General features: G+C 45.9%; 95 protein-coding genes (2 of these 95 running past the window's edge). 68 read left to right on the top strand and 27 right to left on the bottom strand.

Features of this window, described 5'->3' with window-relative positions; all coding sequences use genetic code 11:
• Nucleotides 1–1,247, top strand: partial view of a glycerol kinase GlpK gene (gene glpK, locus HC752_RS05055; RefSeq protein WP_190334031.1) — the 3' portion only. It extends 244 nt beyond the left edge of the window; only the last 1,247 of its 1,491 coding nucleotides appear in the window; the start codon falls outside the window, past its left edge; the stop codon is at nt 1,245–1,247.
• Between the two features lie 97 nt (nt 1,248–1,344).
• Here the strand turns inward: glpK and HC752_RS05050 are convergent, their stop codons facing one another.
• Complete coding sequence (locus HC752_RS05050; RefSeq protein WP_190334030.1) at nt 1,345–2,559, bottom strand: retropepsin-like aspartic protease; 1,215 nt, start codon at nt 2,557–2,559, stop codon at nt 1,345–1,347.
• Between the two features lie 389 nt (nt 2,560–2,948).
• Here HC752_RS05050 and HC752_RS05045 point away from each other — a divergent pair, with 389 nt between their 5' ends.
• The 4 genes from HC752_RS05045 to kdgR all read left to right on the top strand — a co-directional run bounded on the left by HC752_RS05045 (nt 2,949) and on the right by kdgR (nt 8,253).
• Nucleotides 2,949–3,956, top strand: coding sequence for an ABC transporter permease (locus HC752_RS05045; RefSeq protein WP_190334029.1), 1,008 nt, complete (start codon nt 2,949–2,951; stop codon nt 3,954–3,956).
• A 2-nt stretch (nt 3,957–3,958) separates the two neighbouring features.
• On the top strand, nt 3,959–5,119 hold the full coding sequence (locus HC752_RS05040; protein WP_190334028.1) for an ABC transporter permease: 1,161 nt from the start codon (nt 3,959–3,961) through the stop codon (nt 5,117–5,119).
• Nucleotides 5,119–6,813 (top strand): dipeptide ABC transporter ATP-binding protein, encoded by a 1,695-nt coding sequence (locus HC752_RS05035; RefSeq protein WP_190334027.1) that lies wholly within the window; start codon nt 5,119–5,121, stop codon nt 6,811–6,813. Before HC752_RS05040 ends, HC752_RS05035 begins: the two co-directional genes overlap by 1 nt.
• 651 nt (nt 6,814–7,464) lie before the next feature.
• Entirely contained in the window at nt 7,465–8,253 is a 789-nt protein-coding gene (gene kdgR / locus HC752_RS05030; RefSeq protein WP_190334026.1) for a DNA-binding transcriptional regulator KdgR, read from the top strand.
• Nucleotides 8,254–8,285: 32 nt separating this feature from the next.
• Here the strand turns inward: kdgR and HC752_RS05025 are convergent, their stop codons facing one another.
• From HC752_RS05025 to HC752_RS05000, 7 genes are all read right to left on the bottom strand, one after another.
• The gene (locus HC752_RS05025; RefSeq protein WP_190334025.1) at nt 8,286–8,540 is read right to left on the bottom strand and encodes a hypothetical protein; all 255 of its coding nucleotides are present in this window, start codon (nt 8,538–8,540) and stop codon (nt 8,286–8,288) included.
• Between the two features lie 730 nt (nt 8,541–9,270).
• Entirely contained in the window at nt 9,271–10,167 is an 897-nt protein-coding gene (locus tag HC752_RS05020) for a LysR family transcriptional regulator (protein WP_190334024.1), read from the bottom strand.
• A gap of 577 nt (nt 10,168–10,744) precedes the next feature.
• The gene (locus tag HC752_RS05015) at nt 10,745–11,329 is read right to left on the bottom strand and encodes an NAD(P)H-dependent oxidoreductase (protein ID WP_190334023.1); all 585 of its coding nucleotides are present in this window, start codon (nt 11,327–11,329) and stop codon (nt 10,745–10,747) included.
• A gap of 13 nt (nt 11,330–11,342) precedes the next feature.
• Nucleotides 11,343–11,897, bottom strand: a complete 555-nt coding sequence (locus tag HC752_RS05010) for a cysteine hydrolase family protein (RefSeq protein ID WP_190334022.1) — start codon at nt 11,895–11,897, stop codon at nt 11,343–11,345.
• A 38-nt stretch (nt 11,898–11,935) separates the two neighbouring features.
• Nucleotides 11,936–12,538 (bottom strand): LysE/ArgO family amino acid transporter, encoded by a 603-nt coding sequence (locus HC752_RS05005; RefSeq protein ID WP_190334021.1) that lies wholly within the window; start codon nt 12,536–12,538, stop codon nt 11,936–11,938.
• Nucleotides 12,539–12,693: 155 nt separating this feature from the next.
• Complete coding sequence (locus tag HC752_RS24750; protein WP_238930416.1) at nt 12,694–12,834, bottom strand: hypothetical protein; 141 nt, start codon at nt 12,832–12,834, stop codon at nt 12,694–12,696.
• Nucleotides 12,809–13,168, bottom strand: a complete 360-nt coding sequence (locus tag HC752_RS05000) for a WYL domain-containing protein (RefSeq protein WP_238930415.1) — start codon at nt 13,166–13,168, stop codon at nt 12,809–12,811. Before HC752_RS05000 ends, HC752_RS24750 begins: the two co-directional genes overlap by 26 nt.
• 123 nt (nt 13,169–13,291) lie before the next feature.
• Between HC752_RS05000 and HC752_RS04995 the strand changes: the two genes are divergently transcribed.
• The 30 genes from HC752_RS04995 (at nt 13,292) to HC752_RS04850 (ending at nt 56,248) form a co-directional block, all read left to right on the top strand.
• Nucleotides 13,292–13,420: an entericidin EcnAB gene (locus tag HC752_RS04995; protein ID WP_238930414.1), complete on the top strand. Its 129-nt coding sequence runs from the start codon at nt 13,292–13,294 to the stop codon at nt 13,418–13,420.
• A gap of 198 nt (nt 13,421–13,618) precedes the next feature.
• Complete coding sequence (locus HC752_RS04990) at nt 13,619–14,641, top strand: Gfo/Idh/MocA family protein (RefSeq protein ID WP_190334019.1); 1,023 nt, start codon at nt 13,619–13,621, stop codon at nt 14,639–14,641.
• A 341-nt stretch (nt 14,642–14,982) separates the two neighbouring features.
• On the top strand, nt 14,983–15,996 hold the full coding sequence (locus HC752_RS04985) for an acyltransferase family protein (protein WP_190334018.1): 1,014 nt from the start codon (nt 14,983–14,985) through the stop codon (nt 15,994–15,996).
• Between the two features lie 144 nt (nt 15,997–16,140).
• Entirely contained in the window at nt 16,141–16,575 is a 435-nt protein-coding gene (locus HC752_RS04980) for a hypothetical protein (RefSeq protein WP_190334163.1), read from the top strand.
• A 75-nt stretch (nt 16,576–16,650) separates the two neighbouring features.
• Nucleotides 16,651–17,394 (top strand): sporulation protein, encoded by a 744-nt coding sequence (locus HC752_RS04975; protein ID WP_190334017.1) that lies wholly within the window; start codon nt 16,651–16,653, stop codon nt 17,392–17,394.
• Between the two features lie 701 nt (nt 17,395–18,095).
• The gene (locus HC752_RS04970; protein ID WP_190334016.1) at nt 18,096–19,220 is read left to right on the top strand and encodes a transporter substrate-binding protein; all 1,125 of its coding nucleotides are present in this window, start codon (nt 18,096–18,098) and stop codon (nt 19,218–19,220) included.
• On the top strand, nt 19,217–19,798 hold the full coding sequence (locus tag HC752_RS04965) for an ANTAR domain-containing response regulator (protein WP_190334015.1): 582 nt from the start codon (nt 19,217–19,219) through the stop codon (nt 19,796–19,798). Before HC752_RS04970 ends, HC752_RS04965 begins: the two co-directional genes overlap by 4 nt.
• Nucleotides 19,798–20,646: an ABC transporter permease gene (locus tag HC752_RS04960; RefSeq protein WP_190334014.1), complete on the top strand. Its 849-nt coding sequence runs from the start codon at nt 19,798–19,800 to the stop codon at nt 20,644–20,646. The genes HC752_RS04965 and HC752_RS04960 overlap by 1 nt, the downstream gene beginning before the upstream one ends.
• A complete protein-coding gene (locus HC752_RS04955) occupies nt 20,643–21,569 on the top strand; it encodes an ABC transporter permease (protein WP_190334013.1) in 927 nt (308 codons plus the stop codon). Before HC752_RS04960 ends, HC752_RS04955 begins: the two co-directional genes overlap by 4 nt.
• 14 nt (nt 21,570–21,583) lie before the next feature.
• Nucleotides 21,584–23,197: an ABC transporter substrate-binding protein gene (locus HC752_RS04950; RefSeq protein ID WP_190334012.1), complete on the top strand. Its 1,614-nt coding sequence runs from the start codon at nt 21,584–21,586 to the stop codon at nt 23,195–23,197.
• Nucleotides 23,184–24,134, top strand: a complete 951-nt coding sequence (locus HC752_RS04945) for an acetamidase/formamidase family protein (RefSeq protein WP_238930413.1) — start codon at nt 23,184–23,186, stop codon at nt 24,132–24,134. The genes HC752_RS04950 and HC752_RS04945 overlap by 14 nt, the downstream gene beginning before the upstream one ends.
• Nucleotides 24,135–24,144: 10 nt before the next feature.
• The gene (locus tag HC752_RS04940; RefSeq protein ID WP_190334011.1) at nt 24,145–25,884 is read left to right on the top strand and encodes an ABC transporter ATP-binding protein; all 1,740 of its coding nucleotides are present in this window, start codon (nt 24,145–24,147) and stop codon (nt 25,882–25,884) included.
• Between the two features lie 481 nt (nt 25,885–26,365).
• On the top strand, nt 26,366–38,467 hold the full coding sequence (locus HC752_RS04935) for a SpvB/TcaC N-terminal domain-containing protein (RefSeq protein WP_190334010.1): 12,102 nt from the start codon (nt 26,366–26,368) through the stop codon (nt 38,465–38,467).
• Nucleotides 38,468–38,471: 4 nt separating this feature from the next.
• On the top strand, nt 38,472–39,005 hold the full coding sequence (locus HC752_RS04930; RefSeq protein ID WP_190334009.1) for a hypothetical protein: 534 nt from the start codon (nt 38,472–38,474) through the stop codon (nt 39,003–39,005).
• A 413-nt stretch (nt 39,006–39,418) separates the two neighbouring features.
• Nucleotides 39,419–40,741 (top strand): RHS repeat-associated core domain-containing protein, encoded by a 1,323-nt coding sequence (locus tag HC752_RS04925; RefSeq protein ID WP_190334008.1) that lies wholly within the window; start codon nt 39,419–39,421, stop codon nt 40,739–40,741.
• Between the two features lie 12 nt (nt 40,742–40,753).
• Nucleotides 40,754–41,425: a hypothetical protein gene (locus HC752_RS04920; RefSeq protein WP_190334007.1), complete on the top strand. Its 672-nt coding sequence runs from the start codon at nt 40,754–40,756 to the stop codon at nt 41,423–41,425.
• Between the two features lie 97 nt (nt 41,426–41,522).
• On the top strand, nt 41,523–41,882 hold the full coding sequence (locus tag HC752_RS04915) for a hypothetical protein (RefSeq protein ID WP_190334006.1): 360 nt from the start codon (nt 41,523–41,525) through the stop codon (nt 41,880–41,882).
• 211 nt (nt 41,883–42,093) lie between these two features.
• Nucleotides 42,094–42,372, top strand: coding sequence for a hypothetical protein (locus HC752_RS04910; protein WP_190334005.1), 279 nt, complete (start codon nt 42,094–42,096; stop codon nt 42,370–42,372).
• A gap of 18 nt (nt 42,373–42,390) precedes the next feature.
• Nucleotides 42,391–43,059, top strand: coding sequence for a hypothetical protein (locus HC752_RS04905; RefSeq protein ID WP_190334004.1), 669 nt, complete (start codon nt 42,391–42,393; stop codon nt 43,057–43,059).
• Nucleotides 43,060–43,106: 47 nt separating this feature from the next.
• Complete coding sequence (locus HC752_RS04900) at nt 43,107–43,652, top strand: hypothetical protein (protein ID WP_190334003.1); 546 nt, start codon at nt 43,107–43,109, stop codon at nt 43,650–43,652.
• A gap of 471 nt (nt 43,653–44,123) precedes the next feature.
• Nucleotides 44,124–45,182, top strand: coding sequence for a mannonate dehydratase (locus tag HC752_RS04895; protein WP_190334002.1), 1,059 nt, complete (start codon nt 44,124–44,126; stop codon nt 45,180–45,182).
• 300 nt (nt 45,183–45,482) lie between these two features.
• A complete protein-coding gene (locus HC752_RS04890) occupies nt 45,483–45,803 on the top strand; it encodes a trypsin-like serine protease (protein ID WP_190334001.1) in 321 nt (106 codons plus the stop codon).
• Nucleotides 45,784–46,290, top strand: a complete 507-nt coding sequence (locus HC752_RS04885) for a trypsin-like serine protease (RefSeq protein ID WP_190334000.1) — start codon at nt 45,784–45,786, stop codon at nt 46,288–46,290. The genes HC752_RS04890 and HC752_RS04885 overlap by 20 nt, the downstream gene beginning before the upstream one ends.
• A 405-nt stretch (nt 46,291–46,695) precedes the next feature.
• On the top strand, nt 46,696–47,715 hold the full coding sequence (locus HC752_RS04880) for an amino acid ABC transporter substrate-binding protein (RefSeq protein WP_190333999.1): 1,020 nt from the start codon (nt 46,696–46,698) through the stop codon (nt 47,713–47,715).
• Nucleotides 47,716–47,778: 63 nt separating this feature from the next.
• Nucleotides 47,779–48,948 (top strand): ABC transporter permease subunit, encoded by a 1,170-nt coding sequence (locus tag HC752_RS04875; RefSeq protein ID WP_202987882.1) that lies wholly within the window; start codon nt 47,779–47,781, stop codon nt 48,946–48,948.
• Between the two features lie 11 nt (nt 48,949–48,959).
• On the top strand, nt 48,960–50,090 hold the full coding sequence (locus HC752_RS04870) for an amino acid ABC transporter permease (protein WP_190333998.1): 1,131 nt from the start codon (nt 48,960–48,962) through the stop codon (nt 50,088–50,090).
• 11 nt (nt 50,091–50,101) lie between these two features.
• On the top strand, nt 50,102–50,842 hold the full coding sequence (locus tag HC752_RS04865) for an amino acid ABC transporter ATP-binding protein (RefSeq protein ID WP_274602107.1): 741 nt from the start codon (nt 50,102–50,104) through the stop codon (nt 50,840–50,842).
• Between the two features lie 18 nt (nt 50,843–50,860).
• Entirely contained in the window at nt 50,861–52,495 is a 1,635-nt protein-coding gene (locus HC752_RS04860; protein WP_190333997.1) for a Na/Pi cotransporter family protein, read from the top strand.
• Between the two features lie 46 nt (nt 52,496–52,541).
• Entirely contained in the window at nt 52,542–53,576 is a 1,035-nt protein-coding gene (locus HC752_RS04855) for an amino acid ABC transporter substrate-binding protein (protein WP_190333996.1), read from the top strand.
• A gap of 5 nt (nt 53,577–53,581) precedes the next feature.
• Nucleotides 53,582–56,248 carry a hybrid sensor histidine kinase/response regulator gene (locus HC752_RS04850; protein WP_190333995.1) on the top strand — a complete coding sequence of 889 codons (2,667 nt, stop codon included), beginning with the start codon at nt 53,582–53,584 and terminating at the stop codon, nt 56,246–56,248.
• A gap of 131 nt (nt 56,249–56,379) precedes the next feature.
• On the opposite strand, the gene HC752_RS04845 is transcribed toward HC752_RS04850, so the two are convergent.
• Nucleotides 56,380–56,727, bottom strand: coding sequence for a hypothetical protein (locus tag HC752_RS04845; protein ID WP_190333994.1), 348 nt, complete (start codon nt 56,725–56,727; stop codon nt 56,380–56,382).
• Nucleotides 56,728–56,740: 13 nt separating this feature from the next.
• Nucleotides 56,741–59,023, bottom strand: a complete 2,283-nt coding sequence (locus HC752_RS04840; RefSeq protein ID WP_190333993.1) for a lipoxygenase family protein — start codon at nt 59,021–59,023, stop codon at nt 56,741–56,743.
• 604 nt (nt 59,024–59,627) lie between these two features.
• Between HC752_RS04840 and HC752_RS04835 the strand changes: the two genes are divergently transcribed.
• Nucleotides 59,628–60,701 carry an AraC family transcriptional regulator gene (locus tag HC752_RS04835; protein ID WP_190333992.1) on the top strand — a complete coding sequence of 358 codons (1,074 nt, stop codon included), beginning with the start codon at nt 59,628–59,630 and terminating at the stop codon, nt 60,699–60,701.
• Nucleotides 60,702–60,707: 6 nt separating this feature from the next.
• Nucleotides 60,708–60,890, top strand: coding sequence for a hypothetical protein (locus HC752_RS04830; protein ID WP_238930412.1), 183 nt, complete (start codon nt 60,708–60,710; stop codon nt 60,888–60,890).
• 17 nt (nt 60,891–60,907) lie between these two features.
• Here HC752_RS04830 and HC752_RS04825 read toward each other — a convergent pair whose 3' ends face one another.
• From HC752_RS04825 to HC752_RS04815, 3 genes are all read right to left on the bottom strand, one after another.
• Nucleotides 60,908–62,434: an AMP-binding protein gene (locus HC752_RS04825; RefSeq protein ID WP_190333990.1), complete on the bottom strand. Its 1,527-nt coding sequence runs from the start codon at nt 62,432–62,434 to the stop codon at nt 60,908–60,910.
• 23 nt (nt 62,435–62,457) lie between these two features.
• Nucleotides 62,458–63,876, bottom strand: a complete 1,419-nt coding sequence (locus HC752_RS04820; protein WP_190333989.1) for a coniferyl aldehyde dehydrogenase — start codon at nt 63,874–63,876, stop codon at nt 62,458–62,460.
• 474 nt (nt 63,877–64,350) lie between these two features.
• Nucleotides 64,351–64,992, bottom strand: a complete 642-nt coding sequence (locus HC752_RS04815; RefSeq protein ID WP_190333988.1) for a response regulator — start codon at nt 64,990–64,992, stop codon at nt 64,351–64,353.
• Nucleotides 64,993–65,353: 361 nt separating this feature from the next.
• Between HC752_RS04815 and serB the strand changes: the two genes are divergently transcribed.
• A complete protein-coding gene (gene serB / locus HC752_RS04810; protein WP_190333987.1) occupies nt 65,354–66,262 on the top strand; it encodes a phosphoserine phosphatase SerB in 909 nt (302 codons plus the stop codon).
• Nucleotides 66,263–66,266: 4 nt separating this feature from the next.
• On the opposite strand, the gene HC752_RS04805 is transcribed toward serB, so the two are convergent.
• Both HC752_RS04805 and HC752_RS04800 read right to left on the bottom strand, forming a co-directional pair.
• Complete coding sequence (locus HC752_RS04805) at nt 66,267–67,013, bottom strand: substrate-binding periplasmic protein (RefSeq protein ID WP_190333986.1); 747 nt, start codon at nt 67,011–67,013, stop codon at nt 66,267–66,269.
• Between the two features lie 202 nt (nt 67,014–67,215).
• Entirely contained in the window at nt 67,216–68,925 is a 1,710-nt protein-coding gene (locus HC752_RS04800; protein WP_190333985.1) for a phospho-sugar mutase, read from the bottom strand.
• A gap of 485 nt (nt 68,926–69,410) precedes the next feature.
• On the opposite strand from HC752_RS04800, the gene coxB reads away from it, so the two are divergent.
• From coxB to HC752_RS04780, 4 genes are read left to right on the top strand one after another with little or no spacing between them, the layout of a single operon-like run.
• A complete protein-coding gene (gene coxB / locus HC752_RS04795; protein ID WP_238930411.1) occupies nt 69,411–70,544 on the top strand; it encodes a cytochrome c oxidase subunit II in 1,134 nt (377 codons plus the stop codon).
• Nucleotides 70,541–72,136 carry a cytochrome c oxidase subunit I gene (gene ctaD, locus HC752_RS04790; RefSeq protein WP_190333984.1) on the top strand — a complete coding sequence of 532 codons (1,596 nt, stop codon included), beginning with the start codon at nt 70,541–70,543 and terminating at the stop codon, nt 72,134–72,136. Before coxB ends, ctaD begins: the two co-directional genes overlap by 4 nt.
• 14 nt (nt 72,137–72,150) lie before the next feature.
• A complete protein-coding gene (locus tag HC752_RS04785) occupies nt 72,151–72,744 on the top strand; it encodes a cytochrome c oxidase assembly protein (RefSeq protein WP_190333983.1) in 594 nt (197 codons plus the stop codon).
• Nucleotides 72,741–73,616, top strand: coding sequence for a cytochrome c oxidase subunit 3 (locus HC752_RS04780; protein WP_190333982.1), 876 nt, complete (start codon nt 72,741–72,743; stop codon nt 73,614–73,616). Before HC752_RS04785 ends, HC752_RS04780 begins: the two co-directional genes overlap by 4 nt.
• A gap of 67 nt (nt 73,617–73,683) precedes the next feature.
• On the opposite strand, the gene HC752_RS04775 is transcribed toward HC752_RS04780, so the two are convergent.
• Entirely contained in the window at nt 73,684–73,899 is a 216-nt protein-coding gene (locus tag HC752_RS04775) for a DUF2909 domain-containing protein (protein WP_101111517.1), read from the bottom strand.
• Here HC752_RS04775 and HC752_RS04770 point away from each other — a divergent pair.
• Genes HC752_RS04770 through cyoE form a run of 4 tightly spaced genes read left to right on the top strand, consistent with a single transcriptional unit; the run spans nt 73,898 to nt 77,285 of the window.
• The gene (locus HC752_RS04770; protein ID WP_190333981.1) at nt 73,898–74,719 is read left to right on the top strand and encodes an SURF1 family protein; all 822 of its coding nucleotides are present in this window, start codon (nt 73,898–73,900) and stop codon (nt 74,717–74,719) included. The two genes, HC752_RS04775 and HC752_RS04770, sit on opposite strands and share 2 nt — an antisense overlap.
• Nucleotides 74,697–75,287: a hypothetical protein gene (locus HC752_RS04765; RefSeq protein ID WP_190333980.1), complete on the top strand. Its 591-nt coding sequence runs from the start codon at nt 74,697–74,699 to the stop codon at nt 75,285–75,287. The genes HC752_RS04770 and HC752_RS04765 overlap by 23 nt, the downstream gene beginning before the upstream one ends.
• A 19-nt stretch (nt 75,288–75,306) precedes the next feature.
• Nucleotides 75,307–76,389 carry a COX15/CtaA family protein gene (locus HC752_RS04760; RefSeq protein WP_190333979.1) on the top strand — a complete coding sequence of 361 codons (1,083 nt, stop codon included), beginning with the start codon at nt 75,307–75,309 and terminating at the stop codon, nt 76,387–76,389.
• Nucleotides 76,390–76,391: 2 nt separating this feature from the next.
• Nucleotides 76,392–77,285 carry a heme o synthase gene (gene cyoE / locus HC752_RS04755; protein ID WP_190333978.1) on the top strand — a complete coding sequence of 298 codons (894 nt, stop codon included), beginning with the start codon at nt 76,392–76,394 and terminating at the stop codon, nt 77,283–77,285.
• Between the two features lie 77 nt (nt 77,286–77,362).
• On the opposite strand, the gene HC752_RS04750 is transcribed toward cyoE, so the two are convergent.
• Together HC752_RS04750 and HC752_RS04745 are read right to left on the bottom strand one after the other, a co-directional pair.
• Nucleotides 77,363–78,364, bottom strand: coding sequence for an adenosine deaminase (locus HC752_RS04750; protein ID WP_190333977.1), 1,002 nt, complete (start codon nt 78,362–78,364; stop codon nt 77,363–77,365).
• 309 nt (nt 78,365–78,673) lie between these two features.
• Nucleotides 78,674–80,194, bottom strand: a complete 1,521-nt coding sequence (locus HC752_RS04745; protein ID WP_238930410.1) for an HD domain-containing phosphohydrolase — start codon at nt 80,192–80,194, stop codon at nt 78,674–78,676.
• Between the two features lie 339 nt (nt 80,195–80,533).
• Between HC752_RS04745 and HC752_RS04740 the strand changes: the two genes are divergently transcribed.
• The 3 genes from HC752_RS04740 (at nt 80,534) to HC752_RS04730 (ending at nt 84,738) form a co-directional block, all read left to right on the top strand.
• On the top strand, nt 80,534–82,558 hold the full coding sequence (locus HC752_RS04740; protein ID WP_190333976.1) for a sensor histidine kinase: 2,025 nt from the start codon (nt 80,534–80,536) through the stop codon (nt 82,556–82,558).
• A gap of 252 nt (nt 82,559–82,810) precedes the next feature.
• Nucleotides 82,811–83,482 (top strand): response regulator transcription factor, encoded by a 672-nt coding sequence (locus tag HC752_RS04735; RefSeq protein ID WP_190333975.1) that lies wholly within the window; start codon nt 82,811–82,813, stop codon nt 83,480–83,482.
• 32 nt (nt 83,483–83,514) lie between these two features.
• Nucleotides 83,515–84,738 (top strand): sensor histidine kinase, encoded by a 1,224-nt coding sequence (locus HC752_RS04730; RefSeq protein ID WP_190333974.1) that lies wholly within the window; start codon nt 83,515–83,517, stop codon nt 84,736–84,738.
• A gap of 293 nt (nt 84,739–85,031) precedes the next feature.
• On the opposite strand, the gene HC752_RS04725 is transcribed toward HC752_RS04730, so the two are convergent.
• From HC752_RS04725 to HC752_RS04700, 6 genes are read right to left on the bottom strand one after another with little or no spacing between them, the layout of a single operon-like run.
• On the bottom strand, nt 85,032–86,657 hold the full coding sequence (locus HC752_RS04725) for a BatD family protein (protein WP_190333973.1): 1,626 nt from the start codon (nt 86,655–86,657) through the stop codon (nt 85,032–85,034).
• The gene (locus tag HC752_RS04720) at nt 86,651–88,558 is read right to left on the bottom strand and encodes a VWA domain-containing protein (protein WP_190333972.1); all 1,908 of its coding nucleotides are present in this window, start codon (nt 88,556–88,558) and stop codon (nt 86,651–86,653) included. The genes HC752_RS04725 and HC752_RS04720 overlap by 7 nt, the downstream gene beginning before the upstream one ends.
• On the bottom strand, nt 88,551–89,513 hold the full coding sequence (locus HC752_RS04715) for a vWA domain-containing protein (protein WP_190333971.1): 963 nt from the start codon (nt 89,511–89,513) through the stop codon (nt 88,551–88,553). Before HC752_RS04715 ends, HC752_RS04720 begins: the two co-directional genes overlap by 8 nt.
• On the bottom strand, nt 89,510–89,998 hold the full coding sequence (locus HC752_RS04710; protein ID WP_190333970.1) for a DUF4381 domain-containing protein: 489 nt from the start codon (nt 89,996–89,998) through the stop codon (nt 89,510–89,512). The genes HC752_RS04715 and HC752_RS04710 overlap by 4 nt, the downstream gene beginning before the upstream one ends.
• A gap of 1 nt (nt 89,999) precedes the next feature.
• Nucleotides 90,000–90,920, bottom strand: coding sequence for a DUF58 domain-containing protein (locus HC752_RS04705; RefSeq protein WP_190333969.1), 921 nt, complete (start codon nt 90,918–90,920; stop codon nt 90,000–90,002).
• A gap of 9 nt (nt 90,921–90,929) precedes the next feature.
• Entirely contained in the window at nt 90,930–91,886 is a 957-nt protein-coding gene (locus tag HC752_RS04700) for an AAA family ATPase (protein ID WP_190334157.1), read from the bottom strand.
• 336 nt (nt 91,887–92,222) lie between these two features.
• Here HC752_RS04700 and HC752_RS04695 point away from each other — a divergent pair, with 336 nt between their 5' ends.
• The 3 genes from HC752_RS04695 (at nt 92,223) to HC752_RS04685 (ending at nt 94,077) form a co-directional block, all read left to right on the top strand.
• Nucleotides 92,223–92,423 (top strand): restriction endonuclease subunit S, encoded by a 201-nt coding sequence (locus tag HC752_RS04695; protein ID WP_190333968.1) that lies wholly within the window; start codon nt 92,223–92,225, stop codon nt 92,421–92,423.
• A 669-nt stretch (nt 92,424–93,092) separates the two neighbouring features.
• Nucleotides 93,093–93,767, top strand: a complete 675-nt coding sequence (locus HC752_RS04690) for a LuxR C-terminal-related transcriptional regulator (RefSeq protein ID WP_446751422.1) — start codon at nt 93,093–93,095, stop codon at nt 93,765–93,767.
• Between the two features lie 139 nt (nt 93,768–93,906).
• Nucleotides 93,907–94,077 (top strand): hypothetical protein, encoded by a 171-nt coding sequence (locus tag HC752_RS04685; protein WP_190333967.1) that lies wholly within the window; start codon nt 93,907–93,909, stop codon nt 94,075–94,077.
• Nucleotides 94,078–94,203: 126 nt separating this feature from the next.
• Here HC752_RS04685 and malK read toward each other — a convergent pair whose 3' ends face one another.
• Nucleotides 94,204–95,313, bottom strand: coding sequence for a maltose/maltodextrin ABC transporter ATP-binding protein MalK (malK, locus tag HC752_RS04680; protein WP_190333966.1), 1,110 nt, complete (start codon nt 95,311–95,313; stop codon nt 94,204–94,206).
• A gap of 424 nt (nt 95,314–95,737) precedes the next feature.
• Here malK and malE point away from each other — a divergent pair, with 424 nt between their 5' ends.
• The 3 genes from malE (at nt 95,738) to malG (ending at nt 99,536) form a co-directional block, all read left to right on the top strand.
• Nucleotides 95,738–96,919, top strand: coding sequence for a maltose/maltodextrin ABC transporter substrate-binding protein MalE (malE, locus tag HC752_RS04675; protein WP_190333965.1), 1,182 nt, complete (start codon nt 95,738–95,740; stop codon nt 96,917–96,919).
• Between the two features lie 84 nt (nt 96,920–97,003).
• Nucleotides 97,004–98,635 carry a maltose ABC transporter permease MalF gene (gene malF / locus HC752_RS04670; protein WP_190334155.1) on the top strand — a complete coding sequence of 544 codons (1,632 nt, stop codon included), beginning with the start codon at nt 97,004–97,006 and terminating at the stop codon, nt 98,633–98,635.
• A gap of 10 nt (nt 98,636–98,645) precedes the next feature.
• A complete protein-coding gene (gene malG, locus HC752_RS04665; RefSeq protein WP_190334154.1) occupies nt 98,646–99,536 on the top strand; it encodes a maltose ABC transporter permease MalG in 891 nt (296 codons plus the stop codon).
• A 438-nt stretch (nt 99,537–99,974) separates the two neighbouring features.
• On the opposite strand, the gene HC752_RS04660 is transcribed toward malG, so the two are convergent.
• Complete coding sequence (locus HC752_RS04660; protein ID WP_190333964.1) at nt 99,975–100,226, bottom strand: hypothetical protein; 252 nt, start codon at nt 100,224–100,226, stop codon at nt 99,975–99,977.
• Between the two features lie 296 nt (nt 100,227–100,522).
• Nucleotides 100,523–101,005 (bottom strand): acyl-CoA thioesterase, encoded by a 483-nt coding sequence (locus HC752_RS04655; RefSeq protein WP_190333963.1) that lies wholly within the window; start codon nt 101,003–101,005, stop codon nt 100,523–100,525.
• Nucleotides 101,006–101,549: 544 nt separating this feature from the next.
• On the opposite strand from HC752_RS04655, the gene HC752_RS04650 reads away from it, so the two are divergent.
• The 13 genes from HC752_RS04650 to HC752_RS04590 all read left to right on the top strand — a co-directional run.
• Entirely contained in the window at nt 101,550–102,197 is a 648-nt protein-coding gene (locus HC752_RS04650; RefSeq protein WP_190333962.1) for a LuxR C-terminal-related transcriptional regulator, read from the top strand.
• 309 nt (nt 102,198–102,506) lie between these two features.
• On the top strand, nt 102,507–103,907 hold the full coding sequence (locus tag HC752_RS04645) for an undecaprenyl-phosphate glucose phosphotransferase (protein WP_190333961.1): 1,401 nt from the start codon (nt 102,507–102,509) through the stop codon (nt 103,905–103,907).
• 13 nt (nt 103,908–103,920) lie between these two features.
• Nucleotides 103,921–105,171, top strand: a complete 1,251-nt coding sequence (locus tag HC752_RS04640; RefSeq protein ID WP_190333960.1) for an outer membrane beta-barrel protein — start codon at nt 103,921–103,923, stop codon at nt 105,169–105,171.
• Nucleotides 105,172–105,179: 8 nt separating this feature from the next.
• Nucleotides 105,180–105,713, top strand: coding sequence for a polysaccharide biosynthesis/export family protein (locus HC752_RS04635; protein WP_190333959.1), 534 nt, complete (start codon nt 105,180–105,182; stop codon nt 105,711–105,713).
• 27 nt (nt 105,714–105,740) lie between these two features.
• The gene (locus HC752_RS04630) at nt 105,741–107,951 is read left to right on the top strand and encodes a GumC family protein (protein ID WP_190333958.1); all 2,211 of its coding nucleotides are present in this window, start codon (nt 105,741–105,743) and stop codon (nt 107,949–107,951) included.
• Nucleotides 107,952–107,960: 9 nt separating this feature from the next.
• Nucleotides 107,961–108,956 (top strand): glycosyltransferase family 2 protein, encoded by a 996-nt coding sequence (locus tag HC752_RS04625; RefSeq protein ID WP_190333957.1) that lies wholly within the window; start codon nt 107,961–107,963, stop codon nt 108,954–108,956.
• Between the two features lie 5 nt (nt 108,957–108,961).
• Complete coding sequence (locus HC752_RS04620; protein ID WP_190333956.1) at nt 108,962–109,942, top strand: polysaccharide pyruvyl transferase family protein; 981 nt, start codon at nt 108,962–108,964, stop codon at nt 109,940–109,942.
• A complete protein-coding gene (locus tag HC752_RS04615; RefSeq protein WP_190333955.1) occupies nt 109,935–111,347 on the top strand; it encodes an oligosaccharide flippase family protein in 1,413 nt (470 codons plus the stop codon). The genes HC752_RS04620 and HC752_RS04615 overlap by 8 nt, the downstream gene beginning before the upstream one ends.
• A gap of 13 nt (nt 111,348–111,360) precedes the next feature.
• Nucleotides 111,361–112,488: a glycosyltransferase gene (locus HC752_RS04610; RefSeq protein ID WP_190333954.1), complete on the top strand. Its 1,128-nt coding sequence runs from the start codon at nt 111,361–111,363 to the stop codon at nt 112,486–112,488.
• Nucleotides 112,489–112,511: 23 nt separating this feature from the next.
• Nucleotides 112,512–113,405 carry a glycosyltransferase gene (locus HC752_RS04605; protein WP_190333953.1) on the top strand — a complete coding sequence of 298 codons (894 nt, stop codon included), beginning with the start codon at nt 112,512–112,514 and terminating at the stop codon, nt 113,403–113,405.
• Between the two features lie 2 nt (nt 113,406–113,407).
• Nucleotides 113,408–114,523 carry a glycosyltransferase gene (locus HC752_RS04600; protein WP_190333952.1) on the top strand — a complete coding sequence of 372 codons (1,116 nt, stop codon included), beginning with the start codon at nt 113,408–113,410 and terminating at the stop codon, nt 114,521–114,523.
• Nucleotides 114,520–115,242, top strand: a complete 723-nt coding sequence (locus HC752_RS04595) for a WecB/TagA/CpsF family glycosyltransferase (RefSeq protein WP_190333951.1) — start codon at nt 114,520–114,522, stop codon at nt 115,240–115,242. The genes HC752_RS04600 and HC752_RS04595 overlap by 4 nt, the downstream gene beginning before the upstream one ends.
• A gap of 1 nt (nt 115,243) precedes the next feature.
• Nucleotides 115,244–115,343, top strand: the beginning of a protein-coding gene (locus HC752_RS04590) for a heparin lyase I family protein (RefSeq protein WP_190333950.1). The gene runs 659 nt beyond the window's last position; only the first 100 of its 759 coding nucleotides appear in the window; its start codon is at nt 115,244–115,246; its stop codon lies off the right edge, out of view.

Genomic DNA, 115,343 nt, shown 5'->3' with positions numbered 1-115,343 from the left:
CCAACCAACGTGAAACCACCATTGTGTGGGACAAAAACACGGGGCACCCTGTTTACAATGCGATCGTTTGGCAATGTCGCCGAACCGCTGAAACGTGTGATGCGCTTAAAGAACAAGGCTGGGGAGACTACATCCAACAAACCACGGGGTTAGTGGTGGATGCGTATTTCTCGGGGTCGAAAATTCAGTGGATTCTGGACAATGTTGAAGGGGCGCGCGACAAAGCGGAAAAAGGGGATCTGTTATTTGGAACGGTTGACACGTGGCTGATCTGGAAGCTGACCAATGGTCAATCTCATGTGACCGATGTTTCGAATGCTTCCCGTTCCATGCTCTTTAACATCCACACACTGGAATGGGACAGCAAGCTGCTGGCGTTGTTTAATATTCCGCGAAGCATGATGCCTGAAGTCAAATCGAGCAGTGAGATATACGGCTATGCGAACATCGGAGGCGGGACAGAAATCCCCATCTCGGGTATTGCGGGCGACCAGCAAGCAGCGATGATTGGTCAGCAATGCTTTACCAAGGGCATGGTGAAAAATACCTACGGAACGGGTTGTTTCTTGTTGATGAACACGGGCGATCAAGCCATTCAGTCCAAGCATGGGTTGCTCACGACCATTGCGTATAAAATTGGGGATGACATCGCGTATGCCCTAGAAGGCAGTGTGTTTATGGGGGGAGCGACGATCCAATGGTTACGTGATGAGCTGGGCTTGATTCGTGATGCGTCCGACACGCAATATTTTGCCGAGAAAGTCGAGGATTCGAATGGTGTGTATTTAGTGCCCGCGTTTGTTGGGCTTGGCGCACCGTATTGGGACCCCCATGCTCGGGGCACGCTGACTGGGATCACCCGAGGCACGAACCGAAACCACATTATACGAGCCGCGTTAGAGTCCATTGCTTATCAAAGCCGAGATGTGCTTGAAGCCATGGAAGAAGACGCTGGCATTAAACTGAGCCAAGTTCGCGTAGACGGTGGCGCCGTGGCGAATGACTTCCTCATGCAATTTCAATCCGACATTATGCATACGAAAGTCGTGCGCCCTGCAGTGACCGAATCGACGGCATTAGGTGCCGCGATCCTAGCCGGCCTCGCGGTAGGGTTCTGGAAAGACAAGAATGAGCTAGACGATAAGCGGAAAGTCGATCACGTGTTTTTACCGCAGATGGATAGAGAGACTCAATCTCGCCTCTACGACGGATGGAAGCAGGCGATACGTCAAACTCAAACAAAATAAACAAAAACAAAATAAACAAAGTGCGTACCACAGAGGCATCCGTTCTCTCTTTAGTGAAAACGGGTGTATCGTTAGTGAAAACGGATGCCTCGTTTGTTTATCGCGCCATCGTGACGGTCTTGTGATCGCCGCCGCGCAGTACTGTCAGCTCCAGTTCTTGACCATCCATGGCTCTGGGCAGCCAACGAAGTATTTCGCAGCGTTTTTCCGGAGCGATATAGGTGGTATCGCGATAACTCACTTTGAGAATTCGGTCACCCAGTTGAAGCCCTGCGTTTTCAGCAATAGAGGGAGATTCCAGAAAACTCACGTTAAGAGCGTTTAATTCGCTGATACTGGTTCGAAAACCCCAGTTTATGGGATCTTTGCTTCTTTCTTTGAATGGGTAGAAATAGGCCTTTCGATTTGGGTAATCCAGCGTGACGATATGGTTTTCTAGTAGCTTTGCACCAATCCGTGTTGGTGTGCTGGTACGTGTCCAAGAATGGACGTTATTCAGCTCTAATCCACCAACCCTCAACCTTTCAATCGCGGTTTGATAATACGCCGTGGGCTCAGCCTCTCCCCCTTCGGATTCACCAAATGAACCACGCCCCTCAACTTCAGGGTTGGGAACCACCTCGTCAGCGAGCATTTGTTGTAGTGCCGGTAGGTTGAGATTCAACAGCTCGGTATTGCCCGTATCAAACAGCGCATCATCCGTAAACTTTCCGTTTATCCGGTGCTTAAAAATGGGCGCGTGCGGGTAGCCGCCTTGTTTGAGTGACGTGCGGGACGCTTGGTTAATGTATTCCAGTTTTCGCTTATCGCTGGTTAGCACAATTTCACCATCGCGGAAATTGAGTTGCCATGTTGCCAGTGGAAGAATTTCAGAACCAATTACGCCCCCTTCGAGGTAGCATGATGCCTTAGGAAGGTGCGAAGGATCAAATATAAAGACAGGGACATTGCGGAAACGGACATCACCAATTTCAATCGAATCGGCGATAGACAAATCCATGGAAACGAGGTTTCCATTTGCATCTTTTTCTTTGTTCGTTCCCATGATCGTTAACCCGAGATCGGTAGCGACTTGTTTTGTCAGAATCGTGGGTGAACCCGTATCAAAGATAAAGCGATAACGCTTCCCATTAATGCTGGCATACAGATAAATTTTATTCTCGATCGTGAGCACGGGAACGACAGAGTGGAAACGGCGGGTTTCTGTGTATGGTTTCGTCAGTAAAACCTCATGCAAACTGTTTTGTGAAGTGTTGCTTGTACAGCCAAGCAAAAGTACGACATTGATAAATATTATTTTAGGTATTCTCATAGTAGCTCCTGATGATTCCGTATCGGAAGGTACGTAACTTGCCTTACAGCAATCGCACGTTTTACAGCAATCGCTCGGCATTTATTGTTCCAAAATTGATATTGCTAATTTAATTGACTTTCCTCTTACAGACCGTCACTTCTGCAAACCATAGTGGACACAAATATTTGGTGTTGATCACGCTTCGCAGCATTTCTGACGATAGGATGAGCTAAAATATGAAAAAGCGTTTCAAAAATATTAGTCAATGCGTTCTAATAAAAGCGCACCAAGGGGAAGGACGCTTTTCAATGTGTATTTAGAGTCATGTATCTCTTTGCTCAGGATTCCGATAATGAGCAATAGAATGATCAATAACCACAATGAGTTTCGAAGTTAAGGAACAAAGAATGAACAGTTTTTTTCTGTTTGCTGGTAAGCGGCTGGTGTCGATCCTCGTCACCCTCTTTGCTGTTTCCATTGTCGTGTTTGCGGTGATCGACTTACCGCCAGGTGATTTTGCCTCATCTAAAATTGCAGAACTTCAAGCGATGGGACAAACCGTCGATCCGCAGATGATTTACACACTCCGTGAGATGTATGGGCTGGATAAGCCATTATTAGAGCGATATGCCAACTGGATGATGGGGTTGATGACAGGGGATTTGGGGATCTCACTCACCAACAGCCAGCCCGTATGGGACACCATAGAACCGAGAGTTTGGCCAACGGTATGCCTGGCACTTGCCGTTTTCTTCTTTCAATTTTTAGTCGCGATCCCTATCGGGATGTATTCAGCGCTTCGTCAGTATTCTGTTGGGGATTACATTGCCACGATATTTGGCTTTATTGGTATGGCAACGCCAAACTTCGTGATCGCCATCGTGGCGCTACTGATTGGTTACTACAGTTTTGATACGGTGGTTTCTGGGCTGTATTCCGAAGCGTATCTCGACCAACCCATGTCATGGGAAAAGTTCATGGACGCGGTTTCACGCAGCTGGATTTACATATTGGTGGTCGGTACTGCCGGCCTTGCTGGGATCATCCGGATTATGCGGGCGAACCTTCTTGATGAGTTGAAAAAACCTTACGTGAAAACCGCGCGCGCCAAAGGGCAGTCCGAAGCGCGCCTTATTCTGAAATACCCTGTTCGAATCGCCATTTTGCCGATTGTGTCCACGATTGGTTGGATGCTGCCTGCATTGTTGGGGGCGGATATTATCGTCAGCCAAGTCATGAACATCCCTACCTTAGGGCCGTTAATGCTGTCGGCATTGCGTTCTCAGGATATGTACGTCGCTGGTGATGTGCTTCTTATTATGTCCATTCTTACCATTATCGGTACCCTGATTTCTGACCTGCTGCTGTACTGGGTAGATCCCCGTGTGCGTGTTGGCGTGTCTAAGGAGTTTTAATCATGACAACGTCTACAATGAACTGGTTTGGTCGCTTACTTAGACGACAAAAGAAGCCGCTTGACTTGAGCACCGCAACGCAGTGGCAGCTTATTGGCATTAAACTGCGTCAGCATAAATTGGCGTGGTACAGCATTTGGTTTTTGGCTCTGATTTATTTTGTGGCGATTTTCGCCGAGTTTTTTGCACCGTTTGATCCCAGTGATAACTGGCGTCGCTACACCTACGCGCCTCCTCAGTCGGTTAGCTTATTTGAAAGCACGGATGACGGTTGGCGCTGGGCACCCCACTTGGCCTTTTACAAGAGCAAAACGGATATTCGTACATTGAAGCGTCATTACACACTTGATGAAAGCAAGAAAGTGTACTTCGAATTTTTCGGTAAAACGGATCGCTACAAATTGATGGGATTCATCCCGATGAGTTACAAGTTCATCGTGCCGGAAAACCCACGTCAGCCATTCTTCATCTTTGGTTCAGATAGAATGGGGCGCGACATGCTTTCCCGCCTGATTTATGGCGCAAGAATCTCACTGTCTGTTGGCTTGATGGGGGTCTTCACCACTTTTGTTCTTGGGATTTTGATTGGCGGTATTTCTGGCTACTTCGGTGGCACCATAGACAATTTCATTCAACGAAGTATCGAATTCATGAAGTCGATACCGACTCTGCCGCTGTGGATGGCCTTGTCGGCGTCGCTGCCTTCAGAATGGAGTTCGCTTACCAAATACTTCTTGATCACCATTATTTTGGGGTTGGTTTCTTGGCCAGATATGGCACGGGTGGTGCGCAGCCGATTTATGTCGCTGCGAAGCGAAGAATATGTTGCCGCGGCTTGGCTAGATGGTAATAGCCCATTTGAAATCATTCGTCGATACATGGTGCCGAACTTCTTAAGCCACATTATCGCGGTGGTAACATTAGCGATTCCAGCCATGATTCTGGGTGAAACTGCGTTGAGTTTCCTTGGGTTGGGGTTACAAGCGCCCATGGTTAGCTGGGGTGTGTTATTACAAGAAGCTCAAAATATTCGAGCATTAGCCGAAGCATCTTGGTTGCTTATTCCGGCGGTGGCCGTTGTTCTTGTGATTTTGGCAATGAATTTCGTCGGTGATGGTCTGCGTGATGCATGCGATCCATACCATGATCAGGGAGCAAAATAATGGCTGAGAAAATTCTACAAGTTAAAGACTTAAACGTAAGTTTCCCGACCAGTACCGAGCATTTTCATGCGGTAAAAGGGGTGTCGTTCGACCTCTACAAAGGTGAGACACTGTCGGTTATCGGTGAGTCGGGGTCCGGTAAATCGGTGACATCGAGTGCCATCATGCAATTGCTGGATCGCCCCGGTCGGATTGATTCAGGTGAAATTTTACTCACCACGGATTCTGGGCAAATCATCGACATTACACAGATTGACCCAGGCAGCAAAGAAATGCGTGCTTTAAGGTGTTTTCACTTTTCTTTGGTATCACAGGAACCGATGGCTGCATTGAGCCCAGTGCATACGGTTGGCGACCAAATTAAAGAAGTGCTGTGTTTGGTTGACCCAAGCATTAGCAAGAAGTCCGCTCACCAAAAAACGGTTGAATTGCTGACTCAAGTACAAATGCCAGAGCCAGAAAGCCTCATCAACAAATACTCATTTGAATTGTCTGGTGGGCAACGTCAGCGCGTTGTGATTGCCATGGCCATTGCGAGCCGTCCCGACATATTGATTGCCGATGAGCCAACTACCGCACTGGATGTGACAACTCAAGCCGAAATTTTGGCGCTGTTCTCACAACTCCAAAAAGAGATCGGAATGGCGATATTGTTCATTACTCATGACTTGGGGGTTGTGGCTCAAATTTCTGATAGGGTGGCGGTCATGGAAAAGGGTGTCTTGGTGGAGTGTGGCAGTGTACGACAGATTTTTGAACAGCCAGAGCACCCGTATACCATTGAGTTGATGTGTGCGACTCGGGCACTAGAGAAGCCCTCGAAAGTGAAAAAGCCCTTTTCGTTGATTAAAGGGGAGAACGATCAGCCAATTTTGGACGTGATATCAGTCAGTAAGCAGTTTGAGAAACCGGCAAAACTGTTCCAGAAAAAGCAAATCATGACAGCGGTGGACGATGCAAATCTTGTGCTTCACCCTGGGGAGTCGTTGGGTATTGTCGGGGAGTCCGGATCAGGGAAAAGCACGCTCGGTCGGGCGATATTGGGAATGGCTCCTGCCACTTCCGGCTCTATCCAATATGTTGATAAACAAGGCGAAGTAGAGTTAGAACTGTCGAATTACAAACGAATGAGGCGTGACCCACTGTTTGCCGACTTGCGTCTGATTTTCCAAGATCCTTGGTCGTCACTCAACCCAAGAATGACGGTGTTCGATATTATCGAAGAGCCGCTAAAATTGCTTCGCACGGAAATGAGCGCCAAGCAGCGTGAAAAACGGGTAAGAAACATGATGAAGTGGGTTGGGTTACCCCCCGAATTTTCCAGCCGATTCCCACATGCTTTTTCGGGTGGTCAGCGGCAGAGAATTGTTATCGCACGTGCTTTGGTCACTTTGCCAAAAGTGGTGATTGCTGATGAAGCCACTGCCGCGCTCGACGTATCCTTACGCTCGCAGGTGTTGGATTTATTGATAGAGTTTCAAAATACCTATGGAACGGCATTCATTCTGATAACACACGATATTGCGACAGTGAAATATTTTTGTGACCGTGTCATTGTGCTTCAGCATGGCAAAATTGTGGAGCAAGGAAGCGTCAACGAGGTTATTTATGACCCACAGCAGCCCTATACTCGTGAATTAATCTCGGCGGTTCCGGTTGCCGAGTTGCCTCCTGAAACCCAAGTGACGGCATAGCCGATGTATAACCGTTTGGCGTATCAATGGAAAGTAACCTTGAATTCCGTTTGAGGTCGTTTGACCCGCGGTAATAAGTTGTAATAAATAGTGCCTCCTTTACTGGAGGCTTTTTATAGATATGAGACAGAGAGTTATAGCTGTGAGACAAAGACTTGAATTTATTTGGGGACGCGTATAAAAAGCACAGATTACAGGCGGCGCAATCGATTTTTTGGTTTAAAATCACTCAATTTTCAAACAGGTGTTTTGTTAATAAAGCGTAAATAGTTATTAGTTGATAAAACTAGTGCTATTTAGGTTTAAATATTTAATTAATTGAGCTGAATATGTAAATTTAATATTCGTTGCAGCGGTAAAATAAGACGACTAAAATTGAAAAGTGAAAGTAGCTAATTCCAGATAATTCATTTGTTTAAAGAAAAAGTGTGAACATCAACCTAGGTTGAGTTCAAAAAAAAAGTTTAACACTCTTTTTTTTTATAGAACATTATTTTAAATTGGTTGCATGATTTTGGGAATACAGAGGCAAATCTATCGTTTTGGTCTGTTTTGTTCCTATTAAAAGTAACGGATTGGCAATTTTGCCACTGGCTTTGGCAGGGGACGCTAGAGCTTTTTACCCATAACCAAGCTATTTGTGGAGTAATAATGACAACAACAAAGCAACCTGAATCCGTATCTTCGGTTTTGAAAACATTTGGTATCTTGCAAGCACTGAGTACACAAAAGGATATTGGTATCAGTGAATTAGCTCAGCGTCTTATGATGTCTAAGAGTACCGTCTATCGCTTTCTACAAACCATGAAAACATTGGGTTATGTCTCTCAGGAAGGCGAAAGTGAAAACTATTCACTCACGCTAAAGCTGTTTGAGCTTGGTGCAAGCGCGTTGGAGTATGTTGACTTGGTGGATCTTGCTGACATTGAAATGCGCCGAATTTCGGATCTGACTAACGAGGCTTTGCACTTAGGGGCGCTCGATGGTGATGGCATCATCTATATCCACAAGATTGACTCGAAATACAACTTGCGTATGCAATCGCGTATTGGGCGTCGTAATCCACTTCACACCACCGCTATTGGTAAAGTACTGTTGGCGGAGCGAGATGAAGAAGACATTCGTCATATCCTGTCGGTTGTGGAATTCACCAAATCGACCGAAAATACGCACGCGAATGTCGAGTCATTACTTGGTGAATTGCCGACAGTGAAAGAGCAAGGTTTTGGTGAAGATAACGAAGAGCAAGAAGTCGGGTTACGTTGCCTAGCCGTGCCCGTTTACGATCGCTTCAATCAAGTTGTTGCGGGCATGAGTGTGTCCTTACCAACGATTCGTTTCACCGAAGAGAAGAAAATGGCGTACATCGCTGAACTTCATGCCGCCGCTGAGCGCATCTCTCTAAAGCTTGGCTGCAAAGCGTATCCTCACGGGAAATAACGATTCTTCATAGACAGAAAATGAAAGGAAGGTTAGCGAGTCATAGACTTTAACCTTCCTTTATTACTTGCCATTGTTCTTCTTTTCTTCTTTTCTTCTTTTCTTCTTTTCTTATGAATCAGCGACTTTAGTGCGGTCTTTTCATTGTTGCCTGTTAGTGCGCTGCTGTTGGTTAGTACGATGCTGTTGGTTGGTACGCTGCTGTTGGTTAGTACGATGCTGTTGGTTGGTACGCTGCTGTTGGTTAGTACGATGTGTTCGTGCTGGTAAAGCTCTTCAGACTGCACGGCTAAACAAAAAATGGCATGTGTACAGCTTCTACTTAAGCCATTCGAATCAGAACGTATTCAAATGGTCGAAAAATAAATTTGCATTTATTCGGTTAATCGTTTTGGAGATGAATATAACGATAGTGGTAAAAGTTTGAATATTGAAAGCGCAAAATGAAACCGATTGAATAATTTATCGTATTTAAGACACCGAAAATCCTAATTTACATTTTTATGACGCAGGTATTACAAGTAATTTGAAAGTTTTTAAAGTGATTGATTGTTATTTTCTTTGATGAATTAAAAAATACTTTAGATAATAATCATATTACTTAAAACACATTTCAGTTTTTATCTATTATCTAGTGCCGCCTAATTCGATATTATTACTTTGCTAGGTCGATAGTGATTTATCTATTGATTGTGAATGAGTCCACAATGAAATGGGTATACGCTACTCATCCTTATAACTCAAAAGAAAACAATTCGTCAGGAGGTGCTTTATGGTATTTAAGGTGCTGCTTACATGCAGTACATAATGGCTAAACATAATAAGAAATACAATTACGTTATGCCGAAAAACCATTTATAGGTTTTGTTCGTAAAATAAGCAGTTATGCTTGTCCATATTCCGCCGTGACAGGAATAATGGATGTAAACTTTTAACTATCACGCTACTACTAAGTCAGGTTCCCGCAAAGGCTTTGCTCTTCGTTCAGGTCCTTGAATCATCAACCTTGCTGGTGATTTAATGCAAAGCCTTTGCTTTTTTTAGCTCTGGTTTAAAAAAGGTTTTTAACGCTTCAAGCATAACATCGACTTTCTTAGGGACTGTTCGGCAGATGGTTAGAGCTTGTACTTTAATATCAGACCATGCTATGTGATTTAAAACACAGGTGAGTTCCCCACGTCTCAAGTATTCTTCGGCAAGAGGCAGTGGTAATAGGACTAACCCTTGTCCAGACAGAGCAAATGAACGAGCCGTCATTTCATTATTAACTCTGCATCGAATCTTTAATCTGCGCTTTTCTTCAATTTCTGCGTTTCTACAGACGACCTCGATGGCATCGCTGTCTGAATTTACAACCCATTGGTGGTTGATGAGATCAGAAGCCACTTGTGGTATGCCAAAAGTAGAAAGGTACTGTTCAGAGGCACACAACACACGTGGGATGCTGCCTAACGGGCGATAGACTAAGTTGCAATCCTTAGTTTCACCAAGCGTAATAGCAATATCGATGTTTTCTTGAACGATGTCTCTCATTTTGTCATCCGCAATGAGGTTTAGCCGAATATCTGGGTAAGTAGACAGGCACGGGGCAAGAGCATGAGCAATGGCTGTCTGTGCTAAACCAGTGCAACACGTTATGCGTACATCGCCTTTTACACCCTCACGACAATCGGATAACTTTTGCTCTAAGCTTTCAAAGTGTGAACGCATTTGACTGTAGCCTTGCAATAATATTTGCCCGGCTTCACTGACGGATAAGCCACGAGTGGAACGGTGCAATAATGTCACCCCTAGAGCGCTCTCAAGCTGGGATATGTTTTGGCTGATTGCAGAGGGGGACATCCCCAATTTTTTGGACGCTGCTGTCATACTTCCTGCACTGGCAACAACAGAAAAAATACAGTACCGCTTCATATTTTCCAAAGTACTTCTCCAAATAGAAAAATTTATCAACAAATAATAAGAAATGTTTCTCGAGCACTTTCACTAATTTTTAAATCAAATCAATGGTTATGAAAACAGTTCATAAAGACAAATATGTGGGTAAAAAGGAAATGAGTATGGGAATTGTATGATCACCATGGTTAGCTTTTTCCTAGAAAAAAAATGTATGTCTTATTTTTAAGCTCATACATTTTATAAATCTTATTGAATGATTATCAAGTCAATTTTCTGAAAGCAGATTGTATTTCCCGATTGTTTTTTTGCAAAAAAAAAACAATCCGTTTCATTGCAGATTATATTTGGAATGGTTGTCACTCTATGTGTTGATTTTGTGTGTGATTCATTCAACTTTAGTGCTGAAATTGACGGTAATAATACAACCACAGTATGTAACAAAATATTTCAATATTGGGTGGTTTAAGAGATGAGGTTCGATATGTTTCGCCCTGAGGCGCTTATTTGTTCCTTGGTTCGCCTGTAAAAAACTACGGGTATATGCTTAACGCTTTCCCCAAACACTTCAAAGGACGCCCTATAACCTGATTTGCTACAAAATCTTACTTTTTATCTTGGCCACAAACCGCGCAACTTTATTGGGCTTGGCGACCTCACTTTGGTACAGAGAAAACATTTGGAAGGTGCAGTTCTTAGCGCACGCACCAAGTAACGCAAATTTCAATATTTTGTAGACTGGGCGACGCAATACAAAGCGATCAACCCACCATGGTGATCCCAGTGTAGTGATTGCGGTGACTTTCTTTAAGTTCCCCAAATTAGGGGTAATGGATTTCATATCTTCGGAGTGGTTGTACGCCCTTCCCGGTACCCAAACTCGGTCAAACCAACCTTTCAATATAGCCGGAAAGTTAAACCACCAAGTAGGAAAGACCAACACTATATGTTCTGCGGTCTCAAGCTGTTCAATATCGGATTGCACGTTGGTGGCATCGAACGGATCGGCGTAGTAGCTTTTGCGCTCACGTTCGCTTAATACAGGGTCGAATTGCTCTTCATACAAGTCTTTAACGGTAACCGAATGCCCTTTGGATTTAAGATGTTCAATGACTTCCTTTGCCAGATGTTGGCAAAGGCTGGATGGAATCGGGTGGGTTACAACGACCAATGTGTTCATGATACTTCCAGCGTCATGTGAGTGAGAGCGTATCTTGAGAAATGCACTCAGCCACAGTGATGGCGGCGAGCTTAACCCCAAAGCTTTGAATGGCAGGGAGTGTGCAATTGTGATGTTCACGAATGGCAGCGCCACTGGCATGAGGCTTATCATGCGTGGTGTGCGCATCTGAAATCAGTGTGACCGGATAGCCCAAACCTGCGGCGCGTCGAGTGGTTGTGTCTACGCAAAACTCTGTGGCGTAACCGCACACGTATAAGTGCTGGATACGGTGCTCGTCGAGTAGGGCCTGTAAATGGGTGTTATGGAATGCATCGGGTGTGGTTTTATTGATGTATGAATCAGACGTTACTTGTTCTAAATCTTGGTGTACTTGCCAGCCTTCACTGCCCATTTCAACGATGGAGTTGGGGGCTTCATGTCGCACAAAAATAACCGGAATGTTGTGTGATCTTGCCCAGTTTGTTGCCTGATTGATTCGGTTGATGACTTCTTTTGTTTGATATGGCTGAGGTTTAGGTTCCATTAAACCTTGTTGTACGTCGATAACAAGAAGTGCGGATTTCATTCTATGGTGTCCTTTTATTAACTTACGCTAAGGGGGGGTTATCCAAACAACAAACTCACCGCGATAAAGAGCATCATAACGCCGACGAGAAACTCTAGTATTTTCCATGAAGACGTTTTTTGAAACAAGGGCTTAAGTAATTGTGCGCCATACCCTAGACTAAAAAAGAACACAAACGATGCGCTGGCTGCCCCTAACCCAAAGTATAACTGGGTGGCTTCATACTGAGTGGATATAGACCCAAGCAGCACCACGGTATCCAAATAAACGTGTGGGTTGAGCCAGGTAAACGCAAGGCATATCAAAACCGTTTTCTTCCAAGACGTTTCGGGTTCACCAGAAAGGTTCATCGCATGAGACTCTTTTAATGCGGACTTAAAACTCAAGAAAGAATACACCAGCAGGAACGCCGCGCCACCCAAACGTGCGATTTGCTCAATAGCGGGAAATTCTTGAACCAATGCGCCAAAGCCGGATATCCCCATTGATATAAGAATGGCATCGGACGTGCCGCACACCAAACACACCAGAAAGACATGTTGCTTTTTTATCCCTTGCTTAATCACAAAGGCGTTTTGTGAACCAATGGCCAAAATGAGCGAAAGGCTAAGGCTAAAACCGGCTATGTATGTTGATAACATTCAAATCCCTTTTGTATTGCTATTGATAGAATTACCTTTGGAATAAGCATGCCTGAAAAGTGACTAATTACTCAAATCGTTATTCTGATGGCGTATTAGTCAAGCTAAAGAGTGGAAAAATAGACCCGAGAGAGGGCACAAATCAATGCTGGGTTCTATCGATTGTTAACCGTTTCAAAGTGCATTTCAGTGTTGTTCGCTTTTATTCGACCATTCATCCATTCATCCGACGTTGTTGTCACTGGGTGCTCATTGGGAAAGACCACTATGTCAGCCGATTCCTTCGCATTGGTCATATTGGGCTTTGTAAGCCGCAAGGTTTTTCTCCTCTTCCTCTTCAAAATACTCATCACTTAACACCATCGATTGAATGCGATCGAGGCGGAAATGGTGCAAGCTCTGCCTTGTTGCGCGTATGCATTCACGAAGGTCAGAGAAACTGATGCTCCACGGGAGAAGCGCATCACTTGGCATGGAGTAAGTGGTGATCTGTTGGAATTCGCCTTGAAGCTGAGCTGGCAGGATCGCCTGAATTTTTTCAAGAGCGCTCGTTGCTTTCAGTGAAAACGGATCATCTGTCCATTGGCGCACCATGCTGATACCAAGACAATCGGTGAATGAGCGCAACATTCTCATTGATAAGCAAATGCTGCTAAACCCCTTACATTCAGGTTGTTAAGTATAGGCATTGCTTTCCCTTCTTTGTTAGAATTTACGGCAAGATACTAACGAGTAAGGATTTACATGATGAGAATGTCGTTTTTAATTGTTGCCATGAGTTTTGTTCTTGGCGGTTGCGCCAAAACTTGGGAAGGCGTGAAAGACGATTCGTCTGAGATTTGGAAAGAGACAAAAGAAACGATCCACGACGCCACTGAGTAACACACTCACTTTCCATTGGATTGGTGGTTATGATTAACAAGAAAGCAGCGTATTGTCATAACAACGCTGCTTTTTTGTTTTATAGGGCGATAGGGTTTCAGAGGTGAAACGCTGAACAACTGAGCGGCTTTGCCCCATATTCAATTGCCTCATCTCTCGCTACACTGCTGCGCATTAAGTGAAAGGGTAGGATGAACAATGAACGCATCAAATAACAAGATAAAATGGGGCATTGCTGGGCTGGGAAACATCGCGAAGCGTTTCGCGACGGCCTTAACACAGCATAGTGATAACGCAGAGCTCTATGCGGTGGCTGCACGTGACTCACATCGAGCCCAAACATTTGGTGAAGAATATGGATGCCACACCGTTTATGGCAGCTACGAAGCGTTGGCAAAAGACCCCAACGTACAAGCCATCTATGTCGCGACAGTCCATCCCTATCATCAACCCTTAACGGAACTGTTTCTTTCACATAACAAACACGTCTTGGTGGAAAAGCCTGCGTTTACAAACGTGGCAGATTGGCTTGCCATGCGCGCCTTAGCCCAAAAGCAGGGTGTGTTGTTGTTAGAAGCGATGAAAACCGTGGCATTTCCTGCCTACCAAGCACTAAAGCACTACCTTGTTGAAAATAACATTCAGCTTACGTCGATCGAAGCTGGCTTTGGTAACGAGCACGATTTCGACCCAGACTTGTTCATTTTTAACCACGAGTTAGCAGGCGGAACCACACTGGATGTGGGCGTTTATGGCTTATGGTTGTACTGCGATTTGTGTGACACGCTCGGTGTTAAGGTTTCCTCTCCATTTGTTAAAATGTCGACTTCTTTTGAGCAATCCAAAGTAGACGAAGATGCCCTCTTCACATTTGATGGCACGATCAGTGGGGTGATTTCTGCGTCTATTGTCAAAAACCTGCCTCGTGCGGCAGTGTTAAAAGGCAGAAACGTGACCATTACCCTTCACGAGAAATGGTGGAATCCAAGCCATATTAGTATCGAAACTCAACATGATTGTTTTTCTATAGACCAGCCGATAAAAGGGAATGGGTTTGAATACGAGATAGAGCACTTTTCACAGCTCCTGCTGGATAAAAAGTGTGAATCTGCTGTTTTAAAACCCCACGTGACCGAGCAGGTATTGTCGATTATGGAGCAAAGTTTAGAGATAGCGGGCTACGAGCACCTAACGAAGAGGCAAGCCGTTTTAAGGGGATAGTGCGTGCTACTTCGCGGTGAATAAACTTAACTTAATGATATTCATGGACAGTACTGGATATCCCTTTTCTCATCCCTCTATGAATACCCGAGAATCATAAGCCTTTGAAAGGTACTGAAGACAAGCGCAGCAAATGGTTGGCTAGAATGACTAGGTGTATTTTGTTTGTGTGTGGGGGTGTACCTAGAGCACAGGAAAACTCAGTAAGCTAAAAGGAAAAGCACGAACAAAAAGGAAAAGAGCGAACAGCTTCAAATAAAAGCCCCATTAATTAGGCCACTATTTGAAATATAAGAATCGCTACGGCTATAAGCCAAATGGACAGCAAAATAGGACAGGATGTGAAAAATAGAACGGATTGGGTCGACTATGCCAAAGGAATTGGCATTCTTCTTGTGGTGTATGGTCATGTTGCGAGAGGCTTATTCAACGCCAAGATAGACATGCCAGCTGCATTGTACTTCAGAATAGACAGTGCGATTTACAGTTTTCATATGCCGCTGTTTTTCTTTTTATCGGGGCTGTTTTTTTACCATTCGTTTTCCAAACGAGGCACAAAGAAACTGATGTTCAGCAAGGTAGACACCATTTTCTACCCCTACGTTTTGTGGTCTTTATTGCAAGGCAGTATTGAAGCCGTTCTATCGACCTACACCAATGGAAATGTGTCTTTTAGCGACGTTTTAGCGCTGCTTTGGGCGCCAAGAGCGCAGTTTTGGTTCTTGTATGCGCTATTCTTTGCGTTTTTGGTCAGCTCTATTGTGTACACCACTGCCTCTAAGCCCTTGGGGGGAGGGTTCTTTGTTATTACCGTTTTACTGTATGTGTTTGCCTCATTTTTACCAGACTTTACTTTCATCAAATTGTTATCGAAAAACCTCGTCTTTTTCATTTTAGGCATCATCTTCACCCAATATAGATTGGAGCGCTTTCTTACCTCTGGCGCAGCATTGGGGGCGACGTTCGTTTTGTTTGTCTTCGTTCAATGGGGATATCACGACTTATTGGGTTTGGATTACCGCCAGAGAGGTGCAGAATCATTGATTGTCGCAATTTGCTCGATAGCCTTTGTAACCTCGCTGTCTATCACGATCTCAAAAGGGGCGTTTGGCTTTTTGAAAACGCTAGGAGCGGCGTCGATGGCGATTTATGTCATGCATGTATTGGCGGGCAGTGGTGTGAGAGTGGTGTTAACCAAAGGAATGGGCATTGAATCGGTGTCGATACATTTGGTACTGGGTATGGTTGTCGCGACATTAGCACCATTAGCCGCCTATCAAATTATTGAGAGGTTCCGTATCCCCTTTATTTTATCTGCGCCAATTTCACGTTGGTTCCAGCCCCGAAGTCAGTGAGCCAGGTCATAACGTACCCGATGACGTTGCGGTTGATGAGTGCTTTCTATTGAGAAGCGAATCGCAAGGTTAATATCGAACTGCCAAATTTATTTTTTAATTCCATATAATTCATTGAGTTATTGATTTTGGTTGTACTGGATGATGAAAAATATAGCGGCGTATACACTGACGTTTTCCTTTGTGGCTTTTCTATTGGTGGGGAGCAAGCTGGATTGGTTTGCATCAAGTAACCCAGATACTTTCCCTAAATTACCCGATGAACCTAATTTTAACGTGTCCAGTGAGTTTGACGGTGAATGGGTAGGGCGTCGGATTAATGAGTCAAACAGTAATTTATGTGAGCCAACGACCATTGAAGGCAAAGTGGTGGATGGTGAAGCCTATCTGGTGCTGACTTACAACGGGACGCCACTCAAAGGCTGGGTTTCAGAGCACAGTGACCTAACTTTGTATGCCAGCCACAGTCGATGGGATTACCGATTTTCAGGAACGGCCACGAATAACAAAATTCAGGGAAAGTGGAACCTGAATAACGGTCCTTGCCATGGGGACTGGTATGTGGAAAAAGTGGGTTGATTGATTATTGGATCTTGAATCTACGTGCTACAACCCACATTTCATCACAGTCTCAACAAATAATAAGGTAAATAGATGTTTGGAAAGCTAAAAGCGTCATTAGGTATTGGTGCTACGAAAGTGGACACTGTTTTGCACAATATGAGCCTTTTTCAAGGTGAAACGCTAAAAGGAACCGTTCATATTCAAGGCGGTGATGTTGAGCAACACATTGACGCGATAAAGCTGAAGCTTTGTACTCAAGTTAAAGTCGAATCAGACAGTGGCACCCGTTACCCTTCCTTTGTGTTGGGGCATCTTCAAGCGGTTGAACCTTTTGTTATTGGCCCTGGTGAAGAGAAACAAGTCAATTTTGAACTCAAACTCCACGATGAGACGCCAGTGACGGCGCTGAACGCACTGAATAACCTATGCCATGTTTGGGTTGAAACCACATTGGATATCGATTTTGCTATCGACCCTAAAGACAGGGACTTAGTTGAAGTGAAGCCTCTCCCTGTTGTTTCCAGCGTGATTTCTGCTATTGAATCGGCAGGGTTTACGATGGTGAAAGCCGATGTTGAAAAAGGTCATTTGCGTGCCAACACATTCCAGTCTCATTCCGGTTGCTATCAAGAAATTGAATTTCGTAATAATGGGTTTGTGACCAGCAAAGAGATCGAACTGTCATTTATTCTAGACGGTAACGTGGTTCATTGTTTAGCGGAAGTCGATCGTGCAATGAGCCTACGCGGGGATCAATACGTTTCCTTCACATTGAACCGCAATGCTTCCGCACAAGAGGTGCAAGCAGCGGTATCACGCGTACTTTCTGTTTAAAGTGGTGACCGCTCGATTATTCACGTGGTCACCGCACTATTATTCACGTGTTGACCACACTATTATTCACATGGTCACCACACTAACAGCAGCACGTTTGCATGCGCGTTAGGAAAAGCAAACATCATCCCGAGATTAGCCGAATGAAAAGTCTTGGGATGTTTGGAATCTCAAATGCGTTTTCCCTATATCTTCCCCTTGTCTTATCGTACGTCTATTCCGTTAGGGCGTCACCTTGCCTAAAGGGGATGAGATACTTGTCTTAAAGAAGAGAATGTTTTTTAACTATTAGAATATTGTAACATTTAACGGAATCTTGATATTAAGTTAACCTTTTGAAACATAATGAGTTAACTCTCTTTCTAATATGCTTTTTAATGAGTATATGATTCTGACGATTCTGTTTCACTCTTGAGATGGTACATTTTTAATAATTATTTAACATATTGACTGCCTTTAATGTGAGGTGTAAAACTAAATGGTATTCAGGCTTATTTAAGTACTGATGCTCTTTTTCTTGTCGAGCCAATTTCAAGAAAAAGGATGAGCACGAAGCATGCTTCGATTAAGACTCATAAAAATGCGTAGCAAGGTAACGAAGCCTAAATGAATTCGGTAATTCGAATTCATTTGGGCTTTTTTATTTGCAAAATTCAGCTGCTGGAAGCAGAGCTTAAAACATTGAGTTGTGGAAGTTGGTCATGGATACGTTTCACATAGGTTTACTTTATTCAACAGAGGGGACTTATCGAAAGATGGGTTACAACGCCTTACTTGGCGCTCGCTACGCGATTGAAAAAGTGAACGAGGACGATCGTTTTCAATTCCAGCTTGAAGGGCATCATGTCGATCCGAAAGGGAACATGGACGAATACATCAAAGGTGCTCAGTCTTTGTTGAAGCAAGGGATAAAGCACATTGTGGGCACGATAACATCAAGTGCACGTAAGGAAGTGATCCCAGATGTTCATGAGTATCAAGCATTGCTTTGGTATGGATCACCGTATGAAGGGTACGAATGTGACGAGCACGTGGTGTACCACGGGGCTTGCCCTAATCAAAACCTACTGCCAATGCTTCGATATGCGGTGCCGCGTTTTGGTAAGCGAGTGGCACTGCTCGGCTCCAATTATGTTTGGGGTTGGGAAAGTAACCGCATTGCCAGAGATGCCATAGTTCGAATAGGCGGAGAGATAGTCGAAGACAGCTATTATCGCTTCGATACCAAAGATTTCCGATTGTCGATAGACAACTTGAAATCCCATCAACCTGATTTTGTTATTAATAATTTAGTTGGGGAATCCAGTTACGCGTTTTTGCATCAACTTAATGGTGCATGGAGCGCCGACCCACTCCCAGTCTTGAGCTGCAACCTTAGTGAATGTGAACTGGCAAGCATTCGTGCTTTGCCAAATTTACGTTTGTTTACCGCGCTGACGTTTTTGCAATCGATAGACCCCAAATTTACCGATACCGCAAAAATGGCAATGTCAGGCAGTGAACCTGTCTCAAGTAACTTTGTCGGCGCTTACCTTTCTATTCTTAGCCTCGCCAATGCGATTTCATTAGCAGGCAGCGATGACATAACGTCTGTACGTTCAGTTCTACACCAAGTGAGAACGGACACGCCGATGGGCTTTACATTAACGATAGCCAATAACCAGCATGCGGCGTTGCCCTGCTTTATTGGAGAGCGTGATGGTGGAGATTTTCGCATGGTCAAAGCGTACGCACCGATAGATCCGAACCCTTATCTTATCGCACAAGGCTTCCTCTCAAACGCTGATGTGCTCGGCATGCCCGCTCGATTGAGGGTGATCAAATGAGCATATCAACGTTATCCATCAATAAGGTCTCGGTTATTTCAGTGGATGATCGAGCATGTCGGCAGATCCAAAAAACCACCGAGCGCATGGGGATCTGTTGCCATATTAGCGATCACATAGACAATACGCAGACTGACTTGCTATTGATTGATGTACAGCACTATTTCGCTGATATTGCGGTGCAAAAACTGATTAGGCGTTCCATGCCTATCGTTGGTTTACTGGCTCATGGCTCTCCCACGGAAATTGAGCGCGCCATTTCTATGGGGGCGCTTTCCGTTGTCGGGAAACCGATCCACCAAGTGAGTTTGTATTCTGCGTTTCACATGGCACTCAAACTTTCCCAACAAAATGTCACGCTGCACCAAGAATTGGAAACATTAAGAACACGGCATAAGTTGCGCCCTGTTGTGATAGAAGCGGTGATAAAGGTGATGGAAACACACAAACTCACCGAGCAAAAAGCCTACGAACTCTTACGGCAGTATTCGATGCACCGAAACCTTCCTATTGAGCAAATTTGTCTTGAATTAGCGCAGGGTAACATGAGCTATTCAGGGCTTAGGGGTGAAGGCTAATGTGGAAGCCGTTATTGTCGCGTCCCTCGGTCGTCGTCTCGCTGGTGGTCATATGCGCTATTGTCTGCCTTGCAATGGGTGCATCCTTTTTCGCACCTTATGATCCCACCGAGCAGTTCTTTGAAGGGTTGACGTTAGAAGGCGCACCTCTCCCTCCTAATGAAACCTTTTGGTTAGGAACCGATTTACTGGGACGCGACCTTTTATCGCGCATTATTTACGGCTCGCAAACGTCTTTGCTTATTGGGCTGGTTGCCAATGGCATTGCCATCATTATTGGGACGACAGTCGGTGTGACCGCGGCGTATTTCAAAGGCTGGGTGGGCACGGTGTTGATGCGGTTCACCGATCTTATGATGGCGTTTCCAGCGTTGCTTTTGGCCATCGCGCTCGCGGCCATTTTTACCCCCAGTTTGTGGATCGTTGCCATGGTCATCGCGATGGTTAACTGGGTACAAATCGCCAGAGTCGTCTATTCAGAAACCTTGGCGATCAGCGAAAAAGAGTTTATCGCGGCAGAAAAAGCAATCGGTGTTTCTGAAGGAAAAATTTTGATCGGTCATATTTTTCCACATTTAGTACCGACGATGTTGGTATGGGGGACGCTTGGTATTTCCACCACCGTATTGCTTGAAGCGACGCTCTCTTACTTGGGGATTGGGGTACAGCCTCCTATTCCGAGTTGGGGCAATATCATTTTCGAAAACCAAACCTATTTCAGTGTGGCGCCTTGGTTGGTGTTCATACCTGGCAGCGTCATCATTTTGCTTTCACTGTGCTTCAACATTTTGGGCGATGCATTGCGTGACGCGCTCGACCCAACTCTGAATGGGAGGCAAGCAGGATGAGCTATTACCTATTCAAGCGCTTATGGCATGCGGCATTCATTCTGTTGGGCGTGACTTTTATTACCTACTTACTGCTTTATATGTTGCCAGCGGATCCCGCAAGGCAAATAGCAGGGCGCAGCGCAACGACCGAAACGGTCGCCAATATCCGAGAGCAACTTGGGCTGAATTTGCCTTTTTATGAACAATATTGGCGTTACCTAACCAACTTGCTTCAAGGGGACATGGGGCGCTCATGGCTACAAAAAAAAGAAGTGTCTGAATTGATCGCAGCTCGGCTTCCTGCTTCTTTGCTGCTCATGGTGGCTGGGATAGGGGTGGAGTTGGTGATTGGGTTATCTCTAGGGGTTATTGCGGCACTGAAACGAAATAGCTTGGTGGATCGTGGGTTGATGATCTTTTCGTTTGTGGGGGTTTCCTCTCCGCATTTTGTGGCTGCAATGATGTTTTTATACGTATTCGCTGTGCAATGGTCTTGGTTCCCCATTGGAGGATACGGTGAATGGAAACACTTGGTGCTTCCTGCCATCACTCTAGGAATATTGGGCAGCGGTTGGTATGCGCGAATGATGCGTTCTTCGATGATCGAAGTGTTGCATCAAGACTACATACGAACGGCCAGAGCCAAAGGACTTAGCCACACAAGGGTGATATGCCGACACATGATCCCGAATGCGATATTGCCGATCATTTCCATGATCGCCATCGACATAGGGATTTTCATTGGTGGCATGGTGGTCGTGGAGTCGGTATTCGGTTGGCCGGGTATAGGACAGCTAGCATGGCAGGCTATTCAACGTGTCGATATTCCCATAATTGTGGGCGTCACCTTGGTCTCAGCAGTAGCGATTGTATTGGGGAATTTGCTGGCTGATCTGATCTCACCATTTGTCGATCCAAGGATTGACTTGAAAAAACTGTAACAAGGAAAAGTGTGATGAAAAAGTTAGCTATTACCGTGGCTTTATCGTTGATGGCGGTGTCTTTTTTGGCATCGGCAGAAATCAAGCAAGGCGGCTCTATCATTGTGACTTACAAGGATGATGTGTCAACGCTAGACCCTGCCATAGGATACGACTGGCAAAACTGGTCGATGATCAAAAGTCTATTTAATGGGTTAATGGATTACAAACCGGGCACTACCGAGCTGGAACCGGATCTTGCCGAACGTTACACCATCTCAGACGACGGCAAAACTTACACCTTCAAGCTCAAGCAAGGCATTCGCTTCCACAATGGTCGAGAAGTCAACGCCCGAGATGTGAAGTACTCCATTGAGCGCACGATAAACCCGACAACTCAAAGCCCTGGTGCTGGATTTTTCGGATCGTTAGAAGGGTTTGAAGCGTTTAATAGTGGTCAGTCTAAAGGGCTAGACAGCGTTAAAGTTGTCGACGATTACACGGTCAGTTTCCAACTGTCCCGCCCAGATGCCACTTTCCTCCACGTATTGGCGATTAACTTTGCCTTTGTTGTACCACAAGAGTCGGTAGAAAAATGGGGCGCCGATTTTGGTAAGCACCCCGTTGGAACAGGTGCATTTAAATTGGGTGAATGGAAATTGGGCCAATACCTGACCTTCGTTCGCAATGACGCTTACAACAAACCGGGGTTGCCGTATTTGGATGAGATCCGTTTTGAAGTTGGGCAAGAGCCCGTGGTCGCGCTGCTTCGTCTAGAAAAAGGAGAAGTGGATATTGCGGGTGATGGCATTCCGCCAGCGAAATTCCTTCAAATGAAAAACAGCCCGCAATATCAGCCACTGATCGTTGCAGGCGAACAATTGCACACTGGGTACATCACCCTGAATGTGAAGATGAAGCCATTCAACAACGTGAAGGTTCGCCAAGCGGTGAATATGGCCATCAATAAAGGTCGAATCGTACAGATCATTAATGGACGAGGCGTACCCGCGAATCAACCTTTACCCCCTGCTATGCCTGGGTATTCCAAGTCATACAAAGGCTACGTGTACGATCCCGAAATGGCGAAGAACATGTTGGTCGAGGCGGGCTTTAAAGACGGGTTCAGCACCGAGCTTTATGTGGCAAATACCGACCCACAACCCCGCATTGCACAAGCCATTCAACAAGATTTAGCGAAAATCGGTGTGAAAGCCGAAATCAAAGCCCTCGCGCAAGCCAACGTGATCGCGGCGGGAGGCGATGTCAACCAAGCCCCCATGATTTGGTCTGGCGGCATGGCTTGGATTGCGGATTTCCCAGATCCATCTAACTTCTATGGGCCAATACTTGGGTGTGGCGGTGCGGTGGACGGTGGCTGGAACTGGGCATGGTATTGCAACGAAGCCTTAGATGAGCGTGCGGCAAAAGCCGATGCCTTGGTGGCGGAGTCGCAGCAAGCGCAGCGCATGAAAGAGTGGGAAAGCATTTACGTCGATCTGATGGCGGATGCCCCTTGGGTGCCGGTATTGAACGAACGCCGTTTTACGATTCGTTCTGAACGTTTAGGCGGAGATAACAGCATTTTTGTCGATCCGGTACATATTCCTGTTAACTATGAAAATGTGTGGGTGAATGATGTGCAATAACGCATTGGTGAAAACCATCCATAGCATCCACCATCACTATGGTTGGAATAAGGCTATTCTCCCCGCGTACCATGTGGCGCGGGGCACCACGTTGGAATTTGAATGCTTAGACAGTTCGGGTGGACAACTCACCGCGGCGTCTAAGGTTGAAGATATCGCAGGGCTGGATTTTGGCAAAATAAACCCAGTAACAGGGCCCATATTTGTAGAAGGAGCGAAACCGGGGAATGTGTTGAAAGTGAGCATTCTCGAATTCAAACCCAGCGGGTTTGGTTGGACGGCCAATATTCCGGGGTTTGGGTTACTGGCTGATCAGTTTCAAGATCCGGCATTGAATCTTTGGTCTTATAACGCTCAGACTCTGGCTCCTTCCGCTTTCGGGCAATGTGCAAACGTGCCGCTCAAGCCTTTTGCTGGAACCATTGGCGTCGCACTGGCACAAAATGGGAATCACTCCGTTGTGCCACCGAGGCGAGTGGGGGGCAATATGGACATTCGTGATTTGTCGGCAGGCACCACCCTCTATTTGCCCGTGGAAGTGGAAGGGGCCTTGTTGTCTATTGGTGATACGCATGCGGCTCAAGGCGATGGGGAGGTGTGTGGAACCGCGATAGAAAGCCCCATGAATATTGTGGTTGAGCTGGATGTGGTGGAGAACCTCAAAATCGATACGCCTTATTTCACCACAACCGGTCCAGTCACCAACCACCTAGACAGCAAAGGGTATCAAGTTACGACAGGGGTTGAGCCAGACTTGATGGCAGGCGCTCGGAGCGCGGTAAGCCAAATGGTGGACTTGCTTTGTGCTCAGCATCATATGCCCCCAGAGCAAGCCTACATGTTGTGCTCTGTGTGTGGCGATTTAAGGATCAGTGAAATAGTGGATGCGCCAAACTGGCTCGTCACGTTCTATATGCCTAACGTAGTATTCGAGTAGGAGTCACCGAATGGAGAAGGCGATGTTGTCGGTGGAGCACCTTTCCATTGACATAGCGGCAGGGAAGCAATACCACAGGGTCGTTAACGATTTGTCGTTTACCCTGAATTCGGGTGAGACCGTTTGTATTGCTGGCGAATCTGGGAGCGGAAAGTCGCTCTCCAGCACCGCAATTATGGGGTTACTGCCGCCCGTTGCGAAAGTGGCAAGTGGTCATATTTGGTTTGGGGGGAAAGACCTATTGACGACACCTGAAAAAAGCATGCGTGCGATGCGTGGGGATGACATCGCCATGATTTTTCAGGAGCCGATGACATCGCTTAATCCTCTAATGACGGCAGGGCAGCAACTGTGTGAAGCCATTCAAGCGCACCGAAATGTTGACGATGCCAGTGCTAAACTGATGGCGATCGGCATGCTGGATGCCGTAAAAGTCCCTCAGGCTCAGAAGCGTTATAATCAATACCCTCATGAAATGTCTGGTGGTATGTTGCAGCGCATCATGATTGCCATGTCTTTGGTGTGTCGCCCTAAAATCTTAATTGCGGATGAGCCGACCACCGCTTTGGATGTGACGATTCAAGCACAGATCTTGTCCTTGCTGAATGAACTCAAAAGCGACTTTGATACTGGCGTATTGATGATCACGCACGATATGGGCGTGGTGGCGGAAATGGCGGACAAAGTGGTTGTGATGAACCAAGGGGTGGTGGAAGAGCAGTCCGATGTGCGCAGTTTGTTTTTGTCCCCGACGGCGGCGTACACCCAAAATTTGTTGGCTGCCGTACCGAAGTTGGGGCATGCCAAGGCAGTAGAAGAAGTCGCTCAAGGGCAGCCATTACTTACGGTCGGTAACCTTTGTGTTCGATTTCCCGTTCAACAAGCGTGGTGGAAAAAGGACAAATTGGAAGTCCGAGCCGTGGAAAATGTCTCCTTCGCCATAAAATCGGGCGAAACCTTAGGGCTAGTAGGGGAAAGTGGCTGTGGGAAATCCACCATTGGCAAAGCACTGATGAACATGTTGCCATTCTTTGGCAGCGCCAATCTTAACGGTGTTGAGCTCAATGGGCTTCGTGGTCAGGGGTTACGTGCCATTCGCAAAGACATTCAAATGGTGTTTCAAGATCCCTACAGTTCGTTAAACCCACGGAAAACCATATTTCAATTACTCAAAGAGCCGCTTTTGATTCACGGAATTTGCCCGCCTGCGGACGTTCGTGATCATGTCGAAGTTTTGCTTGAGCAGGTCGACATGTTGCCGAGTCACATGGATCGGTATCCTCATCAGTTTTCGGGTGGGCAGCGTCAGCGTATCAGCATAGCGCGGGCGATCGCGTCTCAGCCTAAACTGGTGATTGCCGATGAATCCGTGTCTGCACTGGATGTGTCTGTTCAAGCTCAGGTTCTGGAACTGTTGGAACGTTTACAGAAAAAGCTCGGCGTCAGCTATTTGTTCATTTCACACGACATGGCCGTCGTGGAGCAGGTATCGCACCGAGTCGCGGTGATGCATGGCGGGCGGATTGTTGAAATGGGGCCAAGGGATGAAGTGCTCAGTTCACCTCGTCACAGTTACACGCAGCGCTTAATGCAAGCCGTGCCGATTGCGGACGTGGATGTGAAGCGCGATCTCTCCATGGTCTTATCGGAGCACGAAATGCCCGATCCAATACGAAGTGTGTCTGTTATAGATGAAACACTTAAATACAGGGATGTTGGGCATGAACATATTGTCGCAGTGAATTACTGATTCTCTTCTTTCTCACTTCTTGCATACGATTAAATATATTTTATTTAATCCCGCCTCTCTTTGTTAATAATTATCACTACGTTTTATTTCTTATGAAATAGCTGGGTTTTATTATTGCTTAATTAGGTCAAAATTGTATTTTCAAACAATATAGAGCGGTTTGCTATTAATTTTTTATCATGGGGTATTTCTCATATTTAAGATTTTAATACGATATATGAGAGCTGTTTCAAATCTGATTCATATACATTCTAATTAATAAGAAAAAAGTGGAATATTTTTTAAATCACTTTATTAATGTGTCTATTTAATAATAGAGTTTTTACTGGTCATTTTATTATGCAGTGGGTAATGACCTCTAAGGTTATATTCATTACGTGGTAACTTTAGCTCTAATAATTAGGCTGTTTTAGTGCAAGGTAAGAGTGAGTATATATTCAATAAGTTAAAAATCGTTAAAAAACAAATAGAAGAGCTTATTATGAATGGTTTTTTCCCTCGTTTTTCGTCAGTGGTTAGCTATTTTGTTATCGCGTCTATGGTGTTCTCGAATAGCGCAATGGCAATACAAAATATTGCGTTTCTGTCCTTATCTGGTAACGAAAGTCGTATTTATGATAATCAAACCTCATCTTCTTTTCTAAAATATAAAAAAGAAGGTGAAATTAAAAATCATTCTTATCTTAAGCAGGAACGGTTATTTGATGGCGCACTAGACACAGGGTTTAACAGCCCATCAGCGTTGCTTGTTGAGCGAGTTTTTGAAGAGGAATCGCCTCTACATGCTGTGCAGATATATGGAAATGCAGATTATACACTTAGCATAGAGAGAAAAGTGAATAATCTCTGGACAGCCATTCCTATTTTGACGGGAATAAGTTTGCAACACCTCCCTGAAGGGCAATGGAATACATTACCCGTCAATATGGAAGTCCAAACATCGGCAGTCAGAATTCAATTCATTTCCCAAAATTCTCAACCCAAGCCACTCAATGAGCTTCGTTTTTTATCTGATCAAGCCTCTCCGCTTAAATCCCATTTGCTGACGCCTCCAGTGGAAGTGGCATTGACACAAAATAGCGTTATTTCAAGTCAACAAGCACGGCTTGGCGCCGCCCCCGGTAAATATCGTGATGTTAAAAGCGACAATCAATTTGCCGTTTATCTTCCCTACCATCCTGAACAAATCAAATCAGCAACGCTCAGTTACGATGTCAAAGGGCTATCGGGGAACGCCAGCACAATCAGAATGGTGAACGATGGTTTTTCACAAGGTGGCTTGATCTTACAAGCTAAGCCATCGGGCTCGGTGTCGGTGAGCGAAGCCGTGGATGTCGATTGGCTAAAAGCAGGGAAAAACCTGATTCGTTTTTCTCCCTTTGCGAGCTCCGATTCTCACCTAAAGTATCAAGTTGAAAACCTTCAGCTGTCGTATGAACTGCTGGAAAATCAGACGGTTCGACCCACATTGGTGGTCTTTGAGCCTCAGCCAGACATTCGATATCAGGGGCACGCTTACGTTAGGGGGTTTGTCCAAGGAGAGGGGAGCGAATCCGTTACGTTCACTATTGGCAATAAAGTGATCACCGCCGTGGATGGCAGCTTTGAAACTTTGGTTCCTGCCGACTCTGCTGCGGTTGAAGTTAAGGCTGAATTATCTGGCGGAGAAAGGCTAAATGAAACCTTGACCTTCGCGCCTTCAGCCAGTGTGAGCGATGAAGGGGTTCTTATCACCGCTGCCGGTGTTCAAGCATTGAAAGCAAGCGATACCCTTTCTGAACGTCAAGTCTCAAGAGAGGTGGCAACCTTACTGAGCGACACCGACATTACGCTAAAAGAGGCGACGTTAAACGTTCAGAAAACCTCGCTTTCAATGCCGCGGGATATTGAAATATTTACCATGAACGAGCGGGATGTTCCTGAGCTTGATCAAGGCATGGTGAATGTCACCAGTGGCGACGCATCGGCGTATCGTTTCTTACCTCATGGCATTAAGTTCAATCAGGAAAACGAACTGTCGCTCGGTTATGACCGGAGTAAGATCCCAGAAGGGTATTCTGAGAAAGACGTATACACCTATTTCTATGATGACGAAACCAATCGTTGGGTTCAATTGGCCCGAAATGAAGTCGCAACGAAAGACGGCGTTATCGTATCGAAAACCGATCACTTCACCGACATGATCAACGCGGTGATCCAAACACCCGATTCACCCGAAACCCAAGCGTTTGGCACCACTCAGCTGAAAGACATGAAAGCGGCGAATCCTGGGGCGTCGATCAACCTTATTCAAGCGCCCAAAGCGAATGCCATGGGGGACGCACGTACCAGCTACCCCATTGAACTGCCAGGTGGTCGTCAGGGCATGGCACCGCAACTGCAAGTGAGTTACAGCTCTGCCGCAGGCAATGGCTGGATGGGCATGGGGTGGAACCTTAGCGTGCCAACCGTTTCTCTCGATACTCGTTGGGGCGTGCCTCGTTACGACGGCGCGACGGAAACGGAAACTTATCTGTTTGCGGGTGAGCAACTGGCCCCTGTGGCACACCGAGCCACGCCGGTTTCCCGTACCAGCGAAAAGCGTTTCTATCCACGTGTAGAAGGCAGTTTTAACCGCATCATTCGCCATGGTTCTAACCCCACCAATTACTGGTGGGAAATCACCAACAAAAACGGTACCCAGCACTTCTTTGGAGGGGATGGAACCAACATGTTGCCTGCCGCAACCTTGGCTACTGCCGAAGGGAATATCTCAGATTGGGCGTTAGTCAAAACGGTGGATACCTATGGCAACACGGTCACCTACAATTACGAAAAAGTGTTCGATGCGGGTCTCGGCAACGGCACGGGCGGTGTTCAGGGTCAGCAGCTTTACGTTAAGTCGATTCACTACACTGGTTTTAATGGCACGCAAGGCGCGTACTCCGTCGAGTTTACTCGCGACCGCGATTTGGCAGAACCCCGCCGTCAGGACGTGATGATCGACGCCCGCACCGGTTTCAAGCGTGTCACGGCCGATCTGCTGCGCAAAGTGGACGTTCGCTTCCAAGGGCAATCGGTTCGTTCTTACGCGTTTAACTACACGGAAGGAGCCTTCCACAAAACCCTTTTGGCGTCCATTCAGCAATTTGATGCCGATGGGCAACTCTTTAATACGCACGCTCTGAGTTACTACGACGATGTGCGCAATGCCAATGGTGATTATCAGCCATTTGCCGCGGCTCAGGCATGGAGTATGGGCGATGCCTACAGCATGGCGGATAGCTCTCGCTCTGTTTCCGAACCAGCTGTGCCAGAACAGGAAGGCAATACCGAATTGGCGGCGGTGACGTCGTTACCCACCGATCTCAATCAAGAAGAAACCCAATCGTGTTACCCATCTACGGACCCAACGCTGTTAGCGCTCGCTGACATCAATGGTGATGGGCTGGCGGATAAACTGTTCGTGAGCTCTGCTGGCATCAGTTATCGCCCTGCCACCGTCTCTTCGGATGGCACAGTGAGCTACGGTACGCCTCAATTAATGGTGTCGGAACAGGACGCTTTTTATACCGAAAGTGGTCAGTGTAAAGCGTCGCCAGACATGATCGCAGGTCAACATGCGCGCCTTTCTGTCACGGATGTCAACGGCGACGGGCTTGCCGATCTGGTGTATCTCGATAAGATTTATGTTGGTTCTGGTGATGCGCAAAATGGCCTTACCTTTGCCGACAGCCAAGTCACTACCAACGCGTTTGCAAACCTCGATAGTGTGCGTGTTTGGAAAGCCCCCTATACCGGCACCGTCAGTGTTGATGCGCCTGTTTCATTGGTTGCTGGATCTCACTCGCCAGACAACGATGGTGTGTATGTCTCGATTCAACATCAAAACACCGAGCTTTGGGCGACACAGATTGCCGCCAATGACACTTCGCCTAAGCTGACCTCCGCACTCGATTCAATTCAGGTCAATCAGGGTGATCTCCTGTTGTTTCGTGTGAACTCGTTGCAGGATGGCGGTAACGATCACGTTTCGTGGGATCCCAACATCACTTATGTTGGTCAAGCATTGGATGAAGCCGATGCCAATGCATTACCGCTGTACGTTTACCAATCTTCTTCCGATTTTGTGTCTACAAGTCGTACCCAGTGGCTTGCACCGTTTAGTGGCACCGTTTTAGTGAGCGGCGCACTGACCAAACCAAGTACGTCAGATGACCTGACCGTGAGCGTGGTAAAAACAGCGATCAATGGCGACGAATCCGTGGTTTGGCAGCAAAGTTATGCCGCAGGTGAACACCTCACTGCAAGCGCCATTGCCGTTGGGAGTCTGGATGTTACCGCGAACGAAAAGCTGCGCATGGTGATCAGCAGTGACACCAATGTGGATTGGGTGGATCTGTCTGGTGAATTGAACGTTCATTACCTTTCGGCGAATGACAGCGATATTACCGCGGATTTGCTCTACCTCAGTGATGGCACACCACGTTTCCATTACACCCTAAATCCCAAAATGGCGCTTTATGGGTACGCCGTAGAGAACACGAGAGCCATAAGCGAAAGCGGTGCTATCACCCTTCAACCCAATTTACCGGCTAGCTTACCCACGTCCGGAACGGCAACGTTCACCGTGAAAGGCATCAACCAAACATTAGCAAAAGAAACGCTGGATCTTGCTTTGAGCCACACCTTTAACACGGTTGCTCTGGATGTTATGGATGGTGAGCCAACCTATTTCGAATTCCATCTACCACAGGATGTCGATGAAACGGTATTGAGTGCTTGGACACCCAGTGTCACCCTATTAGAGCAAGGGGTTGATCTTGAAGCTGGGCTGCATGTTCGTAGCGACGATGACAACAATCAGCTTTACCGTCAGTGGGGAACGTTTGTTTACGACAGCTCACAGTCCCAACTCGGTGATCCGGTGGAGCTCGCGGCACTGAAACCTCTGAATCGTTCGGCTCTTGTCAACGCTGGATTTACGCCAGTGGCAAATATTGATTCTTTCTTGCCGATGGTGTCTGCCAATGGGTCAACTCAAACCTCGATAGGGGATTTGGAAGCTCTGAATACTCAGCTGGCCAACGCTTCGATGTCGGCACCAAACAGTGATACTGACATTGTCAGTCAGGATCTGTCGCCGCAAGCGACGGTTGAACGTTTGGCCGCCACGGCGGCGGCGGATTCGTTTGCCGGAAATGGCGCCAGTTCGCTCAGCGGTACCGTGTCTGACGGGAGCGGTGCTCACTTTGGCATTAGCTTCGGTATTTTCGATGGCAATATGGCGTGTAAGTCGATGACGATTGGCTTCCAACGCGGCTTCAGTCGGTCAGAAAGTGACGGCATTCTGGCGATGTCAGACATTGATGGGGACGGTCTTGCCGATAAAGTACTTATCAGCGGTGGGGTGATTGGCTATCAGAAAAACCTATCTGGTCCGGATGAAGGGGAAAGTTTTGCCGCTTTCCAAGCATTTACAGGTTCAGCCGATGCCTTCTACCATGACAAAGGAAAGAATAAAAACTCTGGGTTCCAAGCGGTCATTGGCGCATGCAGTTTTAGCGGTGATTTGGGTATTACGAGTGGTGGAGGCACCACGGTTAACGATATCTACTTCAGTGATGTGAATGGTGATGGCTTAACCGATATCGTAGCGAATGGTCGTGTTCTCTATAACCAGCGCACCAATGCCACTGCACCGCACTTTGTCTTGTCGAGTGCGAACACGCCAAACCCTGTCAATGAATCGGGCTCGCTGGTAACGGATGGTTGGTTTGAAACCGACCCGAACGAGCTCGCCAACTTCATAGCAGAGAATCCACTGCACGATACGGTGCGAACTTGGAAAGCACCTTATGATGGCGTTATCAGCATCCATGCTCCCGTTAATTTGGTGGAAGACACCAGTGCAGACCGTCAGGCTTATACTCAAGCAGACGGCGTGCGTGTGGCGATTCAGCATGCCGCCTCTGAGTTATGGGCGACCACCATCGATGCCAATGACTATGGTGTAAAAACCCCAATAGGCGTGAACGCCGTGAATGTGAGTAAGGGGGATCGCCTCTACTTCCGAGTTCAGTCGATCTTCGATGGGAACTACGATGAGGTTGCATGGGCACCGGTTATTACCTACACCGACAAAGCCGCTGAAACCGACGCCAATGGGCTGCCTGTTTACAGCGCCTCAGCATCAGGTGACTACGTGCTCTCCGGTGGCGATCTGGGCATGCCGATTGATGGCACGGTGCAAATCAGTGGCACGCTGACGAAACCCGTTACCAGCGACAACGTGACGGCAAGAGTAGTGAAAATCACGTTTGATGGCACCAATACCAACACAACGACGGTATGGGAAACCCAATATGGACTGCCTGCGGCGCAGCAAAATGTTGAATTGACGTTGGATGTCAGTACTGGGGACACCTACCGCTTTGAGATTGATGCAGATACCAACGTGGATTGGGCAGGGTTTGATTGGGAGCCTGTGGTGACCTATATCGCCGCCGACGATCCAACAACCCATGACCAAATCCAGAATGGATCAGCCGTTCTCGCATTCAAAACCGTGGCGTCGCTCAATATCCACAATGAGGTCAGCCGTAACACCGAGCGCTGGATCGCGAACACCGATGGCACCGTCATCATTACGCCTGTGATGACCACCCCTCTGGGAACAGAATCGGGCATGGTCACCTTTACCGTGAAAAAAGAGAACGAACTGTTGGCGAAACAGACGTTTGAGGTAACGAACGGCAATTTGAATACGACGCCGACCGATATCTCACTTGATGTACTGGTGGGGGATGTCCTGTTTATTGAGTACCACACGGATACGCCAGCGATAGCCGATATGCTGGTGCTGGAATCGGGTGTGGAAATGGACAACCAAGGGGTTGTTTCTACATGGGATTCAGGGGTTTATACCTACTCTTACACCTTCATCTTTGGTCCGGAATACCGTGGCTGGGGGCAGTTTGTTTATAACGGTAATGGTGCAAGAGCGGAACAACCCATTATAGAGTCTGAATTGAAACTGGATGACGCGCTGACCGATGCGCTCAATTCGCCGCCAGACCTCACCAATATTGACCAGGCTAATCTAGCCGATAACGCGTACGATCCGACCAACAGTATTTTTGTCATGATGCTGCCCATCGCACAGATCGATGCATGGCGTGGTTATGATGAACATTCATTGCTGAATGCCTCTAATATGTCGAGCTCTCGTTTCGGAGAGGACGAATACGCCCCTTCAAGTGCGATTCCAACAGGCACGAGTGGTAGCCAAGCAATTCGTGCCATTAACAAGCTGACCGAAACTTCCTACAGCGGTTACTCCATTGGCGGGGGCATCCCGATTGGCGGTTTTGGTGCCAGCGGCAGCTACAGCGAAACGGATCAGGATATTCGTATTCTGACGGACTTCAGTGACATGAACGGCGACCGCTACCCAGACATCATTGGCCAGTCACAGGTGCAGTACACCGATATGCTGGGCGCGTTGGAGTCTGGTGCGAAAAACAATGATCTTGGGCACCCAAGCACATCCGAATCTGAAAACCAAGGTGTCACCCTTGGGGGGAACTTCAGTTTCGGTAGCAGTGGTGCCGCCAACAATCAGACCACCAAAACCTTCAAAGAAGCGTTTGTCGAAGCGAATACGTCCATGCCAGGAGCCGGCATTTCTGGCACCAGTGGTCGGTCGAAAGATCACGCCAATGTGAGCTGGCGGGATATTAATGCCGATGGGTTACCGGATCGTGTTTATGACAACGGCACGGCTCAGATCAACCTTGGTTACTCATTCGCAGCGCCTGAAACTTGGGGATTTGGACAAGTTAAAGAAGGCGAAAGTGAAGCGTCTGGTGGTGGTTTGGGTATTAACATTGGTGCCGCCAGTATCAAGGTAGGCATCAGTAAGAACGCCAATGAAACCCACCAACTCCACACACTGTATGATGTGAATGGCGACGGTTTACTGGACGAAGCGAAGTTCACAGGATCGGACATCCAAGTGCGCATCAACAAAGGGGGCAGTTTCGCTGGCTGGACAAGTTGGACTGGGGCGAATGAAATCCAAGTGAGCACCAGTGAATCGACGTCCATCAATGGTTCCTTCACGGTTTGTATTCCTTTGGTTCCCCCCGTCTTTGTCATGAAGATCTGCCTAAATGCGGGTGCGCATTCATCAGATAGTGAATCACAGGAAAACTACTCGCTCAGCGATGTCAACGGCGACGGCTACCCAGACGTGCTGCAATCCAACGCAGAAACCGATCTTCGCGTGAAGAAGAGCACCATTGGCCGCACCAACCTGCTGAAATCGGTTCAGCGCCCATTGGGGGCGAGCTTTACGGTTGATTATCACCGCGAAGGGAATACCTTCGATATGCCGCAAAACCGTTGGGTACTGAGCAATGTGGTCACTAACGACGGCTTCGCTGGCGACGGTGCCGACACCATGAAGCAGCGCTTTGTTTACTCGGATGGTTACCACGACCGCCGTGAGCGCGATTTTTATGGCTTTGCTCGTGTGACAACGCAGGATCTGGATACCGTTAACGGTGACGTGGTCTATCGTTCTGTATCGACGGATTACATCAACGACAACTATTACGAAAAAGGCCGAGCACGCAACAGCGTGATGAAAGATGGCAACGGTAACACCTATACCCAAACCGTAAACCGCTACCAGACAAAAGACGTGTTCACTGGTGCGATTCTGGATGCGCTGGGTAAAGAGAACGACTTTACCTCTGCCTTCCCGCAACTGGTGACCACCGAAACCTTCTTCTATGAAGGGACGGAGAACGCCGAGAAGCAAACCCGCATCGATTATCAATACGATGGCTACGGTAATGTGGTGGTGCAAACCGATCACGGTGATGTGGGTACGTCTGACGACTGGACAGCCACCGTGGTGTACCACGAGTTAGTGAGCGACTGGATTGTGTCGGCACCGAGATCCATAGTGCTGCGCGATGCGGCAGGCAATGTGCTTCGCCAACGTGAAGCGGATATCAATGTGCAAGGCAGTGTGGAGCAGGTGCGGGTTTACGCCGATGCGACCACCGCGCTGACGACCGATATCACTTATGACATCTATGGCAACCTCGCCACGGTGACGCGCCCTGAAAACCACAAAGGTGAGCGCTACGCCCTGACGTATGTGATGGACGATGCGGTGCAAACCTATGTGGCAAGTGTGACCGACAGCTTCGGTTATACCTCATCCAGTACCTATGACTATCGCTTTGGTGCCACGCTGAGCAACACCGACACGAACACGCAGCAAATCCACTTTACCCTTGATGCCAAAGGCCGTATCGAAACGGTTGCTGCACCGTATGAGATTGAAAACGGTGTGACAACCATCGACTTTGCCTACTTCCCAGATGCCGCAGTGCCGTATGCCACCACCGCACACTTCGATGAAGGCAAGTCTGACACCATTGATACGGTGACGTTCGTGGACGGTCTGATGCGCGTGATCCAGACCAAGAAAGACATGGCGATCGACAACGGTCAGACCGGGCAAGGCACAGCCATGATGGTGGCGTCGGGTCGTGTGCATTTCGATGCCTTTGGTCGCGATATTGCACAGTGGTATCCGGTTGAAGAAGCCACTGGCACACTGGGTAATTTCAACAGCCAATACGATACGGTTAACCCAACCCGTAAGTCTTACGACGTGTTGAACCGTGTGTTGGTGACCACGCTGCCAGATGGCAATGCTCTGACCAATACCTACGGCTTTGGCAGTGACCGCAACGACGCCACGCAGTTCGAGCACCAAAGCGTTGACGCCAACGGCAACGAGTCTGAAACCTACAAGGACGTTCGCGGTCGCATCACTACTGTAGCGCAGCACAACCCGATCGGCGATCACGCCAACATTCTCACCAGCTACCAATACAGTGCGGTGAATGAGTTGTTGAATGTGACGGACAACTTGAACAACGTCACCAGCGTGATCTACGACTTGGCAGGTCGCCGCACCCACATCGACAGCCCAGATATGGGTTTGACCGAAAGCGTGTACGACAACGCCAGTAATGTGGTGCAGAAGATCACGGCCAATCTGCGTGAGCAGGGGATGGCGATCAGTTACGATTACGACTACGAGCGTTTGTCTGGCATTACCTACCCCATCCATGCCGTAAACAATGTGAACTACTACTACGGTGAACCGGGGGCTGCGGATAACACGGCAGGCCGCCTATCACGGGTCAGTGATGCCTCGGGCACCGAGTACTACAAGTACGGCGCATTGGGTGAAATTATCCACACCAAGCGTACCGTCACCACGCTGACGGGCAGCGCGCCGAAGACGTACCAAACCCGCTACCGTTATGACAGCTGGAACCGTCTGCGCGAGCTGACCTATCCTGATGGTGAATTGCTGATTCACGATTACGACAGTGGCGGCAGCCTAAAAGCGATGAGCAGCACCAAAGGTGAATACACCTATACGCCGCTCAAAGCCCTAACGTACGACAAGTTTGGTCAACGTGTTTACATGCAGTTCGGCAATGACACCGTCATGACGTACAGCTATGAAGCGGAACGTCGTAGGCTGGACGCGCTGACCGCGACCAACAGCAACCGAACCTTCCAAGACAACAGTTACCAGTATGACGCCATGAGCAACATTTTGGGCGTCAGCAATGCAGCGAGTGTGCCGCTGGACAGCAACTTGTTTGGTGGGGAAACCAGTCAGAGCTTCGCTTACGACAACCTTCACCAGATGATCAGCGCCAGTGGCGACTGGACGTCTCGTCAGGGGCATCAGGAACGCTACAGCCTCTCGATGAGCTACGACAGCATCCACAACATCACAGCCAAGAATCAGCTGCATGAACGCTTGCCGCTGGATGGCTCAGGTTGGAATGACCAACAAGGCACCAGCTACAACTGGCAGTACGATTACTCTGGTTCTACCCAGCCGCACGCCGCCAGCAACATTGGCAACCGTACCTTCAGCTATGATGCGAACGGTAACCAAACGGGCTGGACGAATGATGACAACGGCACACGTCGCGACATCGCTTGGGATGAAGAAAACCGCATTCGCACGGTAACCGACAACGGCCACACCAGCACCTACATCTATGATGCGGGTGGCGAGCGGGTTATCAAATCGACCAGTCAAGGCGAAACCCGTTATATCAATGCGTATCTCGTCGTCCGAGCGGGCAAAGTGGCGACTAAGCACTACTATGCGGGCAGTCAGCGCATCCATACCCGTGTGATGGAAAACGAAAGCTCGACACTGATCACTGGCACAGACAGTACGGCGACCAGCACGACGGAGGCCGCTACAGAAACAACATCCGATGGCACCACAACCGACACCACATCGGAAGCACTGCCACAGGAAGTACTGGATGCACAAGCCGCAGTCGAAGCCGCACAAACGGCTTACGACCAATCATTAGAAGCATTCAAAGCCGCGAAAGGGAAGGACAAAAAAGCCGCCCATAACGCGCTGAAAGTGGCGCAGAGTAACCTCGAAGCAGCGGAAGCTGCGCTTTATCAAGCCATGGTCGATGCGGGTCTTGATCCGGGTGGTAACGGTAATGGTGGTGGTTCAGGTGGTGGCTCCGGCGGTGGTGGTAATGGTTCCATCAACTTTGAAGCCAAACAGTACTACTACCACGGCGATCATTTGGGCAGCTCCAGCTACATTACCGATATCGATGGTGAAGTGCATGAGCACCTTGAATATTTCCCATTCGGTGAAACTTGGGTTCACGAGAAGAGCAACACTCAGCTAACGCCTTACTACTTCACAGGTAAAGAGCTGGATGAAGCAACAGGGCTATACTACTTCGGTGCGCGTTACTATGACCCGCGGACGAGTGTGTGGCAGAGCCCTGATCCGATACTTGGGGAGTATTTGGGGGCTGACCCTAATGAACTTACTAATGATGGAGCATTTAATCCCGGTAATTTAAATTTTTACAGTTATACGTTGCATAATCCTCTGAAGTTTGTTGATCCAGATGGCAATGCAGCCCAAATATGCCTCATCCCTGCAGGTCCGATGCAGGCTTGTGCAGCAGCGGCAACAAAAGCAGCCGCATTCGTTGGGTCCGCCGCCGTTGCAGCTTTGGTTACGTTAGGGATTATGGATGCGACATCTCCGGAATCTTCAGACTTTGGAGAGTTTGTAAATGATACATCCGCTATGGCGGTTGCCAATAATCAGATTAGCGATGGAATTCAGAATCTAATTGATATAGCAAAGGCCTCCAAATCTGAGGAAGGGCAACCAGGCTCTGTCAGGGTTCAGTTGCAAACTGGAGGGAACAACATATCCAGTATTTCGCTCGTCTCACGAGGCGGGAATGGAGTTACGAAACTGCAGGCTACAGGAGGCTTGGCATATGTGTGGGCTGGCGGGATTGCAGAAGACAGTTCTCTTGCGTCAAATGCTAACTACAACGCGGCAGTTGTGAGATTGAGTAGCAAAATAAACTCGCTCACGGGAGGCGGGATCTCTAAGGGAGGTAATGCCTTGAGAGAAGAATTCGCTCACAATGGTAAGATTTATCGTATTGATGTTGAAATTAACAGAGGCACTCATTTGAGCGAGTAAGGTCATGAATAAGTATTTGCTTGAGCTACACAGAGCATGTTTTAGTGAAAACACTGATATTGCTGAAGAGGCGAGACTTCTATCAAGATACCTTATCGAGTATCACTTAGTTGATGGTAACGAAGAGTATAAAAAGGAAGTGTCTGGATATTTGATACCAAGTGAAAATCTCAGGGGGTTGATTGGACTTTCTAATCAAAGCCTACGTGACAGTGGGGTGGAGTTAAGCGAAATACATAGTTTTAGTTATTTGTTCGTAAATGATTTAACGATTAAAGAGCCTATAGATAGACGGTGGATTGCATCAGTTATAAAGCAAGCCGGGAATGTGGCTGGAATTAGTGAAAGCTTAGAAGCTTACCTATCAAACCATTGGAGAGATGATGAGATTACCTCAGGTCATATATTGGATGTAATTTGGGATGTTAGTATTTTGAAAAAGCTAATACCCACATTGGAATTAATGTCGTCTGATGCGGAAAGTGAAGAGTTGAGAGACTTCTGTAGAACGAGGGTATTGCTACTGAAATCTTTATAATTGTGAGGTTAAATAAAAAATAACAGGGGCATATATATGGCACCTCAGCATCATGGATGTAGGGAGCAGGCACTCTAAGAAGAAGGGTGTCTTCTCTGCTTTACTAAACGTCTAACCCAGAGGAAATATCGATCGTTCGGCGTCCAATCTTCGAATGCTCTATAGAAACCGAAGCGGTATTTGAGTTTCGAGCAACACAAATATCAGGTAATGACCTGATAACAAGAAAATATTGATAAATTAGCGGATTAGCTATCGGGTAAATGGACGCCTGATACTCTTCTACGCTTAAGAAAAGGCAAGGTTGCCTTAATCGAGGTTACAGTACCGACAACGTTACCGGCTTCGTTGTTCGATATGGTTTTCAACCAAAGGAGTGGTACACGTCAAGGCGTTCGAGCAATGGCGGTAGCGTGGGAGGATTCTGGCCTCGCTTTTCTTCACGAACAACAACCGATACGGCAACAGAAGCACTGCCACAGGAAGTGTTGGATGCACAAGCCGCAGTCGAAGCCGCACAAACGGCTTACGACCAATCATTAGAGGCATTCAAAGCGGCGAAAGGGAAGGACAAAAAAGCCGCCCATAACGCGCTGAAAGTGGCGCAGAGTAACCTCGAAGCGGCGGAAGCTGCGCTTTATCAAGCCATGGTCGATGCGGGCCTTGATCCGGGTGGTAACGGCGGTGGTTCAGGTGGCGGCTCCGGCGGTGGTGCTAATGGTTCCATCAACTTTGAAGCCAAGCAGTACTACTACCACGGCGATCATTTGGGTAGTTCCAGCTACATCACTGACATCGACGGTGAAGTGCATGAGCACCTCGAGTACTTCCCATTCGGTGAAACTTGGGTTCACGAGAAGAGCAACACTCAGCTAACGCCTTACTACTTCACGGGTAAAGAGCTGGATGAAGCAACAGGGCTTTACTACTTCGGTGCGCGTTACTACGACCCAAGGACGAGCGTGTGGCAGAGCCCGGATCCTGCTTTAGATCAGTATTTAGAGGGAAAAATAAATATAGGGGTATACAAAACGACAAATCTGTCTTTGTACTCATACTCTTATAATAATCCTGTGACGTACCACGATCCGGATGGAGAATTTGTAAACCTGATTGTTGGTGCTGCAACTAGCGTTGCCTTGGGATACGGAATATCTTTACTTACAGGGGACGACTATTCTCTTGCGGATGCAGGTAGAGATGCACTATTAGGTGCTGCTGGTGCTGGGGTTGTTAGTAAGGCTAGGCAGCTTTATCAGGCAAGGAATATTGCTGCTCCTCTCTCTACGAAACTTGCTGCGAAAAGTGGTAAAGCAGCACAAGCCGAAATTAACAGCGGCATTTACTATTTTGAAAAGGCAGGTGAAAAATATGTCGGACAAGGGAATATCCCTGCTCGTTTGAGTACACATGTTGCAAATCCATCCAAGCCAATCACTTCAGCAGATGATGCAGTTAGGGCATCAGTTAGAGGTGGTACAGCGAGCCGAGAGGTTGCGGAACAATTGACCTTGAACAACATGGGTGGTAAGGCTGGTCAAGGTGTTGTAAATGTTCGAAACCCTATTGGCCCGGCACGTCAGGGGTTGTTGCAACAACCAGGTTTGGGAGTGGTCGACAAAATAGCGACACCAGCTCAGTCTGTTCTGACTCCCATTCTATCTGGCACGGCTGCGGGAGCTGCTGCAAATGCCGACAGCTTTATTTCGTCAGATAATCAACCTCAACAAAACTAGTTTAGGAAAGTTATGAAAGAGAAACTCCAAGTACTAATTACTGAAGAAATGGATGATGTTGAGTATCGCTGGGGTAAGTGGGCTGATGAAGGTTTTGAATTCCCTCATATTGTTGAGAATTTTACAAGATCGTGGGGAGCTTCAGTAAATCATGGTGATAGTGTTACAGACAATGAGATTATCTCAGTTGGCTTAATCTGTATTGAGCGGAAGATTCCTATTCCGCTCAAACTAAAAAAGATTCTAGAGAAAGCCATAAGCCGAGAGCTTTTACCGGACAATCTATCAAGTTGGAAAAATAAAAGAGAGAGAGAGGAAGCTCTGAAGGCTCTTTTATTGGAGTTTGGAGGGATGATAAAGAAGAAAGGTCTCATTAGTTTCTTATTTGATAGCAAACTTGAATACTCAAACACTAAACAAGCTAGAGAAAAGCTCCTAAAAGCTGTTGAAAAAATGAATGAAAGTTCAGTTCCTATTAGTTATGAAAAAGCTGGCTTTCCTCCGATCGCATCTACGTTGGATCGTCTTTTGTCTTCTGGAATTAGTGAAGAAGATGCAAATCTATTTGTTGAATCACGAAAGCAAAGGCTGATGATCATATCAGCCTATCTTAGCTTAAATCTGAAATTGCCCTCTGAGGAGTTAAATGACTTGTTTGATGCGGTGGAGGATAGTTGGAAATAGGTGGTTCTATAATGTGGCTGTCCTTTTTATTTGATTGAATAAAGGAATGTCGAAGACAGGAACATCCATGCAAAAGCGCATTATACGGCGTTAAAAGATGAAGTTTCACACTAAGATTTTTGTTGATGCTAATACAGAGCTTGCTGATCTAATCACTCGCTTAAGCAAGCTCGTAGACGGTACTGTATCCATTGATACGGTATTGACGAATGCGCTAGAGCTGGATGTTAAACGCAACGACTTAGGTCCGTCTGCGAGTCACAACATTGATGACGGTTTTTTAGCTTATGGATTTACAGTGGAAATTGTAAATACTGTCGACATGCGTTTTGACCTATACCTTGAAGCAGTAGGTGACATCATGATGAATCTCAATGAAAGAGGGCACAGCGTTGTAGCATCGTGCGACTGGGAGGAAAAACTGCCAGGGTGCGGACGAATTATTGTCAGTAATTAAACCTTAAAACTGAGGGTGTTTCTCAAAAAACTCCCCTTGGTTTTGATGCCCTTGCAGCAAACATGCTTAGTTTGTAAGGGAAAGGTTTTCCTGTCAAAGGCGATAGTTCAAGGGAATGGTGAAAAAATCTTATATAGAAAAGAGCCTTCTATTTGGCGAAATCAGCAACTCTGAGTCAGTTGACTCGGTATACACAAGAGACCTTGTAGCTATGTTGAGTCAAGAAGGCAGTGAGCTCAGTAGCAGCGCCGTATTGCCAATAGGTAAGTTTGAATCTATCTATTCAAGTAGGTTGGATATTCAACGTCGCGTTTTGAAAAATGAAGATGAAGCGTACATGCATGCTTTTGAGGCATTGATGAACCAAGTGTCCGATGTCAGGCTTTCAGCTAAAGAAATAAGCATTGTGCAAGTTAAAGCTGAACATAGAGGTTATTTGATTTTCATCACTGACGCTCGTTCTGTGCTGGGCGCATTACCGATATTATAGAAAAGGAAGTGGCTCATTGTGTACAAAGAATCTGAGCTAGTCAGTCTGTACAAAGGTCTGGTCGTCCCCATTCTGGGGTGGCAGGTAATTGAGCTTGAAGGCACAGCGAAAGGCTCTTTGCAAAAAGCCTGGAGCTGTTGGTCTGCTGATTGGGTACCGTTTGCAATTGAGATAACTGGCGACGTTATTTTTCTCCATGACGATCATGTATACACCTTGGCTCACGGCTGTAGTGATACAGGGCCTGACTTGATCACAACTAATGATGCGGTATTCCAAGCATTTATCGCTGATTTATTTGCCTATCAAGAGAGCATAAACAGTGATGAAGTAGGCGAATTGGAAGCAAAGAAAGAACAGGTAATCGCTTTGAGAAAACGAGCACCTGACACAGTTAAAGTCTATTTCGATACTGAACTGGAAAATATTGAAGAACATATAAGCAACAAAACTTACGCAACTTCATCCGATGGTAAACACCGACAGCAAGGTTTGGTGTTTATGGATACGGCGTTTAATGAGTTGCAAAAATCTGGAGGGTATCAAGACGTCACCCTTGGAAGGAAAGACGGAAAATTTATCATTTTTTACTCTTTAGGTGTTGGTGAAAGCCTTATGCACATGCAGGAAGTCTTCGCGAAATATCCGGCTGACTGCGATATAGAGTATATAGAAATAGACGACTAATAAAATAACAGGGGCAGACACCTTTAGGATTTAATAGGAGCTGAACAGTGATCAAGCTTTCTGACAAGGCTCTCGTTCAAGTTCGAGATGAAATATTAAAGAGGGCGGGTCTTCCAGTCCTCGCTGGTGCTGGTTTTAGACTGTCTCCGTTTTCTCATGCTTGGAACGGAAGCGACAATATGGGGGGCTGTTCTTATGAGCTTTGTAGGGTTTCTGATGTTGGTTACTTAGAAATCATCAATATCTACATCGCCTCAGGAGATAAACGCATTCAGGTTCACTTGAATATTTTCAACCCTCAGCCCGCTATTGATGATGCTGGGCAACTCAATGGTTTGGATGGAATCGCCTATTTAGTTCAGCCAAATGTAAAAACGAGGTTGTGTATCTCAACAAACAATGAAGGCTTTTTTAAAGGTAGGCAAGTATTCCAGCTCAATACGGGTGGGCTTTTTAAGAGCTTAGAAAGTGAAAAGGAGAAACTTGCAGAAAGTCTTAAATCCGAGTTCTCCAGAATCAATAAATACATTGAGCGTTGGTTGTCTGTTAATGGAGAGCCAGCCTCCACGGATTGGAATGGAAACCAAATCTAAAAGGTATCCGCCCCATGATCCTGAAAAAAGGGACATAGTTGCTGTAAGTCTGATCAAAAGGAAGGATTAAACTGACAGGTTTCACTTCTAGATCTGAAATAAGGGGGGATAGGTGAAATAAAGGAGACAGGCACTTTTAGTAAGTCCTTATAGAAAGTCCTTGTGGTCAAAGTAGCAGCCACTATCTTACTCATAGGCTTATCCTTAAACGTCTTTGTCTATTGGTTGTATTGATTTTGAGTTGCAACAACTCATGGCGTAACGCGTTATGTCGTAAATATCCCCGTTTGTTGCGTCCCTGCTTGTGGCAAAAAATGGGATTAGCATGCTCACCGCCTCCACAAACTTGAAAAGTATTATTGACTCAATCAAGCCTAATGGGCTTACACTGCATGGTGCTGTGTGTTTTTTGAGCGTTTATCTGGTCAAGGCATAGCGAGATAGCAGGTCAATCAATGAAGGGAATAACGAATGAAGTTGGGATTGGGTTTATATCGGCACATGCTTGATGATGAACACTTAAAGTTTGCAAAGCAGCTTGGTGCCACTCACGTTATTGTTCATCTATGTGATTATTTTAATAAGCAGGACAAGTTTTCCAATAATGATCAGCCCATTGGTGATAAATATGGGTGGGGAATGGCGAAAGGTGAGATCTGGACGGTAGAAGAACTGCTCGCTATCAAGAAAAAAATTGAGTCTTATGGGCTCACTTGGTACGCCATTGAGAACTTTGATCCTAAGCATTGGAACCATGTCCTGTTTGGAGAAGAAGGTAAAGAATCGCAAATAGAAGACATTAAACAGATAATAAGGAATGTGGGTGAGGTTGGTATTCCAGTATTCGGATACAACTTTAGCCTCACTGGCGTAACAGGGCGTATTGTTACGAATGATGCCCGTGGACATGCGCAAACTGTTGGGATGGATGGTTCAAACGAGACACTCGAAGCCCCTTTACCAAGCTCTATGGCATGGAACATGACGGTCGATCCGGCGGCGAGAGGTCAGCGTCAAACCATGACCGAAGAGCAGCTCTGGGAAAATCTCGCTTATTTTTTAAATGAGATCATACCCGTTGCAGAGTCTGTGGGGGTCACCATGGCAGCACATCCGGATGATCCTCCGGTAGATATGGTCAGAGGGCTTCCAAAACTGGTGAATCAGCCAGAAAAATACCAGCGACTACTGGATCTGTACCCAAGTGCGGCAAATGCATTGGAATACTGCGTAGGTACGATTGCTGAAATGACCAACGGCAATGTGTATACGGCGACTGAACACTATGTTTCTCTAGGTAAAGTCCCTTATATCCACCTAAGAAATGTGTCGGGGAAGGTTCCATATTACAAGGAAACCTTTATCGATGAAGGGGATATAGACATCAAGCGTATTGTCCAGATCCTTAAAAAGCACCATTTCGACGGTGTCCTTATTCCAGATCATACGCCACAGGTATCGTGCCCCGCGCCTTGGCATGCAGGAATGGCTTATGCCATGGGGTATATCCAATCGTTAATAAAGGATTAGGGTCGGTTGACCTTTCGAGATAATGTTTGCAGCCGTTTGAGGGAGTTACACCGTCGGCGGTCCAACCTAAAACACAGTAGCCGTACGGTGTTGCGTCAAGATGAAATAATGGGGTCGTGTTTTATTTATATTATAGATTGTGCTTCCATCTGTATGTTTTCTGTTTGAATTAAGATCCTAATTTAAAATTTATTGGGATTAAAAATTACTTTTAATATTTAAATATCTAGGAGACGCAACATGATTGCGTCTCTTATTTTATTTAGTAATTTAACTCAATAGTATTTGGAGACATCAGATATGAAAAATCTTTTTTTAAAAACACTCGCGCTAAGCGTTAGTATTGCTAGTGTTACCTCGTATGCCTCACAACCCAATATTGTTAATAGTGATGTACATGAGTCTGTACCGTATATCGTGAGTTTAATTACAAATGTTCGTGGTGAGAATATGCGAACATGTGCCGGAACGTTGATTTCTAATGAGTGGGTCATTACGTCAGCGAGTTGTGTTCATGGATTTAACACTAAGAAATTCCTTAAAGTGAGCATTGGTGAGGGAGATATAAAACAGCCCAACCCCGATCAACTGCTCGACGTTAGTGAAATTGTTTTTTTTTAAAGATTACAACCCGTTTACCTTAATTCCAAATATTGCTTTGATAAAGCTGAAAACGAAAGCAGACGATAAGTACACCCCAGCCAAAATTCCAACACCGCAAGTGGAACGTGCCCTCGCTTCGGTGGGGGACACCCTACGTGTGTCTGGATGGGGTTCTTCTGAAACAGGAAGATTCTTGCCAACACTGAGATCAAGCACTGTTCCCGTTATTAGTCTTCAGGAATGCCATGAAAAATGGGTTAAGGAATTTAACATTGAGCATGAGTACGATAAAGCATACTACGAGAGGTTTATTTGTACTGATGAAAGTGCTTCATCTTCTTGTGTCAGTGACAGTGGTGGTCCGTTGATCGGCTCCATTGGAAATACAAACTTCCTGTTTGGTATTGGGGCTAAGACGTGCGATAGCGTGAGTCTGTATACCAAATATACTCGATACAATGCTTGGATCAGTCACGTCACTGGTTTGAAACCCACGGATCTTTAATTGTGTGCACCACTGTTGTGTATAGGAATTATGCATAATATTGGGTTCGCGAAAATGAATGGATAATGTTGCCTGCGTTTTTGCAATGGTTCAGCGGTATGGCGCTCGTCAGCCGCTGAACGCTCAATGTTGGCAACATTTCAATATCTTTTTGAACGAATGATTGTGAGTGTCTCTCAGTTGTTTTGAGGTTGGTTGCCACGTTATCGACACTCCGAAAAATACCCCGCTCCTGTTCTTGGCTTTATCGAAAGTCGTATTCCTTTTGTATAGAGAAGCAGAGCGTCTATAACCAATGCCTCTCTTCTTTTCTACCTCTGCCTAATATTTCTTCTTCATCAGACTCCATACACTGAGTGAACAGGGTCAGTCCCCTGTATGCCGTGAACACGAAATGGAGGATTTATGGTAACAAGGAAGGTATGGAGCGCATTCGCAACTTTAGCATTGTTCGGTTCGGGTTTTATTTACGCTGGAACCATAGACGATATTAAGAAGAAAGGGGAACTGACCTGCGGAGTCAGTGAAGGCACGCCTGGGTTTTCAAACCCCGATAGCAGCGGTCGATGGGTAGGGCTGGATGTGGATGTCTGCCGTGCCGTCGCCGCTGCGGTTCTTGGTGACGCAGAAAAAGTAAAGTTTGTTCCGCTGGCGTCAAAACAGAAAATTGTCGCACTGGCTTCTGGTCAGGTTGATATGACCTCAAGAACCACCACATGGACAATGAAACGCGACACCAAAGAGGGCGTCGATTTTACCAAAGTGGTTTACTACGATGGCCAAGGTTTTATGGTGAATAAGCAGCTTGGCATAAAGCACGCATTACAACTCAATGGAGCATCTGTGTGTGTCACGACGGGCACAACAACAGAACTTAACCTGACCGACTTTGCCCGAGCCAATGGCCTTAAGTTGGAAGCGGTTGTCTTTGAGGGTAAAAAAGAAGCCTTCAATGCGTACAAGTCTGGCCGGTGTGATGCCTTCACAACCGATGTAAGCCAGCTGGCGTCGTGGCGTTCAACGCTACCAGACTCTTCTAAACATATCATTCTGAACAACCTCATTTCCAAAGAGCCCCTTGCGCCTCTTGTCCGCCATGGTGATAACCAATGGAAAGACCTCGTCACGTGGGTCATCAATGGGTTAATGCAAGCGGAAGAAAAAGGCATTACCCAAAGTAACGTGAGTGAGCAGGCCAAAGTATCCAAGGATCCGAGTGTGCAAAGAATGTTAGGGGTATCTGGGGATATGGGCAAAGCGCTCAGTCTGGACCCAGAATGGCTGAAGCGATCGTTATTGGCGGTTGGAAACTACGAAGAAATCTTTGAACGCAACTTGGGGAAAAACACGCCGCTAGGGTTAGATCGAGGTATCAATTCCATGTGGATTAAGGGCGGTCTGATGTACGCGTACCCGATCCGTTAACACTGATATGGTTTGGTTGATGTTGATGTTAAACCAAGCCACTTACTTATTGAGGGAAAATGTGTGGCTATTTCAATAATAAGTCGGTTCAAAGCCAGTGAATCTCATTTTGTGAGGCTGAGTGTTCAGGTGTTGGTGCTCGGAACCCTTTTCTGGCTTGCCTTTTTAATTTTCCAAAATACTCAATCGAACCTCCAAGCAAGAGGCATTGAGTCAGGGTTTGAATTTTTGAACCAAGAAGCAGGGCTCCCAATTGGTGACTCGCTATTGGTTTACTTTCCAACGGACAGTTACGGATGGGCATTTATCAATGGTGTAGTGAATACGGTGTATGTGTCGTTCATTGCCATTGTGTTATCCACGGTATTGGGTGTCTTCGTTGGGGTGTGTAGGGTAAGCAAAAATTACATTGTCGAAAAGCTCGCGTCCATTTATGTCGAATCTCTGCGGAATGTGCCACTGCTTCTAATACTCATTTTTGTGTATACCGTAGTGTTGGCTAGCTTGCCACATGTGCGAGAAAGCATAGAAATTACAGAAAATATCCGTCTAAACGTGCGTGGGCTTTATCTCCCCAAACCGCTGGCGGGCGATGGCTTTTTAGTTCTGGTTTTCTCTTTCATTGTGTCCTTGGTGCTATTTGGGGTCTTGCTGAAATGGGGGCAAAACTACAGTGAAAGAACGGGGCATTCATTACCCACAGGCCGGCTGGCGTTAAGCATTGTGGTTATTTTGCCGACTTTAACGTATCTGATGTTGGGTCACCCTATTGCGTGGGATATTCCCGTTCAACAAGGCTTCAATTTCGCAGGTGGTATGTCTCTACGGCCTGAGTTTCTAGCACTGCTTATTGGGCTTGTACTGTACACCGCGGCTTTCATTGGAGAAAACGTGCGCAGTGGGTTGCAATCGGTTGACAAAGGTCAGATAGAAGCGGCTCAAGCGCTCGGGCTTAAGTCGTCTTACATCACCACTCGTATCCTTTTGCCTCAAGCGCTTAGGGTAACGATACCAGCAACAACGAACGACTACGCCAGTTTGGTGAAGAACAGTTCATTAGCCGTCGCCATTGGGTATCCTGACATGGTTTCCATCGGTGGAACCATCATTGGTCAAAACGGGCAAGCGATCGAGATCATTGCGATGTGGATGGCGGTTTATATGGCGATCAACCTAGTGATTTCTGGGCTGATGAATGTATTGAACGCGAAAGTTCAATTGGTAGAGCGCTAACGGAGTGTGCGATGACGACGGTGATAGAAAGAGCGAACTTGAACAGTGAACCAATTGAGTTTATCCCTCAGCCACCCATGACGCCTCCTATTCAAGTGACTGGTGTTGTGTATTGGATTCACAAAAACTTATTTGATGGGTGGTACAACAGCTTGTTGACCTTACTCTCCATCAGCTTCTTGATGTGGGTGCTTCCCCCCTTCATTAGCTGGGCGTTCATCGACAGCGTCTGGCAGGGCAGCGCGCAGGATTGCCGAGTGGAAGGCGCGGGAGCGTGTTGGGCCTTTGTTATGGCTAATTTTCGCATTTTAATGGTTGGGATTTACCCATCTGAAGAGGTGTGGAGACCCGCGCTGTCCCTGCTTTTATTGTTTGGAGTTATTGGGCTGACCATTACGCAAAAAGTGAAAGGGTTGCGCATGGTGTCGTTGTGGTTGGTTTTACCATTCGTTGCGTATTGGTTAATTGGCGGGGGATCGTTAGGGCTTCCAGAAGTAGACCAATCGCGTTGGGGGGGCTTAATGCTTAGCCTTCTGCTGGCATGCGTTGGCATTATCATCTCCGTGCCTTTGGGTATTTTGTTGGCGCTTGGTCGTTTCTCTCAAGTTCCCTTATTCAGAATTTGGTGCGTCACCTCGATAGAAACCATCCGAGGGGTGCCACTGATCACCATTCTGTTTATGGCGTCGGTTATGCTGCCTCTCTTTTTACCGGAAGGGTTGGACATCAATAACCTACTCAGAATTCAGGTGGGCATCATTCTGTTTTCATCCGCTTACATTGCCGAAGTCATTCGGGGTGGGCTCCAGGCGATACCTAATGGGCAATTTGACGCCGCCAAAGCACTCGGGCTGAACTATCGATGGACCATGTTTTACATCGTGGTTCCACAAGCATTGCGGCATGTTTTGCCCCCGCTCATTGGTCGCTGTATCGCGCTTTTTAAAGACACCTCTCTGGTGCTCATTGTTGGATTATTGGATCTGCTGGGCATGCTGAAGTCAACAACGCAGGATGCGGACTGGCTTGGTTTTGAAGCGGAGTCTTATGTCTTTGGTGCGTTTGTGTATTGGTTAATTTGCTATTCAATGAGTCGTTACGGCAAGCATTTAGAAGAACAGGGTGCCAAGTCTCATCATTAAAAGGAAAGAAAATGAGTGAAGTCATGATTGAAGTGAAAGGGTTAAATAAATGGTACGACCAATTTCACGTATTAAGAAACATCGATTTTGAAGTCCGAAAAGGGGAGAAGATTGTCCTATGCGGGCCATCTGGATCGGGAAAATCGACATTAATTCGTTGTTTAAACCGTTTGGAAGAGCACCAAGAAGGGGAAATACACGTTGAAGGTGTTGAGCTTAACCATTCACTAAAAAATATAGAGAACGTTCGCAGCGATGTTGGGATGGTTTTCCAGCATTTTAATTTGTTCCCTCATATGACTATTTTGGACAATCTGACGCTCGCGCCCATGCTTGTTCGCAGTATGCCAAAAGCGGAAGCGGAGGTGATGGCACTCAACTTTCTTAAGCGAGTCAATATTGCTGAACACAGCCACAAGTACCCCGGTCAGTTGTCGGGGGGGCAGCAACAGCGTGTTGCGATTGCGCGTTCTTTGTGCATGAACCCCAAAGTGATGTTGTTCGATGAGCCCACCTCTGCTCTGGATCCAGAGATGATCAAAGAGGTGCTAGACGTCATGGTTGAGTTGGCCGAGGAAGGCATGACGATGGTGTGCGTGACACACGAAATGGGATTTGCCAAAGAAGTGGCTGACCGAGTGATTTTTATGGATGGCGGGGAAATCGTTGAAGAGAACGACCCTGAGAATTTCTTTCATCATCCAAGAGTAGACAGAACACGATCGTTCCTTAGTCAAATACTCTCTCACTAATTCCGAGTAAAGGTCATTATGCAAACTTTATTATCTCTTTTCGGGGCGATAGTCCTGCTTTTGTGGGGGATGAATATGGTGCGAAAAGGCATCACTCAAGCGTTTGGTCACGATTTGAAAGTCGCCATAGGCATGAGTGTTGCGAATCGATTTTCCGCTTTGCTTGTAGGGGCAGGGGTCACCACGTTGTTGCAAAGCAGCACCGCAACAGGGCTCATGGTGGCCTCCTTTTCTGCTCGTGGGCTGATTAGCACCGCACCCGCATTAGCCGTCATGCTGGGGGCGGATGTGGGCACAACATTGGTGGCTCAAGTACTGACCTTCGATGCCAGCTGGATCTCCCCTTTTTTGATGATTGTGGGGCATTTACTTCGTAAGCATGGTAACGCGTTTGTGGTACAAAGTTCAGGCTATGCCCTGTTCGGCTTGGGGTTAATGCTGCTTTCACTGAAAATTCTTGTGGAGTTGTCAGCATTTTTAAATGAATCGTCTTTGCTTGTGCACCTCATTGAGGCATTTGAAAGTGAAGTGGGGCTGGGTATTCTGTTGGCGGCATTACTGACTTGGCTGCTCCATTCCAGTTTAGCGGTGGTGTTGCTCATTGTGTCAATGGTTTCCAATCAAGTGTTACCACTGGAGTTGGCGTTTGCCATGATTTTAGGGGCAAACCTTGGCAGTGCGTTGCCCCCCATTATGGCGACGCTCAATGACGCCCCTCTCGCTCGGCGTGTTCCTATTGGGAATGGGTTGTTTAAGCTTTCAGGCGTGTTAGCGGTGAGCCCGTTTGTGGCATATCTGCCCGAGTGGATGGCCTACATAGACAGCTCGGACTCGCGTCAGCTGGTCCATTTTCATTTGATATTCAATGTGGCTATTGCCTTATTCTTCATCGGCTTTATCCACCCCGTCGCCGATTTTATGTCAGCCATTTTAGTCTCTAAAACAAAGCAACCGGTTTCTGATGATACTTGGCATTTAGATTGTGATTATATTGGCGACCCCAAAACCGCCCTTGCGGCGGCATTAAGAGAAACCATGAGAATGGGCGATGTGGTCGACAAAATGTTGCTCCTCATTCGTGATGCGATCGTGAACAATGACTTGAAAACAGCGGAAAGAATCGGGGCGCTTGATAACAATATTGATGAACTGCATGAGAAAATTCGCCGTTTTTTATCGGCAGTAAGCCGGACAGAGTTAGACAAATTGGAAAGTAAACGCGTTACCGACATTCTCGTGTTCTCAACCAAATTGGAACACATCGGGGACCTGACGGAAAGTATGGCCACCATATTAGCGACAAAAGCGAATCAGAATAGGCGTTTCTCTTCAGGAGGAGAGCAGGAGTTATTATCCATACACAAACACGTTCACCGCCGCTTAAAGCTCATGCTTAGCACCTTTATCACCAACGACAAAGCCATGGCAGAGCAAATCTATCACGAGCGAAAACAAATCAATGAAATGGAAGAAGAGGGCGTTCGTGAGCACATTAGACGAATTAAGGCAGGCAAAATCGAGAGCTTAGAGACCAGTGCCTATCATATGGATTTGATTCGCGATCTTTGTTATATCGATGCTCAAATTTTGTCGGTTGTGAAGCCAATGTTGCTATCCTTTGAAGAGAAAAAGCCTCTTGAGGGAATGGTCTAGCGCAACAGACCCTAACCAAAAAGTATCATTGCAGAAAGGAATGTGCATGAAAAAAGTTGTGGTGGGAATTTTGCTTGTGGTGCTATTTCAAGCCGAACGAGTGTGGGCGGGCGAGACGCTTAGATCCGTTCAAGAAAGGGGGTATTTGCGCTGCGGTGTCGGGATTGAAGATTTTGGTTTTGCGACTCGAAGCCGAGATGGGAAATGGAAAGGATTTGACGTTGATTTTTGTCGAGCCATCGCCACCGCAGTCCTTAAGGATGTAGAAGCGGTTCAATACATCCCATTGGATAGCCAAGGTCGGTTTAAGGCGTTAGCAAACAAAGAAGTGGACGTGATCATTCGCACCGCGACTTGGACATTTCAGCGTGATGTTAGCCTAGGTCTTAGCTTTACTGGGGTAACGTTATATGACGAACAAAGGTTGCTCATCAATAAATATGTGAAAGGGAAGAAAGCGGCAGAAATCGATCGGGCGGCGGACTTAGGCAAAGCAACCGTGTGTGTGACCAAAGGAACCACATCACTCGAAAACATCAAAGACTACATCCAGCAGCACAATTTGTCTTTTGACATCCTTGAAACCGAAAGCCAAGCTGGGCGATGGCATGCGTTTCTGCGCAACCGTTGCCAGTTAATGACTTCTGAAGCCACCGATTTGCTCGGTGGTCTAACGGGGTTGCTTGATGATCCTAATGGCTATCACTTACTGAGCGATGTTATATCGCGTGAGCCGCTTGGACCCTATGTGAGAGATGATGACCCGAACTGGTTCGATGTGGTTCGTTGGAGTAGCCAAGTACCGATTCTTGCCGAATATTTGGGGCTGAACAGCCAAAATGTGACGGACGTAAACACCCAACTCAGCCCAGAAGCGGTACGGCTACTGAATACGCCTGAAGCGTGGCTAGACCGTTTAGGTTTGGATGCCAAATGGGCTTTCAGAATCATTAGAGACGTCGGCAATTATGAAGAATTGTATAGCCAGAACCTCAGCGACATATCTATTGAAGGAGTAGAGCGAGGGGTGAATGAACTTTGGACTAACGGTGGTTTGCACCAACCCGCCCCTTTTCGGTAGTGAATATGAAGTTTGTTCGCTCTAGTTACGGAATTTCGGTACGCATGTTCCTTTCACTTGGGGTACTGGTGCTGTTGGCGGTGCTGGTGAGCATGATAGCCATTAACGCTTACAATGGATTCCAACAGCGTTTTAATGATGTTGCCGTTGACGGTGTCAAAGCCATCATCGCCGCTTCTGATCTAAGGCAATTTAACGCTTCACTGATGTCTTTTGCTCCTTCGATGATGACGGCACGTTCACAACAAGCAAATGAGTCCGTGATGTTTCAAGTCAGAGATCAAGATGCTTTGCTGGGTAATGCTATCGCACAGTTATCCAACAACGCCGTAGACAGTCAGCAAGCCGAACGCTTGAATGGCTATCGCTCCAAGTTATCCGATAGCTTTCATGAACTGAGTCGCTTGGTATCAAAGCGACTTGAGTGGGAAGACAACTGGCGACGTACCCTTTCTAATATCAATCAGTTGCAATCTGATTTTACGCAAGAACACCACACAGTCGCGGCAGAATCTGGGGCAGCGCTTCATTCTAATTGGTATCTCACGTTTGCAAACATGACGATTTTACTCAATCAACTGAATGGAGTTGAACATCCAGTCTTGCTGCGGCGATACCAGAAAGAGTTCGGGGTGTTGGAGCGGAAACTTGAGTCTGAAATGGTGCTTTTTGACGAAGGAGAAAGGTTAAAACATCAACAAGCGCTGACCAAGATTGTTGAACTTGCTAGGGGGCAAAATGGTTTATTTGCTCTGAATCAAACGAAGTTTCAAGTGCAGTCAGAGTTGGATGGTGTGTTTTTCCAACATAGGCAAAGTGTGAGCCGATTTTTGTCTGTCACCACGGTGATCATCGACCAAATTGAACGTAAGGTGATGCGTCAGAATCAAGATATTGTTGAACAGACCAAACAGAGAACCATTCAATTGGTATTGGCCGCTATTATCTGTGTGGTGGCCGGTGTTGGTATATTTTTGTATATTGATCGCTCTGTTATCAGCCGGATACAAACCTTGAAAACCAGCATGGAAGCGCACGCAAAAGGCACGCTTGTGCGCATACCCTTGGAAGGCCATGACGAAATCACGGACATGGCGGGTACACTAAAGTTTTTTGTCGATACCATTCAAGATAGAGAACATCAATTAAAACAAGCCAGAAATGCGGCGAGTCGAGCACAGAACCAGTTGCTGGATGCGATAGAAAGCATTACAGAGGGGTTTGTTTTATATGATGAAAAAGACAAGTTGGTGTTATGTAATGCGCGATATCGGGAGCTTTATGGCTTTCCTGACGCTTGGGATATGGAAGGCCGAGACTTTTCTGATTTATTGCTGTGGTTATCGCGTCGGAATAAGGTTATTCAACCAGAAAACTACCTAGAAAAAAGGTTGGCACTAAGAGATAACCGAATTCAAAATTTGGATTTGGAATTAAGCAACGGTACATGGATTTCCATCATCGAACGCAGAACCGAGCAAGGTGGAACCGTAGGTGTGCACACGGACATCACTCACCGAAAAGTGGCGGAAAATGCACTGATATGTGCAATGGAGAAAGCCGAATCTGCCGACCGAGCAAAATCTCAATTTTTGGCGTCAGCCAGTCACGATCTTAGGCAGCCATTGCATGCGATGGGGTTGTTATTGGAACCGCTTTTAGAAGATGCTCGACATACCCCGTATTATGAACGGCTGGAAGATGTGTACTTTGCGCATCAAAGTATGAATCAGCTCTTTACGGACATTCTTGATTTTTCTCGGCTAGAAGCCGGCGCGATCACGCCAAGATTAGAACATTTTGCATTGGATTGTATGCTCACGCGGCTTGCGCAGGAGTATAGGCACAGTTTGGATAAGCCGGAGTCGGCGCTGCGTTATGTGCCGACTTCCGCGCTTGTTTTTGCTGATCTTGCCATGGTCGAACGAATCGTTCGTAACCTATTGTCTAATGCGGTGCGCTATTCTGACCATGGGAAAATCCTTCTCGGTGTCCGAAACAGAAAAGAACAGATATGCATACAAGTTTGGGATAACGGACCCGGCATTCCATTGCATGAGCAACAGAAAATCTTCAAAGAGTTTTACCAAGGCAAAAAAACGCAAACGGCGGGAAAGTCGGGGCTTGGTTTAGGGCTCGCCATCACTATGCAGCTTGTGAAACTGATGGACGGAGACATACACGTCCATTCTTCTGAGTGCGGCACTGGCTTTTCTATTGCATTACCAAGGGGCAAACGAGATGCCCTGAATACCCAGCCCGACCAAGAACGTTACCCAACGAGAAAAATGGACGGTTTACCGATTTTACTTGTGGAGAACGACCCTCAGGTGATGAACACCACTAGGCAACTCCTAGAGCGTTGGGGGTGCAAAGTCCATGAATTTCAGCATTATGCAGACGTTGAATGCTATGCGTACTCGAATCCCGATCCCTTTATCCTGATCTCCGATTTTCACCTCGATGATGGGTATACCGCTCTGGATGTGATAGCGGAGCTCAACAATAAAAGCAACCGACCTGAATTTACGAGTGTGGTGATTTCTGGAGATTCTAGCCCAGAGGTTCGAATGGATGCGGAATCCATTGGTGCCCATTTTCTTACTAAGCCTGTCAGAGCAGGGAAGTTAGGGGCTCTATTACGGCATATCTGGCGGGAGTTAAATAACTAGCCTGAATTCGGTAGCTCATCTACGTTCTGCCATTGAGAACTGGAGTGACGAATTCAGGCAACAGGCTCAAAAACCATCGCCCCGTGGTGACACAGAGGGCGATGGACCAAGCCTAATGAAATGCGTACCGATTACACCATGGGTCGATACTTCACGCTTTGCACAAACTCTTTCATTAACATGAGCTCATCAATAGGGGATTCCAAGTGTTTTTTGTAATCAAAATCTTCCCCATGAAAAGCGACATATTGTTTGGAAAAAAGCGTGATTTCTTCATTTGTCACTTCGTCAAGCTTTCCGAGTTTCTTCCTGAGAATCGTTTGAATGATATTTTCAGGAGAACTTACGGAGTTTTCACCTTCCACTGATATCAGTTTGGTGGAAGCATTGAGGCTGATGGACGTTAAAGCATAGCTAGCCACAGATGTTTTACCTATGATTTTCATCATTTGTCGGCGATTCATATTGTTTTTAAACATATTCATTCTCCAATTAATTCCATGGACTTACTGTTAACGTGGAGGGGAGTTTTAACTCATATGCCCAGCGTCTGTTTCGGTTTTTCGCTCTCAATGTATCATCGATGTTTTTACATTCATTTTGAAAGCGATGTAAGTGTGTGTACACACGAGGATCGTGCATAAAATTCCCTTTTGGGTATTTCCCGAAACTTCGGTGCCAAGGGACGGGAACATCCAAGAAGTTCCTTGAAAATTCAAAAAGCCCCATGCCTACGTTTAAGCGAGGACACGCCTGAAGCCAGTCGGCTTTGGTTCTGCGGTCATTCGGGTCTAATGCAAGATGAGAATAGTACCCAAGAGCGCCTAAGGGCTGGAAGGCCGATAGGTTACCGAGACCATGATTTATCGACATCCAGTAAATCAGGTGACTAATGGCTTCAATTAGTTCTTGTCGAGTACTGACCGAAGAAGGGAAGCCATTGACGCCCGCACCGGAAGCATCTTGGAAGAAATCTTGTAATTCATGATCGTTGATAACATCGCTGTCGTTGCTGTAGTAAAGATGAAGGTAGCTTCTTACCCAGTTGCGTATGGCTTGCCATTGACCAATATCGTCATCGTGTTGAGGGTAATCACCGATGGCATCAAACTCGCCATTTTCTCTACGATCGAATGGTTGGCCATGTTGAATAAAGTGGTAATGTTTCGAACGCCTTATGGTGCCGTCCACAAAGGATTTGCTGCTGATGCCCGATATGGTTTTTACGACCCCTGTTAATGTTCCACTGTAACCATCACCATAAACGGCGGTGCCGTCCTCATTCTCTACTTTGGTGGAAGGGTCAAAAAATACGCCTAGGTAATTATTGAAGGCAAGTGATGTTAAATGAGGCAGTACCAGAGCAGAAAGTGGGTGGCTTTCTGGAATGGTTCGATAAAAGCTGGTGGATATCGGCCAGAGAAACACATGGGTTGATAAGTGATCAATCACATTGGACATGGAATACATGGTGGTAAACGTATTCTTCGCCATTCGCCATGTCCATTTATCATCGGCGGGTGTGATGATTTTTGAAGGTGGATTAGGTACGTTACCAAATCCAAAGCTGTGCCACCACCACCACTCCCAGTTGTTCAATGGCGGACGTTGAGTGGGTTGTATGGCAATGGTTTTCAGTTTGTCACTGTCTTTAGGAACCGCAAACATCGCGATAGCAGGGTACAGCCTTCCTCCAGTTTGGGGAATGTCATCGGCTGTTCTATCCGGTTGGAATTGCGCCATCACTTCATCGTGAAACTCGCCAAAGTCGGTAACAAATATTCGCCCTTCGTTCATCGCGTCTTCAAGGTTATCGTTCTCAAACCCATTAATTTTTTTGAACATGGCATTCGTAAACGGGAAATGGCTCATGGGTGTTTTGAGTGGCTTAAAGTAATTAAAAACGGGGGTTTCAGGTGCAATTTGAAGGTGTGCGATGACGTCGTCATCAAAGAAGTCTTCGTGCCATGGGGGGCGAGGGTATTGAGGATCGTATTGACGAGCCCCCGTATCGCTATCAATATCGTAAGGGTAGAACAGCAAATCGTCCGCCGACCAAACCACGACAGGCGGAACGGTGAGCACAATCGGATCGACCGTCTCAAATTTAGCTTGGCCTGTAATGATCAATTCAATCAATTTTCCGAGCAAGAGTATTAACCCGCTGACCACCGCCGGCCCGCCTATTAACGCGATTCGCGTTAGGTTTTTACTGATATGTCGAACGCTTGCATCAAACAGTGCCCAGTCATCTTGGCGGGCTAAACAAGCATCACTGACACCAAAGTCCAATTCTTGTGCGCGCGCATTCCGCTCGTCTTCTGTTCCCCGCACTGTCCATGGTGTGTTGTTTCTCACTTCTATTGAATCAACGTTTCCATGAACCGGCACATTTGGAATACGATTGTAGTCGTGCCAATTGTTTCTCTTGGCTTGCTCTATTTGGTGGTTACGTATGGCCTTTTGCACCTCGGTTGCATGCTGAGGAAGAACCGGAAAAGGAAATGTTGGTAATTCGTTAATGCGAGAGCCGGTTATCGCGGCAGGTCGCCAGTTTGGATCGGCGTCTCTTGGACAAATTCGCTCCCAATCTTCCCAATTCGGAATTACGATGGGGTTCAGTTTATCTTCAGGGGTATCTAGTAAGCTTCTTTGCATCGCTTCTTGTTCGGGCAAGCCCGATTGCCTGAGCTGTTCATAGGTTGCAATCTGTTGTTGAAGCTGATGAAATTCAGGTGAATCCAGAAACGCCTTGTTGTTTTCGATGTCACTCATAAACATACCTGCAGTCATGTATCGTGTAGTTATCGCAACACAGCTCAGCATAAAGCTGATGATGTGGAGCTACAGTTGAATGTCGACGAACGATGATTTGCGTCGTTTGCCGTTTTTCTCTCCGTTTTTTCCGGGCTTCACTCATTTATTCCATAGCTCAAACTGATGTTGAGATTGCCTAGTCAACAAGAACGTTCGTTGTCCAAACGGCATGATTTTAGGCGGAAGTATCAACGCTAAATGACGAACCCACGACGATATGTTAATCGTATTCTTAGTGTTTCAATTATCATTACCTGCCACATGATTGTCTTTGTACGCATGCCTTGTCTTGTAACGAAAAAAACGAATTTTTATAACTGGATAGGTCGCTAATAATCTGATATTTAAGGGTTAATTATAAATGGGCGCGAGCGGGGCTACGGTGACGTGAGCCACCTAGAAAGGCATTATTGGTGCGCCGAACTAGGAGAGATGAACCAATGGAGGTCTTAATATTGAAACATAGATAATAATACCCATAATCTCATTATTGGTATCATTACGATCACTTATGGTTTATGTTAAATTTGTGTTAACTAACTGGTTTAGGTGGTTTGGTTTTATGAACGAGTATTATTCAACACTAAGTGGGTGGCTCATTCCCATCACAAAGGCAATGAATGATGCCAACTTGCAAACAAGTGCCATATTAGACAAATTTGAGATAGACCCTACCTGCATCAACAACCCTGAAGCAAGGATTGGTATTGAACGACTTTCAGATTTGTTGATTCACTGTAACCAAGAAGCGCTCGGCGTTTACTTCCCAACACAAGTTGCCAAGAATTTCCATCCCAGTACTTTTCATGCTTTAGGTTATGCCATGATCTCTTCTGACAGTTTGCTGGATGCGTTTGAGCGAATTGCACAGTACAAGCGTGTTATTTCTAACTGTTGCAGTATGCAAATTCATACCCACGACAACAGAATGATCTCAGAGCTGATCGTACATAAATACCCAGACAGCGGTAGGTACGTTCTGTCCCGAATATCGACCGAAACGTTTATGGCAACGTTAGTTCAGTTTTCACGCGAAATCGCCAATTACGAGCCAGAGTTGAAATTGGTGACGTTTGCTTACGACCGCCCCGAAAACATTCAGTATTTGGAAGAATATTTTGGCTGCGAAGTGCGGTTTGGTTCGGAAAAAAACACGATCGTTTTCGATCTTGAAGAAGCAAAAAAACGCGCATTGGGCTGTAACCCTTTGATCAATCAAGTTCACAATAAAGTGCTTGATCAGTTCTTATCCCGCGTTGACAAAGAAAATCTCACCTACACCATTATCAACAGTATTACCGATCACCTCTCTTTAGGTGCACCGTCTCAATCCGATATTGCGAAACAACTCGGCATTAGCCTCCGAAACCTCCAACGCAAGTTGAATGAGCAAGGGACAAGCTACAAAGAAATATTGGAAAATACGCGAAAGCGAATTGCTATGGAGTACATCAAGCAGCCCCATTTAAGTTTGGGGGAGATTGGCTATCTCGTCGGATTTTCTGGTGTGGCAAACTTCAATCGAGCGTTTAAACGTTGGACGAATTGTACGCCAGGTGAATACCGTGTCCGTTACCTAAGTTCGAGTGATATAGAAAGCGATATAAGACAATCTCATGTTAGCCTCCAAGGTTAAGTGACTTTGCTCCTCTCTGAATCGCTCTCTGCGGATAGAGCGGTCTTTGCGGATAGAACGCTCTCTGCGGATAGAAAGAGGGGGAAGCGGATACGGGTAAGAAAGCAGGCATCCACCACAATATCAGTGGGGATTGTGGGGGATGCCTTATTTGATAATGATGCCATTCTCGCGGATTTGGGCGGTTAGACTCGACAAGGGCAGATTTATTGGCGAAGCTCTCTTCTCAGAATTTTGCCAACCGTAGACTTCGGCAGTTCTGGTAAGATTTGTATCATTTTAGGGATTTTGTAAGCGGTCAAATTCTCGCGGCAATGCGCGATGACATCATCAATGGTGATCGGGTTAGAGACGGTAATGTACGCGAGAACGGCCTCGCCGGTTTTCTCATCCTCTCCACCGACGACCGCTGCTTCTAAAATGAACGGGTGATCGCACAGTACTTGTTCAATTTCTGTCGGGTAAACGTTAAAGCCAGACACTAAAATCATGTCTTTGAGTCTATCAACAATTTTGATCGCCCCAGTAGGCATGATAAGGCCAAGATCCCCCGTTTTAAAAAAGCCGCTCTCGGTCATGACATCGTCGGTTTCTTGCGGTCGATTCCAATAACCTTCCATCACCTGTGGGCCGCTGACAACAATTTCACCGACGTCTCCCGGTTCCAGTGGCTGCTCATAAGGATCCCAGATTTCAACTTTGGTATCGTTAAGCGGCAAGCCAACCGTTCCATACTCTTCCTTTCCGGGTTCATTAAGTGCAATGACCGGTGAGGTTTCAGACATTCCATAGCCTTCGGATATGGTTTTCCCCGTGGTGTCTAACCACATTTTCCGAGCATTCTCCGTCAGGGCGGCTCCACCAGAAAGCGTCAGCTTGAGGCTATCAAAATTCAGAGACTGAAATGTTGGGTGGTGACACAAGGCAACGAAGAGTGTGTTGATTCCAGAGAACAGGGTGAATGGGTGGGGTGCGATGGCTTTGACCATTGAATCGATATCACGAGGGTTGGGTATGAGTACATTCCTCCCACCATAAGAGAAGATTAGGAGCATATTCACGGCAAAGGCATAAATGTGATAAAGCGGTAATGGGCAAATGGAAATCTCCCCTTCATCACTCAAATGCTTATGAAGTCGATGACTTAGCTGAAGCATATTCTGGATGAGCCCATGGTGTGTCAGGCACGCCCCTTTAGCCAGGCCAGTCGTGCCGCCGGTATACTGCAATACACAAATATCTGAACTGGATGGATCGTAAGGCATCAGCTCTCCTGAGGCCATGGCAATGGCGTGATCAATGGAGGTGATTTGTGCATTTTCGCTTACATCGGGGCGGGCTTGCAGAAAAAGGCTTACGTCAGTGTCAGACTGAATTTGCTCAATATCGAGTGTGCTAGCATCGAGAACAACCAATACTTTGGCCCCTGAATCCGCCAACTGATGACTTAACTCTCGGTAGGTATAGAGAGGGTTGGTATTGACCACCACCAACCCCGCACGCAAAGCCGCATAAGCCGCAATGGGATAATGCAGAACATTGGGCAATTGGATCGCAATACGGTCACCTGGCTCCAAATCTGGGTGTTGTTGAAACCAAATGGCGAGTTGCCTCGATTGATGTTCAATTTGATTGAAGGTGATTTCCTTTCCTTGGCATTCAAATGCGACTCTGTCGCCAAAACGAGCACACGTCAGCTCGATCATTTTCCCTAAATTCGCATTACTATTCATAGTATCTCACCTTATTTTTCGTGTTAGCGGACAAACAGCTTGTAAAAAAGTGCGTGCATTTTGTTGCCATAGGGTGGAAACAAATGAGCCATCGGATACAGATGACTGCCTCTTTTTAAAACCGCTTTTGCATTTGAAAAGGTAAGAAACCCTTCCCGTCCGTGGTATTGACCAAACCCCGATTTGCCTACGCCACCAAATGGAAGTTCTTCCACCGTGACATGGAAAGCCGCGTCATTGATGCAGACGCCACCGGAGTGAGTGTGGTTTAATATGTATTCTTGAAAATCTTTGTCGTCGCCGATGAGGTACAGTGCGAGAGGGCGATCACCATCGCAAATACTGAGTGCGACTTCTTCTTTTTGTTCGTACCCAACAATGGGCAGAATGGGACCAAATATTTCTTCTTGCATCACACGCATGTTGGGTTGGCACTCGGTAATCAGCGTGAGTGGGAAAAAGGTATTTTGGTCTTGAGTGGAAAGCGGTGAAATTGTATGAGCTTTAGCGCCTAATGCGACCGCGTCTGCCACCAATTCTGAGAGGCGTTCATAGTGACTCTGATTAATGATATGGGTGGAATCGACCACTTCGGTATTTTCTGTGTACATCGCTTTATATTGGTTCGAGACAGCCTCTACCAGTTGCTCAATTTTGTTTGTGGGGCAAAACACATAATCGGGCGCCACACACGTTTGACCAGCGTTGAATGTTTTGCCAAAAATGAATCGAGTTACGGCTTTCGGAATATCCACATGTTGGTCGATGATAACGGGCGACTTACCCCCTAATTCCAATGTGCATGGAACCAAATTTTCGGCGGCGGCACGCATGACTTCTCGACCTACTGCCGTTGAACCCGTGAAAAAAATATGATCAAATTTTAGCTTGGTGAATTCGATGGCGGCTTCGACGCCACCTTGGACGAAGGTAACTTGGTCCGCATCGAAGACTTCGGACAGTATGCGCTTTAATTGTTCGTTCGTTTTTGGCGTATGTTCAGACGCTTTTAACATGACCCGATTACCCGCCGCGATGGCGGCCGTCAAAGGGGTAAGTGCCAAGTTGATGGGGTAATTCCACGGTGCGATTATGCCCACCACACCAAGAGGCTGATACATCACACTGGAGCGAGCGGGTTGATGTTGTATACCGATTTTGAGGCGGCTGGGTTTCATCCAGCTTTTCAGGTGCTTTAATGTGTAGTTAATGGCGGAAACGGTGGTATAGATATCACCCACAATACTTTCATAGTCACTTCTGTAACCAAAGTCCTGACTTAACGCTTTTAGCAAGCAATCTTGATTACGTAAAATGGTGTGTTTGAGTGCTTTCAATTTCTCAATACGCGCTTCGTAGCGAGGGTACGGGTCGGTGTGGAACGCGCTCGATAACCGTAAATAGTGAACACTTAACTGCAAGTCGATTGGCTCATTTTTCATCTCATTACTCCTAATACATTAGCGAGAACAGCTTTACGTGAAGCCAATATAGAGGCCCACCTTATTGAATGTCCTGAATCCTTGGAGCGCGTAATGAACCGACAGAGGTACAAACTTAAAATGAAACGATTATCCAAGCGACCGTCATAAGACCTGCCGTTGATATAGGCGTATCAGTTTGGAAACCGAAATAAAAACAACGCGATAACAGGGTAAATTGGCGCTCTTTAATGACAAACAGTATCGCTTACTGCTGAATAGGGAGCGTTATGAATTCGTGCCAAAAGCTTATCTTTTTGGACCCAGTGGCTCAGAGATAAGCGTTGCGGCTGAGGAAGACTCCGTTGGGAAAAGTCTGGCGTTGGCAAAATGCTAGGATCGGCAAAATACTGGCGTTAGCAAGATAGTGGCGTTGGCAAAATAGCGACGTTGATACAATACTGACGTTGACAAAAAACTACGCTGAGAGAATGGTTACGCTTGGATGGCTTTGGCGGCAATCACCGCTTTGACTCGGCTATTCACACCAAGCAGTTTAAATATGGCGGTAACGTGTGCCTTAACCGTGCCTTCCGTACAGAATATCTCGCGCGCAATTTCTTTATTGGAGTACCCCTTTTCGATGAGATGCAGCACTTCTTGCTGCCTTTTAGTAAGACCTGAAGCGGAGCGTGTGGTGGATGATGACTGGCCAGTCAATCCATTGGTTCGAGATTGTGTCGCCTGAAGAAGTATGGAAGGGAGATAGACTTCTCCTTCCAAAATGAGCTGAATAGCACTTAACATGACCTGCGTTGAACTGGCTTTGGGAATATACCCATCAGCGCCAGCCTCTAACGCACCTCGGACAGATTGCTCGTCATCTCTTGCGGAAAGAATCGCGACGGGAACCGCAGGATAGGAAGATTTAATGGACTCCAGACCCGAAAATCCATCGGCATCTGGAAGACAAATGTCCAGTAAAACCAAATCCGCATCACCCGCAGATAGTTTCGTCATGACATCGGCAATACAGGTGCATTCTTCGCATTTTATCGAACTCTCATGCTCTGAAAGTGCCGCGATGACTCCCTTTCGAACTAACGCATGATCATCCGCGATCAATATGTTTAACATGCCACTTCCTTGAGTTAGGTATAGAGAAAGAATGCACAGAAGACTGGCGTTAAGCAATGACCAAGTTAGCAAAACGCAAGGCTTATAACGAAGTATATAGCGCTTCGCTATAACTAAAGTCGTAGTTTAACGAAGGGGGTACTGCTTGCGACATACTCAGTATGGTGTGGAAATGCGACTTCTGCACCGCGTCTGGTCAATATGGCTAAACGTTGTGCTTAGAGTGAGCCGTAAAAATTATGTCTTTCGGAGAATGGTGGAGTACGTATTTATCCTTCAACCTATACAGATAACGCTCGTTAGAGGTTGATATGTTCGATCGCAAAGTAAGAACGCCACTGCGGATAACTCGAGATAAATTATGCATGTACTGACTGCCGTCACCACGGCAAATAATGCCCATCAATGGGCATCCATTTTTATGGTTATCTTAAACCTATGCCACCAACATCGGATTCGCTTCACATATGTGACTTGGCTCTCTTATGAAAAAGCCGCCGACTTTCACTTGGAACTCGGCGACCAAGATGGTTTATTTCTGGTTGCGCTTCTGAGATCACAAGCTCAATCACGAGGTCTAGAATTTGATTGTGTTATTCAACACGAGAACTCGCGTCATAAAAAACTGCTGGTGGCAGATATGGAGGCCACGATCATCGTACAAGAAATGATGGACGAGCTGGCAGAGGCAAATGGAGTAGGGCTTCAGGTAAAAGCCCTCACCGAGAGCGCGATGAAGGGGGAGTTGGATTTTCAAGATTCATTTGTGAGGCGAGTGACATTGTTAGCAGGCTTGCCCGTAGAGACACTGTTTTCTCTTTGTAGCGATATCGAGCTCAGTCAGGGAGCCAACACTTTAGTCAAAACACTTGAAGCGAATGGGTGCAGAACGGTTTTGATCACCAGTGGTTTGGCTGTGTTTGCCCAGTATGTTGCTGAAATGTGTGGGTTCAGTGCGTACTTTGCAAATCATGTCAAAGTTCGCAATGGAAACGTGAGCGGGGAGGTAGAAGGAGACATTATTGATGGACAAAAAAAAGCCTCCATCGCAGCAAAATGTGCGTCGACATTCCAAATTCAGAGCGTGGACGTGTGTGCTGTTGGAGATGGAGCGAACGATAAGTATATGCTGAAAGGAAGTGGGCTCGGTGTTGGGCACTACCCTAAACCGACGTTAATCTCGGATTGCGATTTGGTGATACAGCATACGGATCTCACCACGATACTGTACGCCATGGGATTGAAAGAGACCCAATTTGTGACGACCTAAGCGATTACAAGTATTTTGCTTTGATCTTGTTGATCATACCGTTGCGTTTCATTTCCAAAAAGGTTTGATTAAACTGGTTTTTCAATGCTTCGGCGTCGCTGGTCTCCTTACTAAAAAGTACATGATACGCTTTGGATTCCTTGCCAGGAAAGGGGACGTGATCCAGTGCGGTTATGTCGATCTTTTTTTGTTTGGCTAAATAGTTGAGTACATCCACTTGCAGCAAAGCGAAATCAACACGTTCTGCGAGGAGTTTTTTCACTAAATACTCGCGCGATTTAGCCCCAACATCAATCGCTATTCCGGTGTGAACAAAGCTGTAATTGAACCCAGAAATACCGCCAATACGATAACGAGAGATATCTTCCTGAGACAAAAATTGAGGTGGTGAACGAAATCGCGTCGATTTGTAGAATAACGCAATATTGGTTTCGTAAATCGGGGAAGAGTAGTATGAAAACGTAGCGCGATAGGGTTGGAACGAGGCATTTGGAACCAAATCAACGCGCCCTTTTTGAATGGACAGTAGGCAGCGTTTCCATGGTCGAATGATATGCTTCAGTTCATAACCGTTTTCTTTTGTGACCGCTTCAACCACATCTACCATCAGGCCATAAGGTTTGTTTTTGCTACTGAACATTAGGTAAGGTGGCTTTTCTTCGTTTTCCCAGCATACTCTCAGCGTTCTTGCGGATTCTGCTTGGGCAGGCAAAGCGAAAGTAATGAAGAAAAAGAGCAGTACCTTAAGCATGGTGCAATTCCAAGTAGCATCAGTTTTAGTAAGCTTAGTTGGAATTGTGAACTTGTGTACTCGGTAAGGTGGATTGTGTGACGCCGGCTGAGTGAGGCTGATACCCTTGACCATGACGATGTTTTCTTAAACAGAAAAGCCCTCTCAAAGAGGGCTTGCTGTCTGAGATGTTTTTCCTAGACTGGCGGTTTAAAGGCGGATGTTACTGCAGTGAGTGTTGGTGTTCGCTGATCAACATGTCGATTTTCTCTTCCGCACGATTGTGCGCGTCAGCGTAGCTTTCTTCCGCACCAAATGGTTCAACAACTTCGTAGTAGCATTTTAATTTAGGCTCCGTACCAGAAGGGCGAACCACAACGCGAGACCCGTTGTTTAGGTGATAAATCAACACATCGCTGACTGGGAATTCTAAGGCTTTTTCACTGCCATCTTCGAAGGTTTGCTTCGACAATTTGAAGTCTTCAGTGCTCGCAATGGTTTGACCTGCGATTGTCTTGGGTGGGTTAGCACGAAGCGTATCACCTATTGGCGGGGCCGAAGGATCGAGAGCGATGCTGTGCTGCGCATTGATCACCATGCCGTGCTGTCGGTATATTTCTTCTAACTGATCCCAAACGGTTTTGCCTTGCGCTTTCAAGCGAGCAGCCAGTTGAGCGAAGGCGACCAAAGCGGTTAAACCGTCTTTGTCCCACACCAACGTGCCAACGGTATAGCCCAGTGCTTCTTCGTAAGCAAAAAGGAACTGCTTGTCTTCCGTTTGCTCTTGCATGGCGACGTTCGTCAGCCATTTAAACCCCGTCAGCGTTTTGTAGAACGTGCCGCCAGCGGCTTGGGCAACTTTTGCAAGAAGGCTGGAAGAAACAATCGTTGCGCCAACCAATTTTTGGTTATCTTCTGCTTGGCTAAGCAGGTAATGGCCAAACAACACCCCAACCTGATCGCCAGTGAGCATTTGGTATTCGCCATCGGGCTTTCTTGCTGCTACGGCAAAGCGGTCGGCATCTGGGTCGTTAGCGCAGGCCAGTTCCGCGTTGTGCTTTTTCGCTTCTGCAATCACTAAATCCATCGCCCCTTTTTCTTCTGGGTTTGGGAAATGAACGGTAGGGAAGCGGCCATCAGGTTCGCGCTGTGCAGCGACACTGTGTACTTGGGTAAATCCAGCATCAGCGAGGAGCGCTTCCGCCATGTTTGCGCCAACACCGTGCATTGCCGTATAAGCAAGGGACAGGTTTGCGGCTTGTGATGGATCGCTTTGCAGCAATGGGCTAGCGTTGGCTGTATCACGGTAGGTTTGGTAGTAATCGTCTTTTAACCAGACGAGTAAGCCTTGGCTTTCGGCTTCTTCAAGCGGCATGAGGTTCAGCGGTTTTTGAGCCGCGTCGTCGATTTCAGCCGCAATGCCTGAATCGTGTGGCGGGATAATTTGAGCGCCATTGTCCCAGTAGACTTTGAAGCCATTGTACTCGGGTGGGTTGTGGCTGGCGGTGACCACCACCGCGGCTGCGGTGCCAAGGTGAAGAACGCCAAACGCGACAATCGGTGTTGCAGCAACATCGTGAGTTAAGTAAACCTTGATGCCTTGCGCAGTCAGTACCGATGCCGTGTCGTGGGCAAATTGTTTTGAATCTGGGCGACCATCGTAACCAATCACCACGCCTTTTTCCGCCGCACCTTGTTGCGCGGTTAACAAGTACTGGCCAAGGCCCGTTGCCGTTTCTTGGATAACTAATCGGTTCATACGGTTAGGGCCCGCACCGACAACACCGCGTAAACCCGCGGTACCAAACTCTAAACGTCCTTTGAATCGGTCTGCAATCTCTTCTGAGCGGTTTTCTTTTTGAAGTGTATTCAGTTCTTCACGTGTACGAGGGTCTGGGTCTCTTCTCAGCCAGCTTTTCATCAATTCGTTCATCGTTTTTTCCTGCTTAAAGCCTACTTAAATAGTCTGCCTCTAAACTAATTGAATTCTATTAATGATCACACCATTTTCTGTGCTTTAGATCTCATGATGTGGTCGCAATCGATTAAATCACGATGAATTATTTTTGAAATTTTTTGCTCTCGATATTTTCACGGATCATAAGCAACACAGGGAGTATAAAGGAACAAATTGGGGATCCAAGTCTAATTCCAAAATGGAGATGATCGTTTAGTTCTTGAACAATTGTCGTGAAGAACCTAGTGTTATTAACAAAGCTATAACAAATAGTTAGCATTTTAGACATAATTTAAAGGTCGAATGGCATGTGTTCCATCACATTATTGTGTGGAAGTGCGAAGTGGGTCACCGTCTATAAAAACACAAATGGATTTGGATGGTGATCTGATGCTTATGCGGTAACCACGTTGCGCTACCAAACGTGTTGCGTCCGCAGGGGGAAACAGAGGAGAGATCTTTTGAAAAGATTAACGTCTTTGTGTTTATGGGGTGCGCTAGTCCCAGCGGTGGCATGGTCTGAAAGCCAATACAATATGACAAGGGGTGTAACTCGGATCAGTGAGCAGGTCTATGACCTCCACATGCTGATTTTTTATATCTGCGTTGCCATTGCGGTTGTCGTTTTTGGGGTCATGTTTTACGCCATTTTCAAACATCGTAAATCTCAGGGCGCTGTGGCGGCGAACTTTCATGAGAGTACGAAAGTGGAAGTCATATGGACTGTGATTCCGATTTTGATATTGGTTGCGATGGCGGTGCCTGCCACCACAACGCTTATCGATATGGAAGACACCAGTCAATCTGATATCACGGTTAAAATTACGGGCTCTCAATGGAAGTGGCATTACAGCTATTTCGGTGAGGGTGTCGAATTTTTCAGCTTGTTAAGCACTTCTTCCAAGCAGATTGAAGGGAATGAACTCAAAGGGGCTAACTACCTTCTTGAGGTCGATAATCCGCTTGTTCTTCCCATTAACCGGAAAGTCCGGTTCCTCCTAACGTCCGACGATGTCATCCACTCATGGTGGGTGCCGGATTTCGCCGTGAAGAAAGATACGGTGCCAGGGTTTATCAATGAAGCGTGGACCCAAATCGATGAACCGGGTGTTTATCGCGGTCAATGTGCCGAGTTGTGTGGACGAAACCACGGGTTCATGCCGATTGTGGTGTACGCCATGGAAGAGAAGGAATTCGATGAATGGCTAGTGACGCAAAAGCAGATTGCCAAGCAAGCAGCGGAAGAGGCGAAAGCCGCACTGTCTAAAGAGCTTTCTATGGACGAGTTAATGGCGATGGGCGAAAAAGTGTACAACGACCGATGCGCGGTGTGTCACCAAGCGAATGGGCTAGGGGTTCCGGGGGTTTTTCCTGCCATGAAAGACAGCTCTGTGACATTGGGTGATTTGAATAATCACATCGATGTTGTGCTTAACGGGGTCGCTGGAACGGCCATGCAAGCGTTTGGAAATCAGTTAACCGATGAGCAAATTGCTGCCGTAGTAACGTATGAGCGAAATGCTTGGGGTAATGACAAAGGCGATATGGCACAGGCGTCAGACGTGAATACCTTGCGCAGCGAGGAGGGACAATGAACAGTTCAACCGATGTAAATTCTCATGAAAATGACCATGACGATCATCACGCAGCGCCTTCAGGGCTGGCTCGCTGGATATATTCGACCAATCATAAAGACATAGGCACGCTGTATTTGTGGTTCAGTTTTGCCATGTTTTTAACCGGCGGGTTCATGGCGATGATCATTCGCGCCGAATTGTTCCAGCCCGGTTTGCAGTTAGTGGATCCGCATTTCTTTAACCAGATGACCACGGTGCATGGTTTAGTGATGGTCTTTGGTGCGGTGATGCCCGCCTTTACTGGGTTAGCCAACTGGATGATTCCGATGATGATTGGCGCGCCAGATATGGCTTTACCACGCATGAATAACTTGAGCTTCTGGATTTTACCTTTTGCGTTTCTCATTTTAATCAGTTCGCTCTTTATGGAAGGGGGCGGTCCGGATTTTGGCTGGACATTCTATGCCCCATTGTCGACGACGTATGGACCCGATAGCACCGCGTTATTTGTGTTTTCCGTCCACATTATGGGGATCAGTTCCATTATGGGGGCGATCAACGTGATCGTAACCATTGTGAATATGCGGGCTCCGGGCATGACATGGTTTAAGCTACCCATGTTTGTTTGGACATGGTTAATCACCGCCTTCTTGCTGATCGCCGTTATGCCAGTGCTGGCCGGCGCGGTTACCATGGTTCTGACCGATAAGTACTTTGGCACCAGTTTCTTTGATGCGGCGGGTGGGGGCGATCCCGTGATGTTCCAGCATATTTTCTGGTTCTTCGGGCACCCTGAAGTGTACATCATGATATTGCCATCCTTTGGGATCGTATCGGCCATCATTCCGGCGTTTAGTGGTAAGAAGCTGTTTGGTTACCACTCTATGGTGTATGCGACGTGCAGTATCGCGCTGCTGTCGTTCTTGGTTTGGGCGCACCATATGTTCACGACGGGGATGCCGGTGTTTGCCGAACTCTTCTTTATGTATTGCACCATGTTGATTGCGGTGCCGACAGGGGTGAAAGTCTTTAACTGGGTGGCGACGATGTGGCGAGGGGCGATGACCTTTGAAACACCGATGTTGTTTGCCATTGCGTTCATTGTGCTCTTTACGATTGGCGGGTTTTCGGGGTTAATGCTGGCGATTGTTCCGGCTGACTTCCAGTATCACGATACGTATTTTGTGGTGGCGCATTTCCATTACGTTTTGGTGTCGGGGGCGGTCTTTTCGATTATGGCTGCCGCCTATTATTGGCTGCCTAAATGGACAGGGCATATGTACGATAACCGGTTGAGCCTATGGCACTTCTGGTGCTCGGTTATTTCAGTGAATGTTCTGTTCTTCCCTATGCACTTCTTGGGGTTAGCGGGCATGCCTAGGCGGATTCCAGACTATGCGATTCAGTTTGCGGATGTGAACCAAATTGTATCGATTGGCGGATTTGCGTTTGGGTTGTCTCAGCTGATATTCCTCTGGTTGGTGATCAAATGCATCAGGGGAGGCGAGAAAGCGAAAGCGCGATCGTGGGAAAGAGCGGAAGGGTTGGAATGGACAGTTCCCAGCCCAGCACCTCATCATACATTCAGTCAGCCACCTAAAATTGACTGATCGGAGAGGCAGCGATGGATACGGAAAAAGCGTCCAATCGAAAACTGACCATCTGGCTGTTGCTGAGTGTTCTGGGCATGTTTGGCTTTGGTTTTGCGTTAGTGCCACTGTACGACATTATGTGCGAGCAGCTCGGCATTAACGGCAAACCGAACAGTGAAGCCGTGAGCAGCCCAGTAGGCATGCAAGTCGATACATCACGTACGATTCGTGTTGAGTTTATGGCGCATGTGAAACCCGATATGCCATGGACATTCACACCTGCGAAAAAGGTAATGAATGTCCATCCAGGTCAGGTGGTTCAAACGCGGTATATGGCTATGAACCTCAATGGTTTGCCATTGGTTGGTCAAGCTGTCCCTTCGATTGCTCCAGGAAATGGCGCGGCATACTTCAACAAAATTGAATGTTTTTGCTTTAATCGCCAGCCACTGGACGGGAATACAAGCGCTGAGTTACCCGTAATTTTTTATATAGAGCCAACGATTCCCGATTCTATCCATACGCTGACACTTTCCTACACCCTGTTCAATATCACAGAGCCAGAAGATAAGACAACCGTGGCTCTAATTTCACGCTCAGAAACGGATCAAGGAGCGGTGCAATGACAACACAACACCAAACTTATTATGTCCCCTCACACAGTATTTGGCCGATAGTCGGTGCGATTGCCCTGTTTTTTATTGCAGTTGGCGCTGGCGTAACGGTACAAAACTTAGACACTGGCAGTGTGTTTGGGAAGGTATTTTTGATCGGCGGATTCGTGGTCTTTCTGGTGATGTTCATCGGATGGATGCGAAACGTGATTGGTGAATCTTTGTCGGGTTTTTATTCCCAACAAATTGATGTGTCCTTCCGACAGGGCATGAGCTGGTTTATCTTTTCGGAAATCATGTTTTTCTGTGCTTTCTTTGGGGCGCTCTTTTATGCTCGAATGATTTCTGTCCCGTGGTTGGCGGGTGCCGACAACAATCAAATGACTCATGAAGTGCTTTGGCCCGCGTTTGAAGCGATGTGGCCGCTCACTTTAACCCCTTCTGGTCAAACAACAGAAGCCATGGGATGGCAAGGGTTACCTTTGCTCAACACCATCATTCTTCTGACGTCTTCCATCACGCTCCATATGGCGCACACCAGTTTAGAGAAAAACCACCGCATGGCCTTGGTTGTGTGGCTCGAAATTACCCTTGTTCTGGCGATTGCGTTCCTGTTTTTTCAAGCGGAAGAATACATTCACGCTTACCAAGAAATGGGGCTGACGCTTCAATCCGGTGTGTACGGCAATACCTTCTTTTTGTTAACCGGTTTCCACGGTATGCACGTGTTATTGGGCACCATTTTCTTGTCGGTGTTATTGGCAAGGATCGCGCACGACCACTTTACGCCTGAAAACCACTTCGCCTTTCAAGCGGGAAGTTGGTACTGGCACTTTGTGGATGTGGTTTGGCTATGTCTCTTTATCTTTGTGTACGTGCTTTAGATCTTGTGTACGTGATCTCGAACTTCGTGTACGTGATCCAAAGAACGTGTTCTAAATACCGACCGCGTTAGTAAGGTCTAGGGTTGGGTTCAATCCAACCCGCCTGAAGCGCAATGAGTAAAAATACGATAACCAAAGCGGAGAAAATCAAGCGGCGACCCAAGAAGTGACTGGCAGGCTTATCGCTTTTGCCTTTCACCATCACCACTAAAGCGCGACCAAGGTTGAAGATAATGAAACAAAGTGTCAAGACCAGAACGAGTTTAAACAGTGAGGCTGCCATGGTGTCTCCCTGGGTTGCGTTGACGTTGAAACCAACATTTTGGTTCGCCTTAGTGCTCACTTTGGTGGTATTTACGCTCTTGATCAAGTTGGGCTTTTGGCAAATGGGACGTGGTGAGCAAAAGTTAAGCTATGAAAAGGCATTGGCACAACGTGCAACGATGGTGCCGGAGCCTCTCGATGCTGTGCTCGATAGGGCGAGCGCATCGCTTGAGAGTCAACATTTTAGTGATGATCAACAAAACCTGACGGGAACCAAAGTGAAAATGGATGTCATGCCTGTTTCTCATCGCACTTTTTTGCTTGATAACCAAGTTTGGAATGGGCAGGTGGGGTATGTGCTCCTTCAGCCTGTGAAAGTGACGTCGGGTTATCAGGGGAATGGACGTTATGTATTGGTCGAACTCGGCTTTGTAAAGGCGGGTAATGATCGTCGAGTATTCCCAAGCTTTACAGAGCTCACCCAATCCGTTTCGCTGGAAGGGAGGGTGTATCAGCGACAAAGCAACCCCATTAGCGACGAGCTTCATGCTGAAAACGGGTGGCCCAAACGCATTCAAAACCTGAATATCGCGGCATTGGAGGGAGAGCTTGGTTTGCCTTTACTGCCTTTTGTTGTTCAACCCAGCAACTTAAACCTGGAATACCCTCAGCCATGGCGCCCGGTTCCAATGTCTTCTCAAAAACACTTTGGGTATGCATTGCAATGGTTTTCGATGGCCTTCGTTTTTGCGCTCATTATGGTGATGGTGTTGCTTAACGCACTCAATATTCGCTTGATACCCAAGGGAGAAAACAATGACAGTTCAAAACATGGATAGAGAGTCCGCACCCAATGTGAAGCGTGGGCGTCTCATTTTACTTGCGCTGGTGGGGTTGTTTGCGATGCCTGCCATCGTCGCTAAAGTCATTTTGGAAATGAATTGGTATCAACCGGGAGTGACCAATCAAGGGGTTTTGATCGAGCCAGAAAGTTACTTAACCGACTATTCCATGAGCTCAACATCAGAAAAGCAATGGCTACTGGGTTACGTACTTCCACAGGAATGCAATGCGTTATGCCGTCAGCAGTTGCATTTATTGCAGCAAAGTTATGTGTCGCTAGGGAAGTATCAAGAACGTGTGACGCCAACCGTTTACATTCAACCCAATAGTGATACGTCGGTCTTGCAGGATTACCGCTTTAATCGCGTGATATCCAGCGACAAATTTCTATCCGATTTTAACCAGAACGAATACATCATCGTGGACCCACGAGGTCAGTTGGTTATGCATTACCCAACACAAACCAATCACCCGACACAAACCAATCCCGATCAATTGGTGCAACAAAGTAAGGGGTTAATCGCCGACTTTAAGAAGCTATTGAAATTGTCTCGCGTGGGGTAAACAAGGATAGGGGGCGCGTATGAACATCATCAGACTGATTCAAGTAAGCCTGATTCTGACCTTTTTGGTTATCTTAATGGGCGCGTATACCCGGCTTGCGGACGCGGGGCTTGGTTGTCCAGACTGGCCAGGTTGTTACGGTCATCTTAGTGTGCCTTCTTCAGACAAAGCGCTATCTACCGCCAAACAGCTCTATCCAGACAACACCGTCGAGCCGTATAAAGCCTGGCTAGAGATGATTCATCGCTATTTGGCAGGAACGCTTGGGTTGGTTGTTTTCGCCATCAGCTATTTAACGCTTAAGTCTCGCTACGGTGGGCGCGTGATTCCGGTTTCACTGTCGCTATTAATTGTTTTTCAGGCGGCGTTAGGCATGTGGACGGTCACACTTAAGTTGATGCCAGCCATTGTCATGTTGCATTTAATGGGTGGGTTTGCCTTGTTCAGCTTGCTGTTTTTGCTCTACTGCCGTCTCAAACAAGAATTGGGCTTTGAACACAATGACGTGGTGCAGTTTACGGTAAGTAATGGATCCCCGTCTTCAGTAAGGTCTCCGTATGAGCCTATAGTCGTTAATACGCCGATACTGAAGTTTCTGGCTTCCTTTGCGCTGGTGGTGGTGGTTTTCCAGATTTTTCTTGGGGGATGGACGTCTTCCAATTACGCGGCGTTGATGTGCACGGAATTACCCATTTGTGAAGGGGATTGGGTTGGCTATTTGAACTTTTCTCAGGCCTTTGATTTTAGGCAAGAAGGGCACACGAATTATGAATTTGGGGTGTTGGATTATGGGGCAAGAATGACCATTCATGTGACCCATAGAATAGGCGCTGCTGTCACTTCTGTCGTGCTGATAGGATTGGCTTTTCAGTTGTTTCAGCAACCGCATATTCAGCTTCGTAAAGGTGCGTTTATGTTGATGGTGTTACTCATCGCCCAAGTTGGACTGGGTATGAGTAACGTTTTATTAAACCTCCCATTACCGGTAGCGGTGGCACATAACCTTGGTGCAGTACTTCTACTGTTGTGTACGATTTACATCAATTTCCATGTGTGGCGCAGTGTGTCACCACCTCTTATGGAACAAGAGCGAGGGCTTTGAGTATGGATAAATCTCTTTCTAGAGCAGGAATAGACGGCGCGTCGTGGCAGGATTATTACAAGCTCACGAAACCTAAAGTGGTTGCTTTGATGCTACTGACCGCCGTCGTCGGGATGATTTTGGCAACAAAAGAACAATTTCCCCTTGTTACGGCATTGGTCGCCTTAGCGGGCATTGGTTTAATGGCGTCGAGCGCGGCGGCGTTTAACCATCTGATTGATCGCCGAATTGATGCCATCATGGCCAGAACCTATCAACGCCCTTTACCTTCAGGGCACGTAAAAGCCGTTAATGCGTTTGTCTTTGCCATCGCGCTCGGTATAGCAGGGTTTGTGGCGCTGTATTGGTGGGTGAATGAATTGACGGCGTGGCTGACGATGGCGAGCTTGATTGGCTACGCGTTGGTGTACACCTTGTATTTAAAGCGAGCGACGCCCCAAAATATCGTGATAGCCGGAATTGCTGGTGCTATGCCTCCTTTGCTTGGGTGGACGGCGGTCACCAATGAATTGCATTCTCATGCTTGGCTGCTAGTGATGATCATCTTTATTTGGACCCCTCCCCATTTTTGGGCGTTAGCCATACACAGGAAAGACGATTATTCACGTGCGGATATTCCCATGTTGCCAGTGACCCATGGTGTGGAGTACACCAAAACCAGCATCCTGTTGTACACCATCCTCCTAGCCATTGCGTGCCTATTCCCAGTTTTGGTGGGAATGAGTGGTTTGCTGTACCTAGTGGTGTCGAGCTTTTTAAGTGCAGGATTTATCTACAAGGCGTGGAAGCTGAAATACCATCAGGAAGACGGCGATGCGATGAGTACGTTCATCTTCTCTATTTATCAATTGATGTTCTTATTTGTGGCGTTGTTGGTGGATCATTTCCTGTCTTAGCGAATGAAGCCTACTTTTGATGTTGCAAAAGTCAACGAATCCTTGCCTGAGGGTAACGCTAACGTCGCACATTCTAATTAATTGGCCAAATACTTCATGACCGTCTCTTTCAGTGTCTCTTTATACGGCGGAGAGATAAAACTGGCTTCAATCGCGTTTAACGTAAACTGAGCCAACTCCTGTCGTGTCGGATTGAGCGCGTCTGAAACGGCAAGGAAATTATCCGTCATATAGCCACCAAAGTAGGCTGGATCATCCGAATTGATGGTAACGCAAACGCCTTTTCTGAGGAGATCGACAATGTTGTGCTGACTCATGTGTTCGAATACGTTCAATTTCGTGTTTGAAAGCGGGCAGACGGTTAATGGTATTTGGTTGTCGACTAATCGTTGAACCAGTGCTTCGTCGTCCGCACAGCGAACCCCATGGTCGATTCTAGATGTCTGTAGCATATCCAAGGCATCAATGATGTTTTGTGCGGGTCCTTCTTCCCCAGCGTGTGCCACCGTTAAAAACCCTTCAGACCGTGCTTTTGCAAATACTCTCTCAAACTTTTCTGGTGGATGCCCGACTTCGGATGAGTCCAGACCGACCCCGATGATTTTTTCTTTGTAGGGTAACGCTTGTTCTAAGGTGTTAAAGGCCGCGTCTTCATCAAGGTGGCGTAAAAAGCACAGGATGATTTGGCTGCTGATTCCAAGCTCCGACTTTGCCTTATCCAGTGCTTTTGAGATTCCGTTGATCACGGTGTGAAATGGAATGCCTCTGTCGGTATGGGTTTGGGGGTCGAAAAAAATTTCCGTATGCACCACATTGTCCTGCTGACATCTCAGCAAATATGCCCAAGTGAGATCATAAAAATCTTCCTCATTAATCAGTACATTGGCGCCTTGGTAATAGATATCTAAGAACGATTGCAGATTATGGAAGTGATACGCGTCTTTCACTTCTTGGACAGAACGAAAAGGAATGGGCACGTTATTGCGTTTAGCCAGCTCGAACATTAATTCTGGCTCAAGCGTCCCTTCAATATGAAGATGGAGTTCTACTTTCGGGAGGTGCTGGATAAATGTTTTCATAGCAATGCCTTATGTTGTGCTTAAACTCGCCTTTAGGGGCTAAGGTTCTTTCCCATTTCATCATCAAAGAATGTGGGAAGGGTCCATCATTATTCCTCGGCGTTCTTCCCCTTGAACTGGAACAGAACATGAGGTTCTGAATGTGACCTCTTGAGATCCCTTGGGTATTGAGGGAGTAATCCTAGTTTAGTTCAGAATGGTCATGATGCGAAAGGATATTGATAATCTTAATATTAATGGGTGATCGCCTTTTGGATACACGAAAAAAACCAGCGATATTCGCTGGCTAAGGAAACAGAGATGACAAGGCTAGTCGGGAAAGGACCCTCGTATGCTTTGTAGTTCATCGAAGTTTTCAAGGAAAATTCCGGTGAGCTTAGGATCGAAGTGTTTTCCTGATTCTTGTTGGAATAATTCAAATATTTTTTCACTCGACCATGGGTCTTTATAGCAACGTTTGGACGCTAGGGCGTCAAAGACGTCCGCGATTGCGGTGATACGAGCCTCGATAGGAATCGACTCGCCTGAAGTGTGATTGGGGTAACCCGACCCATCCCATTTTTCGTGATGGTGACCCGCAATATTCGCCGCAATATTCAATATTTCCAAGTTAGAACTGCGTAGAATTTCTGCCCCCACACTGGCATGGGACATCATGGTAATCCACTCATCCGCATCGAGTTTGCCGGGTTTATTGAGTACCGCATCGGGAATGGCAATTTTGCCAATATCGTGCAACGGCGAGGCGAGTTTTATCTTTTCGCATTGCTCTGATGGTAAGCCATATTTTGAGGCGAGAAAGCGGGATATTTCCGCCACCCGTTTAACGTGGCTCCCAGATTCTTTCGAGCGTGTTTCCACCACTTCCCCAAGGCGATAGGCAATCTCTTTTTGAGTATCGCGAACTTCATTGAGTAAAATGACTTTTTCGTACGCGATAGTGATATTACGGATGAATATGTCCAGTATTTCAATGTTCTCATCAAGGCTGCTTTTAGGGCAGTGCACCACTAATAATCCAACGCTTTTATTCACTTTAACTGGGATCAGAAACTCTTCGTCTTTAACCTGAATAAAGCGATCTTTCGTTGTGGTTACATCGTCAACGGAGCATGAAATGAACTCGTCTAGTTCTTTACCAATCAGCCCTTCACCCCCTTTTGAAGAAGCGACGACCTTCCATTTCCCTTCAACTTCTTGTGCGGCAAAATTGAACGCATGCACTTCGCCCAGATGCAACAAAGCAGACAGTTGAGAAAGTACTCCGTCCAGCCAATGACCCCCATCCCCCTCAACTAAAATGGACGCCGAAGCATCGATAATGGTTTTGAGCCCTTTCTTCGTATTTTCGATCACCATGATGTCACGGTAAGAACGCAAAGCGCTACAAAGGGTAGTATTTAACTTCGTTGCCGTGAGTTCGGTTTTATTTTTATAATCATTAATTTCGTACTTTTTGATCACTTCGGATTCGGGCGCATCGCCAGGCTGACCTGTGCGTAAAATGATTCTGCTGGTTTTGTTCCCTTGCTCTACACGTAACCAGTCTACGAGATCAAGCCCAGCATGGTTTGACTCCATGACAACATCGAGAAATACCACCGCAATATCATCGTGTTCTAAAAAGACCTCTTTCGCTTCTGCTGCGGAGTAGGCATTTAAAAAGTTGAGTTTTTTTCCCAGATATTCGAAATCGTTAAGAACAAATTCGGTCACTTTATGAATGTCGGCATCGTCATCGACGATTAAGACCTTCCATGTCTCTCGTTCTTCTACTTCCGATTCTTCTTCATGATCTGAAAAGAGGAATTGATCATCATTTCCCATCATTGACCTCATAACACAATTTATCTTCATTTTACGTACACCCTCTGCATCCAAAGCGGAGAGAAAAAGGCGGCGCAAAACATCATTCGTCTGAGATAAGTGTAGACAAAGTTTGAATTTAAAGCACAAATTCTAATGGATAGCGAAGTAACAACATTGAATGCAGGTTTTCTCTGATTGCGCAGGACGTTTGCCTACGAGATCAAGACAATCTAATTTCACTGTCTATACTAGATAAAACACCAAGTGTCGAGACAGCTATATTCGATTGTTTGAACTTTAACTATGTTTAAGTTAATCAGCCAGATGCATTTGGTTTATTGGGTTAAATGAGGCCAGTCGATGAGTTCCGATGCTCCTAATCATAATTCAGATATTTCTCACCAGCGAAAGTCTGATGGGATCATTTCAACATTAAGGACAATGAACAGCCATAGCTTTGCTGTTCGTTTGCTTATTTATATTGTGTTATGTACATCGGTACTGGCAATTACGATTACGGTTATTCAACTTTACTGGGACTATAAAAAAGAAGTTCAACTTCTACAAACGTCCATCATTTCGGTGGAGCAAAGCTTAACGTCTTCTATCTCTAATAGCTTATGGAACTTGGACGAAGAGCAGATGGTTATGCAAGCCAATGGCATCTTAAACGTACCGAGCGTTCAGTACGTAGGTATCTATTCATTTCACAATGGTGTGCTTAACCCTGTGGTGGAAATTGGTGAAAAAAATCCACTCAGCGAAATAAGCCACCTCCACGATTTGGTCTACAAGGACGCAAAAGTGGGTGTGTTGAAAATCGAAGCTTCCTATCATTTGATTTACAGCAAGCTTTGGGAAAAATCGATTATTATTCTTCAAACGCAAATACTGAAAATTTTCCTCGTCGCCATGTGCGTTTTGTATGTGGTTTATCATGTTGTTATCAAGCACATCAATCGCATTTCCTCTTTCGTACAAGGACAAAAACTAGACAATCACGAACCTGGTGATTTGCTGAGTTTGGATAGAGAGACACACAAAGACGAGCTGGATACGTTAGTTGAGTCTATTAATGCTTTGTATCATCGCATTGATTCCGAGTTGAGCAAGCGCAAAAAGATAAACGATCAGCTTGAATATGAACGCGACTTTACTCGTGTGATTATACAATCCTCTCCTTCCTTAATTTGTTCGTTAAACGACGCATTTGAAATTCAATTGGTTAACTCTGAAGTGGAAATACTCCTTGGAATAGAAGAGCGAGAGCTCATCGGTAAAAGTTGGTTTGAGTATTTTGTGGATGATGACGTTGATAAGGAATGCGAGAACAATTTGATTCAAAACATTCCCGAATTTGAGCTGATTTTCACGATGAGAGACACACTCGGAACACAACGATTTTTACAGTGGCGTGTTGTTGAAAATAAAGAACAAAAACGAGTCATGTGTTTTGGTATAGACGTTACCGATTTAACGAATGCGGAAAACCAACTGATGGCGTTAAACCGAGAGTTAGAGCAAAAAGTCAAAGACAGAACACGCTCATTAGAGCAAGCGAATCATGAACTTTCCGATACGCTTAGTAAGCTCGAAGAGACGCAAGAATCGTTGATTGAAGCAGAGAAAATGGCATCGCTGGGTAGCTTGGTGGGAGGCGTGGCGCACGAGATTAATACGCCACTTGGGATCAGCGTTACAGCAACAAGCTTTATCGATGAAAAAATCAATGTACTGAAAACGGGCTTTGAAACGGGGAAATTGTCTAAGGCGCAGTTTTCAGGCGCGATAGAGTCGCTAAAAGAATCGGCTCACATCCTTACCTCAAACCTATCTCGGGCAGAGCAATTGGTTTCAAGTTTCAAACAGGTCGCCGTTGATCAGAGTAGCGAATCCGTCTATCCATTTTACGTAAAAGAAAACTTAGAGAAAGTGCTGCTCTCACTGTCTCATGAGCTTAAAGTGGCTCGGGTCAGCGTGGAAGTGGATTGCCCAGATAATATTCATATTGAAAGTTATCCGAGCTGTTACATTCAAATTTACACCAATCTTATTGCCAATAGTATTCGACACGGTTTTGATGAATGGAGTGGCGATAGAAACATCTTTATTCACGTGTCTACGGATGAAGACAACTTGATTATCCGCTACAAAGACACCGGACAGGGGGTTGATGACGCCATACTTAAGCGCATATTTGAACCGTTTATCACCACTAAGCGAGGAAAAGGCGGCAGTGGGTTAGGAGCCCATATCATCTACAACATTGTTAACCAGCTTTTGAAAGGAAAAATTGAATGCACTTCCGAGCGTGGTCACGGAGCTGAGTTTGTGATCTCCGTACCGCTGCAACTTGATCTTCAAGACAAGCAAGAGTCTGCATAATTGAATCTCCATTATGGCTAAACACAGAGTGAGTTAACGGCATGTTGCTCGATACGTAATCGAAAGGTCGTTCTCTGATTGTGTCCTGTCGCATTCCCAGTATTTGGTTACTCGCCCACATTGGGAAGCCTGTAAACTTAAGATCATATTAATCGTTTACATGCTAGTTTTTCGGCTAAATTTTGTGTCTTAAAGTGACTCAGAAAGACAGAGTACAAGTAACGTGCCGAAAGAAAGGGACGAGGGGAAAACATGCAAGTCTTAATCATTGATGACGATAACCAATTTGCTGGTGCACTGGCGGATTATTTAGAGTTAAAAGGTGTGGAGTGTGATTTTGCTTACAACGGACAAAGCGGTTTGTCGCTCGCTCTGCAAGGCGATACGGATGTCATTATATTGGATGTAAACATGCCCAAAATGGATGGGTATGAGGTATGCCGAATGCTGCGAGAAGCGTGTGTGCATACACCTGTTCTGATGATGACGGCTTACGACACGGTGGAAGATGAGCTGGAAGGGTTTCGGAGTGGCGTCGATGATTTTGTTGTGAAACCTTGCCCGATGCCCGTTGTTTGGGCGCGCTTACAGGCGTTGTCAAAGCGAACGAAGCCCAATCTGTCGAGTAATCTATCGATTGGCGACTTGGAACTGGATTTGAATGCACAAGAAGCGTATCGAGCAGGGAAAAGGTTGAAAATGACGCCCATTGGATGGCGTATTCTTCATTATTTGGTGATACAAAGTCCCAGAGTGGTACCACGACTCGAGTTGGAAAATGCTGTTTGGCCCGATGATCCCGTTGAACCGGGGAACCTGAATGTACAGCTGAGTAATTTGAGAAAGGTGCTCGACAAACCGTTTGGCTCTCCTCTGCTGCATACTCGCATTAATGCTGGTATACAGGTGAAGGTATTGGAATGAAAGCGTACTCCATATCCTTAAAAAAGGACCTGATGCAAAAGTTGGTTCTTTTTGGTTTGTTTCTTGTGATCGATATGATCATTATCGCCATGGTTCAGTATTCGCTGAGCCTTGAAAAGGTTTCTAACACGGCGGCTTGGATGGATGTTCGAGCCATGGTTCGCCACTTAGAGAAAGACCCAGATTCGAGCGTGACAACGCTCTCCTCGACCAAAGTGTATCGGAGCTGGGAAATCCTTCCCGATCATATCCAAGAAATCTTCGGATCAGCTGAGAACGTGCATGCGCAAGATGAAACCGCAATCGTGAAAGAGATAAACGGTGAGGAATACCATATTTCAATCATGTCCCACTTGCTCAGCAATGGAGAGCATGTCTATCTCCTTAGCCAGTACCCAGTGGAAGACATTGAATGGCTCATTGAAGAATTTGCTAACACGGTGATTGAGCAAAGCATTTGGTCCTTGATTTGTTTCTCTGCCATTTTGGTCCTTGTCGCACTTTGGTGGATGAGGAGTATTGGTGCGCCTTTTGTGCACCTTAATCGATGGGCATCGACATTGGGTACGTCCAAAGAAGAACCTCGACCAAAATATCGTTTTACGGAGCTAAACGAACTGGCTAAGCAATTGGAAGACGCGATTGATCGTGTTAGCCGATTCAACGAACGTGAAACCCAGTTTTTACGACACGCAAGCCACGAATTGCGTACACCACTGGCCATCATGCAAGCGTCTCTTGATACCATCGACGAGCAAATCCCCCCTTCAAGACCTTTAAGACGTGCTCGCTATGCCTTGGACAATATGCAGTCTTTAACGCAATCTTTGTTATGGCTAGCCAGAGAGTCTGGACAACCGCTAGAGAAAACGGATAAAAATTTACGGTTGTGCTGTGAACAGATGGTGGAAGACTTAGGTTACCTAAGACAGCAAAAAGCCCTCTCTGTGAATGTTCAGGGGGAGAGCCACTTATCTGCGAACTCTGATTTGCTGAATATCGTGCTGAGTAACCTCATTCGAAATGCGTTTCAATATGCTGAACAGGGAGAAGTCGAAATTAAGGTGGGAGATGGGGCTGTCAGTATCTCAAACTCAGCGAATTACCAAGGGCGTCAGTCCAGCGGCTTTGGCTTAGGATTGGAGTTGGTGAAAAGGATATGCCAAACACAGTTTTGGAATTTTGATTTTGTCGCCAAGGATGGAATGGTGCACGTGACGGTTCAGTTTGAAAAGGAAGATATTCTGCCAGCCTAGCGTGATCTGGCAGCTTAGCGCGATCTGTTCACTTAGCGCAGTCTTTTAGCTTGGCGAAATGACGATAGGCTAACGTGTACTAATACAGCTAACGTCGCTTTTCATTCAAATGAAGAAAAAGTCATTCAAATGAAGAAAAAGTCATTCAAATGAAGAAAAAGCGCGCTCAATTCGGCGCGCTTTTTGCCGTTATCTGATGTCTCATCACGTCCGCTTTCGTATCGCATCCGCTTTGTGTTACATCCACTTTTGTGTCACATCAAACCAAGCTATAGGATGAGGTCGAGCTCGGTTTAAAGTGGTGGCAATACGTTGGAAGGTTTGGCCACCTTTCGTTTGTTTGCCCCTTTGATGGCAAGGATAAACGCTTGCTCATCCAATGTCGTGGTCCCTTTACCGTACAAGCTTTGCCTGAAAGCGTTCGCTTGGCTGATAACGGATTCACTCAGTTCGACGGTTTCCGCCCACTCTTTATACACTCTGTCGAATGCAATGCCGTCTTTGTTCGTTATGGCGCTGATCAATTGAGCGGTGAAGTTATTCGGCTTTATGTTGTCAGGTTTAGGTGTTACATCTGCCGAACGGTGTTTTGTTTTCCATAAAAGAACCGACGTTGCCAGCCAAAGCACAGCGAAGAGGGCGGTAAGGTAAGGCCAGAATCCGCTATCGGTCACCGTAAGGGTTTGTTGGGGCAATGTTGGCTGAACTACAGAGTTCAAATTACTGACATCGCCTTTTTCAATCGTGACAGACATACTGCTTGCCGTTGATGTCTGTTCCCGACCTGTTTCGCTGTTCCACCATCGCACACTGACCGCGGGCAATTCGAATTGCCCCGTTTCTTTCGCAATCAGTACCTGCTTAACCGTCATGATGATGTCGCCATTACTGTCTTGAGAGAACTGAGGCGTTTCATCGTACACACGAATTGATTCAGGGTAAGTCACCTTTAAATTTGGCATTTGCTGTTGGCTCAGGTTCTTTGCTCGGATCACCAACGTACGTTGAACGGGAGAGCCAACTTGAGTCGTGAAGGTCTCAGAGGTGATGCGATTACCTTCGTCATCTTGCCAGAGCTGATCGACCGACAAGGATGGTGTCGGTAGCCATGCGCCTTGGTATGTTGAAGGTTTTTCTTTCACGGTTAGCGTGATTGCAGGCGCGCTTTTATCAATCTGAATGAGCCTTGTACCGCTGCTTCTCCCTGAGCTTTCTATGAGCGCTCCCTTAATACGAGGAGGAGACAAGGTGAATGTGCCTGCGCGTTCTGGGATGATATAGAAAGATTGATCGACCACGGTTGCCTCTACACCATCGACCACCGATTGGTATTGGTTGCTTTCACCAATGGGTTCGATGGATAACCCTTCACCAAAGGCAGATTCAATATTGGTATTCTGTAAGCGACGAAGGTCCGCTTTGATGATCAAACGCGTATGCAGTGTGGTGCGCTCGCCCGCGTACAAATCACTTTTCTCAATATTGGCGGTAAGTTGAATGACATCGTCTTGAGTGCGAGCGTTTCTGTCGTTAGTGACTTGAATGGCAATGGGGGCGGTTTTAACACCGTCTATATCGAAACTTGGAATTTTCAATATGCCGGTTTGCGTTGCCGCCAGAGCAACAGTCCACTCACTGCTGACGGTCGTTTTGCCATTGATAGAGTTGCTATAGGATCCAAAACTAGGTCGACCCATATAAAAGGCAGGCTGCAACACTGAAAAGTCGACTTTGCTATTCGATACTTGCTTATTGATTGAGACTTTGAGTTGAAATACTTCATCTTTCGCGACGTTGGTTCGGCTCACCGACGCCGTCGCAACGGCATTGTTTGCAAACGCTGCTGGCGATAACAGAGCCAATATAACAGCGAAGGAGAAGAACCATTGTACAGATGATGCGAACTTACGAATTACCATGATTGTTCAGACCTTTGAGAAGAGGGTTTTTGTCTTTCTTGCAAAATCATTTGCGCTTTAAGCAGACGGCTGGCATCCGCTTGTTGTTGGATTTGTTCCAATTGCCTAATTTTGGGGTCGACCTCTTCGGTGTTGCCTTGGGCTTGAGAGGTGGCGGAAACTTGATTTTGTTCGTTTTCCTCAGAGTCATTTGCCGGCTCAGATTGAGCAGGTTGAGTTGGTGCAGAGGCCTCTCCCTCCTCATTTTTATCTTCGGAACGCTCGGCGTTGTCTGTATTTTGGAACTCTTCCGTATTTTGGGCGTCGTCAGAGCCTTTTGCATTTTGAGATTCGCTGGCGTTGTCTGGTTGACCGGATTCATCCGACTTTTCTGACGATTCACTCGATTGCTGAGGCTGCGCTTGTTCGTCGTTTTGTCCTTGTTGATTTTGCGGGTTTTGTGAGTTCTGAGAGTCTTGCGAATCGGCATTATCTCGTTCAGATGAAGAATCTTGTTCACCCTGTTGTTCTTGGTTCGACCCGTTTTTAGAATCCTGCTGTTGCTGTTGCTGTTGCTGTTGCTGTTGCTGTTGCTGTTGCTGTTGCTTCAGCGCTTCCTCAACAATGCTTAAGTTTCGTTTGGCATCCTCGAAATTTGGATTCTTTTCCAAAATCGATTGATACAGATCGCGTGCTTTTTCTAGCTCGCCTTTTTGTGCCAACGCATTGGCCAAATTGTATTGAGCGCCTTCTGTTTGAAGACCTTCAAGGTTCTCAATGGCTTTATCGTATTGCTTGGCTTCATACCAAGCCGCACCTGCCCACTCTTTCGATGTAAATAGCTCGGCGGCTTTTTCGTAATCTTGGTTTTGATAAGCTTGAAATCCGGCTTGATCATCGGTTTGGAATGGCGAGGCAAAGGTGGGCTTTGGCAGTGGAAGAACAAGCAACACAACGGCAAAGACAAACCCTTTTCGGAATAAACCCAGTGCAGCGAACAAGAGTACGGGCAATAGCCAATAGCCTTGATTAATGCGGTCGCTGACTTCTTGGGTGTCACCATCTGAAGAGGTGGATGGCGTAATAGAAAGCTGTGCGATGGCGTCGACATCTTTGCCATCGCCACGTAGTGGTGAGAATACACCACCAGAGTGTCGAGCGACCGCGGTAAAGCCCTCAAATTGAGTTTTCGCGATAACGGTATTTCCGCTGGAAGACGTCAACAGTTCGCCGTCAGGAAGTGAAATGGGCGCACCTTGCTCGGTACCAATGGCAATGGCAGACATTCGCCATTTATTTCCAAGCAACTGTTTGATGCTTTCGACCTGTGAGAGCGGCAGTTCGTCGGCCAGCAGTATGATGTCGCCTTTTTGGTGACCGGCATCACTCATCAACTGGATGGCAAGTTCAACAGCGGCGACGACATTGCCGCCCTGATACGGCATGATCTCAGGTGTTAAGTTGGGGATCAGGCTGGCGAGCGTCTGGCTGTCGGTTGTTAAGGGGCTAATGGTATAAGCGCTGCCAGCAAAGGCGACCAAACCCGTGCTGCCTTCTTTCCATTCAGGCAGTAGATCGAGTGCTTTGTATTTAAGTTGCTGCAAGCGGTTGGGTTTGATGTCATTGGCATACAAAGAGCGAGACATATCCAAAACCAGTATTCGAGCATAGCTGATGTTAAACGCTGGGCGTGTCTGTTTGTCGAAACTCGGACCCGCCAAGGCAATGAAGCTGATGCACCAAAATACAAGCCAGAAATGGTGAATATAACGCTTGCGATGTTGCGAGATCCCCATGGCTTGAGCAAGGTGGCTCGCAATCAATCCTTTCGAAGAGGTGCCTTTTTTTATCCAAAAACTCAAAGCGATCGCGGGAATGATACCTAAAAGCCAGTAAGGATTCATAAATAGAAAATCAGCCATGATTCCTCCTCAGTAACGCCAGAATCCAAGACATCAATAAAACGAATGAAAGTGGTAGCCAGAACCACTCGGACTTAGGACGCCACGTTTGGCTGGCACTGGAGACGGGTTCGAGTGCGTTGATCGTGTCGTAAATGGTGGCCAGTTCGTCACTGTTTCGTGCCCGGAAGTATTGCCCACCTGTCATGTCAGCAATCTGAATGAGCGTTTTCTCATCCAGATCTTCTGCGGTATTCACCACGCGCTCAAAGAGAAAATCTTTTACCACTATTTCTCCAGCACCCACACCCACCGTGTATATGGTGGCACCGTATTCCTTGGCCATTTTTGTGGCTTCTATTGGGTCGATAATGCCAGAGGTGTTGCTGCCATCACTCAAAAGTATCATAACCCTTTGTGGAGCGTTACTGTCGATAAACGTTTTGGTCGCAAGACCAATGCCGTCACCAAGCGCGGTGCTGGTTCCGATCAGTTTGAGTACGGTTCGATCCAGTTGAGATTTGACGGCTTGTCTGTCAAGAGTCAGTGGGGTTTGCAAGTAAGCTTGGTCGGCGAATAGCACAAGCCCTAGCCGATCGCCTTTGCGTTTAGCAACAAAATCGCCGACAACATTTTTAACGGCCGATAGACGATCGATATAGTTCCCATTTTCCAACATGTCTTCTTTGCTCATGGAGTAAGAGAGATCCACGACAAGCATCATGTCTCGATGCTCAGGGTAAAATTCTACCGGTTCACCAAGCCAAACAGGGCGAGCCGCTGCCGTAAGCAGTAATAGCCAAATGCCGAGTAGAAGCCATTTCTGACCGTTTCGATTAGGTGTTTCTCCTAACTGGGTATCAGGAAGGCTAGGAAGCCGAATTGCTTGTGCTTCTTGCATTTTAGGTGCAAAAAAATACACAAGAATGGGAAGTGGAAGCAGCAGAAATGCCCAGAGCCATTCAAAGTTGATCATCTTTCCTCCTTGACGTTCGCTGCCGAACGGCGAGGTGGGAGGGCATGGGCAACCCAATATTCGATATCCGTCATGAGTTCAGTTTGTTGAGAAGCGTTATCCACATGCATACTGGGCTTGTACAGAAGTGCATCCCATGTGCTTGCGTTCGGCATAAAGCGAGGTGTTTTGAGTTGTTGATCTAAAAATGCATACCACTCTTTTCCTGAGAGAGAGGCGATGTGTTCTCTTGGAAAGTAGCTTAGCGCGACTTGACGCAATAATTGCATGCCTTCCTTTGTCGATTTAACGTGTTTGAGTTGTTCTCGTGCTAGTCGCTTTACTTGGCGTTTCGCTCGATAATGTTTAAAAAGTAACGCGACACCCAAAATAGCAACAAGGGTAAAAATGGCGACTGCCCACCAACCCCAAGCGAGGGGCCAGAATCCCGGTTCTTGAGGTAATTGAATCGGCGCTAAATTAAGAGATTGAGGACTGCTTTGCATTCTAACCTCGGTGTAATTGATTCATCAGGTTATCGCCGGCAGAAATCTGACTAAAATGGATACCTTGTTGAAGAAATCCGTTTTCTAATCTTTCTGTGCGAGTGCTGAAATCCTGACGAAAGCGGTGTTTGGTTTTGGAGGATGAAAAGTCCACCCATCGGCTTTGTTTCCCATCGCTGACCGCATTCTGCCCCTTATACCGGGTTTCCCCTTGTTCCAGTGGGTCATAGAACTGAATAGCCCGAACGCGATTGTGTTGAGCCACTTGGCTAAGCAAGGTGAAATCTGGTTCTCTAAACGATAAGAAATCGCTCAGCAGGATGATTTCACTGCCTTTCGGGCTAAGCCTATGGAGTTCTTTTAGCGATGTAGACCAGTCGATGGAGGCTGGCGATTGAGTCACGTTATCTAAGGCTTGATTGTGCGCTTTTATGATGGCTTCAATCACGCTCAATACGCCTTTTACACGCGCCATGGGTTTGATATCCACTATCTCGTTGCCCGTCGAGATTATGGTGCCAAGTCTATCGCCCGCTTGAACCGTTAGCCATCCGATTAGGCTTGCCATGTGAGCGGCTTGAACGGATTTAAGCAGTAAAGAGGAGCCAAATCGCATTTGGCTGCTTAAGTCGATAAGCAAAATGACTGGCTGTTCACGTTCTTCTTCAAACAGTTTGGTATGGACTTTTCCAGTACGAGCGGTGACCTGCCAATCGATAGATCGAATATCGTCCCCAGCTTGGTATTGGCGAACCTCAGAAAAGTTCATTCCGCGACCTTTGCTGCGGCTTTGATGGTTTCCACTCAGTTGAGACCATAAGCTTTTTGCTGGGGGTAACCATTTTGTGGTTTGGCTTTTGTAATAAAGCAGCTCTTCTATCGATAGAAATGCACCATTAGCGTAGGGTGGCATATTGGACATAATGGACTCTTACGCGCTTCCGACCAGTGAAAGAATGGTTTTGACGACATGATTGGCGGTAATGCCTTGTGCTTGAGCAGAATAACTCATCAATATTCTGTGTCTGAATACCGGATAAGCCATTGTTTGAACATCTTCAGGGGATACGAAGTCTCTACCACTTAGCCAAGCGTGAGCTCGAGCCGCTCTGTCCAGCGCGATGGTGGCACGCGGGCTTACGCCCATCTCCAACCATTGATCGAGCTCGTCGCTGTATTGATTAGGCTGGCGTGTCGCCATGACTAAGCGAATGATGTATTGCTCTATGGATTCTTCCATATGTAAGCTAAGGGCTTCTTTACGCGCAGCAAAGATATCGCGCTGGCTGATGGTGATTTGATCTGCTTTCTTGTCGTTTAATGCTTCACCACGGTTTAGTCGAAGAATAGCCAATTCGCTTTCTGCATCTGGGTAATCCACTTCAAGGTGCAGTAAGAAACGGTCCAGTTGAGCCTCAGGTAGCGGGTATGTTCCTTCTTGCTCAATTGGGTTTTGCGTCGCAATGACTAAAAAGAGTTCAGGCAACGAATAGGTTTGACTGCCAGCGGTCACTTGCCCTTCTGCCATGGCTTCAAGCATTGCGGCTTGTACTTTGGCTGGTGCTCGGTTGATTTCGTCGGCAAGAATCAGTGAATGGAATATGGGGCCTTTTTGAAAGGTAAACGACCCATTCTCTGGCCGATAGATATCGGTGCCAGTCAAATCCGCAGGCAACAAGTCAGGCGTGAACTGGACTCGATGAAAATCACCTTCAATGCAGTCGGCTAAACACTTTACTGCGCGTGTCTTGGCTAACCCCGGTGGTCCTTCTACCAAAACGTGACCGTCGGCCAGTAAAGCAACGAGAATTTGTTTTACCAGCTCACTTTGCCCGATAACTTGTGAGTTTAAATGCGTCTGCAATTGTTGAAATAGGTTCACTTGCATGCGTTGAAAAGCTCCAATTTGCGAATTAGTCGACATTTCCGACTCATTAAATCCAAAAAAGTTCAGCAACAAGATATTGGCTCGTTTTGAAAAATCAAGGCATTGAGTTAAGTTTCATAAAGTGCTTACAAGTAATTTACAATAAAATCAGCAGATATTTTAATGGGTTATCATGCTGTTAACGAAAAAGTGAGAAGACATTAATACGATGAATGAACGGTGTACGGTGCTGCACGAGAACTTGCAGAGGTGTGCGCTGCCAGCGCTTTAATTCCTCTGGCATCCACAGTGATGAATCGTTAGAATTTAGGAAATTATTTCTAAGGTAGTACGTGTATGAGTGATTTCGAGAAAGAGCTGGCTGCAATGGCTGAAGAGGGCGTCAGTGAACCCGAAGTAAAACTTCCTTCTTTGGAAGAGCAACGAGAAATTGTCGTTAAATTAAAAGAACTTGAAGCGGAAGGGAAACTGACTCCTGAGATCATGGAAGAGTACTTCGGCAAGTTTTCTGAAAAAGGCACGAAGCCAGTACATTAGAAATATCTCAAGTACGATTCATTTCATGGAGTAAGCGCCTATTCAGGCGCTTTTATTTTGCCTAAACGTCGTGAATTCCTATGCTGTGCGACCAATTTTTGATGGAGGCAATTCGGTCTTTAGAGCCAGTGGGTGTCGACCGTTAAAGTGACGCTTTGTTTAATATTTGATCAGCACTTACTGAAAATAGCCATTTGAGACTGTTTGATTTGTGGGATGAATATACAAATTTAACTCTTTGTGTCTTCGTCTATATAAATTTTCATAATTGATGATTTATTTGAACCAAGTTCACCAATATGAATTGAAATTTTGCAGCCATATTCAATTTTTCACTAGTGATATTGATATCAATACAGGATATAAAATGAATAATGTTATTTTGAATCGACAAGATACTACTCTAAATAATAAAATTTGATTCAGTATCTAAAATTAAATAAAGGCAAAGAATCAGTGGTTTTTGTCACTTTATTAATCAGTTCTCCGTTCCGTAAGATTATTTGAGAGGTATTCTCAATATAGAACAATAGTTATTTCTCATAAGTGATACTGTTTTAAAATCAATGGTTTAAAAGTTGTCTTCATAAGTGCCTTGTTGTATTTTAGTTATGACTCTTGACTTTGCTATGGATATTCATAACGTATACAGCTCAGCCCGGTTGGAAAATAAATAAAAGGAACGCGGTGGTGTTTACTCTAATAACAAATGACACAATGCAATCACAGCTTCTTCAGCGATCATTAGAGGAGAAGTTGCACATTTATGTGAATACTTTGCAGCTCATTTCAATATTAGAAAACAGAGAGTTTGACTTATCTCTAGGTATGGATAATTTTGTTGTTATTGATATGAGTGCTATTAATTCAGGGTTTTTACCAAAGTACTTGCAGTATAAAAATCGTTACTTTCCACAAAGCCAAGAAGTTTTGCTGAATTGCCGTAATGACATCGATTCAAGAGAGTTGTTGGATTGGGCGAATTTGGTGGGTGTGTTTTACTTGGATGATGATATAGAGACGCTATCAAAAGGAATGAGTGCTATTCAAAATGGCGAGATGTGGTTAAGCCGCAAGCTCGCTCAAGAATACATCATGTACTATCGCCAGAGCCAAAAAAGTACCACTAACGCACTGTTTTCAAAACTGACTCGCCGTGAACAACAGATCATTCGGCATTTGGCTAAAGGTTCAACGAATACCGAAATCGCAGACAAACTGTTCGTTAGTGAAAATACGGTCAAAACGCATTTGCATAATCTATTTAAGAAAATTCGCGCTAAAAATCGTCTACAAGCGTTGATTTGGGCAAAAGAAAACATTAGCCAAGAAGAATTGGTTTAGTGACTTTTCCCCACATATCAAAAGTTGGGCTATGATTATGCTATGGTTTTCTTAAGCGCTTTTATTTGAGCGGGTTGCCCCAGAACGGTGTCGTTCGATGGGGGTGCTGAGGAAGAGAGTGTTTTTTTAGGAGCACGGTATGGCTAATAAAGAGCATGAATCGAAAATGGACGATAAAGCTCTCGATGGCAGCAGTGATGTCAATTGGATGGATAAAATTGAATCGTTACTTATGCATCTTGAGCAATCTAACCAGACGCTCCATGAAGAAGTGTACAACCGTATAAAGTGGTCTGATCCTTCTAGTTAACGTTGATGAGGTCGCCAGCCTTAGCGGGGTAGCTTATCTCGCTTGGTTGTTCATCTCGCTTGGTTGTTCATCTCACTTGGTCATTAATATAGCGTTCACGCAATCGATCCAGACGCCATATTGAGATTACCCCCCTTTCTCTTTGTACAAGCGTTGGCATGCCATCCCATTTTTGTGGAATAGGTGACATCGATGAGTGGGGATGCCGATGGAAAAAGGTTGATCGGGCTCCGCCTCAATGGTATCGGGTGCTCTGTAAATGACTTGAACACCAGAATCATCAAGATTTAGGTAGACTTGCGTTTCGTTGCCCAGCTTTTCGACCGCTTGAACCGTTCCCTGCATAACGTGATCCGATGCTGAATGTTCAACAAGGTGCTCGGGTCTGATACCTAGGGTCATCTTTTCACCTGAGTGCACTGTGGCGCCATCTACTTGAACCCAAAAGACCGAACCGTCCTCTGTTTGAACCAACACCTGGTTTGATTCCGCTTTTTCTACTTTCACATCAATAAAATTCATTGTGGGTGAACCGATGAAGCCAGCGACAAACTGGTTGTTGGGATAATGATAAAGCTCCAGAGGCTTTCCGACTTGAGAAACACAGCCAGCATCCAAAACAACAATTTTATCGGCCATTGTCATGGCTTCGACTTGATCGTGGGTTACGTAGATCATCGTGCAACCCAGTTGACGCTGCAATTTCGTGATTTCACTTCGCATTTGAACTCGTAACGCAGCATCCAGATTAGAAAGTGGTTCATCTAATAGAAAAACGTCTGGCTGCGAAACCAGTGTGCGACCAATCGCGACGCGCTGGCGTTGACCGCCAGACAAATCTTTAGGCTGGCGATTGAGTAATGGTGTTAATTGCAACATCTCCGCCGTTTCGGTTACTCGTCTCTTTATTTCGTTTTTATTGGCTTTAGCCAATTTGAGACCGAATGACATGTTGTCGAACACATTGAGGTGTGGGTAGAGAGCGTAAGACTGAAAGACCATTCCTACCCCGCGCTTGGATGGTTCCACTTCGTTCATTCTGGTTTCGCCAATATAGAGGTCGCCAGAGGTAATGTCTTCAAGTCCAGCGATACATCGAAGTAGAGTCGATTTTCCGCAGCCGGATGGTCCGACGAATACAATGAACGCTCCCTGTTCGATTTCTAAGTCGATATTCTTAGAGATAAGTCTGTCGCCATAAGCTTTTGACACGTTTTTAAGCGTAACGCTCGCCATATCGCTTTCCTTAGATTAATCTTTTGAACTGTATATATTTTTGAATTATAAAGGTTTTTTAAAGTTATCAAACCGAATTTAACAATCGAGACCGGTTTGAACGCCGAGAATAGAGTGTTGGTTGACTCAGGCTATAGTACCCGACGAAGCATAAAATAGGTCATCCCACATCAGTGGGGTATAGGGGGAGTCCGTAGGGAGGAGACCCTTTGTATGACCACTGAGTACGCACGCGACCGTGGATTTATGAGCGAGATGAGAATCACAAAATGCTCGCTTTCTGTGAGCTGGAGTTATCGTTAAACGTAATGATGGTCACGAAATACCTCAATCTATCGGAAGGCGTAGCATTTAGGATGATGCTGTTTCCCTACTGTTCGAGCACTATTACTGACGTATCTCTACCTATGAAAAGGACAACAATATGAAAGCTCCAGTTCGTGCATTGACGCTTTGCACCCTTGCTTCTTTTGGCTCTTTTACAGCCAATGCGGCCATTGAAGAAGGGCAGTTAACCATTTGGATTAACGGCGATAAGGGTTACAACGGTTTGGCTGAAGTGGGTAAGCAGTTTGAAGAGGATACGGGCATCAAAGTGACGGTTGCGCACCCAGATTCTTTACAAGATAAATTTCCACAAACCGCATCGACTGGAGAGGGACCCGACATTGTCTTTTGGGCGCATGACCGTTTTGGTGGCTACGCGGAATCCGGTTTACTGGTTGATGTGAACCCGTCTAAGGAAATCAAAGAAGGTATTGTTGACTTTGCATGGGACGCGGTGACTTATAAGGGCAAAATTATTGGGTATCCTATTGCAGTCGAATCTTTGTCTCTCATCTATAACAAAGACTTGGTGCCTAACCCACCTCAACATTGGGAGGAGATGGAAGCACTCAATGCGAAGCTAAAGAAAGAGGGCAAGTCCGCCATTATGTGGAACTTAAAAGAACCCTATTTCACATGGCCACTTATGGCCGCGGATGGTGGTTATGCGTTTAAGCGCAAGGCTGGAGGCTATGATATAAAAGAGGTGGGCATTCACAAAGAAGGTGTCGTAGCCGCCATGCACTTCGTTAAATCACTTGTGGATAAAGGGGTAATTTCTCCAGACATGGATTATTCGGTGTCTGAATCGGAGTTCAATAAAGGCAACGTTGCGATGACGATTAATGGTCCTTGGGCTTGGGGGAATATCGAGCGTTCGGGTCTAAACTATGGGGTCACAACGTTACCTAAATTCAATGGTCAACCATCTAAACCCTTTGTGGGTGTGTTAACCGCAGGCATCAGTACCGCCTCTCCAAACAAGGATTTGGCCGTTGAGTTTATTGAAAGCTACCTACTGACAAACGATGGCTTGCGCACCATCAATAATGATAAGCCTTTGGGCGCGGTGGCTTTGAACTCATTCCAACAAGAAATAGCGAAGGACAGGCGTATCGCTGCGACGATGATCAATGCTCAACATGGAGAAATTATGCCTAATATTCCTCAAATGAGCGCGTTCTGGAGCTCCGCCAAAAATGCGGTTATTAACATTGTTGATGGTCGTCAGGGGGTAGAAGCCGCACTGAACGATGCCAAGAAACAAATGATCAAGTAACTCACTGGGTATTCTATGTTTATTGCGCCACTGCGTTCATCCGGTGGTGCGAATTGCTTTTCCTTTGCAGCATTACGAGTTTATATGCCGTCACTTTTTAATACTGAATCGTTGAGCGAAGCGGCAACGTCACCTTCTTTCCCCACTGGGCTTATCATCAAATGGCTAGTATTGGGGGGGCTTGCTTTGATCAACGGTTACGCAAGCATGCTCATGTACGCTCAAGGTGAATTTGCCTTTGCAATGCTCACCGTTGTTTTAACCGCACTTGCCGTAACCATTTTTGGTAGCAAGAAAACCTACGCGCACCGGTATATTTACCCCGGTATTGCTGGGGTGATTTTGTTTGTCGTATTTCCCATGGTTTATACCGTTGGTCTGGCATTGACGAATTACAGTGCAAAGAATCAACTTTCGTTTGAACGCGCCCAGTCTGTTCTGCTCGCCCAAACTGTTCAAAGTGGCGACAGCTACCCTTTTCAGCTGCATTCTTTCGAGAATGGTTATCAGATATTGGTTAATCAATCCGGTAAATGGGCAGCCTCACCCACTATCGATTTTGATGCCATTACCTCGACCGCACTCACTTCGACCGCACTCACTTCGACGGCAATCACGTCGACCGTAACGACCTCGACTGTCATTCAGATGCACCCTGTTGCTAAGCCAGTAGGGAGCGAAGCAAAAATAAAAACCGTTATAAAGCATCGTAAGGCACTGTCTTCTCTCACGCTTATGCTGCCAAATGGTGAAGAAGTGACAATGAACGGGTTGAGAACGTTGGGCTCGATACAGCCTAAATATCAGTTGCAGGCAGACCAAACCACATTGGCTAACCAAGAAACCCAACAAATATTAAAACCCAATGACGACATTGGATTTTATCAAGTGTTTTCAAACGGTGAGTTCAAGGGTGAGCCTATTCCGCCAGGGTATGTGGTGAGTATAGGAACCGATAACTTTGAACGTGTTTGGAAAGACGAGGGAATCAAAGAGCCGTTTATCCAAATCTTTATTTGGACGATCGTATTTTCCGTCTGTACGGTTGTGTTGACCTTGTTCATTGGCTTGATCTTGGCAAGCGTTGTCCAATGGGAAGCCCTAAGAGGTCGAGCCGTTTATAGAGTGATGTTGATCCTCCCTTATGCGGTTCCATCTTTTATTTCTATCCTTATTTTTAAAGGGTTATTCAACCAAAGTTTCGGTGAGGTAAATCGGGTGTTGAATGCGCTTTTTGGAATCAGCCCAGCGTGGTTCTCTGACCCCATTTTGGCCAAAACGATGGTGTTGGTTGTGAACACGTGGTTGGGTTTCCCTTATATGATGATTTTGTGCATGGGCTTACTAAAAGCCATTCCGAACGATTTGTATGAAGCATCAGCCATTGATGGCGCCGGTCCTATTAAAAATTTTGTTCACATAACGCTGCCATTGATGATGCGCCCGTTGACGCCGTTGCTGATTGCGACCTTTGCTTTCAATTTTAATAATTTCGTTATGATCATGTTGTTAACCGAAGGTGGCCCCAATCGTATCGGCACTTCAGAGCCAGCGGGTTATACCGACCTTTTGGTGAGCTATACCTATCGAATTGCGTTTGAAGGCTCTGGTGGTCAAGATTTTGGTCTTGCCAGTGCGATAGCAACGTTGATTTTCTTTTTGGTGGGCGGGTTGGCTCTTTTGAATCTTAAATTAACCAAACTGTCTGAGCGTTAGGAGCAAAATGATGCCAATGGTACAAGGACAATCGCTGAAATACCGAGTTTGGGCAACGCACATTGCGCTATGGTTTTTTCTCGTGCTGATTCTCTTTCCGTTGATTATGGTCATGGCCATTTCTTTGCGGGAAGGCAACTTCGCGACAGGCGAGATCATGCCATCCAATCTGTCGTTAGAGCATTGGAAGTTGGCCCTAGGGTTTAGAGTGATGCACGCCGATGGCTCGGCAACGGCGCCTCCATTCCCTGTCCTGTTGTGGTTATGGAATTCAGTCAAGGTAGCGGCAATCAGTTCAGTGCTGATTGTGGCGCTGTCTACGACGTCGGCTTATGCGTTTGCGAGGTTAAAATTTGGTGGAAAAACAACGTTATTGAAAGCCATGATGATCTTTCAGATGTTTCCGGCTGTACTGGCACTGGTGGCTTTGTATGCCTTATTTGATAGGTTAGGGCAGTACATCCCATTTGTGGGCCTAAATACACACGGTGGGCTGATATTTTCCTATTTAGGGGGGATTACCTTGCATGTTTGGACGATCAAAGGCTATTTCGAAACCATTGACTCGTCACTGGAAGAAGCCGCGGCTCTTGACGGTGCCACGCCATGGCAAACATTCAGGTTGGTTTTATTGCCTCTATCCGTTCCCATTCTCGCTGTTGTGTTTATTCTGGCCTTTATTGCAGCAATAACAGAAGTTCCAGTCGCGTCGTTGCTTCTTTCCGATGTAGAGACCTACACGTTAGCGGTAGGTATGCAACAGTACCTATATCCTCAGAATTATCTATGGGGAGATTTTGCGGCGGCGGCGGTTTTATCTGCTATTCCGATTACTGTCGTGTTCTTATTGGCGCAAAGGTGGCTTATTGGAGGATTGACAGCGGGAGGAGTTAAAGGATAATAGGAACCCGTGAATTATTCACGAATATAATAATCTGTGTACTATCAACGTATTGGTTTGGCCGCTGATCAGTTGGTGTAAGTGCGCTGCAAATTACTTGGTTACGCATAGCTGGCTGTTAGCTGAATTCCTTACTTATTTGTCTAACAGTTTTTGTAACGATAGCCCGAGCATTTAGCTTGGGCTTTTTATTGCATGTGAGAAATGCTTAAGCCTTGGCTTACAACACCATAAGTTATTTATAAAGTAGATTTTCATTTTATAACTCTGGGCAACGTTCTCACACTAAACATGCATAATGTGAGATTGATGCAATATAGCAGAAATTGTTTTCGGGCAAAGTCGATTTGGGAGTGAACACCTTACTCATCTGCGAAATTGCGGGGCAGTTCAACCTAATTAATAAGAAAGTTGTAATTTCAAAATAGATAGCGCACGTCAAAGTGCCCTGCCATAAAGGCATTCGCGATTAGACGGTGCCCAGCCAAGGTGTCGCATCAATACGTAAATACTTTCTTGATCAAGCGCTACTCGTCTAAACAAATCCGCAAAAACATCATCCCCACCAAAGCAAGTTCGAATGTAGTGATTGATCTCGTTAGGCTGATAACCGCCAGCATCAAGTGTACGAACCCATTGGTACTCAACGGATTTCAAATCTTTGATTGTTTGTTCACTTAATTTAATCATTGCTCAATTTACTGTACGTCAAACCGAATGAAGGTAGTGCGAGAGCATTAGAGCAAAGAAAGATGAAGCATTGATGACAGGTTGTCGATGTAACAAATGGCAGTGCAAGGCTCTTTCCTTGCTAAGTTCGCTGATGAAGAAATGAGGCAGAAGATAAAGCCCCAAGGGCGAGCTTACTCAGACCCCAACTTGAGCTTATTTGAATGGAATAAAATTGAGACTATATTCACAATAAAATAACCGAGTAAACGTTAGCGTCAGATGGTTGATTTTATGAGTGAGCTATATGTGTAAGTTTATTTGTCTTTAACATGAGCTTCCATCTCGGCGCCAATGTGTTTCCTCATATCCATTAGCCGAATAGCGGACTCTCTAAGCTCAATATCCTGTGCATCTGTTGGCACCCATTCTGGTACTTGGGTTGGCTGAGTATTTTCATCGACCGCCACCATAATGACGATACAGTGTGTGGTGAGTATTTTGGACGTTGATTTTGGGTCCCCTGCCTGCACGTCAAGGGCAATGTGCATAGAACTACGGCCTGTATAGATGACCTTAGCCGTCACTTCGACAAGATTCCCTACATGAATTGGCGCGACAAAACGTATGCCACCGGCGTAAGCTGTAATACAGTATTTTCCGCTCCATCCTGCTGCACATGCATACGCCGCTAAATCGATCCATTTCATGACGGCGCCACCATGAACTTTCCCGCCAAAATTGACGTCTGTGGGTTCTGCTAGGAAACGCAGAGTTATTTCTCGTTGTCTATTACTCATAATAACCAGTTGTTATGCTTAAAGCTTAAGTGTAGTTCATGGATCTCTTATTGGTCAGTGGCATCAACAGCCGTAAGGAAAATAAAATCCAAACAAATAAGCAATTATATTCATATGAAGTATATGAATGGATTTCACTGTATTTAGAATGTTAAAATTGAATATTAGTCTATTTAGGGAGTGCCGTACTGCCCCTTCATTATCTAAATTTCTAGTACTTTTAGAGTAGTGTTTTTTGAAGTGAACTAATGTACTAATACTAGACTTAGTAAGGTATTAAGTGATGTGGTCGAATAGCCTCGTTTTTCAAATACAACAAGATTCTTAGAGAGCACCTTTTGTCTCAGTATTAAGAAAGAAGATATAAAGCGATATATATGGGATGGATTTTTTTGCAAAGTCACTTGTCAATTGTATACTCTCGTGCTTCTGCTTACTGTATTAAGTCAGTTAACTAGATAAGAATGATGTTGGAGAACAATAAGTACGGAGATACTCCTACAAGAAAGGTATTAACATAGACTGATGGGAAACTGGTATTAGTATGGATAACACAAGTAATAAAGCTAATATAATATTCATTACCAACAAGAACATTCAAAGCAATTATTTCAAAAGCTATGTAGAATCGAATGTCCCATTATTGGTGACGGTAGTCGATTATGATGGCTTGGAAAGTGAATTGCTCACGGGAGAGGAGTATATCGCACTTGTGGATTTGAGTGTTAAGGACAATATTGATTGGGTCGCATCAGCGTTGGCTAAATCGGAAGGGCTTATGGCTGTCGTTTTGCTTAATGGTGAGCAAGAGATTGAATTTAAAGAATTAGTTAAGTGGAAGAAGCTTCACGGGTGCTTTGGAGCAAAGGATGATCTCGACAGTGTGTGTAATGGGTTGCTATCGATTTCCCGCGGTGAGAATTGGTTACCTCGAAAAGCGATCAATCAGTTGTTGAGCTTTTATCAAAAAAATGACTCAAGCTATATGGAAGATGAGGCAATTCAGGTAGATTTGACCCGTAGAGAAATAGAAATTCTCGAAACGTTAAAAACAGGGGAGTCTAATATAGAAATTGCAGATAAGCTATTCATTAGTGAGCATACTATCAAATCACACTTATATAATATTTTCAAAAAAATAGAAGTTAAAAATCGCCTTCAGGCAATGGCTTGGGCCAAAAAGCACTTATAATTATATTTGCACTATAGTCAGGTGATGTTATGGCACTGAGATTAGGATGAAATGAAGTACTACTTTTGGTGCCTGACAAAATCATTCTTTTAACCACTTAAATAATTTCAATTTTTCGATAAATTATCTACCCGAATTAATAATCATAATAACTAGTCGCGTAGCTCTTTTAGGCTTTTACGATTACGCTTACCAAGAAAAGCATAAGTATCTGTGTTGTGAACTTGGTTAAGTAGTATTTTGTATCGAAAAGGAGTACGCAAATTCTGTGTACTTTAAGATCAACACAACTAGCGGTCAGATATGGATATGGAAAAAAGGGGCCTAATCCGCTCTTATGAAACTGAATTTGCATTTTTATTTCGTTTAGCTGACATCGGAATCATTGGTGGGTCGCTTTTCGCCCTATCCCTTTTGTACGTTGGTGAATTTAATCGCGATTACAACCTTATCGGTGTCATCGCGATTATTTCCTACCTCTTAGGTGCCGAAAGTGCCAACCTATACCGCTCATGGCGAACCAACACGTTGCGCGAACAGTGTCAGCTCACGTTGCTACCATGGTTTATTGCCACCGTTATTCTTCTTGCTCTGGGCTATTTTACTAAAACAGGTGTCGACTTTTCACGTGTTGTTGTTGGTGCGTGGTTTGTTGTTGCCCCTGTTCTATTGATGTTCTGGCGTTGCGTTTACCGAATTGTATTGTTGAACTTACGTAAACAAGGGTTCAATACGCGTCGTGCTGTCATCATTGGTTTTACGGAGCATGGTCTTAAGCTTGCGCGCGAGATTGAACGCAATAAACAGCACGGCGTTGTGTTGGATGGGTTTTATGACGAGCGAAACGCAGAGCGCTTGCAGAAATCAACGTCATATAAAATTCTAGGTAATGTGGAGAAAGCGCTTGAACGCGCAAAAAATGGCGAGATAGAACATGTTTACATCGCCATGCCCTTGCATGCCAACAAGCGGATCTCGGATTTTCTTGCCCGATTCTCTGATACGACAGTCAATACTTATATCGTGCCCGATTTCTTTACGTATAACCTGTTGCATTCTCGATGGCACCATATTGGTGACGTCCACACGTTAAGTGTCTTTGATACCCCCTTTAATGGCTTTTCTTCGTGGATTAAACGCGTTGAAGATATTGTTTTGTCTTCCCTCATTCTCCTCATGATTTCACCTGTTTTAGCCGCAGTGGCATTGGGTGTGAAGCTGTCTTCTCCCGGGCCTGTGTTATTTAAGCAAGATCGATATGGATTGGATGGTCGAAAAATCAAAGTTTGGAAATTTCGATCCATGAAGGTGATGGATAACGGGGCGGTGGTGAAGCAAGCGACCAAAAATGATCCCCGAGTGACACGTTTTGGTGCGTTTCTTCGCCGAACATCCTTAGACGAGCTTCCTCAGTTTTTCAATGTCCTTCAAGGCTCCATGTCCATTGTTGGGCCTCGCCCACATGCGGTGAGCCATAACGAAGAATTTCGCCAAATTGTTGATAGATACATGCTACGCCATAAGGTTAAGCCGGGCATTACGGGCTGGGCACAAGTCAATGGGTACCGTGGCGAAACGGATACGATCGACAAAATGGAAAAACGCGTGGAGTTCGATTTGGCCTACATTCAAAACTGGTCATTTGGAATGGATCTAAAAATCGTACTCCTGACTATATTTAAAGGGTTCACTGGTAAAACTGCTTATTAAATCCGAGTACCGTATGATGATGAAATATTCCTTAGATAAGTTCTTCTTTTTGGTGTTTGGAGTGTTGGCGTTTACTCACAGTGCACTCCTTTCTGCCGAGCCTTTTGTGACAGAGTCAGGGATAGAGGTTGCCCCTGGAGTGAAAGCGCAATTTGGGCAAAACGATAACCTGCTGCTCGCCTCCGAGTCGAAAAATGCGGTGTCTTCTTCGTTTCTATTTCTAGACCCAAGTATTTCTTTGAGGTTCCAACCTCGCGAGCATGAATTTTTATTGTCATACAAACTGAGTAATGGTCGTTATTTCTCAAGCTCTAATGATGATTTCACCGATCATACTTTTGAAAGCAGGAATATAGTGAGGATCGGGTTCCGCCATGCTGTACGTGCTGATTTTCGGATAGCCAAATCTCATGAAGCTCGTGGTACTGGTTTAAGTGAAGGCGATGGAACCTCGACGGCTATCGATAGGCCACTGGATTTTCTCCAGCGTTCTGCTGTGACGACATACACCTATGGCGCGAGTGGGGCACAAGGTCAAATAGAGGCCAAGCTTGGGTACAGTGACGTGGAATACTTAAATTTCCGTAACCTTGGCGGAACCAATGACAATCGGAGCACGCGTTTTAAAGATTTTGACAATCGTTACGCTGGTTTGAGGTTCTCTTACCAATGGCTCGCGCATACTAAAGCCATTGTGGAGTATGAGTTTGCGAAGAAAACTTATGCCCTTACCGCTAACGGAGTGCCTTCTCTAGACAGCAATACGAACAGTTATTACGCAGGTTTAGAGTGGGATCCCACCGGGAAAATAAAAGGCTACGCAAAGATTGGCCTGCAAGATAAAGACTTTCTCGATTCAGATCGTGAGGACTTTACTGGGGTGAGTTGGTCAATTGGAATGGGTTGGAGCCCGTATTACCACTCGACTTGGAGCATTAATACAGAGCAAGTTGCACGAGACCCAGACCAAGATGGCGACTACGTCAAAGACAGCAATGTGAATATTGTTTGGAAGCATTATTGGCGTACACAGATATACACGAGAGCGGTTGTGGCAGCTAAATCTCAAGAGTATACCGGTGCTTTCCAAGATGGCGAGTTAAGAGACGATAAGTCTTTTGAATGGTCAGCGAATGTCGGATACGAATTTAATGAACGGATCGACTTCTCTGTTGGCGTCAGAAAAATAAATAAAACATCGAGCTGGGAAGGGTACGGCTATGATCAAATGATATGGTCAGTTTCCGGTTCCATTGCATATTAGTTGGAGTTATGAATAAAACATTTTTATCTTTGGTTGCATTATTGCTGCTGCTTCCGTTTAGGGTTTCTTCAGAATCTTTTGCAGCGACATACCAAATTGGACCAGGTGATCGTATTCAGATAAGTGTTTACGGAGAGCCTGATCTCTCTTTCAACGAATTATTAATTAATTCTAGCGGTACCTTTGATTACCCGTATTTGGGTGAAATAACCGCAAAAGGAAAAACAGCGCAACAGCTTAAGCTTGCGATTGAAAAAGGCTTGAAAGGGGATTACCTGATTACGCCTAAGGTGATGGTTAATTTCATTTCATTCCGAGAAATTTATGTGAACGGTGAGGTGAAAAAACCCGGAGGCTATGAGTACCAACCCGGGCTGACAGTGGATAAAGCGATAGCGCTTGCTGGCGGCTTTACAGACAGAGCGGCTCGCAAAAAAATCAACATTACCCCTAATGGCGGAGAAGAAACGCAAAAAGGCGTGTCGTTGAGCAAAGCCGTTAACCCAGGTGACATCATTGTCATTGAGCAAAGTTTTTTCTAATTCAACAAAAATCAGAATTCAAAATTTATGATAGTTAAAAGTGATGACTTAAAGCGCAATGACGAGTTCATTGACCTAAGTAAATACATTCAGTTAATAAAACAACATCTAGTATACGTAATTGCGTTTACCTTTTTTGTTGTGGTTTTGGTGACTCTTTATGTTCTTACCATAACGCCAGAATACAAAGCAACGTCCACTCTGCTTATTGAAAACCAGCAAAATAAAGTGATTTCAATAGAGCAAGTCGTTGGAGTTGACACCAGTAAGCAAGAGTATTATCAGACCCAATATGAAATCATTCGATCCAATCGGATTGCAGAAAAGGTCATCAGCGAGTTAGGTCTTGGTGTCATTGATGCGGACGTTACTGAAATTGAAGAGGCAGAGGCAACAGAGGGCAAATCGTTCATCCAAAGTGTAAAAAACGTATTTTATGAACTGCCGTTGTTGTCCCACTATATTCAAAAACCTCGCCCCCTTCTTGAAGAGCAGATTAGAGACAAACATCGTCAGGATTTGCTTCGTGAATTCAAGCGCAATCTTGCGGTTAGCCCAGTAAAAGATACCCAGCTAGTCAATATTACCTACTTTTCTGAGGATCCATTATTGGCCGCCAATATCGCAAATGCTGTTGGTGAAGCTTACATACAGAATCACATCGAATCGCAATTGGAAGCCAATCAACAAGCGTCGATTTGGATCAATTCTCGACTTGGAGAATTAGAGCAGCAGTTGGAACTTTCAGAACGTAAAATTGCTCGCTTTATGGAGCGTGAAGGTCTTGTGGACGCTGCGGGTATTGATAATTTAGCGACAACAGAGCTCACCAATCTGACAAACCAGCTTTCTGAAGCGCGCGATCGCCGATTGGCTGCTGAGTCTCTGTATTCCGTTCTCCAAACGAACAGTATTACCGACATCTCTAGTTTGTATTCCATAAAACAAGTCTCCAACCACCCTCAAATTCGCGATATTCGCTCTAACGAGGTGGAGGCCGAAAAGCGAGTTTTTGAGCTATCTAAACGTTATGGTCCTAAGCATGACAAGATGATTCGTGCCAAAGCGGAATTGGACTCACTGCAAAGTCGCTCAACTAAGATCCTGAAACAACTCGTTGTTGGGATTGAGAAAGAACTGTCGGCCGCGCTTGAACAAGAGCGAGGGTTAAAGAGAGAGTTAGAATCGAAGAAAAAGGAATTCCAGTCCGTTGCGCTAAAAAGAGCCGAATTTGAAACTCGCAAACGGGAAGTGGAAACCAACCGACAATTGTACGACTTGTTTTTGACACGCCAGAAAGAAACTTCCGCAACCAGTGATTACCAAAATGCCATTGCACGTTTTACCGACAAAGCAAGCGTACCTTTGGTGCCCGCTAAGCCTAAAAAGGTCTTGATTGTCGCGATCGCTGCGATCGGTGCTTTTGTGTTTGGGTTAGCGATGACCTTTATTCTTGAGGCGATGAGAAACACCTTCGAAAGACGTGTTGATGTTGAAAACAAAGTCGGGCTATCGGGCTTAGGTAGCGTTCCCAAAATCAAGGCGAAAAAATACCGCACAGAGAAGATTGGTGCAGAGCTGTTCTTAGACAAGGAACATAAAGAATTCGGGGAATCAATACGAAGTATACGGACTTCCCTCAAGTTAACCCTTATGCAGAATAAGCGTAAGTGTGTTGCGGTCACTTCTTCTGTTCCTGGTGAAGGAAAGACAACAATCTCTGTTAGCTTGGCTGAGTCATTTGCCGCAATGGAAAAAGTGCTGCTGATCGACTGCGATCTTCGTAAACCGTCCGTTGGCGAACGTTTTAATCTTAGCAACGCACAGCCGGGGATGACGAACTACTTACTTATGGACGCTGAACTAGACGATTGCATCTATCACCATGAGGAATCAGGGTTGGATGTGATGACATCAGGTTTGCTCATCCCTAATCCTCAGGAGTTGCTAGGCTCGGATCAATACAAAGATATGATTGAGTTGCTAAGCGAAAAATACGACCGAATCATCATCGATACGCCGCCAGTGAATGTGGTAACCGACCCAATGTTGGTTGCCAATGTGACGACTTCCTGCGTGATGATTGTGAAAGCCAACAGCACAAAAGTAAATCAGTTGAATTTCGCCATCTCTAGAATGCTCAAATATAAGAGTGTCATTGAAGGTGTCATTTTAAATCAGGATCAGAGTAAAACTCAGGACGCTTACCAGTACTACGGTACTTACAAGCAAAGCTAGGTCAAAATAATGGATATGCTAGATAAACCAACCGTTGATATTACGATCCTTTCTTGGGATCGAATTGACGACACGCTTGATGCCATAGACAGCGCGCTATCTCAGCAAGGCATAGAGCTGAAGATTATTGTTGTCGATCAAGGCTCACAACCTGATGGATTGGCAAGGCTACGTGAACATTGCTTAAAGGATACACGCATACAATTGGTGTGTAATCGCACCAATTTAGGTGTTCCCGGAGGGCGAAATCAAGCTTCAGATCAAGGAACTGGAGATTTCATCGTCGCGCTGGACAATGACGCTGAATTTGTGGATGAGCATCAGTTAGCGAAGGCATGTGACATTATGAAAGGTGAGCCAGAGCTCGGAGCATTAGCGTTTCGCATTCTTCGCTTTGGTAGCCAAGAAGACGACCTGACAAGTTGGTCTTATCACCAAAGTGCTGAAGAAGCATCGGAACAATCTTTTTATACCGATCGTTTTGTTGGCGCTGGTCATATGCTTAGGCGTGACGCCTTTGACGGGATTAATGGCTATGATGCTGACCTCTTTTTCTTACATGAAGAAGTGGATCTCTCTAAACGCTTGATGAATTCCCATTACAAAATTAAGTACACACCGGAAGTCGTCATTGGTCATAAAGTCTCTGCCGAGCATCGCGTTGCGTGGACTGGTGGACGCTGGACTTTTGATGTTCGCAACAAAACCTATCTTCACTTTAAGTTTAAAACCTTTTTGCCAACGGCGATTTTCCACACGGGTATTTTAGTTTGGCGAGGTGTTCGCTCTGGTCTGATTTGGTCGACATTTAAGGGGCTTTTCCAAGGGTTTTCGATGGTGCCCAAAGCGATAGCAGCGTGGAAACATCAGCCAAGTGTGAACTCTGACGCGCAAGCGAAAGCGTATATGGACTCTTGTTCTCCCACACAAGGAATGAGTGTTATGCAACGCGTCAAAATGCGCCTGAGTAGCGCAAAGCCTGTGCCAGTAAAGCCTAAAGGATAAAATTCGTGGAACAATCAGCCCCTATCATTGAATTCAACGAACAGATTCTAGATTCGTTGAAAAAAACTTTGGTTGAAAACTTTCGACCACACCTAGAGAACAAAGACGCAATCTTTATCGATTACCCGGTGCACCTTAATGTTGGTGATCTTTTGATTGCTGAGGGAACGGAAGCGCTTTTTAGAGTATTGGGCGTAAACATCACTGCACGTATATCTGAACGAAACCAAGAACGCTTGTTCAGTAAGAAGATTCCAAAAGAGACGGTTCTTGTGCTTCATGGCGGTGGTAATTTTGGTGATTTATACCCGCATCATCAGTCGTTACGCGAGCGTGTCATTGAGTCGTTTCCGGAAAACACCATTCTGATCATGCCGCAGTCTGTTCATTATCAGGATCCTTCTCAGTTAACTCAAAAGGTTCCGCTGTTTAAGTCTCATAACAATCTTTATATGTTTGTCCGAGATGAGCACTCATTCGAGGTAATGAGTGAAGCGTTTGATGGTGATCATCTCAAACTGTTACCTGATATGGCGTTCGCAATGTCTGATCGTTGGAAAGGAATTGCCCGCATGTCGGAAGGAACACTAAGTCTAAGAAGGCGCGATATAGAAGCTACAGATTCTGGCGAAGGTGGCGACAGATTTGATTGGGATGACCTTTTCAAAGCTTTTGATGAACGTTGCTACAATATAGCCAGAAGGCTGGCTAGGTATGAAAACAAACTTCATTTGAACTTGGGTCTTGATGCGTTCTGGAAGTGGTATAGCAACAACTTGATTCAACGGGGTGTAGAGAAATTTACATCTTATAGCGTTGTTGATACAGATCGCCTTCATGGAATGATTCTTTCTCTTTTAGTTGGAAACGATGTTGTTATGAGAGACAACAGCTACGGAAAACTAAAACGTTATGCGAGTTGCTGGCTCGGTTTAAAACTCGAAGGTGAAGAACCGCAAAACATTAAGAAAGCGGCAAATGAATAGCCGAATTGTAAAGCTGCTGTGGATCGCCGTAGAGAAGTTCGGCATGACAGTGGTCTCGATTGCGACCTTCGTCATATACGCAAGATTGTTAACGCCGACTGAGTTTGGTGTTGCGGTCTTAGCTTTGTCTATTGGTCAAGGGATCGCTCTTATATTCGGAAATCTTTTTGAAGATGCATTAGTTCGCCATAATAAGCCAGACTCGACTCACTTTGATACAGCTTTTTGGGGAGGAATAAGCATCAGCCTATTCCTTTGTGCGACAGTATTAACCATTTGTGGGCTGATGCAGCTCGACCCTGCTCTGTTTAACCTTATAGCATTTTCTCTTCTGCATATCATTTTGGTGAGTGTGTCTTCTCTTTATGTCGCCAAGCTTAGACGAGAAGGTCGGTTTGATACTTTGGCCAAACGTACCATGATTTCGAGATTGATTGGTGCGGTGTCCGGTGTGTCGATGGCATTCTATGGTTTCGGTAGTATTGCAGTTGTAGCGCAATCAATCATTATCGAAATGGTGGGGTTTGCTTATCTTTTGATTGTGTCTAAACACTCTATAGGGGGCGCATTTCATCAGAAAGTGTTTTTCGAATTGGGCTCTATTGGCTGGATGCTGTGCGTACGCCGCCTAAGTTGGGATGCTTCCATTCGAGGTATTCCAATTGTGTTAGGGATGACGGCTGGGGCGACAACAGTTGGGTTATTTGGCTTCGCTTGGCGCATGGTTGAAATGCCTCGAAGTGCCATTGCCAGTGGCTTACTTAGCTACGCACTGCCTGTTTTTTCTCGACGTCAGAGTAAAAAAGAAGAACTCTGTCAGCTATTTCAGTCTTCTACTAAGTTCACAGCAATGATAGTGACACCGCTCTTTATTGGCTTGGCACTTGTTACGCCCACTCTTGTGCCGTGGTTGTTTGGTGAGAAGTGGATAGACGCCATACTGCCAACCCAGATTTTTGCAATAGTGGCCGTGTTAAGTTTGGCCCGAATTTATGTGCCTGTTTCATTTACGGCAATTGCTAAGCCGAGTACTGCACTGATGTCCGATGTGGCTGGTACTGTCGTTGCGTTAAGTATTACTGCTGCCTTTGGTCCAACATACGGTGCACTGGCGGCGGCAGTTGCCATGTTAATGCGTGTGGTCGTCACAATGCCATTCAACATGGAAGGCTATAAAAAAATATTTGGATTGAGTTGGTTTCATCAAATCAAGCCTGTATTGCCTGCGTGGCTTGCGTCTATTGGCATGACGGCGTCCATCTTAGTGTTTGAGCGATTTATTGACTCTACTCTTGCTGTTGTGTTTTTCGCAACCTGTTTGATTGGAGCTGTCAGTTACGTCATCAGCATGAAACTGATTTATCCTTCTTGGCAACAAGAACTCCGTCAATTTCTGAATCGGTAAAGCGGGTAGATTTATGAAGAACGTGATTATTTTTTCAAACCATCTCCTCGCTTACTCTGAAACATTTATTCGGTCGCAAGGGGAAGCGTTAAAGCACTTCAAGGCTCAATATGTTGGCAGTGATAAAGTGGCTCAAGGGCTATCGCTTCCTAGCGAGCGGACTCATATTGTTAAATCGGGTGTTTTGGGCGCGCCAACGGACAAATTGTTTAAATTGGGTTTCGTGCTTCCTAACTTACTGAGCAGAATGAGAAAGCTTGAACCTGCGTTGATTCATGCTCATTTTGGCCCTAATGGCATGACGGCGTTGTCTCTTGCAGAAAAGTTAGGTGCACCACTGGTGGTGACTTTTCATGGCTTCGATGTCATTGAGTCCCCTTCAATTGAAAAACATGGTCGTTTGCATATCCGGTATATGGAAAACAGATTGAAGCTTGCCGATAACGCGACTCAGTTTATTGCGGTGTCGAACTGGGTAAAAGGCAGAATGGTTAAGCTTGGGTTTCCAGAAAGTAAGATCATTCGCCATTACATTGGTATTGATACGAAGTTCTTCACGCCTGATGAATCGGTACACCGCGAAAATATTGTTCTCTGTGTTGGCCGTATGACGGCATACAAGGGGCACCGATTCTTGATTGAAGCGATGTCTAAAGTGCAAAAACTTGCGCCGGACTACACACTGGTGCTGATCGGTGATGGAGAAGAGAAAGCCAGCCTTGAAGAACTGGCTAAGTCTAAAGGCATTCACATTGAATTCACGGGTCGGCAAACACCCGAGCAAGTAAAACACTGGATGCAAAGAGCAAGGGTATATGTTCAGCCTAGCATCAGGCTGCCGAACGGGCAGGAAGAGGCACTTGCTTTAACGATTGTTGAAGCGCAAGCCGTAGGGACGCCAGCGGTGGTGTTCAACACCGGAGGGATGCCTGAAGCCATCATTGATGGTGAAACGGGAACCGTTGTCAATGAAGAGAATATTGACGAGTTGGCAGACGCGATTGTTAACCTGTCTTATGACCACGCTCGTTGGGACAGATACAGCAACAATGCCATCGAGTTTGTTCGCCAGACTCATAATTTAGATAAACAGTGCACAGCACTTGAACGCATTTATCAGAATGTGCTGCAGCAGAATTAATGCATTTTATTAGGGATACGTCAGTGAAACTCTCCGTAATTATTCCATCCTACCAATCTCAAGATAACTTGGGTCGCAATCTATCGGCGTTAGCAAAACAGATGGATAAGGTTGACGCAGAAGTATTGGTAGTCGATTGTTCTCCAGGAAATGAAGTCGATCAAATTTGTGCCCAATACCCGTTTGTGCGTCTTCTTAAAGAAGAACAACGTTTTAACCCCGGTGGTGGGCGAAATATTGGTTCTCAATCTGCAAAGGGTGATTACCTCGTGTTTGCCGATGCTGATGTTGTCTTGGATGAGCAAGCGCTTCAAAACATTGCAAAGCATGCGACTGAGGGAGCAAAGATATTTGGTGGGGCGTTGGATCTCGATAAGAAAGGTCACGTAACGCTCACCTCCTACATTGAGCATTACTATTTCAACCATGAATCTCAATCTTCTCGCACGCCAACCCGCCGCGCGAATTTAAGCTCGGCGTTAATGATTATCGAGAAAGCGTTGTTTGATGACGTCGGTGGGTTTAGTGATATCCCACGTATGCAAGACACCGAATTAACGGAAAGGTTGGCGCGCATGGGGCATAGACTGCATTTCTTCCCAGATGTCATCGGCTATCAGATTCAAGATTCTCCGTTCAAGAAAGTGTTCAAAAAAATCTATATTACGGGTAATAACCTGTTTTTCCTTCGTTACCATTCGAAATGGGAAGGGTTGGCTAAGTGGTTTTTGGCGTTACTTTTGCCATTCATGATGTTGGTAAAGATCACTCGAATTAATTTACGTAACCTGAGATATGCTTTCAGCCCGTTGATGCTTTTTGTTCTTTGTCCAATTATGTATGTATGCGGAATTGCATGGATGGTCGGTTTCTATAAAGGTATTTTTGTAAGCGATGGAATAGCCAAAGGGCGATAGTCATGAGTATTGCGATCTTTTCGATTTCAGACCAATATCATAAGTTTCATCGTCGACCCTTTATCAATGCGATCAGTGATGCGTTAGCTCTTGAAAATGTACCATTACTGTATTTCAAGCGGCCAAAATGGATCTTGAAATCCGACAGGGGGTATTTAAAGGAAGAGCTGGTAGGGAATACCAGAGTCCTTCCTCTTGTCACGCTGCTTCCGATTAGCTGGACGCTAAACAGCAAAATTCTGCGCTATTTAACCGTTTCCTTACCCATCAAGTGGCAAGTTGCGAAAGCGGGCAAAAAGTGTGGAAGCAAAGTGTCTTGTTTATGGTTTTATAAACCGGATCAGTACCTTTATTTGAATGATCTGAATATTCCCTATGCTTACACACACTACGATAATTATGACGGTGACGCACAATACCTGTTTTCAAAACACAAAGATTATCAATACACGCTAAAGCAGTGCGTTGAGAACAGTGCGGTGTGTTTTGCGACAAGCCATCGCCTTGTAGAAAAGTTATCTGGGATGTCTGAGGACACGAAAGTTCACTATCTCCCGAATGCGGTGAGTGAAGCGATGATTTCGTCTTTTGGCGCTGCGAAGGAGCCTGAGAATGTGATCGGTTTTGTCGGTTCGATTGATAAATCAACCGATGAAAGCCTCATTGAAAAAGTCTGCATGGCTTATCCCAATATGACGGTTAGGCTGATTGGAACAGTGAACAACCCTGCTATTTCAGAGCTTGCAAAACGCGTGGATAATTTGGATCTTCCTGGGGTTGTACCTTATGAGCGACTTCCTGCTGTCTTGTCTTCCTTTAGGGTGGGCATTTGTCCTTATCGTTCTTCACCATTTAACCAATATCGCAATCCTCTCAAACTCTATGAGTACTGTGCAGCGGGTATTCCTTCCGTTTCAACCGCATGCGACTTTGATCATCTAGGCAAAAAACTTGTGAATGTTGTGGATTCTGATGAGGCATTTGTTGAATTGATCGGTAAAGCGATGGATTCAGACTCATTGATGCTCAAAGAGTCGAGGCAAGTATTTGCGAAAAAAAATACGTGGAGAATCAGAGCGGAAATGGCTCTGAATTTTATTAAGGAAACGAAATTATGATCAACGAATTTCGCCAATTCGTCTCTAAAATCACCGTATTTGAATCTCAGTCGGATGCCGTTTCGTATTGCCAAAAGGAGCTGAGTCTCGGAAAGCGACTCAACATTTCCTTTCTCAACGCTCACGCCTTTAACCTTGCTTGTCAGAATGAGCGCTTTGTCGATGCCATACTCGTTAGCGATGTAGTGTTTCGTGATGGCATAGGCGTCAAAATATTGTTCAAATTACTGGGTAAGTCGGCTGGCTGTAATTTGAATGGCACGTGTTTGATCCCCGTCTTGCTTAGAGAAGCGTTTCAGGGGAAGAGAGTTGCGCTTTTTGGTTCAACCGACGCCGAGCTGACGGTCGCCAAGCAAAAACTGCAGTCACAAGGTGTGGATGTTGTGACCATGCTGGACGGGTTTAGAGAGCCGGATGCTTATGTTGATCACCTACGGGATCACTCGGTAGACGTGGTGGTTATGGCGATGGGGATGCCAAAACAGGAAGGGGTATCTAAACTCATCTGTGAAGCCTATCCCGATGTGTCCACGATTAATGGTGGAGCAATCTTGGATTTTATTGCTGGTAAAGTCACAAGAGCACCTGAATGGGTACAAAAATTAAGCTTGGAATGGTTATACCGATTAATTCAAGAACCAAAGCGGTTGTTTCGTCGTTATGTGATTGGAAATGTGGTGTTTTTAACACGGGCGATGGTCGTGAAGGTGAGCAGGTAGTATGAAGCGTATTCTGAATCATTTTGTTGGCATAGTATTTTTTTTGCTAGGGTTTGTTTTGTCTTCTCAGACGGCTTTTGCTAAGAGCCCTAAAAAGGCAA

The sequence above is a fragment of the Vibrio sp. S9_S30 genome (assembly GCF_014694455.1).
In the GTDB taxonomy this organism is placed as follows: Bacteria; Pseudomonadota; Gammaproteobacteria; order Enterobacterales; family Vibrionaceae; genus Vibrio.
This window is presented reverse-complemented; position numbering and strand designations above follow the sequence as displayed.

Coding starts and splice junctions, on each gene's coding strand:
- HC752_RS04895 (WP_190334002.1), top strand. CDS start 44,124: ATGAAGTTGGGATTGGGTTTATATCGGCACATGCTTGATGATGAACAC.
- HC752_RS04950 (WP_190334012.1), top strand. CDS start 21,584: ATGAAAAAGTTAGCTATTACCGTGGCTTTATCGTTGATGGCGGTGTCT.
- HC752_RS04645 (WP_190333961.1), top strand. CDS start 102,507: ATGGAAAAAAGGGGCCTAATCCGCTCTTATGAAACTGAATTTGCATTT.
- HC752_RS04725 (WP_190333973.1), bottom strand. CDS start 86,657: ATGGTAATTCGTAAGTTCGCATCATCTGTACAATGGTTCTTCTCCTTC.
- HC752_RS04820 (WP_190333989.1), bottom strand. CDS start 63,876: ATGAAAAATGAGCCAATCGACTTGCAGTTAAGTGTTCACTATTTACGG.
- HC752_RS04775 (WP_101111517.1), bottom strand. CDS start 73,899: ATGGCAGCCTCACTGTTTAAACTCGTTCTGGTCTTGACACTTTGTTTC.
- HC752_RS04625 (WP_190333957.1), top strand. CDS start 107,961: ATGGATATGCTAGATAAACCAACCGTTGATATTACGATCCTTTCTTGG.
- HC752_RS04705 (WP_190333969.1), bottom strand. CDS start 90,920: ATGTCCAATATGCCACCCTACGCTAATGGTGCATTTCTATCGATAGAA.
- HC752_RS04990 (WP_190334019.1), top strand. CDS start 13,619: ATGAACGCATCAAATAACAAGATAAAATGGGGCATTGCTGGGCTGGGA.
- malG (WP_190334154.1), top strand. CDS start 98,646: ATGCCAATGGTACAAGGACAATCGCTGAAATACCGAGTTTGGGCAACG.
- HC752_RS04730 (WP_190333974.1), top strand. CDS start 83,515: ATGCAAAAGTTGGTTCTTTTTGGTTTGTTTCTTGTGATCGATATGATC.
- HC752_RS04600 (WP_190333952.1), top strand. CDS start 113,408: ATGAGTATTGCGATCTTTTCGATTTCAGACCAATATCATAAGTTTCAT.
- HC752_RS04780 (WP_190333982.1), top strand. CDS start 72,741: ATGACAACACAACACCAAACTTATTATGTCCCCTCACACAGTATTTGG.
- HC752_RS04710 (WP_190333970.1), bottom strand. CDS start 89,998: ATGCAAAGCAGTCCTCAATCTCTTAATTTAGCGCCGATTCAATTACCT.
- HC752_RS04970 (WP_190334016.1), top strand. CDS start 18,096: ATGGATACGTTTCACATAGGTTTACTTTATTCAACAGAGGGGACTTAT.
- malF (WP_190334155.1), top strand. CDS start 97,004: ATGCCGTCACTTTTTAATACTGAATCGTTGAGCGAAGCGGCAACGTCA.
- HC752_RS04855 (WP_190333996.1), top strand. CDS start 52,542: ATGAAAAAAGTTGTGGTGGGAATTTTGCTTGTGGTGCTATTTCAAGCC.
- HC752_RS04995 (WP_238930414.1), top strand. CDS start 13,292: ATGTCGTTTTTAATTGTTGCCATGAGTTTTGTTCTTGGCGGTTGCGCC.
- kdgR (WP_190334026.1), top strand. CDS start 7,465: ATGACAACAACAAAGCAACCTGAATCCGTATCTTCGGTTTTGAAAACA.
- HC752_RS04760 (WP_190333979.1), top strand. CDS start 75,307: ATGAACATCATCAGACTGATTCAAGTAAGCCTGATTCTGACCTTTTTG.
- HC752_RS05020 (WP_190334024.1), bottom strand. CDS start 10,167: ATGAAGCGGTACTGTATTTTTTCTGTTGTTGCCAGTGCAGGAAGTATG.
- HC752_RS04940 (WP_190334011.1), top strand. CDS start 24,145: ATGGAGAAGGCGATGTTGTCGGTGGAGCACCTTTCCATTGACATAGCG.
- HC752_RS04805 (WP_190333986.1), bottom strand. CDS start 67,013: ATGCTTAAGGTACTGCTCTTTTTCTTCATTACTTTCGCTTTGCCTGCC.
- HC752_RS04750 (WP_190333977.1), bottom strand. CDS start 78,364: ATGAAAACATTTATCCAGCACCTCCCGAAAGTAGAACTCCATCTTCAT.
- HC752_RS04720 (WP_190333972.1), bottom strand. CDS start 88,558: ATGGCTGATTTTCTATTTATGAATCCTTACTGGCTTTTAGGTATCATT.
- malK (WP_190333966.1), bottom strand. CDS start 95,313: ATGGCGAGCGTTACGCTTAAAAACGTGTCAAAAGCTTATGGCGACAGA.
- HC752_RS04765 (WP_190333980.1), top strand. CDS start 74,697: ATGACAGTTCAAAACATGGATAGAGAGTCCGCACCCAATGTGAAGCGT.
- HC752_RS04890 (WP_190334001.1), top strand. CDS start 45,483: ATGAAAAATCTTTTTTTAAAAACACTCGCGCTAAGCGTTAGTATTGCT.
- HC752_RS04745 (WP_238930410.1), bottom strand. CDS start 80,194: ATGATGGGAAATGATGATCAATTCCTCTTTTCAGATCATGAAGAAGAA.
- HC752_RS04955 (WP_190334013.1), top strand. CDS start 20,643: ATGAGCTATTACCTATTCAAGCGCTTATGGCATGCGGCATTCATTCTG.
- malE (WP_190333965.1), top strand. CDS start 95,738: ATGAAAGCTCCAGTTCGTGCATTGACGCTTTGCACCCTTGCTTCTTTT.
- HC752_RS04825 (WP_190333990.1), bottom strand. CDS start 62,434: ATGAATAGTAATGCGAATTTAGGGAAAATGATCGAGCTGACGTGTGCT.
- HC752_RS04700 (WP_190334157.1), bottom strand. CDS start 91,886: ATGCAAGTGAACCTATTTCAACAATTGCAGACGCATTTAAACTCACAA.
- HC752_RS04800 (WP_190333985.1), bottom strand. CDS start 68,925: ATGAACGAATTGATGAAAAGCTGGCTGAGAAGAGACCCAGACCCTCGT.
- cyoE (WP_190333978.1), top strand. CDS start 76,392: ATGGATAAATCTCTTTCTAGAGCAGGAATAGACGGCGCGTCGTGGCAG.
- HC752_RS04850 (WP_190333995.1), top strand. CDS start 53,582: ATGAAGTTTGTTCGCTCTAGTTACGGAATTTCGGTACGCATGTTCCTT.
- HC752_RS04685 (WP_190333967.1), top strand. CDS start 93,907: ATGGCTAATAAAGAGCATGAATCGAAAATGGACGATAAAGCTCTCGAT.
- HC752_RS04695 (WP_190333968.1), top strand. CDS start 92,223: ATGAGTGATTTCGAGAAAGAGCTGGCTGCAATGGCTGAAGAGGGCGTC.
- HC752_RS04965 (WP_190334015.1), top strand. CDS start 19,217: ATGAGCATATCAACGTTATCCATCAATAAGGTCTCGGTTATTTCAGTG.
- HC752_RS04910 (WP_190334005.1), top strand. CDS start 42,094: ATGTTGAGTCAAGAAGGCAGTGAGCTCAGTAGCAGCGCCGTATTGCCA.
- HC752_RS04770 (WP_190333981.1), top strand. CDS start 73,898: ATGGTGTCTCCCTGGGTTGCGTTGACGTTGAAACCAACATTTTGGTTC.
- HC752_RS04880 (WP_190333999.1), top strand. CDS start 46,696: ATGGTAACAAGGAAGGTATGGAGCGCATTCGCAACTTTAGCATTGTTC.
- HC752_RS04835 (WP_190333992.1), top strand. CDS start 59,628: ATGAACGAGTATTATTCAACACTAAGTGGGTGGCTCATTCCCATCACA.
- HC752_RS04935 (WP_190334010.1), top strand. CDS start 26,366: ATGAATGGTTTTTTCCCTCGTTTTTCGTCAGTGGTTAGCTATTTTGTT.
- HC752_RS04845 (WP_190333994.1), bottom strand. CDS start 56,727: ATGTTTAAAAACAATATGAATCGCCGACAAATGATGAAAATCATAGGT.
- HC752_RS04870 (WP_190333998.1), top strand. CDS start 48,960: ATGACGACGGTGATAGAAAGAGCGAACTTGAACAGTGAACCAATTGAG.
- ctaD (WP_190333984.1), top strand. CDS start 70,541: ATGAACAGTTCAACCGATGTAAATTCTCATGAAAATGACCATGACGAT.
- HC752_RS04980 (WP_190334163.1), top strand. CDS start 16,141: ATGAAAAATATAGCGGCGTATACACTGACGTTTTCCTTTGTGGCTTTT.
- HC752_RS04715 (WP_190333971.1), bottom strand. CDS start 89,513: ATGATCAACTTTGAATGGCTCTGGGCATTTCTGCTGCTTCCACTTCCC.
- HC752_RS04840 (WP_190333993.1), bottom strand. CDS start 59,023: ATGAGTGACATCGAAAACAACAAGGCGTTTCTGGATTCACCTGAATTT.
- HC752_RS04615 (WP_190333955.1), top strand. CDS start 109,935: ATGAATAGCCGAATTGTAAAGCTGCTGTGGATCGCCGTAGAGAAGTTC.
- HC752_RS04785 (WP_190333983.1), top strand. CDS start 72,151: ATGGATACGGAAAAAGCGTCCAATCGAAAACTGACCATCTGGCTGTTG.
- HC752_RS04860 (WP_190333997.1), top strand. CDS start 50,861: ATGCAAACTTTATTATCTCTTTTCGGGGCGATAGTCCTGCTTTTGTGG.
- HC752_RS04815 (WP_190333988.1), bottom strand. CDS start 64,992: ATGTTAAACATATTGATCGCGGATGATCATGCGTTAGTTCGAAAGGGA.
- HC752_RS04660 (WP_190333964.1), bottom strand. CDS start 100,226: ATGATTAAATTAAGTGAACAAACAATCAAAGATTTGAAATCCGTTGAG.
- HC752_RS04610 (WP_190333954.1), top strand. CDS start 111,361: ATGAAGAACGTGATTATTTTTTCAAACCATCTCCTCGCTTACTCTGAA.
- HC752_RS04630 (WP_190333958.1), top strand. CDS start 105,741: ATGATAGTTAAAAGTGATGACTTAAAGCGCAATGACGAGTTCATTGAC.
- HC752_RS05015 (WP_190334023.1), bottom strand. CDS start 11,329: ATGAACACATTGGTCGTTGTAACCCACCCGATTCCATCCAGCCTTTGC.
- HC752_RS04915 (WP_190334006.1), top strand. CDS start 41,523: ATGAAGTTTCACACTAAGATTTTTGTTGATGCTAATACAGAGCTTGCT.
- HC752_RS05050 (WP_190334030.1), bottom strand. CDS start 2,559: ATGAGAATACCTAAAATAATATTTATCAATGTCGTACTTTTGCTTGGC.
- HC752_RS05005 (WP_190334021.1), bottom strand. CDS start 12,538: ATGTTATCAACATACATAGCCGGTTTTAGCCTTAGCCTTTCGCTCATT.
- HC752_RS04975 (WP_190334017.1), top strand. CDS start 16,651: ATGTTTGGAAAGCTAAAAGCGTCATTAGGTATTGGTGCTACGAAAGTG.
- HC752_RS04930 (WP_190334009.1), top strand. CDS start 38,472: ATGAATAAGTATTTGCTTGAGCTACACAGAGCATGTTTTAGTGAAAAC.
- HC752_RS04655 (WP_190333963.1), bottom strand. CDS start 101,005: ATGAGTAATAGACAACGAGAAATAACTCTGCGTTTCCTAGCAGAACCC.
- HC752_RS04920 (WP_190334007.1), top strand. CDS start 40,754: ATGAAAGAGAAACTCCAAGTACTAATTACTGAAGAAATGGATGATGTT.
- serB (WP_190333987.1), top strand. CDS start 65,354: ATGCATGTACTGACTGCCGTCACCACGGCAAATAATGCCCATCAATGG.
- HC752_RS04865 (WP_274602107.1), top strand. CDS start 50,102: ATGAGTGAAGTCATGATTGAAGTGAAAGGGTTAAATAAATGGTACGAC.
- HC752_RS05010 (WP_190334022.1), bottom strand. CDS start 11,897: ATGAAATCCGCACTTCTTGTTATCGACGTACAACAAGGTTTAATGGAA.
- HC752_RS04650 (WP_190333962.1), top strand. CDS start 101,550: ATGGATAACACAAGTAATAAAGCTAATATAATATTCATTACCAACAAG.
- HC752_RS24750 (WP_238930416.1), bottom strand. CDS start 12,834: ATGACCAATGCGAAGGAATCGGCTGACATAGTGGTCTTTCCCAATGAG.
- HC752_RS05035 (WP_190334027.1), top strand. CDS start 5,119: ATGGCTGAGAAAATTCTACAAGTTAAAGACTTAAACGTAAGTTTCCCG.
- HC752_RS04735 (WP_190333975.1), top strand. CDS start 82,811: ATGCAAGTCTTAATCATTGATGACGATAACCAATTTGCTGGTGCACTG.
- HC752_RS04960 (WP_190334014.1), top strand. CDS start 19,798: ATGTGGAAGCCGTTATTGTCGCGTCCCTCGGTCGTCGTCTCGCTGGTG.
- HC752_RS04635 (WP_190333959.1), top strand. CDS start 105,180: ATGAATAAAACATTTTTATCTTTGGTTGCATTATTGCTGCTGCTTCCG.
- HC752_RS05040 (WP_190334028.1), top strand. CDS start 3,959: ATGACAACGTCTACAATGAACTGGTTTGGTCGCTTACTTAGACGACAA.
- HC752_RS04945 (WP_238930413.1), top strand. CDS start 23,184: ATGATGTGCAATAACGCATTGGTGAAAACCATCCATAGCATCCACCAT.
- HC752_RS04595 (WP_190333951.1), top strand. CDS start 114,520: ATGATCAACGAATTTCGCCAATTCGTCTCTAAAATCACCGTATTTGAA.
- HC752_RS04740 (WP_190333976.1), top strand. CDS start 80,534: ATGAGTTCCGATGCTCCTAATCATAATTCAGATATTTCTCACCAGCGA.
- HC752_RS05000 (WP_238930415.1), bottom strand. CDS start 13,168: ATGTTGCGCTCATTCACCGATTGTCTTGGTATCAGCATGGTGCGCCAA.
- HC752_RS05045 (WP_190334029.1), top strand. CDS start 2,949: ATGAACAGTTTTTTTCTGTTTGCTGGTAAGCGGCTGGTGTCGATCCTC.
- HC752_RS04640 (WP_190333960.1), top strand. CDS start 103,921: ATGATGATGAAATATTCCTTAGATAAGTTCTTCTTTTTGGTGTTTGGA.